The following is a 111525-nucleotide window of genomic DNA, read 5'->3' as shown; positions in this document are numbered from 1 at the left end:
ACCGGCTGAACCGGCTGAACCGGCTGAACCGGCTGAACCGGCTGAACCGGGAAGGGCCGGGCGGGGATCACCCCGCCCGGCCCTTCTCCATGTCCCGCCAGGGGGCGCGTCAGGGCTTGATCAGCACCTTGAGGGCGCTGCGGTCGTCCATCGCGCGGTAGCCGTCCGGCACCTCGTCCAGGGCGACCGCGCGGTCGAAGACGGGCGCCGGATCGATCGCGCCGGAGAGCACGTCCTCCAGCAGCTCCGGGATGTACGCGCGGACGGGGGCGACGCCGCCGCGCAGGGTGATGTTGCGGTCGAACATCACGCCGAGGTCGAGGCCGGTGCCGCTGCCGTGCGGGACGCCGACGTAGCCGATGGCCCCGCCGTCGCGGGTGATGTTCACGGCGGTGCGCATGGACTGCTCGGTGCCGACGGCCTCGATGACCGAGTGTGCGCCCTGGCCGCCGGTGAGCTCGCGGACGGCCGCCTCGGCCGCCTCGCCGCGCTCGGCGACGACGTCGGTGGCCCCGAAGAGCTTGGCGATGTCCGTACGGGCCTCGTGGCGGCCCAGTGCGATGATCCGGTCGGCGCCGAGGCGCTTGGCGGCGAGGACGCCGCACAGGCCGACCGCGCCGTCGCCGACGACGGCGACCGTGGAGCCCTTGCGCACCCCGGCGCCCAGCGCGGCGTGGTGGCCGGTGCCCATGACGTCGGAGAGCGCGAGCAGCCCGGTCAGCAGGTGGTCGTCGGAGACCGCGTCCGCGGGCAGCTTCACCAGGGTGCCGTCGGCGTGCGGGACCCGCACGGCCTCGCCCTGGCCGCCGTCGTGGCCGACCGAGCCCCAGAAGCCGCCGTGCACGCAGGAGGTGTACAGCCCCTCGGAGCAGTAGTCGCAGGTGCCGTCGGACCACATGAAGGGGGCGACGACCAGGTCGCCGGCCTTCAGGCCGGAGACGGCGGAGCCGGTCTCCTCGACGACACCGAGGAACTCGTGGCCGATGCGCTGGCCCGGCTGCCGCGCGGCCTCGCCTCGGTAGGCCCACAGGTCGCTGCCGCAGATGCAGGCGCGCAGGACGCGGACGACGGCGTCCTCGGGGCGCTGGATCGCAGCGTCGGGCACCTCCTCCACGCGGATGTCGTGTGGGGCGTGGATGACGGTGGCGCGCATGGTGGTGCAGTCCTCCGGCTCGGGGAAATGGTTGAGTCTTGTAAGACTCCCCCTACCGTACGCCTGCTTCCCGAGTGCTCTGGCCGGTGCTCTCGCCGTTGGTCGTGCGGGTGATCGCGCCGGTGGCCAGCAGGTACTGGGCCGCGACGTAAGTGGCCATGATCCAGAAGTCCGGCCGGGGCAGCTGCGGCCATTCGGCGACACCGGTGGCGATGAGGGTGTCGGAGAGCAGGAACAGCGCCCCGCCGATCCCGGCCCGCGGGCCCAGCGCGCTGGAGCGGTACGCCATGGCGGTGAGCAGCAGGCTGTAACCGGCGACCGGGATGCGCAGGTCCGCCGGGAGGTCGGCCCAGAGCATCGCGACGGTCCCGACGAGCGCGAGGGCGTACGCGCCCCCGAGCAGCGGGTTCGCGGCCCGCTTGCCGAAGAGCACGAGGTAGCAGACGTGCCCGACGGCGAAGGAACCCATGCCCACGAGGAAGGCCGGGTCGGCGTCGAAGAGCAGGGCGAGGTCCCCGCCCCAGCCGAACAGCAGGGCGGCGACCAGCAGCCGGGGCGCGCCGCGCGTGACGACGTACGCCACGAGCAGCGGCATCAGCAGCGGCTTGGCGATGACGTGGCCGAGGTGCCAGCCGGCGAGCAGCGAGCCGAGGTCGACGGCGGTGGCCACGGCGAAGCCGATGAGGGCGATGCGGCCGAGGCGGGCGTGGCGTACCGCCGGACGGTCCTGCCCGGCGGCCCAGGCCGGGACGGTGCGCGAGGGGGTCATGCCGCGGACTCCGACGCGGCGGGCCGCGGGGCGACCGCACCGGCACCGGCGGAGTCGGCCGGGACGGACGACGTCGCTCCGGCCGCGCCCGCTCCGGCCGCGCCCGCTCCGGCCACGGCCTGGGCCGGCTGCCAGCCGGGGCCGCGGAAGACCCGCCCGGCGCGCTCGCGCCAGCTGTCGGCGGCCCGTACGTCGCGGGCGATGGCGGCGTACTCGTGGGTGGCGACGCGCAGCGGGTTGTGGGTGTCGATGTTCTTGGTGAGCCCGTAGACGGGCCGCTCGGTCTCCCCGACCCAGGACCCGAACATCCGGTCCCAGACGATCAGGATGCCGCCGAAGTTGCGGTCCAGGTAGCCGCCCTGGGAGGCGTGGTGCACGCGGTGGTGGGAGGGGGTGTTGAAGACGTACTCGTAGGGGCGCGGCAGTTTCCCGATGCGCTCGGTGTGCACCCAGAACTGGTAGAGCAGGTTGATGCCGTAGCAGAACGGGATCGCGGCCGGGTGGACCCCGAGGGCGACCATCGGCAGGTAGAACCACCAGGTGGTCGCGCTGGTCCAGGGCTGGCGCAGAGCGGTGGTGAGGTTGAACCGCTTGCTGCTGTGGTGGACCACGTGGCAGGCCCACAGGATGCGGATGACGTGGTGGAGCCGGTGCTGCCAGTAGTAGAGGAAGTCCTGGACGAGGAGCATCAGCAGGGCGGTCCACCACAGGAACGGCACCCGCAGCGGGGTCAGTTCGTAGACGGCGGTGAAGACCGCGACGACCGGGATCTTCCAGAGCAGGTCGAAGCCGATGCTGCCGAGCCCCATGGTGACGCTCGTGACCGCGTCCTTGGCGTCGTAGCCGGCGGCGTCCTCGTCGGGATGGAGCCGGTAGCTGACCACCTCGATGACGGTGAGCAGCACGAAGGCGGGTATGGACCACAGCACGACATCGGGCAGGTTCGGCATGTGCGCACCATAGAGGCGGTCTCCGGGGTGCCGCTAGAGGTTGTTACCGATCGGTATCCATCGGGGTTACCGAGGGTTCGCGAGAAGATGTCCTGGCCGATGGGGAGGGTGGCGGATGACAGGTTTCGAAACGGTTCTCTTACGGGTGGCGGGCACGGCGGCGGGGGCGCTGGTGAGATCGCTTCTGTCCCGGGCACCGGGGGCGGGGCTGGCCAAGGATCCGGCGCGCCCGGCGCAGCCGTGGCGGCGTCCGACCGAACTGGGCCACGCCGAGGTTCGCCGCCTGGCTGACGCCCTGGCGGCCCGCCTGGGTCCAGCCTGCGCGGAGCTTCCGGAGCACGAACGTCTGGCAGCGCTGGACGCAGTGGCCGATGCCTTCGCCGCGCTCGGCCCGCTGGACGCGGAGGCTCTGTTCGCCGCGGACCTCGACCCGTTGGCCCTGGCGGCGGCCGTCCTCGCCCACACACCTTCGGCACGCTTGAACGATCAAGCGGAGGCAGTGTACCGGGAGCTGGTCCAGTTGTGCTGCGGGCACGCCGTGGAATACATGACGACCCTGCCTGGGTTCGACGCCCGGACCAACGTGGAACTCATCCGGCGCACAGGTGACTTGTCCCGGACACTGAGCGACGTGCGGGAGTGGACGAAACCGCAGCATGCCGCATCGATTGCCCGCTTCGAAGCACGCTACGTGGCATACGTGGCAGAGACCCATGGCCGGTTGGAGCTATTCGGCGTGACCTTCAGCCGTCCGCGGCAGGATTGGCCCCTCAACCTCGCATACATCAGTCTCGCCGTTACGGGTGAAGGTGAGGACTTCTTCCCCGTGGAACGTGGCCTCAATCGGAGGACCGTCAAGGTGGAGGAGGCTCTGAGCGGCACCGACCGGATACTTCTGCGAGGGCCGGCCGGATCAGGGAAGACGACCCTCGTCGACTGGCTGGCACTGAACGCCGCACAGCGCAGTTTCGGACCTCAACTGCGCGATCTGAACGCATGTATACCCTTTGTCCTACGGCTGCGATCGTTCGCTTCTGAAATCGGCCTCCCTGCCCCCGAGGACTGGCTTCGCACGTCCGGCGTCCCGTTCACCCCACCCGATGGTTGGATCGAGGACGTCTTGTCCGGCGGGCGGGCCCTCGTGCTCATTGACGGGGTCGACGAAGTCCCACAGCAGTTGCGGGAAAAGGCGGAGAATTGGCTTCGCTCGATGATCGCGGCATATCCCCAGGCACGGTACGTGGTGACGACCCGACCGTCCGCTGTACCCAATGACTGGCTCGCCCGCCAGAGATTTACCTCCCATCTACTGCTGCCGATGGAGGGAAGCGATGTTCAGTCCTTCGTTTCCCACTGGCACGAAGCAGTCCGGTCCGAATGCCCCTCAGCCGATGAACGTGACAGGCTCGATGCATATGAAGATTCCCTCATGCGTGCTGTCACCTCACGCCAGGACCTGGGTCGCCTCGCAACGAATCCGCTGATGTGCGCCCTGCTCTGCGCGTTGAACCGTGACAGGCGCATGCAGTTGCCGCGTGCCCGCAAGGAACTGTACGACGCTGCTCTCGACATGCTCCTTGTACGGAGGGACAGCGAACGCGAGATCAATCAGACCGAAGGCGTCCACCTCGGCCGGGAGGAACAGACATTGCTTCTCCAGCGACTGGCCTACTGGCTGATCCGGAACGGGAAGGTAGAGGTCTCCCGGGGTTCAGTCGTGGAGATGGTTGGGGAATGGATGGGGGGAATGCGCCATGTGGACGGAGCGCCCAGCCAAGTATTCCGCCACCTGCTGAACCGGAGTGGGCTACTGCGTGAACCGACGCCCGGGTCAGTGGATTTCGTACATCGGACCTTTCAGGACTACCTCGGCGCCAAGGCGGCAGTTGAAGATCGCGATCTTGGCGTGCTGGTCCGTAACGCGCACGACGACACCTGGCACGATGTAATCCGTATGGCGGTGGGGCACGCTCGTGTTGGCGAGCGTGCCGAACTACTTCATGCACTCATGGATAAGGCGCAGGCCGCGAGCGGCCGGGAGCGCAGCCAGCTGGTGGTGTTGGTTGCCGCCTGCTTGGAGCACGCGCCGGAACTCTCTCCCGACACCCGGTCGCAGGTGGAGGACTTCACATCACAACTGCTGCCTCCCAAGGACTTCGCCGCCGCATCCGAGCTGGCGACGGTCGGCGAGCCCGTGCTGGAGTTGCTGCCCGATCCGGCGGGCCTCGATGCTTACGAGGCAGCTTCAACTGTAGTTACAGCATGGGAAGTCGGAGGCCCTAGGGCACTGGGCATCATCGCCCGCTTTCGTGAGGACAACCGACCGTTGGTGGTGAATACCCTCATCGCCGGGTGGGATCGCTTCGATCTGGCCGAGTACACAGACGCGGTGCTCGCACATGCGGCTCTTTCGGATCAGTTCCTGATGATGGAAACATCCGAGCACCTCCATCAGTTCGATCGTCTCCCGCATGCGACAAAGGTGAACCTACGCGGCAACCACGGGCTGCCGAGCACAATCACCAATCGCCGCACATTGGAGGGCCTCGTACTGGATCGCAACCAATCCTTGACCGACCTGGCCCCTCTCGCGCGATTGGATCGGCTGACCGATCTCTCCCTGTCGAGGTGTCCCGGGGTGCGGGACCTCTCGCCCTTGTCGAACCTGCCACTCAAAGCTTTGAGTTTCTCTCGCATCCCCGACTATCTGTCGCTGGCCTGGATGTACGAGCTCGACACACTGAATAAACTGGCGCTCAACTACGTGGCGCCGATCCAACGGCTCGCAGACCTGCCGACCACAGGAAATCTCTCGTCGCTCACCTTGTGGTCTGAAGCCTGCCATATCTCGCTCGATGGGATCGACCGGTGGCCCGATCTCAAGCACCTGGCCATATCCGGGGAAACGCAGAGCCGACGACTGCATCACCTACCGACCGTACCGACCCTCACCAGTCTGCAGCTCATGCGGACGCAGGTGGAGCCGGAACTGCTGCTGCGTCACAACAGTCTCCGGCTCCTGCGACTCACGCAGTGCTCCTTTGCCGTGTCCCTGGAGCCTTTGCGTGACCTGTACAGCCTAAGAGTGCTCGAGGTCGGATTCAGCGAGACACCTGTCGATCTGTCCCCACTCGCCAACGTTGACCAGCTCACCATCGAGATCTATGGCGGCGGCCCGGTTACTGGCATCGAAGCCATCCCGCCGGAGCGGATTCGGTTCCTGTAGAACCGATGCCCGGTATCAGATCCCAGGGTGCCGTACGTCACCAGACCCGGACCGACCCCCCTCGGGCGAACGCCGGGCTGGTGGCCCCCGCCGGGACCTCCGTCAGCGGCTCGGCGATCTCCGAGACCAGCGGGCCGTGCTTCGCCGCGACCGCGTCCAGCAGGGACAGGTCGAAGCCGTACACCCGGGCCGCGTTGCCGCCGACCATCGCCGCGACCTCCTCCCGCGGGAGGCCCGCGTAGGCGATGCGGAGGCCTTCGCGGGAGAAGGGGGTGGTGCCCTCGTCGTGGGGGTAGTCGCTGCCCCACATGATCTTGTCGAGGCCGATCCGGTCCCGCAGCGGGACTTCGTGGGGGCGCATGAAGCTGGCGCCCACGAAGCAGTTGTCCCGCCAGACCTCGCTCGGGCCCTTGCCCATCGCGTCCGCCAGGCCCGCCCCGAACTTGGACTCGGCCGTGCCCGAGGCCGCGACCAGGCGGCCGTGGTAGTAGTCCAGCATCTCCATCACGCCCGGGATCCAGCCGGAGCCCTGTTCCGTGAGGACCAGCTTGAGGCCGGGGTGCCGGCGGAACGCGCCGCCGAAGATCAGGTGCCACAGGGCGCGGTGCGAGAACCAGGTGGTTTCGACCATGAAGACGGCGCGGGCGGCGGGTTCGTCGCCCAGCGGCGGGGACGCCGAGCCGCCGTGGTGGTTGACCGGGACGTCCAGCTCGTCGCAGACCGCCCAGATCGGGTCGTACACCTCCGAGTAGAGCTCGGGGACGGTGGAGCCGGGCGGGACCCCGGGCAGCAGGATGCCGCCCGTGAGGCCGGCTTCGCGGGTGCGGCGGATCTCCTTGACCGCCGCGTCCACGTCGTTGAGGAGGATCTGGACCACGCCCGCCCGCCGCCCCGGCGCGTCCGCGCAGAAGTCGGCCAGCCAGCGGTTGTGGGCCTGGAGCCCCGCCCAGCGCATCGTGTACTCCGCGGCCGTCGGGGGCTGGGCCATCAGGGAGGCCTTGGGGAAGAACGGCGGGATGGTGTTCGGGAAGAGGACTTCCGCGACGATGCCGTCCGCTTCGAGTTCGGCGAGGCGGCGCGCCGAGTTCCAGTTGCGGTCCGCCGTGTCCGCGAGGAGGTCCTCGTACGGATTGACGTAGGTGGCGGCCCAGGCGTCGAACTCGTCGTGGTACCGCTTCTCCAGGTACGGCTTGTAGTCCAGCAGGTCGGCGCCCGCGTGGCAGTCCGCCGAGATGACCGTGTAGCGGTCTTCGGACGTCACCGGTCCACCCCCAGTACCGGGAAGTCGTTCTCCGTCAGCCAGTGCCGGCCCACCTCGCGGGAGCGGGCCCAGGAGGCCTCCACCGACGCCTGGTCGGGCGACTGGCCCAGCTCGGCCGGGGTGGGGCCGATCCGGCGTGCGATCGGGGCCAGCTTCTCGGTGTCGAAGCCGAAGACCTCGGCCGCGGCGAGGCCGAGCATCCGGCGGGTCTCGTCGACCGGGATGTCGTGGAAGGTCTTCCTCAGCCAGTTGCGGGTGTCCGGCCAGGTGCCCTCGGGGTGCGGGAAGTCCGAGCCCCACAGGATGTTGTCCACGCCGATCTCGTAGCGCTGGGCGAGTTCGCGGCGCTTGGTGTTCGTCGCGCAGATGAAGACCTGGCGGTCGAGGTACTCGCTCGGCGGCCGCTTCAGCTCCTCGAACGGGGACAGCTTCTTGCCTCCGTGCGCGCCGAGGTAGAGGCGGTCCATGAACCACAGCTGGTTCGGGAGCCACCAGCAGCCCGCCTCCGCCACGCCGAACTTGAGGCCCGGGTGCCGCTCGAAGACCCCGGACCAGAGCAGGAACCAGAGCGGGCGCGAGGGCCACCAGGTGACCTCGGAGACGAAGATGCCGAGGTGGTCGCCGTACTCGTGGCGCGGCGAGGAGCCGGAGTGGGTGACGATCGGCATCGCCGTCTCGGCCGCCGCCGCCCACACGGGGTCGTAGCGGCGGTCGTGGTAGGGCGCCTTGTCCACCCACATCGCGGGGATCATCAGCGCGCCCAGCCCGGACTCCTTGGCCCGGTATATCTCGGCGACGACCTTGTCCGGCTCGCCGGTGATGGGGAGCAGGGCGACGCCGCAGTGTCGCTCGGGGTTCTGCGAAACGAACTCCGCGAGCCAGCGGTTGTGCGCCTGCGCGCCCGCCATGCCGAGGGCCGGGTCCTGGTCGCCGGAGAGGCCGAGGCCCACTCCGAAGGGGGCCGCGGTCTGGCTGTCGACGGCGTCGGCGTCGGGGAAGACGACCTCGGCGGCCACGCCGTCGCCGTCGAGTTCCTTCAGCCGCTGCGCCGTGTCCCAGCCGCCCTTGAGGCCTTCCTCGTGGTCGTGGAACCACTTCTCGGCGAAGGCCTCGTTGCGGACGCCCAGCCGGGTGGCCTCCGCGCGCCGGGCGTCGCGCTCGCCGAGGAACTCGTCGAACTGGGGGTGGAACGCGCTGTCCAGGTAGGGGCGGTACTGCTCGGTCGGCAGTCCCGCGTGGCAGTCGGAGGAGATGATCAGGTACGGGTCTTCGTACGGTGTGTCACTCACTGCGTGCCCCTCAGTCGAGGATGAAGCTTTCCAGGTAGGCGGGGTTGGACCGGTCGAGCATCGACTGCGACCGGGCGCGGATCTGCCGGTCGCTGTGCTCACTGGCCGGGAGCATCCAGAAGCGGTCGGCGCGGATGCCGTCGACGACGTGCTCCGCGACCTCCTCGACGGGGGTGAAGTTCACCTCGTGCCCGGCCTGCTTCATGGCTGCCTCGTACTGGTCGAGGCTGCGGTACGGGGACTTGCGCGGCCGCTGCTTCGCGTAGCGCTCGGGCCGGTTGCGGTGCGACTCCCACAGCCCGGTGCGCAGCATGTGCGGTCCGGGGAAGAGGACGGAGGCGCCGACGGCCGCGCCTTCCGCCTTGAGGTGGGCGTAGAGGGACTCGGTCATGGTCACCACGGCCGCCTTGGTGACCGCGTACACGGAGGCGGTGGGCAGCGGGGCGATGCCGCCGTCGCCGGAGGAGGTGTTGACGACGTGGCCGGGGGCGCCGCCCTCGATCATGCGGGGGACGAAGGCCTGGATGCCGTGGAAGACGCCCCACACGTTGACGGAGAAGGCCCATTTCCAGTCGTTGGGCTCGTGCTGCCACATGCGGCCCTCGGCGCCGGAGCCGACTCCCGCGTTGTTGCACAGCACGTGCACGGCGCCGAAGGCGTCGTAGACGGAGTCGGCGAGGGAGACGACGGAGTCTCGGTCGCTCACGTCCACGGTCCGCGCGAGGACTTCCGCCCCGCCTGCCGTGAGCTCCGCGGCGGCCTTGTTCAGGGCGCCCTCCTCCACGTCGGCGAGGACCACCTTCAGTCCCTCGGCGGCGAAGCGGCGGGCCATGGCGAGGCCGATGCCACTGGCGGCGCCGGTGACCACGGCCACCTGTCCTGGTTCGAGTCGCATGTCAGACGCTGCCTTCCGGGGGGCCGTCCAGGATCTGCATCGGGTCGTCGTAGCGCTGGTGGATGTACGGGAGCAGGGCCTGGGCGCTGACCCGCTCGACGACCTTGCCCTGCTGGTCGGTGGTCTTCTCGCCGATGGTGATCTCGACGACGCGGCGCACCGGGAGGTCGGCTACCGGGTCGAACATCGACTCGCGGAGGACCACGTCACCGGTGATGTGCTCCAGCTTGCGGACCTTCTCGTTGCGGGTGCAGTGCACGAGGACCGGGTCTGCGTCGAAGCCGGAACCGTCCACCGCGGGCAGGAACTTGAAGTAGAAGTCGACCTTCTGCGTGGGCTCGGGCAGCGGCAGCTCGCGGTCGACCGCCCCGCGCACCTCGACGAAGGCGATCCCGTGCCGGGCGAGGGAGGCCCGTACGACGAGGCCCTCGCGTTCGACGGTGATCTCGCCCAGCTTCTTCGGCTCGCCGAAGACCTCGCGGCCGCCGGTCAGGGCCCGCTCCATGCTCATGGGCATGACCAGCGGGTACCAGCCCTCGACCCCGCCGTGCCGGGCGGCGACGGCGACCGAGCCGGCGCCGAGGGGGTAGCCGGGCAGGTCGACCTTGCTGATGTTGGCCCGTACGAGGGGCCGTTCGGCGGGCTTGAGCGGGGGCGGCAGGACCGCCGCCACCACGTCCGGGTCGGTCTCCCAGACGGCCACGACGCCGGTGGACCAGATGTCGGGGAGCTTGGAGTTCTTCTCGCGCGACGCCGCGATCTCTGCCTCGGTTCGCGCTCCGTACCGTACGCGTGCCATGTTCACGCACCACCCTCGTCTTGAGCGGAGTCGGTTCTGTAACACAGTTACACCGGCACCGATGAAGGGTAAAGACCCCTGCACGCAGAAGAACTGACGCTGTGCCAGTTTTCAAAGACGCGACAGATTGGCGGACCCGATCCATGACCAGAAGCACGCTGACCCGTGACGAGGTACTGGACGCCGCCGCGTCCCTGGTCAAGCAGCACGGCCCGGCCGCCCTCACCATGCGCAAACTGGCCGCCGAGCTCGGCACCGCGGTGACCTCCATCTACTGGCACGTCGGCAACCGGGAGCAACTGCTGGACGCCCTCGTGGAGCGGACCGTGCAGGAGATGGGCGCGATCAGACCGGCCGGCAAGGGGCCGGCCGAGCGGATCCTGTCGGTGGCCCGGATCCTGCGCCGCGAGCTGCGCGCGCGACCGCACCTGATCGCGATGGTCCACGAACGCGGGCTCACCGAGCGGATGTTCCTGCCCGCGCAGCAGGCCCTGGTCCACGAGGTGCACGTCGCGGGGCTGCGCGGGGCGCGGGCGGCCGACATGGTGCGCGCGATCCAGTTCCAGATCGTCGGCTTCCTCCTCGTCGAGCGCAACCGCGAGCGCTCCCCCGCCCAGTCCCCCGCCGAGAGCGACCTGTGGGACCCGGCCACCGCCCCGCACGACCCGGCGCTCGCCCGCGCCCTGGCCCGCCCGGCCGATCCGGAGCGGTTGTTCCTGCTGTCCGTGCGCTCCCTGGTGGCGGCGCTCCCGGCGCCGCCACCGGCCGCCCCGGGGGCCGGTCGTTAAATCGGTTTGCGCGGGCGGGCACCCGTGGTTGTATCTGCTGCGCGGGGGCGGCTCCGCGACGTGCTTCCTTCTCTCACCTCTGACGACTGCGCAGCGCGTCCCCTCTCCGCCCCCGATTCACTCTCTCCCCGGCTCCGGAGGAATCCCCCTTTTGCCCGAGCTGTCGACCGTCCTGCTGCGCCGTCTCCAGACCGTGTACGTCGACCAGGCCGGGCCGCGCCCCGGCGACCCCTCGACCAGCGAGGGCCTGATGGCCCTGGAGGCCGAACTCCTCGACCGCGGCTACGCCCTGACGGCCCCGCTGCGCTCCGCGCTCGCCTGGCTCGGCCCCACGGGCCTCGCCGCCGCCGGCACCGCGCTCGTCCGGGACATCGACGTCCTGCTGGGTGCCGACCGCACGCACATGCCTCTGTTCCGGACCTTCCCGGCCTCCGTGCCCGACGACACCTACGGCCTGTGGCTCGACCGGGTCTTCGCGCTGCTCCTGCAGTGGCCCGCGCAACCCTGCGTGCTCTGCGCCACCGTCGGCAGCGTCCACGCCGTGTCTCCGTGCGCCCACCTCGTCTGCCGGGCCTGCTGGGACGGCGCCGTGTACACCGGCTGCCCCATCTGCCACCGCCGCATCGACCTCTGCGACCCGTTCCTGGACCCGGCCGCCGAGCGGCCGGGACGGCCCGCCCCCGCAGACTCCCCGGGTCCGCTGCGGCTGCTCGACCTGGGCACCGACCGCGCGGCCGACTCGGTCAGGGCCCTCCTGCGCCTTCTGGCCCGCCGCACCCCGCTGTCGGCCCAGGACACCGAGGAGGCGCGGGTGCTCCTCGCACACGCGCCGGCCGGCCTCGACTGGCTGCCGGACACGATCCCGGTCCGGGAGACCAAGGCCCTCGTCCTCGGCACCCTGCTGCTGGAGCGCCGTACCCGCGAGTCCGTACGCGCCCTGCTGCCCCGGTGGCTGACCACCGCCACCGACGTCCTGCGGCTGCTGGCCGTCTGGTCCGGCGGCGGGGCCGACCTTCTGGCACCACCCCGGATGCGCACCCTGCCGCGGCCGATGCGGCGCGAACTGCTGGGTCTGCTGGACGGACTGGACCCCGCGGCGCTCGTCGAGGACGTACTGCGCCACCCCGACGTCTGGAAGCGCGCCGCCGAGATCCTGCACCCCTTCGAGCAGCACGGCCGCCATCCGAGGGCCGCGCTGGCCTTCGCCGTACTGCGGGAGACCGACGTGCGGGGCACCGCGCTCGGCGGGGCCCTGCTGGCCACGGCCGCCGCCCACCCACGCGCCGTACGGGTCGACGGCTCCCGCATCAAGGCCGCCACCTGGACCGGGCGCGCCGAGGAGGCCCTGCGCGGCGAGGACCCGGACCGCGCCCTCGCCGTCCTGGCGGAACGACCCGGGGAACTCGTACGCCGCCTCGACCACCTGCTGCGCCGGTACGCGGCGGACGCCCTGCCCCCACAGGTCGCGGCGGTGCTGGAGGAGCGGCTGCCGAAAGCCGGACCGGGCCCGGTGCTGTCCGCGCTGGGGCGGCTGCGGATCCGGCATCTGCCCGGCACCCGGCGGGTGTTCTTCCCCCGGGGCCAGGTCGCGCACTCCTTCACCGTGGACGACACCCGGCCTCCGTTCGCCGAGTCGGTGACCCGCGCGGTGAGCGGGCTGCTGGAGAAGGAGGTGCTGCGCCGGCTGTCGACGGCCGAGCCGTACGACGTGGCGGTGCTGGACTCCCGCCTGGCCCACCTGCACGTGCCCTCCGCGGAGCGGACCGCGGCCAAGGCCCTGGTGACCGTTCCCAAGGGCAGCTTCCAGGCGCTGCCCGACGGCGAGGTGCTGCGGATGTTCCTGCACTGGATGGAGCCGCCGAGGAAGACCGTGGACCTGGACCTGTCGGTGGTGCTCTTCGACGCCGACTGGAACTACGCGGGCCTGTGCGACTACACGAACCTGGTGTACGGCGGGCGGGCCGTCGTCCACTCCGGCGACCTCACCTCCGCCCCCGCGCCCGCCGGGGCGAGCGAGTACGTGGACATCGACCTCGACGCCCTCGCCGACACCGGCGTGCGCTTCGCCATGCCCGTCGTGTTCGGTTACAACAACATCCCCTTCGAGGTGCTGCCCGACGCCTTCGCCGGCTTCATGGCGCTGCCCAGCCGCTCCGGGCGCACCTCCCACTACGACCCGCGGACCGTCCGGCAACGCTACGACCTGGTCGGCAACTCGCGGATCCACGTACCGCTCCTCGTCGACCTGGAGCGGCGCGGCTTCCTGTGGACCGACGTGCACCTGCCGGGCGACGAGGGCTACCACAGCGTGTACGCGCACCAGGAGGACCTGGCCCGGATCGGCCGCGACCTGTTCCAGTACTTCTCCACCGGCCGCACCACCCTGTGGGAGCTGGCCGGCTGGCACGCGGCGGCCCGCTGCGGCGAGGTCGTCGTCCTGCGCCGCACGCCCCGGCCGAGCGACCCCGACGAGCTGTGGACCTACCGCCGGCGCGCGGACGAGGACACCGCGGCGTTCGCCGCCCGGCTCGTCGGGCTGGGCTCTCCGGACACCGCGCTGGTCGCGCCGGACGTGGAGGCACTCGCCGGAGCCGCGGCCTCCGGGCGCTCGGCCCTTCTCGCGCTGGTGGACGGGGACGTGGCACCGGCCGGTGCGCGGGGGGCCGTATACCGGCTGCTGCCGGGGCCCGTTGACGGCTGCGGGCTCGAACAGCTGGCCGCCGGGGACCTGGTCTCGGCACTGGGCTGACCCAGGGTGGGGCCGCGGTGTCGGTCCGTGCCGATATCCTCTGTGACCATGCTCGCCGACCGTACGACCGCAGAGACGACGTGGCCGACCGCGTACCCGAAGGGGTACGCGGTCGTCGACGTGGAGACCACCGGGCTCGCTCGCGACGACCGGATAGTCTCCGCCGCCGTCTACCGGCTCGACGCACAGGGCAACGTGGAGGACCACTGGTACACCCTGGTCAACCCGCAGCGCGATCCCGGGCCGGTGTGGATCCACGGTCTGACGAGCGCGATGCTCGCCGACGCCCCGCTCTTCAAGGACATCTCCGCGGAGTTCGCGGAGCGGCTCGCGGACCGGGTGCTGGTCGCCCACAACGCCATCTTCGACTGGCAGATGATCGCCCGGGAGTACGCCCGCGCCGAGGTGACCGCGCCGGTGCGCCGGCGCCTGTGCACGATCGCCCTGTCGAAGGAACTGAACCTCCCCCTGCCCAACCACAAGCTGGAGTCGCTCGCCGCGCACTTCGGCGTCGTCCAGCAGCGCGCCCACCACGCGCTCGACGACGCCCGGGTGCTCGCCGAGGCCTTCCGTCCGTCCCTGCACGCCGCCGCGCGCAGCGGCGTACGGCTGCCCCTGCTGGAGTGCCGTCCGCTGACGGAGTGGTCGGATTCGGCCGCCGCTCCGCGGGTGGGCTACCAGTCCTCGTACGGGAACAGCGGCTGGCGGCCCTCGCGCAAGCGGCCGCCGTGCCCGCACCCGAACCCGGGGCGCTACGAGGACGGCAAGCCGCTGAAGCAGGGGATGCGGATCGCCTTCTCCGGTGACACGTCGGTGGAGCGGGAGCTGCTGGAGGACCGGGCGGTCGAGGCGGGCCTGCACATCGCCACGAGTGTGTCGCGGCTCACCAGCCTGCTGGTGACGAACGACCCCGACTCGGCGACCTCGAAGACGGTCAAGGCGAAGTCCTTCGGGACCCCCGTCGTCGACGAGGCGGCCTTCACCCAACTGCTGCGGGACGTGGCGGACGCGGATTCCTGAGGGAGTCCCGAGCGGAGTCCCGGGCCGAGTCCCGAGCGGGGCGCGTTGCGCCGGCCGGGTGCAGGCTCGGCGACTCACCCCACTGGATCTTGTTCCGGTCCTCCGCCGTGCGCAGCATTCGGCGCATGGCACGTTGTGAGGTCTGCGGAAACGATTACGGCATGTCCTTCGAAGTGCACGCGCAGGGCGCGGTGCACGTCTTCGACTGCTTCTCCTGCGCCATCCACCGCATGGCGCCCGTCTGCGAGCACTGCCGGGTCCAGATCATCGGACAGGGCGTCGAGGTCGAGGGCCAGTGGTTCTGCGGGGCGCACTGCGCCCGCGCGGAGGGGAAGGTGGGCATCGTCGACCGCGTCTGACTCCCCCGCACCCCGTCCCCCGTTCCCCTCCGGACCCCGGACGGCCACCCGGCCGCCGGGGTCTTGCGCGCTGGGGGTAACGTCGTCCGTGTGTACCGCTTTGTGCTGACCCGGCAGTGGGTGTGCCTCACCCTCGTCGCCCTCGTCCTCATCCCCGTGATGATCAAGCTGGGGTTCTGGCAGTACCACCGCCATGTGCACCGGGTAGCGCAGAACGAGCTGATCAACGCGAATCTGCGGGCGAAGCCGGTCCCCGTGGCGGAGGTCTCCTCCCCCGGCCGCGAAGTGCCCCGCGCGGATGTCTGGCGGGCCGTCACCGCGACCGGCACCTACGACACCGCGCACGAGGTGGTCGTACGGATGCGGACCTCCAACGACGACAAGGTCGGTTTCCACGTCGTGACCCCGCTCGTCCTCGGTGACGGCCGGGTCGTGCTGGTCGACCGCGGCTGGGTGCCCGGCGGCGACGACCCCCGCGCGTATCCTCCGGTGCCGGCAGCGCCCTCGGGCGAGGTCACCGTCACCGGCCGGCTGAAGGCCGACGAGACGAGCGGCGGCAGCGGCATCAAGGACCGCAAGGGCCTGCCGGACCGCCAGGTGATGCTGATCAACAGCGCGCAGCAGTCGGAGTACCTGGGCCGACCCGTCCTCGGCGGCTACATGGAGCTCACCTCGCCGGCCCCGACGGGCGCCGGCCCCGAGATCATCACCGAACCCGACCACGACTCGATCGGCGCGCACATGGCGTACGCCGTGCAGTGGTGGCTGTTCGCCTCCGCGGTGCCGATGGGCTGGCTGGTCCTCGTACGCCGCGAGAAGCGGGACCGCGAGGAGGAGGCGGCCAAGGCGGCGGCCGTGGAGGCCGAGCCCGCGACCGCGTAGCGTGTCGGCATGGATCTTGGACTGAAAGACCGTGTCTACGTAGTCACCGGAGCCACCCGCGGCCTCGGTTTCGCCTCCGCCCGTGAACTGACCGCCGACGGGGCGAAGGTCGTCCTGACGGGCCGCGACGCGAAGCGGGCGGCCGACGCCGCCGCCGAACTGGGCCCGAACGCGATCGGCGTGGCTGCCGACAACGCCGACCCGGCGGCGCCCGGCCGGCTCATCGCCGCCGCGCGCGAGCACTTCGGCCGCTTCGACGGGATCCTCGTCAGTGTCGGCGGCCCGGCCCCCGGCCTCGCCGCGGACAACACCGACGAGCAGTGGTCGGCCGCCTTCGACGCGGTCTTCCTGGGGGCGGTCCGCCTCGCCCGGGCGGCCGCCGCCGAGCTGGGCGAGGGCGGGGTCATCGGCTTCGTCCTGTCCGGTTCGGTGCACGAGCCGATCCCCGGCCTGACCATCTCCAACGGCCTGCGGCCGGGTCTGGCGGGCTTCGCCAAGTCCCTGTCCGCGGACTTGGGCCCGCGGGGGATCCGCGTGGTCGGCCTGCTCCCGGCGCGCATCGACACCGACCGGGTGCGCGAGCTCGACGCGCTGTCCGGCGACGCGCAGGCGGCCCGCGCGGGCAACGAGTCCCGGATCCCGCTGCGCCGTTACGGGACGGCGGAGGAGTTCGGCCGCACGGCCGCGTTCCTGCTCTCCCCCGCCGCCTCGTACCTGACGGGTGTGATGCTCCCGGTGGACGGCGGAGCCCGGCACGGTTTCTGACCCGTGGCCCTAGACCACCCGCTGCGCCCGGTGGGAGGTCACCTTGAGGCGGGCCTCCGCCGGGAGTTCCGGGAGGCCCGCCGAGGTACGGGCATGGGTCAGGACCGGGCCCGCCAGGGCTGCCAGCGCGTCCGCGGGTACGCCGTGGGGCTCCAGTTCCATCGCGACCCGCAGGGCGGGCGAACCGCGCCGGCCCCGCAGCGAGGCCTTGCAGCGGGCCACGCCGTCGAGGGCGCCGGCCTCCGCGGCGACGGCCTCCTCCAGGGCGCGCCCCCGCAGCACGGCGAAGGCCCCGTCCCCCGTGTCGACCTCGACGGCCGCCAGCCGGGCCCGCCGCAGCTGGGACACCAGCCACCACAGCGCCAGCAGCACGCACACCGCGAGCCCGGCGGCCACCGCCCACCACCACCAGCCTTCGGCGTGCCCGTACCGGGCCCGGTCCTGCGCGGTGAGCAGCGGAGCGTGCCGGCCGTGCAGCGGCCGGACGCCGGTGAGCAGGACGACCCCGGCGGCCAGCAGGACCGCTCCGACCACCGCCAGCAGGACCCGGTTCACTCTCCCGAGCATCTCCCGCTCACCTCCTGACCCGTACGCGTGGCCGCGGCGGGTGCGCGAGGCCCAGTTCTCCGATGGCGACGGCGACCACCTCGTCCAGATCGGCCCGTACGTCGTCCAGCTCGCGGAAGTGCGAGGTGGCCCGCACCGCGACGTGGGAGCGGCCCACCTTGACCCGCACCGACCGCACCCCCGACACCTCCATGGCCCGGTCCCGAAGCACCTGCGCCGCGTCCCTGCGGCCGAGCCCGGCCCGCACCCCGGCGGCCTGACCGGGGGCCTGCATCGGGAGGATCCGCCGCAGGCCGGGGGTGCAGGCGAGGAACAGCAGCAGCGCCCCGGCCACGGCGAGGGCCCCGCCGGTCAGCTGCACGGCGAGGTCCGCGGGGGTGAGCCGGCCGAGGCGGACGGCGAGCTCGTGGCGCCAGCGCATGCCGGGGCGGTCGGCCCGTACGGCGGCCAGGTCGTAGAGGAAGAGGGCCGCGACGCCGAGCAGGACGAGCGCGGTGAGGGCGGCGGGGATGCGCCGGGCGGACCGGAACCGGGCGGCCGGGGCGGTCACCGCAGCCGCCGGTCCCGCCCGGCGCCGAGCCGGGTCTGCGTGGAGTGCAGGTGCTCGATGTCGATGTCGACCTCGGGTACGGACATCTCGGCGCACTCCTCGACGCGCCGGGTGACCCGGCTCCGTACGGCCGCGCACTGGGCCGCGAGGTCGGCGGGGTAGTCGAGCTCCAGGCTGACCCGGACCCGTGCGATGTCGTGGTGCACGGTGACGGTGGCGTGCGGGGGCGCGCCCGAGGAGGGGGTGGGGAGCGCCTCCCGGGCGGCCTGGGCGGCGATCTTGGCGACGACCCCGTCGGCGATCCGGGTGGCTCCCCGGTCGGCGGGGGCCACCCTGGGCGGGGTGGCCCGGGTCGGACCGGCCTGCGGTCCGGCCGTCGGCTCGCTCACGGGCGCCTCACCCGTGCCGGTCGTCGCGGCGGCGGAACAGGTCCCCGGGCTCCAGGTCCCCGTCGAGGAAGCGCCCGGCGACGAAACCGATGGCGCCGAGGGCCGCCACCAGCAGGAAGGCTCCGAAACCGCCGAAGTATCCGGCGAATCCCAGGGCCATGCCGGCGAACAGGCCGGCGACCGCCATCCTCATTGCGGCTCCTCTCGGCTACTGGAGACGGATCTCCGGCTCCTCGTCGGGCTCGTCGGGCAGCTTGACGTCGCTGACGGCGATGTTGACCTCGACCACCTCCAGTCCGGTCATCCGCTCGACCGCCGAGATCACGTTCTCACGGACCTCCCGGGCCACCTGGCGGATCGCCACGCCGTAGTCGACGACGATCTCCAGGTCGAGGGCGGTCTGGACCTCGCCGACCTCAGCCTTGACCCCCCGGCTGACGGAGGGCTTGCCGCCGCCCGGGACGCGGTCGCGGACCGCGCCGAACGTACGGGACAGGCCGCTGCCGCTGCCCAGGGCGTGCACGCCGACCACCTCTCGGGCGGCCAGCCCGGCGATCTTCTCGACCACCCCGTCGGCGATGGTCGTACGGCCCCGCTCGCCGGGTTCCTTGCCGGAGCTGCCTGATGCGGATTCGGTCATCGCATCTCCTTGGGAATGAGGTGCCTCGAAGGAACGACTCCCGACCACCGTAAGCGCGCGGCCCGAATGGCGCGCCCAGGGCCGCGCACCCGGAGGAACCCGGGGCGGCGTCAGTCCGAGAGGCCCGCCAGGTCGCGCAGGCGGCGGGCCTGGGCGGCGCGCTCGGCGGTGCGCTGGTCGTCGTACGGGCGCGACTGGGCGTCCCGCAGCAGCGCCTTGGTCTCGATGACGGCGTCCCGCGGCGGCGCGAGCAGTGCCGTGGCGAGGTCCTGGACGGCCGCGTCGAGCTCGTCCGCCGGTACCACCAGGTTGGCGAGGCCGACCCGCTCCGCCTCTTCGGCGTGCACGAAGCGGCCCGTGGCGCAGATTTCGAGCGCACGGGCATAGCCGACCAGCGAGGTCAGCGGCTGGGTGCCGGCGAGGTCGGGGACCAGGCCCAGGCTGGTCTCGCGCATGGCGAACTGGACGTCGTCCGCGACCACGCGCAGGTCGCACGCGAGCGCGAGCTGGAAGCCGGCGCCGATCGCGTGCCCCTGCACGGCGGCGACGGAGACGATGTCATTGCGGCGCCACCAGGTGAACGCCTCCTGGTACTCGGCGATGGTGGAGTCGAGCAGCTCGTCCGAACCACGTGCCAGGTCGAGGAAGGACGGCTCGCCCTCGAATCCTTCGGGGGTGAACGCCTGACGGTCGAGTCCCGCGGAGAAGGACTTGCCCTCGCCGCGCAGCACGACGACCCGGACAGTGCCCGGCAACAACCGTCCGGCCTCCGCCAAAGCCCGCCAGAGCGCGGGGGATTGGGCATTTCGCTTGGCCGGATTGGTCAGTGTCACCGTGGCGAGCGTGTCGTCGACGGTGAGTCGTACGCCGTCCTTGTCGAGCAGAGCCATCCGAATGCCTCCGATGTGCGGTCGGCCGCGTTCTCGGCCTAAGTGACTGCACAGTAACCACCCAGTCGGTCAAAGGGCCGACCGGGGGTCACCGAAGGTACATCCGGACCGTTGGAACCATTGGAACTGCGGAACTGTTCGAACCGATGGGACCGGGGTCAGGTCAGGCCGTAGCCGCCTTCTTACCGCGCGTCGCGCCACCGCGGCCGCGCAGCGATACCCCGGACTCGCTGAGCATCCGGTGGACGAATCCGTAGGACCGGCCGGTCTCTTCGGCCAGCGCCCGGATACTCGCACCGGAGTCGTACTTCTTCTTCAGGTCTGCCGCGAGCTTGTCGCGCGCGGCGCCGGTCACCCGGCTGCCCTTCTTCAGAGTCTCGGCCACCCGTGCCTCCTCGTGGGAAGTGCGCTCTGGACTTCTCATGATCACCCCTCCCCGGCTTCCTGGCCACCCATTCCGCAAGGTCGGTACGGCGGCATTTCCCGAGGGGTGGACACCCGAGCAGAACGGAATCTCCTCTTCCGCCGCATGACTTCCGTCACACTTCTTCGCCCCCGCCGGGAATCTCCAGGTCAGGGGCGCGGCACCGGAAAACCGACGGCCCCGGTCACGCACCTGTTCGGGCGCGACCGGGGCCGTCTTACGTCGTAGAGCGGTACCAGACCGTCTCACTCAGATGATGGATCACCCCTGAGCCGAATGATCCATAAGGAACTGGATCAGACCGCGTGGACGGGGCGGAGGGGCCGGACGGGGCTCAGGCGAGGGCCACCAGGTCCCGGTAGTCCGGGCCCCACAGGTCCTCGACGCCGTCCGGGAGCAGGATGATCCGCTCCGGCTCCAGCGCCTCGACCGCGCCCTCGTCGTGCGTGACGAGGATGACCGCACCCTTGTACGTGCGCAGCGCGCCCAGGATCTCCTCGCGGCTGGCCGGGTCGAGGTTGTTGGTGGGCTCGTCGAGCAGCAGCACGTTCGCCGAGGAGACGACCAGCGTGGCCAGGGCCAGACGGGTCTTCTCGCCGCCGGAGAGCACGCCCGCCGGCTTGTCCACGTCGTCGCCGGAGAACAGGAAGGAGCCCAGCGTCTTGCGGACGTCGACCAGGTCCAGGTCGGGCGCGGCGGAACGCATGTTCTCCAGGACCGTGCGCTCGGGGTCGAGCGTCTCGTGCTCCTGGGCGTAGTAGCCGAGCTTGAGGCCGTGGCCCGGGGTGACCTCGCCGGTGTCGGGCTTCTCCGCGCCCGCGAGCAGCCGCAGCAGCGTGGTCTTGCCGGCGCCGTTGAGGCCGAGGATGACGACGCGGGAGCCCTTGTCGATGGCCAGGTCGACGTCGGTGAAGATCTCCAGGGAGCCGTACGACTTCGAAAGGCCCTCTGCCGTCAGCGGGGTCTTGCCGCAGGGCGCCGGCTCCGGGAAGCGCAGCTTGGCGACCTTGTCGGAGACGCGCACGGCTTCCAGGCCGGACAGCAGCCGCTCGGCGCGCTTGGCCATGTTCTGCGCGGCGACGGTCTTGGTCGCCTTGGCGCGCATCTTGTCGGCCTGCGAGTTCAGGGCCGCGGCCTTCTTCTCGGCGTTCTGGCGCTCGCGCTTGCGGCGCTTCTCGTCGGCCTCGCGCTGCTGCTGGTAGAGCTTCCAGCCCATGTTGTAGATGTCGATGACCGAGCGGTTGGCGTCGAGGTAGAAGACCTTGTTGACGACGGTCTCGACCAGGTCGACGTCGTGGGAGATCACGACGAAGCCACCGCGGTAGTTCTTGAGGTAGTCGCGCAGCCAGACGATGGAGTCGGCGTCGAGGTGGTTCGTGGGCTCGTCGAGGAGCAGGGTGTCGGCGTCCGAGAAGAGGATCCGGGCGAGCTCGACGCGGCGGCGCTGACCTCCGGAGAGGGTGTGCAGCGGCTGGCCGAGGACCCGGTCCGGCAGGCTGAGGGCGGCCGAGATGGTCGCGGCCTCGGACTCGGCGGCGTAACCGCCCTTGGTGAGGAACTCGGTCTCCTGGCGCTCGTACTGCTTGAGCGCCTTCTCGCGGGTGGCGCCGGAGCCGGTGGCGATGCGCTCCTCGTTCATGCGCATCTTCTTGATCAGTACGTCGAGACCGCGCGCGGACAGGATCCGGTCGCGGGCCAGGACGTCGAGGTCACCGGTGCGGGGGTCCTGCGGGAGGTAGCCGACCTCACCCGAGCGGGTGATGGAGCCGCCCGTGGGCTGCCCTTCGCCCGCGAGGCACTTGGTGAGGGTGGTCTTGCCCGCTCCGTTGCGGCCGACCAGGCCGATGCGGTCGCCCTTGGCGATGCGGAAGGAAGCGGACTCGATGAGGACGCGGGCGCCGGCGCGCAGCTCGATGCCGGTGGCGGTGATCACGGAAATACTCCAGGGCGGGTCGGGACGGCGGAAGGGGGGCAGGACGCGAAGCTTCGACGCCGCTAATCCGCGAGGAGATTTGCCATGGGATTCATTCTACCGGGGGTGCGCAACTACTTTCCGGGCCGTGGGCCCGGACGTCCCGTCCCCCGTTCGGCCCAGCGATCGCACCGGTGGGCCGGGGCACGTACGAGGATGAACGGGTTGGTACTCGCCACAGGGCGGCACGTGGATCGCGAGGGCGGTGCGGGATGCAGTTCGACGACAACGCCAATCTGGACACCTCCGAGGTCAAGGATGTGCGCGGCAGCCGCATCCCGGGCGGGCGGGCCACGGTCGGCGGCGGCATCGTCGGCTTGATCGCGCTGGTCCTGGGGCTGCTCTTCGGGGTGGGCCCGGACCAGCTGGGCCTGTCGTCCGGGGACGAGGAGCCGGCGCCGGCCTCCTCGTCCGTCGGCCAGGTGCAGCAGGCCTGCCGGACGGGGCAGGACGCGAACACGCGCGAGGACTGCCGGCTCGTCGCGGTGGTCAACAGCACCCAGGACTTCTGGAGGCAGGAGTTCACCAGGCGCGGCGGCCGGTACGCCCCGGCGTCGACGGTCTTCTTCACGGGCCGGGTGAACACCGCCTGCGGGGCGGCCACCTCCGCGGTCGGCCCCTTCTACTGCCCCGCCGACCGCCAGGTCTATCTGGACCTGGGCTTCTTCAACGAGCTGCGGACGAAGTTCGGCGCGAGCGGCGGCCCGTTCGCCCAGGCCTACGTCGTGGCCCACGAGTACGGGCACCACATCCAGAACCTGATGGGGACGCTCCAGCGGGCGCAGGACGGGCAGCAGGGCGCGAACAGCAACGCGGTCAAGGTGGAGCTCCAGGCCGACTGCTACGCCGGGGTGTGGGCGCACAACGCGACGAAGACCCCGGACGAGTCCACCGGGCGGCCGCTGATCACCAGCGTGACCGACCAGGACATCAGGGACGGGCTGGACGCGGCGGCGGCGGTCGGCGACGACCGGATCCAGGAGAAGTTCCAGGGCCGGGTGACCCCGGAATCCTGGACGCACGGCTCGGCCGAGCAGCGCCGGCAGTGGTTCTACCAGGGCTACCGCACCGGTGACATGGCCCAGTGCAACACCTTCCGCTGACTGTCGGCCCCTCCTGCCATGCTGGTGTGACGCGCGTCACCGGCACGAGAGGGAGTGATCGTCATGGCAGGCGTTCCGTCCATCTGTCCCACGCTGCTCTACCGCGACGCCAAGGCGGCCATCAAGCTGCTGACCGAGGCCTTCGGGTTCAGTCAGGTCGCGGTGTACGAGGGTGAGGACGGATCCGTGACGCACGCGGAGCTGGCGTACGGCAACGGCGTCGTGATGCTGGGCAGCAAGGGCAGGGGCGGGGCGTTCGACAAGGCCATGGAGGGCGCCGGCCCCACGGGGATCTACGTCCTGGTCGACGACGTGGACGGCCACCACCGGCGGGCGGCCGAGCACGGGGTGGAGATCCTGATGGAGCCCACCGACCAGGACTACGGCTCCCGCGACTACATGGCCGCGGACGCCGAGGGCAACATCTGGAGCTTCGGGACGTACGCGCCGCAGGTCTGAGCCGGCTGCGCGTCGGGGCGCCCCCGCGCCCCCGAAACCGTCCCGCCGGGGTGTCCCCGCGGCCCCGTACCCCCGCACCGGCGGGATCGGCTGCGCGGCGGGGCGCCCCCGCAGGGCGCGGTGCGTCGGCGCCACCGGGCTGCCCCGCACCGTCCACGCTCCCGCGCCGGCGGGGCCGGGCGTGCGGCGGGGCGCCCCCGCAGGGCGTCGAACACAACCACGCCGTACATGTCCGCTGCCTCGTCACGTTCGACGCCCGAGGAGGTGCCCCGCCGCGCGCCCGGCCACGACGGCCCGTAGGCGCGGCCCCGGGGTGGGTGCCGCTGCGCGGAGCCGTCCCCTACCCGCCCTTCCACCGTTCCCCGGGCTCCGCCCGGACCCTCCCCCAGCTACCGCTGGGAGGTACCCCCGCCCTCAAACGCCGGCGAGGCTGGAGGTGGACCCGGTCCTCAAACGCCGGCGAGGCTGGAGGTGGACCCGGTCCTCAGCGGTGCGGCTGGAGGGACGCCGGGCGGGGTGGATGGTGTGGCCGGGCCGGAGGCCGTCACGCGCCGCCCGTGTGGACCTGGAAGGCGGCTCGGCGCACCGCCTTGGCGAGGGACGGGTCGGGGTGGGCCGCGGCCAGCGCGACCAGGACCTGCACGGTGCGCGGGTGGCCGACCGCGCGGACCTCGTCCAGCAGCCGGGGCACGGTGGTGCGCACGGCCGAGTCCAGGTGGCGGGCCAGCAGCTCGGCTTCGCCGTGGTCGGCGATGGCGGCGGCGGTGTCCACCCAGAGCCAGGTCGACTCCTCGGCGGTGAGGACGTCCTGCGCCTCGTCGGGGTCGACCCCGTCGTGCTCGGCGAGCCAGAGCAAGGCGTAGGGGCGCAGGGCCGGTTCGCGTACGGCCGCGCGGACCTCGGGCTCGGCGGGAGCGCCGACGACGCGCAGCGCCTCGAAGGCGAGCCCGCGCAGCAGGGCGTCCTCGCCGCGGGCGGCGTGCAGCAGCTCGCTCACGGCGTGGCCGACGGGCCGGGCGGCGAGCCAGGCCTGGTACTCGGCGCGGGCGGGTCCGGGGGTGAGCCGGGCGCAGCCGTGCAGCATGGCGGCGGCGGACTGCTCGATGTTGCCGGCCGGGCTCTGCGCGGCGACGCAGATCTGCTCCAGCTTGACCCAGACCGCCCAGCTGCCGAGGGGGGTGAGCGCGGCCCGCGCGGGGCCCAGGGTGACGGCGTCCACGGCGGCGAGCCCCCCGAGCGCCCAGCGCAGCAGCCGGGCGAGCGGGACGGCGGCGCCGGTACGGGCGGCCTCGGACGGGTCCTCGTACGGGACTTCGCAGCGCTCGCCCTGCAGTTCGGCGACGCGCTGCCCGAGCAGGTCGAGCAGGTCGGGGACGGTCACGGGGCCGTCCGACAGCTGGAGCAGGGAGAGGAGTTGGGGCATGGCCTCGACGACCTCGGCGACGGCCTCGGGGGCGATGTCGGCGGGGGCGGGGTGGACCAGTGACCAGGCGTCGAAGAGGGCGACCCAGCCGCGCAGGACGGCGGAGTCGTCGCGGTCCCAGGCGCGCAGCCGCCAGCCGGGCCGGGCGTGGCCACCGTGCACCTCGACGAGGCCGGCGAGCCGGGCGCGGTCCCAGCCGACACGGATCTGGCCGTGCGTCAGGTTCAGTTCCCCGGCGGCGCGTTCGACGTCGACGGCGGGCAGGGCGCCCGTGGGCGCGGGCCTGCCGCCATCGCCCGCACCGAGGTTGAGTTCCGCCCAGCGGGTCAGGCGCACGGCGTCGGCGAGCGAGGCGCGGGCCCGGTTCGCGAGGTCGGCCGTGGCGGGCGTGCCGGCCGGGGGCCGCTGGGCGGGCCGGGTGCGTCGGTCGGTCACCGCCTTGCGGGCCGCGGCGACCGAGCGCGGGGAGACGAGTCGGAGTCTGGAGTCGCGAGCCAACTGCTCATCAGGCTTTCGGGACGTCACGGAAGCAGTCTCGCCCGTCACCGGCCGAAAGCCCAAACGGAATCGGCCGTTGTCACTGCTCGCGGGGGTGACAGACCCGGACAACATCCCCTCGGGAGCTCCTGCGCCTCACGGTCTTCACATCAAAGGGGTGAGGAAGCGGCGCAGGGCTTCCTCGTAACCCGCCGGGTCCGCGTTCCACATCGCGCCGTGCTCGGCCCCGCCGACGGTGCGCAGCTGGACGAGATCGGGGCGCGCCGCGGCGAGCCGGCGGGAGGGCTCCCAGGGGGCGAGCGTGTCGTCGGGTCCGTGGAAGATCAGGACGGGGACGCGCAGCGCGCCCGGGTCGCCGCCGGGCGGGCGGCGGTCGGCGCGCAGCCCCGCGCGGCCCTCGGCGGCCCAGACGGCGAGCGGCACCACCGGGGCCGGGGTGTGGCGGGCCACGGCGAGCCTGCGCAGGGTGGCGTGCCAGTCGAGTACGGGCGAGTCGAGGACCAGCCCGGAGATCCGGTCGGCCAGCGCGGAGCGCTCGGCGGCGTACAGGGCCATGGTGGCGCCGGTGGACCAGCCGTGCAGGATCACCCGCCGGGCTCCGTAGCGCAGGGCGTAGCGGATGGCGGCGTCCACGTCGCGCCACTCCGATTCACCGAGGTGGCCGAGGCCGTCCGGGGAGGCGGGGGCGCCGAGGTCGCCGCGGTAGGCGAGGTCGAGGACGGGGAAGCGGCTGCGGTGCAGGAACGGCATGACCACCATCGGGTGCTCCCGGCTGCCGCCGAGGCCGTGCACGGTGATCACCCAGGTGTCGCGGTCCTCCGGCAGGAACCAGGCGGGCAGCGCGCCGAGCTCCCCGGGGACGTCGACGTCGGCGTGGTCGAGCCCGAGGGCGGTGCGCGGGTTGCCTATGTGGACCTGGGGGGTGAGCTGGACCCGGGTGCCGGGGTCGAGGGTGCCGTGGGTGACGGCGACGAGCCGTCGCACGACGGCGTCGGGGTCGTGCTCGGCCCCGGTGATCACGGGCCCGACGACGGCGTGCACCCCGGGCGCGGTCAGGCCGTAGGTGCCGGGGCGCAGGGAGGCGAGGGTGCGGGTCAGCGTGATCCGGCCGGCGGCGGTGGAGTGGACGCTGAGCCGGGCGCCGCCGGGCAGCGGGCGGCCGGGCTCGGGCCGCAGGGCCGCGTCGGCGGCGTACCGGCCGGCCGCGACGGCGGCCGCGCCGGCTCCCAGGAGGGTCGTGGTGACGGCCGCTGCCGTCGCTGTGGCGGTACGCACCGCTCCAGTGTCGGTGCGTGAGCTCCGGCGGGCCACCGGAGGAGATCGTTCCGAGGACCGCGTCGGGCCGTGCGCGGGGCGGCGTGATCTAGGTCTCTTTCGACGCCGGGACGGGCGCTCGTATACGCCACGGAGCCGGTGCGGAGGGGTTCGTTCACCCCGCTTTGACGTGCATTTATCGAGTTATCTACGGGAGAATCAGGACGAATGGTCCGATCGAGCCACTGGCCGGTACACCGCTCCGCCCATGTCAGTTCATCTTCCGTTCACCCAGGTTGCCTACGGTCGGCGAGCCACTGACGTCAAACAGAAGCCTGGGTAAATGGAGCACATAACGCTTCTCCTCGGGATCGTGATCATCACCGCTCTCGTGTTCGACTTCACGAACGGTTTCCACGACACAGCCAACGCGATGGCGACCACCATCTCGACCGGCGCCCTCAAGCCCAAGACGGCGGTGGCAATGTCCGCCGTGCTCAACCTGGTCGGCGCGTTCATGTCCGTCGAGGTCGCCAAGACGATCTCCAAGGGCCTCGTCAACGAAGAGGGCATCCAGCCAGAGGTGATCTTCGCCGCGCTGGTCGGAGCGATCCTCTGGAACCTCGTCACCTGGCTGATCGGCCTGCCGTCCAGCTCCTCCCACGCCCTCATGGGCGGCCTGATCGGCGCCGCGGTCGCGTCCGCCGGTCTGGGAGCGGTCAACGGCGACGTCGTCGTCACCAAGGTGCTGATCCCCGCCGTCGCGGCGCCGATCGTGGCCGGTGTGGCCTCGATGCTGGCCGCCCGGGTCACCTACAAGATCGGCGGCCAGGTCGGCGAGAAGACCTCCGCCAAGGGTTACCGCGCCGGTCAGATCGCCTCGGCCGGTCTGGTCTCCCTCGCGCACGGCACCAACGACGCGCAGAAGACGATGGGCATCATCACGCTGGCGCTCGTCGCCGGCGGCGCCATCGCCCCCGGCTCCAACCCGCCGGTCTGGGTCATCGTCTCCGCCGGTCTGGCCATCGCGATGGGCACCTACCTCGGCGGCTGGCGCATCATCCGCACCATGGGCTCCGGCCTGACCGACCTGCAGCCGCAGCAGGGCTTCGCCGCCCAGACCTCGGCCGCCAGCGTCATCCTGGCCTCCTCCTCCCTCGGCTTCTCCCTCTCCACCACCCACGCGTGCTCCGGCGCCGTCATGGGTGCGGGCCTGGGACGCAAGGGCGGCGTGGTCCGCTGGTCCACCGCGACCCGCATGTTCATCGCCTGGGGCCTGACCCTGCCGGCCGCCGCCGTGGTCTCCGCCGGCGCCGAGCTGATCATGCGTACCGGTGACGTGGGCGTCGCCGCCGTGGCGGTCTTCCTGGTCGCCTCCTGCGCCGCCATCTGGTTCATCTCGCGCCGCCAGGTCGTCGACCACAACAACGTCAACGAGGTGGCTCCGGCCGCCGCCGAGGCGCCGGGCGTGGTCACCACGGCCATGGCCGCCGTCACCGTCCCGCCGACCGTCGCAGCCGCCGGTACCGGCGCCGCGGCGACGACCTCCGAGGTCACGGACGAGGACCTCAAGGCCACCATCCCGGCCGCGACGACGACCCCCGCGGCCCCGGCCGCAGCGGTCTGACCCCGAGAACGACAGAGGAATCAGCGGTATGAAGATCGACTGGGCAGCCCTCGGCTCCGTCTTCGGAGTCAGCCTCTCCGCCACCGTCGCCCTCGTGGCCCTGTTCACCCTGGGCCTGGTCGGCCTGTCCAAGCACGAGGCCGCCACCGAGCAGGGCGGCAGCGCCACCCTCGCCCGCAGCGGCGCGTACGCCTGCTTCGCGCTCGTCGCGGTGGCCGTGGGCTACGGGATCTACCTGATCGTCTCGTAGGACACGGGGCACCTCGGACACGAGGCACCACATGTGAACGCTCCCTCCGGGCTCTCCCGGGGGGAGTTTTCGCGTACCCCGCCGCAGGTCAACGGCGAGTTGACGGGCGTTCTCGGTGCGTGGTGGACTGCCCGAGCCAATACGGCGGCATGGAGAGGAAGTCCGGTGCGAATCCGGCGCGGTCCCGCCACTGTCACCGGGGCACTCCGCCGAGTGCGCCCCGGGAGCCAGGAACTCTCGCCGCCGGACACGTCGAACCAGGGCGCGGACCCTGAGTGAGGACATACCTGCCACCATGCGTGCCGATCGCGTCTTCGCGTACGGCGCCGCGGCGGGCCTGATCGGCGACCGGATCCTCGGTGATCCGCGCCGCGGGCACCCCGTGGCCGCCTTCGGACGAACCGCCGCCGCCGTCGAGCGCGCCCTGTGGCGCGACGACCGCGCCCGGGGCCTCCTGCACACCCTGGTGTGCGCCGGGGGCGCTGCCGCCGTCGGCGCGCTCGGAGCCCGCGCCGTGCGCTCCCGGCCCGCGGCCGCCCGTATCGCCCTGACCGCCGCCGCCACCTGGGCCGTCGTCGGCGGCACCTCGCTGGGCCGGGAGGCCCGCGCCATCGGCGGCGCGCTCGCCGCAGGGGACGCCGAGGTGGCACGGGAACGACTGCCGCACCTGTGCGGGCGCGACCCGCAGGCCCTGGACGAACAGCAGATGGCCCGCGCCGTGGTGGAGTCGGTCGCGGAGAACACCTCCGACGCGGTGGTCGGCGCCCTGGTGTGGGGAGCCGTGGCCGGGGTTCCCGGGCTGCTGTTCTTCCGCGCCGTGAACACCCTGGACGCGATGGTCGGCCACAAGTCCCCCCGCTACCTGCGCTACGGCTGGGCCTCCGCCCGCCTCGACGACCTGGCGGGCTGGCCGGGAGCCCGGCTCACGGCCCTCGCCGCGGTGGCGGCCGGCCCGGACCGTCGGGGGGCGGTCCGGGCCTGGCGCGCGGACGCGGCCGCGCACCCGAGCCCGAACGCCGGACCGGTGGAGGCCTCCTTCGCGGGGGCGCTCGGCGTACGGCTCGGCGGGACCCTGGCCTACGGCGGGCGGGTCGAGCACCGGGCCGTGCTCAACGGCGGGACGGGGCGGCCCGTCGAGGTCGCCGACATCGAACGGGCGGTACGGCTGTCACGGCGGGTGACCTGGTTGGCGCTGGGCGCCTGTGTCGCGGCACGGACGTTGGTGGCACGTACATCACGAGCACGGAGGGGACGCGCATGAGCGGCGCGAAGCGCGGCGGCGGACTGCTGGTCGCGGGCACCACGTCCGACGCGGGCAAGAGCGTGGTCACGGCGGGCATCTGCCGCTGGCTGGTCCGCCAGGGCGTGAAGGTGGCGCCCTTCAAGGCGCAGAACATGTCGCTGAACTCCTTCGTGACCCTGGAGGGTGCCGAGATCGGGCGCGCCCAGGCCATGCAGGCCCAGGCGGCCCGCGTGGAGCCGACCGCGCTGATGAACCCGGTCCTGCTCAAGCCCGGCAGCGACCGCAGCAGCCAGGTGGTGCTGCTGGGCAAGCCGGTCGGCGAGATGAGCGCCCGCGGCTACCACGGCGGCCGGCAGGAACAGCTCCTCGGCATCGTCACGGACTGCCTGGAGCAGCTGCGGGGCACGTATGACGCCGTGATCTGCGAGGGGGCGGGGAGTCCGGCCGAGATCAACCTGCGCCGGACCGACATCGTGAACATGGGGATCGCGCGGGCCGCGCGGTTCCCGGTGGTCGTGGTCGGGGACATCGACCGGGGCGGGGTCTTCGCGTCCTTCTTCGGTACGACGGCGCTGCTGTCGCCCGAGGACCAGCCGCTGATCGCCGGCTACATGGTGAACAAGTTCCGGGGCGACGTCTCGCTGCTGGAGCCGGGCATGGAGATGCTGCGCGGGCTGACGGGCCGGTCGACGTACGGGGTGCTCCCCTTCAAGCACGGGCTCGGCATCGACGAGGAGGACGGCCTGCGGGTCTCCCTGCGGGGTGCCGTGCGCGAGTCCGTGGTCGCCCCGCCGGTCGGCGAGGACGTGCTGCGGGTCGCGGTGTGCGCGGTGCCGTTGATGTCGAACTTCACGGACGTCGACGCGCTCGCGGCGGAGCCGGGGGTCGTGGTCCGGTTCGTGGACCGGGCCGAGGAGCTGGCGGACGCGGACCTGGTCGTCGTACCGGGTACCCGCGGCACGGTGAAGGCCCTGGAGTGGCTGCGCGAACGCGGACTCGCGGACGCGCTCGCGAGGCGGGCCGCCGAGGGGCGGCCGGTGCTGGGCATCTGCGGCGGGTTCCAGGTGCTGGGCGAGCGGATCTCGGACGAGGTCGAGTCGAAGGCCGGTGAGGTGGAAGGCCTCGGGCTGCTGCCGGTCCGCGTGCGCTTCGCCGTGGAGAAGACCCTGGCCCGGCCCTCGGGTTCCGCGCTGGGCGAGCCTGTGGACGGGTACGAGATCCACCACGGCGTGGCCGAAGTCCTGGGCGGGGAGCCGTTCCTGGACGGGTGCCGGGTCGGATCGGTGTGGGGTACCCACTGGCACGGCTCGCTGGAGTCGGACGGCTTCCGCCGGGCGTTCCTCCGGGAGGTGGCCTCGGCTGCGGGGCGCCGCTTCGTGCCGGCGCCGGACACGTCATTCTCCGCGCTGCGGGAGGAACAGCTGGACCTGCTGGGCGATCTGATCGAGGAGCACGCCGATACGCATGCGCTGCTTCGGCTGATCGAGAGCGGCGCCCCGGCGGGCCTGCCGTTCCTCCCGCCGGGCGCGCCGTGACGGGCGGGACCCTGCGGGGCAGTTCCCCTACCCGCCCTTCGCCCTTTCCCAGGGGCTCCGCCCCTGACCCCGCGCCTCAATCGCCGGCGCGGCTGAAAGACCCGGGCGCTCCGCGCCCGGTGCGCTCAAACGCCGCGCGGGCTGGATTGCCCGCAGGGCAATTCCAGCCTCGCCGGCGTTTGAGGCGCGGGGTCCGGGGCGGAGCCCCGGGAAACGGTGAAAGGGCGGGGCGGGGAGCAGCTCCGCGCAGCGGCACCCGCGCCCCCGGCCACCCCGCACCGACCGGAAGTACCCGCACCCGCACTCGTACAGAAGGAGTGAGCAACGCATGAGCACGCCCTACCCGTTCACCGCAGTGGTCGGCCAGACCGACCTGCGGCTGGCGCTCCTGCTCAACGCCGTGAGCCCGGCCGTCGGTGGGGTGCTCGTGCGCGGTGAGAAGGGGACCGCCAAGTCCACCGCCGTGCGCGCCCTGTCGGCCCTGCTGCCGCAGGTGGACGTCGTCCCCGGGTGCCGGTTCAGCTGCGCTCCGGCGGCGCCGGATCCCGCGTGCCCCGACGGCCCGCACGAGCCCGGGGCCGGCGACGCCCGCCCCGCCCGGATGGTGGAGCTGCCCGTCGGCGCCTCCGAGGACCGCCTCGTCGGCGCCCTCGACATCGAGCGGGCCCTCTCCGAAGGTGTGAAGGCCTTCGAGCCCGGGCTGCTCGCCGACGCCCACCGCGGCATCCTCTACGTGGACGAGGTGAACCTCCTCCACGACCACCTGATCGACCTCCTCCTCGACGCCGCCGCGATGGGCGCCTCGTACGTGGAGCGCGAGGGCGTCTCGGTCCGCCACGCCGCCCGTTTCCTCCTCGTCGGCACGATGAACCCCGAGGAGGGCGAGCTGCGCCCGCAGCTCCTCGACCGGTTCGGGCTGACCGTCGAGGTCGCGGCCTCCCGCGAGCCCGCCCAGCGGGTGGAGGTGGTGCGCCGCCGGCTCGCGTACGAGGACGATCCGGCGGGCTTCGCGACCCGCTGGGCGGGCGACGAACACGAGGTCCGCGCCCGGGTGGTGGCCGCTCGGGCGTTGCTCCCGAAGGTGGCGCTCGGCGACAACGCGCTGCTCCAGATCGCCGCGACCTGCGCCGGCTTCGAGGTCGACGGCATGCGGGCCGACATCGTGATGGCCCGGACCGCGACGGCGCTGGCGGCCTGGGCCGGGCGGACCGAGGTGCGCAAGGAGGACGTGCGGCAGGCGGCCCTGCTGGCGCTCCCCCACCGGCGGCGCCGCAACCCCTTCGACGCGCCGGGCCTGGACGAGGACAAGCTGGACGAGATCCTCGACCGGTTCCCCGACGAGGAGCCGGAGCCGGAGCCCGATCCGGAGCCGGAGGGGCCGGACGACAACGGCGGCGGCCCCGAAGGAGGCGGTGGCGTACCCCCGCAGGGCGGCGGCCCCGAGGGCGGCGGCCCGGCGGAGGCCCCCGAGGCGCCCGCCGAGGCCCCTTCCGAGACCCCCGAGCAGCGGCCCGACACCCCGCAGCCCTCCGCCCAAGGAGGCGGCGGCGCGGCTGCTCCCGAGCAGGCCGCCGTACGGGCTTCCGACCCGTTCCGCGCCAAGGTGCTGAGCGTGCCGGGGCTCGGCGAGGGCGCGGCGGGGCGGCGTTCGCGGGCCCGTACCGCCCACGGCCGGACCACCGGCTCGCAGCGGCCCCGGGGCCAGCTGACGAAGCTGCACCTGGCGGCCACCGTGCACGCGGCCGCCCCGCACCAGAAGGCGCGCGGCCGGGCCGGGCGCGGCCTGGTCATCCGCAAGGACGACCTGCGGCAGGCGACGCGGGAGGGCCGCGAGGGCAACCTCGTGCTGTTCTGCGTCGACGCCTCGGGCTCGATGGCGGCCCGGCAGCGCATGAGCGCCGTCAAGGGGGCCGTGCTCTCGCTGCTGCTGGACGCCTACCAGCGCCGGGACAAGGTCGGCCTGATCACGTTCCGCGGCTCCGGCGCCGAGCTGGCGCTGCCGCCCACCTCCTCGGTGGACGCGGCCGCGGTCCGGCTGGAGCAGCTGCCGACCGGCGGCCGCACCCCGCTCGCCGCGGGGCTGCTGAAGGCGCACGAGGTGCTGCGGATCGAGCGGCTGCGCGATCCGAGCCGCCGCCCGCTGCTCGTGGTCGTCACCGACGGCCGGGCCACGTCGGCCGGGGCCGTCGGCGGGGACCCGCGCGAGCTGTCGGGGCGCAGTGCCCGGCTGCTGGCCGCGGAGGGCGTCGCGTCGGTGGTCGTGGACTGCGAGTCCGGGCCGGTCCGGCTGGGGCTGGCCGGGGTGCTGGCCGCCGACCTCGGGGCGCCCGCCGTCACGCTCGACGGGCTGCGGGCCGACTCGCTCGCCGGGCTCGTGAAGAACGTACGTACCGCAGTGACCCACACTGCGTCACCCAACAGCGTCTCCAGGAGGGCCGCGTAATGCCGCAGGGACAGCCGACCGTCGTTCCGGACGACGGACTCACGACGCGCCAGCGCCGCAACCGTCCGCTCGTCTTCGTCCACACCGGCCCCGGCAAGGGCAAGTCCACGGCGGCCTTCGGGCTGGCGCTGCGCGCGTGGAACCAGGGCTGGCCGATCGGGGTGTTCCAGTTCGTCAAGTCGGCGAAGTGGAAGGTCGGCGAGGAGAACGCGCTGAAGGTGCTCGGCGCCTCCGGCGAGGGCGGCTCGGTCGTCTGGCACAAGATGGGCGAGGGCTGGTCCTGGGTCCAGCGGGACGCGCAGCTCGACAACGAGCAGGCCGCCAAGGAGGGCTGGGAGCAGGTCAAGCGCGATCTGGCCGCCGAGACGCACAGGCTGTACGTGCTCGACGAGTTCGCGTACCCGATGCACTGGGGCTGGATCGACGTCGACGAGGTCATCGAGGTGCTGCGGAATCGTCCCGGCACCCAGCACGTGGTGATCACCGGCCGCAACGCGCCGGAGAAGCTGGTGGAGTTCGCGGATCTCGTCACCGAGATGACCAAGGTGAAGCACCCGATGGACGCCGGTCAGAAGGGCCAGAAGGGCATCGAGTGGTGACCTCGTTCGACATGCCGCGGCTGGTCATCGCCGCACCGTCCTCCGGCAGCGGCAAGACCACCGTCGCCACGGGCCTGATGGCGGCCTTCTCGGAACGCGGCCTCGCCGTGTCCCCGCACAAGGCCGGTCCTGACTACATCGACCCCGGCTACCACGCGCTCGCCACCGGCCGCCCGGGGCGCAACCTGGACGCCTTCATGTGCGGGCCGGAGCTGGTCGCCCCGCTGTTCGCGCACGGGGCCTCCGGGTGCGACCTCGCCGTGGTCGAGGGCGTGATGGGGCTGTACGACGGGGCGGCGGGCCGGGGCGAGCTGGCGTCGACGGCGCAGGTGGCGAAGCTGCTGCGGGCGCCGGTGGTGCTGGTGGTCGACGCCTCTTCGCAGTCGCGTTCGGTGGCGGCGCTGGTGCACGGCTTCGCGTCCTTCGACCCGCAGGTGCGGCTGGGGGGAGTGATCCTGAACAAGGTCGGCTCCGACCGGCACGAGGCGATGCTGCGGGAGGCCCTGGAGGAGGCGGGGATGCCGGTGCTCGGCGTCCTGCGGCGTGCTCCTCAGGTGGCCGCGCCGTCCCGGCACCTGGGTCTGGTGCCGGTCGCCGAGCGGCGGGCCGACGCGGTGGCCGCCGTCGCGGCGCTGGCCGAGCAGGTCCGGGCGGGGTGCGACCTGGAGGCCCTGCTGGCGCTGGCCCGTACGGCCCCGGAGTTGGACTGCGTCGCCTGGTCGCCGGAAGGTGCCCTGGCGGGCACTCGGGGCTCCGCCCCGAACCCCGCGCCTCAAACTCCCCCGGCTACCGCTGGGAGGTACCCCCTGGCGGGGCTGGAAGTGCCCTCCGGGCACTCCGGCCCGTCGGGCGCCACCCCCCCGGCCTCGTCCGACGGACGGCATCGGCCATATCCAGCCCCGCCGGCGTTTGAGGCGCGGGGTCTGGGGCGGAGCCCCAGCCGACGACCGGTCGTCGCCGTCGCGGGCGGGGCCGCGTTCACGTTCTCGTACGCCGAGCACGCCGAGCTGCTGCAAGCCGCCGGCGCGGAGGTCGTCACGTTCGACCCGCTCAGGGACGAGGCTCTCCCCGAGGGGACGGCCGGCCTCGTGATCGGTGGCGGGTTCCCCGAGGTGTACGCGCCCGAGCTGTCCGCCAACGAGCCGCTCCGCGCGGCCGTGGCGGCCTTCGCCGCGCGGGGCGGCCCCGTCGCGGCCGAATGCGCCGGGCTGCTGTACCTCGCTCGGTCCCTCGACGGGAAGCCCATGTGCGGGGTGCTCGACGCCGACGCGCGGATGTCGGAACGCCTCACCCTGGGCTACCGCGAGGCCGTGGCGGTGTCCGACAGCCCGCTCGCGGCCGCCGGGACCCGGCTGCGCGGGCACGAGTTCCACCGCACGGTGATCGAGCCGGGTGCCGGTGCGGCCCCCGCGTGGGGGTTCACGCACCCGGAGCGCCGCGTCGAGGGCTTCGTACAGCACGGTGTGCACGCCAGCTACCTGCACACGCACTGGGCGGCGGAGCCTTCCGTCGCGCACCGGTTCGTGGAAGCGGCGGCGAGCCGGCCGTGAGATCAGTCCGCGATGCCCACCACGAGCCAGATCCCGGCCACCCCGCCCACGGTGCACAGCAGCGTGGACAGGGCGGGGTGCTTGTGGTGGGCCTCGGGCAGGATCTCGGCGGCGGCCAGGTACAGCAGGACCCCTCCGAAGAAGCCGAGGTACGCGCCGAGGGGTTCCTCCGGAAGGGTGAACAGCAGAGTGGACGCCGCGCCCACTACGGGGGCGACGGCGTCCGCGAAGAGCATCAGCCGGGCCTTTCGGCGGTCGTTGCCGTAGAGGCTCGTCAGCGTGTACGTGTTGAACCCGTCGGCGAAGTCGTGGGTGATGACGGCCAGCGCCACGGCCACCCCCATCCCTCCGCCGACCTGGAAGGCGGCGCCCAGGGCCACGCCGTCGGCGAGGCTGTGGCCGACCATGGCCGCCGCCGCGGTGAGGCCGACCTGGGGGACGCGGTGGCCATGGCCGTTCTCGGCGCCGTGCGAGGCATGGCGTACGGCCAGGAGCCGTTCTGCGACGTGCGCGACGAGGAACCCGGCCACGAAGAGCAGCAGGGCGAGCGGGACGCCGAGGAACTCCTCGCCCGCCGCGTGCAGGGCCTCGGGGAGCAGGTCGAGCCCGACCACGCCGAGCATCAGCCCGCCGGCGAGGCCCAGCACGAGGTGGCGGCGGTCGGTGACGCGCTGCGCCGCCCATCCGCCCGCCAGCGTCATCAGGAACGCACCCAACGCCACGATCACGGCCATGTGGCCCTGAATACCGACTCCCCGCGCCGCGCGCACGTCCGCGCGCGGGTGGCGAGCGGCGGATTGTTGACGATACGGAGGGAGGATCCCCGGTGGGCGAGTACGTGACGCGGCTGGTGGTCGGGGTCGGCGGACGGGCGGGGGTCTCCGTCGCGGAGGTCTGCGCCCTGGTGGAGGAGACGCTGCGCGGGGCCGGGCTGACCTCGGAGGCGGTGACGGCGCTGGCCACGGTGGAGTCGAAGGCGGCCGAGGCGGGGATAGCGGGTGCGGCGGAACGTTTCGGCGTACCGCTGGTCGGCTATCCCGCCGAGCAGTTGGCCGCGATCACGGTGCCGCACCCCTCGGACGCGGCGCGCACGGCGGCCGGCACCCCCTCGGTGGCGGAGGCCGCGGCGCTGGCGGCGGGCGGCGAACTCCTCGTACCGAAGCGGCGGTCGGTGGCGGCGACCTGCGCGGTCGCGACGGCGCAGGCGCACGACCTGCGGCACCACGGGGACGCGGAGGTGATCGACGCGGGCTCGGGGCTGGTGGACCTGGCGGTGAACGTGCGGTCGGACACACCCCCGGAGTGGCTCAAGCAGCGGATCGCCGCCTCGCTGGGGGATCTCGCCGCGTACCCGGACGGCCGGTCCGCGCGTGCGGCGGTGGCGGCGCGGCACGGGCTGCCGGTCGAGCGGGTGCTGCTGACGGCCGGGGCGGCGGAGGCGTTCGTACTGATCGCGCGGGCGCTGGGGGCCGTGCGGCCGGTGGTGGTGCATCCGCAGTTCACCGAGCCGGAGGCGGCCTTGCGGGATGCGGGGCACCGGGTGGAGCGGGTGCTGCTGAAGGCGGAGGACGGATTCCGGCTGGACCCTGCGGCGGTGCCGGAGGAGGCCGACCTGGTGGTGGTGGGCAACCCCACCAACCCGACGTCGATCCTGCACCCGGCGGCGACGCTGGCCGCGCTGGCCCGGCCGGGGCGGACGCTGGTGGTCGACGAGGCGTTCATGGACGCCGTCCCCGGCGAACGGGAGGCTTTGGCGGGGCGGACCGATGTGCCGGGGCTGGTGGTGCTGCGGAGCCTGACGAAGACCTGGGGGCTGGCGGGCCTGCGGATCGGCTACGTACTGGCCGAGCCGGAGGTCATCGCGAAGCTGGCCGCGGCGCAGCCGCTGTGGCCGGTGTCGACCCCGGCGCTGGTGGCGGCGGAGGCCTGCGTGACCCCGTCGGCGCTGGCGGAGGCGGAGGCCGCGGCCCGGCGGATCGCGGTGGACCGGGAACACCTGCTGGCCGGCCTGGCGGAGTTCGACGAGGTGTCGGTGGTGGGTGTGGCGGAGGGCCCGTTCGTCCTGATCCGGATGGCGGGCGCGGCGGAGGTCCGGAGGCGGCTGCGCGCGCTGGGCTTCGCGGTCCGCCGCGGGGACACCTTCCCCGGCCTGGACGACTCCTGGCTCCGCCTGGCGGTCCGGGACCGGGCGACGACGGGGCGTCTGCTCCAGGCCTTCGACCACGCGTTGGCGCTGACCGCAGGCTGAGCGCCTGGCGACCCGCGATGCCGGGGACATCCGGAGGCCGGCGCTCCGTTGGCGGGGGGAGCCGAGGTAGGCGATGATCTTGGCATCAGCGGGTAAAACGCCGGGGGGCGGAAATGAACACGAAGGTGAAAGCCGGCCTGGCCGCGGTCGCCGTGGCGGCCGTGGCCGGCGGGGTCCTGGCCGGGCCGAGCCTGTTCGACCACGGCAAGGACGCCGGCGAGCAGCGGCTCGGGGCCGAGCAGGGCGGGGCGGGCACGGGCAAGGCGAGTGCGAAGACGCCCGCCGGTGCCAAGCCGTTCACGCTCGTGGCGACCGGCGACATCATCCCCTACCCGTCGATCGTCCAGCGGGCCGCGGACGACGCGCAGGGCAGCGGCCAGAGCCACGACTTCCGCAAGATATTCGCGGGGGTCAAGCCCCTGGTGGCCGCGGCCGACCTGGCGATATGCCACCACGAGATACCGTACGGCCGGCCCGGCGGCCCCTACACCGGATACCCCGCGTTCAAGGCCCCGCACCAGTTGGCCGACGCCCTGAAGGACGCCGGCTACGACAGCTGCTCGACCGGCTCGAACCACACCCTGGACGACGGCTACGACGGCCTCGTCCGCACCCTGGAGCATCTGGACAGGGTCGGCATCAAGCACGTCGGCTCGGCCCGCAGCGCCGAGGAGGCCAATGCCCCGGCCGTGCTCTCGGCCGGCGGCGCGAAGGTCGCCCAGCTGGACTACACGTACGGGACGAACGGCATCCCGGTCCCGGCCGGCAAGCCCTGGTCCGTCAACCTGCTCGACCAGAACCGGATCATCGCCGACGCCCGCGCCGCCCGGGCGGCCGGCGCGAACGTCGTCGTCCTCAGCGTCCACTGGGGCACCGAGTGGCAGACGGCCCCGGACAAACAGCAGCTCGAACTGGCGCAGGCACTCACGGCCTCGCGCGGCCCGGACGGGCTCCCCGACCTCGACCTGATCCTCGGCACGCACAACCACGTGCCGCAGCCGTACGAGAAGGTCAACGGGACCTGGGTCGTCTACGGCATGGGCGACCAGGTCGCCAGCTTCTACGAGGCCGACAAGGCGCGCGGCAACATGTCCTCGATCCCGCGCTTCACCTTCGCCCCGGCGGCCGCCCACCCCGGCCGCTGGGAGGTGACCAAGGCCGAGTACCTCACGCAGTACTCGGACATGAACCCGCCCTTCCGTGTCGTCTGCGCCTCCTGCGCTCCTGCCGACCCGGAGTTGGGCGCGGCCAAGCAGTCCACGTACGCGGCCGTCGACAAGCAGGTCAGCGCCGCCGTGCTGTCGCGCGGAGCCGACAAGCAGGGGTTGGTGCACGCCGCCCGGTGACCCGTGGGCCCGTCACGAGGTGCGGCCGCGCCGGGTCACGACGAGCGCGGTCGCCCCGATGCCGAGCAGGACCAGCGCGCCGCCCGCGACGTACGGGGTCGGCGAACCGCCGCCCGTCTCGGCGAGGTTGGCGTTGGTGGCGGTGGCGGCGGTGGTCTGCGGCTTGACGTCGGGCTTCGGCGCCGGCGCGGCCGGGGACTCGCAGTGCGCCTCCGCCAGCACGATCTCCCCCTCCACCTCGGCCACGTTGAGTTCCAGCGGGTTCACGGACACCTTCAGTCGGAGCGCGGTCGCCGCGGCCGTCGTGGAGGTGGTCCGCGTGCCGGACAGCTCCAGGGTGACCAGGCCCACCCCGGGGACCTCGACCTTGGTCGCGGGGCCACCGGCGGTCACGGTGGTCTTCTTGCCGAGCGCGGTCACCGTCCCGAGGACGTTCGAGGTGGCCACCGGCTGCTTCCCGGCCTCGCAGACGGCCTTGGAGGTGACCTTCTCCACCTCGATGAGGGAGAGCGCGGGCAGGCCCGGCACGTGCACCCTGGCCTTCGCGAGGTTGGCCTCGGCTTCGGCCCGGTTCTTGTCGGCGGTCGCCTTGGAGGTGGCCACATCGGCGCGCAGCACGCTGACCGGCGCTCCGCCCTCGACCCCGTCGAGGGTGACGGTCAGCGCCGTCTTCTGCGCCGTCGCGGGGGCGTTCACCTCGTTGAGCGTCGCTTTCAGCGGGACGTGCACGGTCTTGTTGAGCAGGCCGACGTCCAGTCCGGCGCTCAGGACGACGGCGCCCGCCTTGCCCTCGCCGCCTCCCGTGGCGAAGGCGGGCGGCGCGGTGAGCAGGGCGACCACTCCCGTGGCGAGGAGGACGGCCGCGGGCATGCGGAAGGTATTGCGGTTCAAGGTGGTGGAACCCCCGAGGAGATGGGTGCCGTCACGCCGCCAATGGGGGACATCGCGGGCGCCGACGGCCTCTACCCTCGGAATCTTTACGCACTGTGGGTGAACGGGTGGGCACCTGGCGTCACTTCACCCCAAAGGGTGGTTTCCGGGCGCATTTTCGATTCTTCACGTCTCGTGAGGAACGGGGGTTCACTTCCGTCCCAGACGGGGGCATGTTCAACGACCGGGTTGCGCGGATGTCACGTCTGCCGTCAACCGGGCGCTCAGGAGCGGACCTTGCCGTTCACCACCACCCGCAGCGGCTCGGCGAGCACCCGCACGTCGGTCCTCGGATCGCTGCCGTAGACCACGAGGTCGGCCGGCGCGCCCTCGGCGAGGCCCGGCCTGCCGAGCCATTCGCGTGCGGCCCAGGCCGTGGCCGAGAGGGCGTCCAGGGCGGGGATCCCGGCCTTGACCAGCTCCGCGACCTCGGCCGCGACCAGGCCGTGCGGCAGGGAGCCGCCCGCGTCGGTGCCCACGTACACCTCGATGCCGGCGTCGTAGGCCGCGCGGACGGTGTCGTAGCGCCGTTCGTGGAGCCGCCGCATGTGCGCCGACCAGCGCGGGAACTTCGCCTCGCCGCCGGCGGCCAGCTTCGGGAAGGTCGCGATGTTCACGAGCGTCGGAACGATCGCCACCCCGCGCTCGGCGAACAGCGGGATGGTGTCCTCGGTGAGGCCGGTGGCGTGTTCGATGCAGTCGATGCCCGCCTCGACCAGGTCGCGCAGCGAGTCCTCGGCGAAGCAGTGGGCCGTGACCCGGGCTCCCAGCCGGTGTGCCTCGGCGATGGCGGCCTCGACCTCGGCGCGCGGCCAGCAGGCCGTGAGGTCCCCGGCGTCCCGGTCGATCCAGTCCCCGACCAGCTTGACCCAGCCGTCGCCGCGCCGGGCCTCGCGGCCCACGTACTCGACGAGGTCGGCCGGCTCGATCTCGTGCGCGTAGTTGCGGATGTAGCGGCGGGTGCGCGCGATGTGCCGGCCCGCCCGGATGATCTTCGGGAGGTCCTCGCGGTCGTCGACCCAGCGGGTGTCGGACGGCGATCCGGCGTCGCGGATGAGGAGGGTGCCGGCGTCGCGGTCGGCGAGGGCCTGGCGTTCCGCGGTCTCGGCGTCGACCGCGCCGTGGGCGTCGAGCCCCACGTGGCAGTGCGCGTCGACCAGACCGGGCAGGGCCCAGCCCGTCACCGTGGTGACCTCGCGGGCGGTGCGCGGGCGCTCGTACGAGACCTTCCCGCCGATCACCCAGAGCTCGTCGCGGACCTCGTCGGGACCGACGAGGACCCGCCCCTTCACGTGCAGCACATCGCTCATGTCGGCACTGTAACCGCGTGCTCGGTAGGCTCTGGAGGTATCGCCGGACGTATCCGGACACCCCGGACGAAGAGAGAAGCCCCCACGTGTCCCACCCCCTCCTGGACCTCCCGCCGCTGACCGCGGAGCGTTTCGCGTCGATCGAACGGGGGGTCGCGGAGCTGCTCTCCACTCGGCACGACGTGGTGATCACCCAGGGCGAGGCGCTGCTGCCTCTGGAGGGGTGCATCCGCTCGGGCGCCCGGCCCGGTTCGACCGCGCTGAACGTGGTCACCGGGCCGTACGGGACCACGTTCGGCAACTGGCTGCGCGACTGCGGGGCGGGCGTGGTGGACCTGGAGGTCCCCTTCGACACCGCCGTGACGGCCGAGGAGGTCGCGCGTGCGCTGGCCGGGCACCCGGAGATCGACTTCGTCTCGCTGGTCCACGCGGAGGCGGCGACGGGGAACACGAACCCGGTCGCGGAGATCGGCGAGGCCGTACGGGAGCACGGCGCGCTGTTCATGGTGGACGCGGTGGCCTCGGTCGGCGCGGAGCCGCTGCTGGTCGACGCGTGGGGCGTGGACCTGTGCGTGATCGGCGCGCAGAAGGCGATGGGCGGCCCGGCCGGGGTGTCGGCGGTGTCGGTCTCGGACCGTGCGTGGGCCCGGTTCGCCGGGAACCCGGCGGCTCCGCGCCGCTCCTACCTCTCGCTCCTCGACTGGAAGGAACGCTGGATCGACACCGGGCGGGGGGCGCTGCCGCACGCCCCCGCGCAGCTGGAGATGCTGGCGCTGGAGGCCTGCCTGGACCGGATCGCGGACGAGGGCCTGTCCGCGGTGACGGCCCGGCACGCTGCCGCCGCCGCGGCGACCCGCGCGGGGGCCGCCCTGCTGGGGCTCGCCCCGTACGTGGGCCGGGCGGCGGAGGCCGCGCCGGTGGCCACCACCCTGCGGGCGGAGGATGCCTCGCTGGTGGTGGCAAAGGCCCTGGTGGCGGACCCGGCGGCGCCGCTCGCCGCGGGCGGCGGGGCACTGGCGCGGGAGATGATCCGGGTCAACCACTACGGTCCGGCGGCCTCGCTTCCGGTGGTCCGCGCCTCCCTGACGGCGCTCGCGGCTGCCGTGGGGGCCGAGCCGGAGCCGGCACTGGCCGCGGCGGAGTCGGCCTGGGCGGCCGTACGGGCGCGGTAGCAGTAGCAGTAGCAGTAGCAGTAGCAGTAGCGGTAGCGGTCAGGACAGGGCGTCGAGGAGCCGGTCCACGTCCGCCTCTGTGTTGTAGAAGTGGAACGAGGCCCGCAGGGCGCCCGCTCGGGCGGAGGTGGCGATGCCTGCGGCCAGCAGGGCCGGCCCGCGGTCGGCGAGACCCGGCACCGAGACGATGGCGGCCTCCCCGGGCACGGGCTCGTGGCCGAGGCGGGCGAGGCCGGCCCGGTAGCGGGCGGCCAGGGCGGTGTCGTGGGCGTGGACGGCCTCGATGCCGATCCGCTCCAGCAGGGCCAGCGAGGGTTCGGCCGCGTGGTAGGCGAGGAAGGCCGGGGATTCGTCGAACCGGCGGGCGTCCGCGGCCAGTTGCGGCATGGGGCCGTAGGTGGCGTCCCACATCGACTCGGCCGCCACCCATCCGGCGTGCAGCGGGACCAGGCACTGCTGGGCCTCCTGCGACACGGTGAGGTAGGAGGCGCCTCGGCCGCCGAGCAACCACTTGTAGCCGGCGGTGACGGTGTAGTCGTACGGCGACGCGTCGAAGGGGAGCCAGCCCGCCGCCTGGGTCGCGTCCACGAGCATCCGGGCCCCGTGCGCCGCCGTCGCCGCGCGAACGGCGGCCAGGTCGGCGATCCTGCCGTCCGCCGACTGCACGGCGCTGACCGGGACCAGGGCGGTGTCCGGGCCGACGGCCTCGGCGAGGGCTTCGAGCGGCGCGAAGCGCAGTTTGAGGTCTCCACGGAGCAGGAAGGGGTTGATGACGGAGGCGAAGTCGCCCTCCGCGCACAGGACCTCGGCGCCCGGCGGCAGCGATGCCGCGACCAGGCCGACGTGGGTGGCGACGGACGAGCCGATGGCGACGCGCCCGGCGTCCACGCCGACGAGCCTGGCGAAGGCGGCCCGGACCCGGTTCACTCGGTCGAAGTCGCCGAATCCGGCGGGGAGTCCGGCCGCTGCCGCCTCGGCCAGCCCTCGTACGGCGGCGACGGCGGAACGCGGGAGCACCGCGCAGGTGGCGGTGTTGAGGTAGACGGTGGAGTGGGCGAACTCGGCACGGGTCGCTTCGGCGATCGAAAGATCCATGCCGTCAACTCTGCGCCGGCCGCGACCCAAAGTCCATTGCCGAGTTTTCTGCGCCCACTCCAAGTGATCCTTATACCTGGGGGACCTCGCACGCCCCGTCGGGCTCGCACGCCTCGGCGGCGGTCGGCTCCTCGACCTCGCGCCCGGCCCACGCCTGCTCCAGGGCCCGGGTGAACACCTCGGCCGGCTGCCCGCCGGAGATCCCGTAGCGGCGGTCGAGGACGAAGAACGGCACGGCGTTCGCGCCCAGTTCGGCGGCCTCGCGCTCATCGGCCCGCACCTCGTCCGCGTAGGCGGAGTCGTCGGCGAGGACGGCACGGGCCTCGGCCTCGTCCAGCCCGGCCTCGACGGCGAGGGCGACCAGCACCTCGGGGTCGAAGACGGAGCGGACCTCGGCGAAGTTGGCCCGGAAGGCGAGGTCGAGCAGCTCCTCCTGGCGGCCGCGGGCGGCGGCCAGGTGCAGCAGGCGGTGGATGTCGAAGGTGTTGCCGTGGTCGCGGCCGTCGGTGCGGTAGTCGAGCCCCTCGGCCCGGGCGGTGGACGCGACGTGTTCCTCCATGGCGCGCGCCTCGTCCAGGGTGCGGCCGTACTTCTTGGCGAGCATCTCCAGGACGGGTGCGGTCACGCCCTTGGCGCCGCCGGGGTCCAGCTCGAACGACCGGAAGACGACCTCGACCTGGTCACGGTGGGCGAACTCGGACAGCCCCTGGTGGAAGCGGGCCTTGCCGATGTAGCACCACGGGCAGGCGATGTCGCTCCAGATCTCGACGCGCATGTTCCTTCTTCTCTCCGGTTGTGAACGGTTTCCGCTTCAACCACTCGCCGGGGCGTCTCATTCCCCGGACGGCGACACCGTGAGCCAGAGGGTGCGGTGGGAGCCGGTACGGCCGGCCGCCGGGGCGGGGAGCCAGCCGTGGCGGGCGTAGAAGGCCTGGGCACGCAGGTTGTGTTCGTAGACCTCCAGGCGGACCCGGCTGATTCCGGCGCGGCGCCAGGCGTCGAGGCAGGCCCCGTGCAGGGCGGCACCCGTACCTCGGCGCCAGTGGACCGGATCGACGTGGAGCTGGGTCAGGGTGGTCTCGCCGTCCGCGGTGAGGAAGGCGGCGACCCCGGTGACCTCGCCGTCCTCCTCGGCGCAGAGCACCCGGCCCTGGGCGGCGGGCCGGGCGACGGCCCGGGACCAGGCCTCCCGTGTGCGGGTGAGCTCGGCATCGCCGGCGTAGGCCTGCTCCGGGATGTGGCCCTGGTAGTAGGTGGCCCGGGCCCTGGCGTGGAGGGCTGCGATGGCGTCGAGGTCGGCGGGTTGCGCGCTCCTGATCATGGGAAGGGGAACGCGCCGGGACCCGTGTCGGTTCCCGGCGCGTCGGACCTGCCCACTTCTTCGGCCACGGCTACTTCTTGAGCCAGGCCGCCATCATCTTCTGGGCGATGGGGGCCGCCAGCTTGCCGCCGCCGATCTCGGAGCGGTCGGTGTCCGAGTTCTCGATCACGATGGCCACGGCGATCTGCTTGCCGCCCGCCTTTCCGTACGAGGTGAACCAGGCCAGCGGGGAGAGGCTGTTGTTGACACCTCGCTGGGCGGTACCCGTCTTGCCGCCCACCTCGGCGCCCGACACCTGGGCTGGCTTGCCGCCGCCCTCGGTGGCGACCGTCCTCATGGCGTCCCGGATCATCGAGGCGGTCTTCTCGCTCATGACCTGCTGGGACTTCGGGTCCTTGAAGCTCTGCAGCACGGTGCCGCTCGCGTCGGTGACCTCGGAGACCATGTGCGGGGCGACGAGCTTGCCGCCGTTCTCGATCGCCGCCGTCACCATCGCCATCTGGAGCGGGGTGGCCTGTACGTCGAACTGGCCGATACCCGTCTGCGCGACCTGGTCGACGGACATCTTCTTCGAGGGGTACTTGCTCGGCGGATTGGTGCGGACCGGGGTGTCGATCTGCGTGTTGAAGCCGAGCTTCTCGGCCATGGCCCGCATCTTGTCCTGGCCGAGCTTGTGCGCGAGCTCCGCGAAGACGTTGTTGCAGGACAGCCGCAGCGCGGTGCGCGCCGACGCGTTGTTGCAGGCCGCGGAGCCCGCCTCGCTGGGCAGCAGGGTGCGGGTGCCGGGGATCGTGTACGGGTCGGGGGTGCCGGTCGGCTGGTCCAGGTTCGTGACGAGGCCGTTCTCGATCGCCGCCGCGAGGGTGACCAGCTTGAAGGTGGAGCCGGGCGCCTGGGGCTTGCGCAGCGCCACGTTCTCCATGGCCTTGCCGTTGTCGGCGGAGAGCTCCGCCCAGGCCTCCTCGTCGTTGGATCCGGCGATGCGGCCGGGGTCGAAGGAGGGGTTGTTCACCACGGCGAGGATCTCGCCCGTCGCGGGGTCGATGGCCACGGCGGCGCCCTGCTTGCCCTGGAGGGCGTCGTAGGCGGCCTTCTGCACGTCCTTGTCGATGGTGGTCAGGACGTTGCCCGGGGCGGCCCGCTTGTTGGTGAGCGTGTCCAGCATGGTCTTCAGCCGGCTGTCGGAGCCGTTGAGGATGTTCTTGTAGATGCCCTCCAGCATGCTCGTGCCGTAGACCTGGGAGCTGTAGCCGGTGATCGGTGCGTAGAGGGGGCCGTCGGTGTAGGTCCGCTTGTACCCGAAGTCCTTGCCGCCCGTCTTCACCGAGCCGGTGATCGCCTCCCCGCCCACGATGATGTTGCCCAGCGGGTTCTCGTACATCCCGATGAGGTTCCGCCGGTTGTGCTCGTCGTCTGCGAGGGCCTGGCCTTGGTATGCCTGCACCCAGGTGACGCGGACCAGCAGGGCCAGCACCAGGAGCAGACAGAAGACCGACGCACGCCTGATCGTCTTGTTCATCCCCCAGAAGGACGTCCCAGCCGCTCCGGGCGTTCCGCTCTGCCCCGATTGTGGCCGGGTTCTCAGCTTTTCTTCATGACGAAGCCCCCCTCGTAGGCCGCGATGACCGCCTGCGTGCGGTCGCGGGAGCCCGTCTTGGTGAGGACCCCCGCGACATGGGTCTTCACCGTCTGCGGTCCGACCCCGAGGCGTTCGCTCATCTCGTGGTTGGACAGTCCCGTGGCCATCAGGCGCAGTACGTCGGCCTCCCTCTCGGTGAGCCGGGACACCCAGGGCGCGGTGCCGGACGGGGTACCGGACGCCTGGCTCGCGGCGAGGGAGCGGACGGCGGCGGGGAAGAGCAGGGAGTCGCCTCGGGCCACGAGCCGGACCGCCCCGATCAGCTCGTCGGGGTCGGCGCGCTTGAGGAGGAAGCCGGAGGCACCGGCCCGCAGCGCGTCATAGACGTAGGCGTCGTTCTCGAAGGTGGTGACGACCACGATCCGGGGCGGCTCGGGCATCGTGGCGAGGATCTGCTCGGTGGCCCGGATCCCGTCTATCTCGGGCATGCGGACGTCCATCAGCACGACGTCGGGGGCCAGCGAGCGGACCAGCGGGACCGCCTCGGCGCCGGTGGCAGCCTCGCCGACCACTTCCAGGTCGGGTTCGGCTTCGAGGATGACCCGCAGGGCCGTGCGGACCATCCGCTCGTCGTCGCAGAGCACGATCCGCAGCGGGGGCCGGCCCGGCGCGGTCATCGGGCCCCCTCCCCCAGCGGGAGGACGGCCTTCAGCCGCCAGCCGCCTTCGTGCGGGCCCGCCTCGATGGCACCGCCGAGCAGCGCGGCCCGTTCGGCCGCGCCGCGCAGGCCCCGGCCCCCGGTCGTACGGAGCTCCCGGCCGTCGGGCGCGGCGGGCTGATTGGTCATGGTGATCTCCAGTTCACGGTGCGTTCCCTCTCGTCGGGGGTTCTCCCCCTCGTGTACGCGGATCCGCAGCTCCACCGGGCCGGAGCCGTGGCGCAGTGCGTTGCTGAGGCCCTCCTGGACGATCCGGTAGGCCTCGCGGGAGGCGATCGCCGGCAGCTGCGCCCACTCCAGGACGGGCCCGGGGTCCTGGTCGGCGGTCACGGTGGTGCCGGACGCCCGGGTGCGGGCCAGCAGCCCGTCGAGGTCGGCGGCCAGGGTGGGGGCCGGCGCGGCGTCCGGCCGCGTCGGGTCCCCGTCTCGCAGCAGGCCCAGTACGGCGTCCAGCTCACCCACGGTCCGCCGGGTGGTGTCCTCGATGGCGGCCAGCGCCTCCCGCACGAACTCGGGGTCGCGGTCCAGCACCCGCCGGGCGGCGACCGCCTGCAGGGTGACGGCGCTCAGCGCGTGCCCGACCGCGTCGTGCAGCTCCCGGGCCAGCCGGTTGCGCACGGCCAGGTCCGCGGCCCGTTCCTCGGCTGCCGCCAGCCGGTCCGCCGCGGTCGGCCCGAGCAGTACGGGTGCCATCCGCGCCAGCAGCGCCCCGGCCCCGACTGCGAGCAGGACCAGCGCCGCCAGCAGGCCGATCCCGGCCGGCGGTGCCAGGTACGGCTGGGCGTCGGTGGCGAACCACCCGAACCCGAGGTCCGCTTCCCTCAGCCCGCTCACGAACGGCAGCACGATCAGCACGACGCCCATGGGCGGCACCGCGAGCGTCAGCCCGCTGACCACCGCGCCGACCCCCAGGTGCAGGGTCCACCAGGCGGAGGTCCTCCCCCGGGCGGCCCAGGATCTGGCCGGCCCCTCCGCCAGCCGGTCCCCCGGCACCCCGCACATGGCCCGGACTGCCGTCACCGACAGCGGCCGCACCAGCCCGAAGACGGCGGTGGCCGCGACCAGCGGCAGGGCGGCGGCGTAGGAGGCGAGGGCCAGCGGGAAGGAGTTGAGGGCGTTGACCCCGCCGGCCGCCATGCCGACCACCACCTCCGCGACGAAGAAGTACGGCATCAGCAGGGCCCCGCCGAGGATCAGGTGCACCCACCGCAGCCGCGCCCGACCGGCCGGCAGCCCGCCCGGGCCGCGCATCACCCTTCTCGACGGGATATGAGGAACCGGGTGAGGACTGCGGCGGCGAGGGATCCGGTGATCATCTGGCCAGCGTAGGTCAACAAGGCTGCTGCCGGGGGGCCTTCACCTCCGTCCAGCTGCGGCCCCAGCGAGGCGGTCAGCATCCAGGCCCCCCAGGCCAGGGTGGCCCCCGCGCCGACCCAGGCGAGGGCGAGCGGCCACCGCGCCCGCAGCATCCCCCCGCGGGCCAGGAGCAGGGCCCCCGCGCCGGCGGCGAGTGCGCACGCCCCGTGGACCACGGTCACCACGGCCGTCTCCGCCGAATGGGCCGCGGCCCGCTCCGCCCCCAGCCCCGCCGTACCCCCGAAGGCCCAGTAGGCGTGCACCGCCCCGACCACCAGGCCGGCCGCTGCCGAGGCCGCCGCCACCACCCCCGTGGACGACGGCAGCCTCTGCCCCAGCACGCCCTGCCAGCGCCGGCCCCAGCGCTCCCGCGCATAGGGCACGAACAGCCCGGCCAGGGCGAGTCCTTGGATCGCGAATCCGGTGTACACGACGTTGAACACCCAGGGGTCCAGGAAGGGCTCGCGCACCGCCTTGGCGGCGGCACCCTCCCCGAAGCCCAGCAGGCGTACGAGGAGTTGACCCGGGAACCCGGTGATGATCGGGGTCAGCAGTCCGGTCGCCACGAACACGGGGACGGCCAGCAGCCAGGCCGGCACACGCATGCCCCAGGGCCGGGTGAACACCAGCACGAGCAGGATCACGCAGGCGTCCATGGCCACCGTGACGGCATTCGCCGCCATCAGGAACGGCTCGGGATCCAGCAGCACGCTGCCGTCCGGTATGCCGATCCGGCTCCCCGACAGCCAGGCGGTCTTGAGCGCCAGGTAGGGCACGGTGGCGGCCAGGGCGGCCGCCCGCAGGATCTGCCGCCGGGCCCCAAGGACACGGGTCGACCGATGGGGCTGCCGGGACGGGGGCTGGGACTGCGGCTCCGGCTCCGGCTCCGGCTCCGGCTCCGGCTCCGGCCGCGGCTCTGGCTGCGGCTCTGGCTGCGGCTGCGGCTGCGGCTCCGGCCGCGCCGCGCGCCTCGGGTGAACTGCTCGTGTGGTCATGACTCAACGGTCCCGCGCACGCCGCCCCACCACCTCCCCCTCCAAGGGGAACCGCCTCCCCCGGGCGGGGGAGGAACCTCCCCCTCCACCGCCTCACATGCGCCGCGTCACCACCGACAGCCGGTCCCTCGCCTCGAACAGCGCCGACTTGATGACCTGTTCGTGCCCCTGCGTCAGCCGGGCCACCGGCACCGAGCAGCTCACCGCGTCCCGCGCCGGAGTCCGGTACGGGATCGCCACCCCGAAGCAGCGCAGCCCGAGCGTGTTCTCCTCCCGGTCCACCGCGTACCCCTGCTCCCGGACCAGCGCCAGCTCCTCGATGAGCCGCTCCCGGTCGGTGACGGTGTGCTCGGTGACCGCCTCCAGCCGCCGCGGCAGCAGCGCCCGTACCTCTTCGTCCGTGTGCGTGGCCAGCAGCGCCTTGCCGAGCGCCGTCGAGTGCACGGGCAGCCGCCGTCCCACCCGGGTGAAGGGCCGCAGGTAGTGCTGCGACTGGCGGGTGGCCAGGTACACCACGCTCGTCCCGTCCATCCGGGCCAGGTGGATGGTCTCGGTCGTGTCGTCGGAGAGCCGGTCCAGGGTGGGCCGGGCCGCGGCGACGACCTCGTCTCCGTCGATGTACGAACTGCCCACGAGCAGGGCCCGCACGCCGATGCCGTACCGCGTGCCGGTGGCGTCCGTCTCGACCCACCCCAGGTTCACCAGCGTGCGCAGCAGCATGTACAGGCTGGACTTGGGCAGCGAGAGGTCGTTCTGGATGTCCGCCAGGCTGTGCAGCCCGGGCCGCGCCGCGAAGTGCTCCAGCAGCAGGACGGTCCGGACCGCCGACTTGACCGCCGCCCCCTGACCGGGGACTCCCTGACCGGGCGCTCCCTGCGCCGCCGTCCCCTGCGCCGCCGTCCCCTGCGCCGCCGTCCCCTGCGCCGCCGTCCCCTGGGCCGGTGGCCCCGTCTCGGTCGTCGTCATGGGCGCGCTTCCCCTCTGGTCGCCTCCGGCCGCATCCGATCGCCCCTTGTCACGCGGAGGACGCGGAAATAGAGTCCGCAGCAGATGTGATCATTCATCCACCGGAACGGCGTTCAGAATACTGAACGATCCAGGAGGCAGCGGGCCATGACAACGACACCAGTCTGGAGTGTGGACCCCCGCACCGGGAAGCAGCGCGAGCAGGTTGCGGTGGAAGCCACGTCCCAGGAGGTGGACGGAGCCGTACGGGCCGCCCACGCGGCCCGTGGGGCCCTCGCCGACGCCGGCGCCCGCGCCGCCTTCCTGCGCGCCGCCGCAGCACTGCTCGACGCGTCCGCCGCCCACGTCATCGAGGCCGCCGACGCGGAGACCGCGCTCGGCCCCGGCCGGCTCACCGGCGAACTCGCCCGCACCACCGGCCAGCTGCGCGCCTTCGCCGACGCCGTGGACGAGGGGGCGTACCTCGACATCCGCATCGACCGCGCCGACCCCTCGCTCAGCCCGCCGCGCCCGGAGCTGCGCCGCTACAGGGTGCCGCTCGGCGTGGTCGCGGTGTACGCGGCCTCCAACTTCCCGCTGGCCTTCTCCGTCCCGGGCGGGGACACCGCGAGCGCCCTGGCCGCCGGCTGCCCGGTGGTCGTCAAGGCGCACCCAGACCACCCCGCCACCTCGGAACTGTGCGCCTCGCTGCTGCGCCGGGCGGCGGTCGAGTCCGGACTCCCGGCCGACGTGGTGACCGTGGTCCACGGGTTCGACGCCGGGCTGGCGCTCATCCGCCACCCGCTGGTGGCGGCGGCCGGGTTCACCGGTTCCGTCCGGGGCGGGCGGGCCCTGTTCGACGCGGCCGCCGCACGACCCGTGCCGATCCCCTTCCACGGCGAACTCGGCTCCCTCAACCCCGTCGTGGTCACCCCGGCGGCCGCGGCCGAGCGCGCGGAGGAGATCGGCGGCGGACTCGCGGGCTCGGTCACCCTCGGGGTCGGCCAGTTCTGCGTGAAGCCCGGCCTGGTGCTGGTGCCCGAGGGCGCGGACGGCGACCGGCTGACCGGCGCGCTGACCAAGGCGCTCGGGGAGACCGAGCCGGGGGTGCTGCTCGACCACCGGATGCGCGAGAACTTCATCGCGGGGGTGCGCGAGCGGGCCGCTCTGTCCGGGGTCGACACGCCCGTCACCCCGGGCTCGGGCGGGGAGCACACCGTCGGCGCGGGGTACCTGACCGTGCCCGCGCGGCGCTTGCTGGAGGGCGCCGAGGGAGGGGCGTACGAGGTCCTGCTGGAGGAGTGCTTCGGCCCGGTAACCGTCGTCGTCCGCTACGCCGACCAGCGCGAGGCGGGCGCGGTGCTCGGGCTGCTCCCCGGGAACCTGAGCGCCACCCTCCAGTTGTCGGCCGCCGAGACCGCGGGCGCGCCCGGTCCGGCCGCCGAGCTGATCGGGCAGGTCACGGAACTGGCGGGTCGGATCGTGGTCAACGGCTGGCCGACCGGCGTCGCGGTGGCCCCGGCCCAGCACCACGGCGGCCCGTACCCGGCGGCGACCTCCCACTCGACGTCGGTCGGTGCGACCGCGATCGAGCGCTGGCTCCGGCCGGTGGCGTACCAGTCGGTCCCCGACGCCCTCCTCCCGGCGGAGCTGCGCGAGGCCAACCCGCTGGGCCTCCCGCGCCGCGTGACGGGCGGCTGAGCCGAACGTGCGCCCCGGCCCCGGCACCCGCGCCGGGGCCGGGGCCGTGGCAGGCGCCGGGGCCGTGGCAGGCCGCCGCCGCCGCTAAACCCGTTGCCCGCCCCGCCCCCCGCGGGGCACGCTCCGGGGTATGCCCAAGCCGCACGGTTTTTCGTACGAACGCCACAGGGACGACTCCGTCGTCATCACCCACCGGGGCCGCGAGGCGGCCACCCTGCGCGGGAGCCGGGCCGACAAGTTCCTGACCGAAGTGGAAGCCGGGGACCCACAGCTCGTGATGGCCCGCTGGACCGGCTCGTACAAGTTCGGCAACGAGCGCGTCGCGCGCAACCACCCCCGTAACCGGAGCTGAAATCTCGCGCCGGGTAAGGGAACGGCAAAGCCCTTCCGGTCGTTCTCCCGACATGACCGCAATGACCCCTGGTTCGAACCTGCCGCTCAATGCCGTCCGCGTGACGGTGGACGTGGCCGCGCCGGTGCGCCTCGACGTGTCGGCCCTGCTCCTCGCGGCAGACGGCAAGGTGCGTTCCGACGCCGACTTCATCTTCTTCAACCAGCCTTCCGGGCCCGGTGTCGGATACCGGTCCGGCGGGGGTGCGGCGCCGGACTCGATCACCATCGACACCGGCGCGCTGCCCCCGGGCATCGAGCGGATCGTGGTCACGGCCAGCCCCGATGCCGCCGGGCAGACCTTCCAGGGCATCGAGCCCACCGCCACCGTGCGCAACGCCGACGCCGGCTCGGTGATCGCCACCTTCACCCCGCCGCAGCTGGGCACGGAGACGGCGCTCGTCGTCGTCGAGGTCTACCAGCGCGGCGGCGCGTGGAAGGTGCGCGCGGTCGGCCAGGGGTACGCGAACGGCCTCGCCGGCATCGCCACCGACTTCGGGGTCTCCGTGGAGGAGGAACCGGCCCCGGCCGCGGCGCCCGTAGCCCCGCCCGCGCCCCCGGCGCCCGCCGCGCCCCCGGCCCCGCCCGTCTCCTACCCGGCCTCCCCCTGGCTCGGCGGCGCCACGACGCCCGCCCCGGCCGCGCCTCCCGCACCGCCCGCCCCGGTCCCCGCGGCCGCCCCGGCGGGCGCCGGAGGGAAGATCAACCTGGACAAGGGCCGGGTCAGCCTCCAGAAGAACCAGACCGTCTCCCTGGTCAAGGGCGGCCGTCCGCTGCTCTCGCAGGTCAAGATGGGCCTGGGCTGGGAGCCGGCCTTCGGCGGCCGCGCCATCGACCTCGACGCGTCCGTGATCGCCTACGGCCCGCAGCGCAACCACATCGACCACTGCTGGTTCGGCAAGCTGTCCATCCTGGGCGGCGCCGTCAAGCACTCGGGTGACAACCTCACCGGCGAGGGCGCGGGCGACGACGAGGTGATCGTCGTGGACCTGGGCCGGCTCCCCGCGGACACGACGGGCCTGGTCTTCACGGTCAACTCCTTCTCCGGTCAGAAGTTCACCGATGTCGCCAAGGCCTACTGCCGGCTGATCGACGGGGCGAGCGGGGAAGAGCTGGTGCGCTTCGACCTCACCGGCGCCGAGCCGCAGACCGGGGTCATGATGGCGAAGCTGATCAAGCAGTTCTCCGGCGAGTGGGAGATGACGGCCATGGGCCAGTTTGTGAAGTCGCGCACAGTGCGCGGCATGGTCAAGGCCGCCGCAGAGGCACTCTGAGCAGGTGGGCGGGCACATGGAGCCACCGAGGGGCGTCCCGGGTGATGGATGCCACGCGTAATCCGGAGGTGGCTGTCAGTGCCCGCCCGTAGCCTTGAACGCATGAAGGAGTCACTCACCCCCGCGGGGCCCGCCCGCCCGTCCGCCGCCGAGGCGAACGAGGCGATACGGCACCTTGTCGAGACCCGGGTGGACGGCGAGTGGCCCTCGGAGGCGTACGAGTTCCTGCTCGCCGAGTGGGCCGAGGCCTCCCGCGCGGAACTCGCCGCCTCCCAGTAGCCGCCGGGCCGACGCCGAAAGGCGTCAGCGCGTGCGCCGCCACGGCCCGGTGATGGCCAGCATGATGCCCGGGTCCTGGATGTTGGCGTACAGGGTGCGCCCGTCCGGGGAGAAGCAGACACCGGTGAACTCGGAGTACTCCGGGACCTCGGCCGTCCCCATGTTCATCTCGTTGCGGGCGAGGGGGTAGGTGCGGCCCGATTCGGTCGCGCCGAACAGGTGCTGGAGCCCCGAGCCGTCCTCCGCGATGACGAGGCCGCCGTAGGGGGACACGGTGATGTTGTCGGGGCCGTCGTAACCGCCGTCCACCGACGGGTCGGCGTTCACCCCGAGGAGCACGGTCAGCCGGATGGTGCGTCGCTTCGGGTCGTAGAACCACACCTGGCCGTCGTGGGCCGCGCCCGGGCTCTCCTCACGGGCGTACGAGGAGACGAAGTACGCGCCGCCGTCCGCCCACCACATGCCCTCCAGCTTGCGGGCGCGCGTCACCGTGCCGTCCGCGAACTGCTTGCGCACCGGCACCGTCCGCGCGTCGCGGTCCGGCACGTCCACCCAGTCGACCCCGTAGACGGTGCCGATCTTCGTGGCGCGCGAGAGGTCGTCCACGAACAGGCCGGAGCTGTCGGTGCACTTGGGGGCCTGGAGCACTCCCGCGTCGGCGGCGAGCGTACGGAGCTTGCCGCGCCCGTGCCGGAAGCCGGCCGGCGGGGTCCAGCGGTAGAGCAGCCCGTTGGGGCCCGAGGCGTCCTCGGTCAGGTAGGCGTGGCCCTGGCGCGGGTCGATGACGACGGCCTCGTGGGCGTACCGGCCGAAGGCCTTGATCGGCTGCGGGTCGCGGTTGGCGCGGTTGTCGTGCGGGTCGACCTCGAAGACGTAGCCGTGGTCCTTGGTCATGCCGTTCTTGCCGGCGAGGTCCTCGGTCTCCTCGCAGGTCAGCCAGGTGTCCCACGGGGTGGCGCCGCCCGCGCAGTTGGTCGACGTACCGGCGATGCCCACCCATTCGGCGACCTCGCCGCCGCGGCGCACCTCGACGACCGTGCAGCCGCCGGCCGCGGCCGGGTCGTAGACGAGGCCCTCGGTGAGCGGGACGGGGTGGGCCCAGTTCGACCGCTTGCCCTTGAGCTCGTGGTTGTTGACGAGGAGGGTGACCCCTCGGTGGCCCGCGAAGGCGGCGGTGCCGTCGTGGTTGGACGGGGTGATCTCGCCGGACTCCAGCTTGGTGACCCCGCTGTGGGTGATCACCCGGTACGAGAATCCGGCCGGGAGGGCGAGGATGCCGGCCGGGTCGGGGACGAGGGGGCCGTAGCCGGGCTCGCAGGGCCGCCCGCGCTCGTCGCGCTGCTCGCCCTCCTCGGCCGCCAGCGCTCCCGGGGCGGTGGCGAGTGCGCCGACCGTCCCGGTGAGGGCGACTCCCGCACCGGCGATGACGGTGCGGGCGGTGAAGTCTCTACGGCTGAGCGGCATCGGGTCTCCAGGGGTGGGGAGGTGGTGCGCCTGTCGTGCGGGTGTCGGCGCACACGCTCCCGCCCGCACGTGAACGGCGGCTGAACTACCCGCGAAGCGGAGCCGACCCCTTTCCGGTGGGCGGAATGGCCAACTCCGCACCAGGAACGGCGCATTGTCGACAGCTTGCCCGAAGACTCACCCATGCCGCCGACACCACGGACACCGAGCCGGTCGAATCCACGGCAACGGAAACGGCCGGCCCGGCACCACGGGGTGCCGAACCGGCCGAGGCCGTGCTTCAAGTCGTGCTTCAGTCCGTGCCGAACTCCATCGCGGCGCGGTCCAGCATCTCCTCTTCGCCGGAGACCTCGCCGCGGGAGGCGATGGCCTCGGCGCCGCCTTCCGGCAGGGTTCCGATCAGCCCGGTCGCGGCGGCCTGGGCGGCGCCGATGGCGGGGCTGCCGGTGCCGATCAGGCCGAGACCGGCGTACTGCTCCAGCTTGGCCCGCGAGTCGGCGATGTCGAGGTTGCGCATGGTGAGCTGGCCGATCCGGTCCACCGGACCGAACGCGGAGTCCTCGGTGCGCTCCATGGACAGCTTGTCCGGGTGGTAGCTGAACGCCGGGCCCTTGGTGTCGAGGATCGAGTAGTCCTCACCGCGCCGCAGCCGGAGGGTGACCTCGCCGGTGACGGCCGAGCCGACCCAGCGCTGGAGCGACTCGCGCACCATCAGCGCCTGCGGGTCGAGCCAGCGGCCCTCGTACATGAGGCGGCCGAGGCGCCGGCCCTCGTTGTGGTACTGCGCGAGGGTGTCCTCGTTGTGGATCGCGTTGACGAGACGCTCGTACGCGGCGTGCAGCAGGGCCATGCCCGGGGCCTCGTAGATGCCGCGGCTCTTGGCCTCGATGATCCGGTTCTCGATCTGGTCCGACATGCCCATGCCGTGGCGGCCGCCGATGGCGTTGGCCTCCATCACCAGGTCGACGGCGGAGGCGAACTTCTTGCCGTTGATCGTCACGGGGCGGCCCTGGTCGAAGCCGATCGTCACGTCCTCGGTGGCGATCTGGACCGTGGGGTCCCAGAACCGCACGCCCATGATCGGCTCGACGGTCTCGACGCCCGTGTCGAGGTGCTCCAGGGTCTTGGCCTCGTGGGTGGCGCCCCAGATGTTGGCGTCGGTGGAGTACGCCTTCTCGGTGCTGTCACGGTAGGGGAGGTCGTGGGCGAGCAGCCACTCCGACATCTCCTTGCGGCCGCCGAGCTCGGTCACGAAGTCCGCGTCGAGCCAGGGCTTGTAGATCCGCAGGTGCGGGTTGGCGAGCAGGCCGTAGCGGTAGAACCGCTCGATGTCGTTGCCCTTGAAGGTCGAGCCGTCGCCCCAGATCTGCACGTCGTCCTCGAGCATCGCCCGGACGAGCAGGGTGCCGGTGACGGCGCGGCCGAGCGGCGTCGTGTTGAAGTACGCGCGCCCGCCGGAGCGGATGTGGAACGCGCCGCAGGTGAGCGCGGCCAGGCCCTCTTCGACCAGCGATGCGCGGCAGTCGACGAGGCGCGCGATCTCGGCACCGTAGGTCTTGGCGCGGCCGGGCACCGAGGCGATGTCGGGCTCGTCGTACTGGCCGATATCGGCGGTGTAGGTGCACGGGACGGCACCCTTGTCGCGCATCCAGGCGACTGCGACGGAGGTGTCGAGGCCGCCGGAGAAGGCGATGCCGACGCGTTCGCCGGCGGGCAGGGATGTGAGGACCTTGGACATGGAAAGAGTATGCACCAAAGCGCATATTCATGCAAAGGGGGTGCCCGGGAACCTCGGGGCCGCTCGGAACTCCCACCCCGGGGCCGTCGGCTCCGCCCCGGGACGACCACCCCGGGGCCGTCGACTCCACCCCGGGACGACCACCCCGGGGCCGGCCCGGGTCAGGACTGCCGGGAGCGCGCCTTGAACGCCGCCTTCCGGGCCTCCTTCGCCGTCTTCTTGTCCGGGTGCAGCCGTCCCATCGCCTCCAGGACGTCCGCGGTCGCGGGGTGGTCCACCCGCCACGCCTGGTCGAAGAAGCCGGTGTGGTGGGCGGTCAGGGTCTCCATCAGCAGGGGCAGCTCCTCCGTCTCCCCGTCCGCGGCGAGCTGGGCCGCGATCGTGTCGACCGTCAGCCAGAACACCATGGCCCCGTCCGGCGCCGGTACGTCGACCACCCCGTGTTCGGCCAGCCAGACCCGGGCGAGCCCGCCGAGCTCCGGGTCGTCGAGCACCGCACGGACCACGGGCTCCGCCTCCGGCCCGGCCGGCGCGAGGGCCTGCTGGCAGCGCAGCCGGCGCAGCGGGGCGCCCTCGTCGTCACCGCGCGCCGCGGCCAGCAGTTCGGCGACGGCGCCGGGCAGTTCACGGCCGGCCAGCCACTGTTCGATCTCGGCCTGCGCGGCGCCCTCCGGGTAGCGGGCGACCCCGTCCAGCAGCGCGTCGGCGCCCTTGCCGGAGAGGTCGCCGACGGCGGGGGCCTCGACCCCGGCCTCCAGCATCCGTGCGCGGATGCCGTACCGGCCGAGCGGGGTCAGCCGGACCATCCCGTAGCGGGAGACGTCCTCCTCGTCCCCGCCGTCCGCGTTCCCCGGCTGCTCTTCGGCCTCCGTCATCAGGGCCTCGTCGACGGGCTGGTACTCCACCAACCCGATCGGCTCCAGCTGCCGGAACTGGTCGTCGAGCCTCATCATCGCGTCCGAGACCTGCTCCAGTACGGCGTCGGTCGGCTCACCCATGCCGTCGGGCACGACCATCGACGCGGCGAGCACGGGCAGCGGAACCGGCCCGTCCGCGGTCCCTCCCTCGGCGACGGTGAGCAGGTAGAGGTTGGCGAGGACCCCGTCGAGGAAGTCGGCCTCGCGGCCCGGGTTCCAGTTCAGCCGGTCGAAGTCGATCTCGCCGCCCGCGTCGAGCGCGTCGACGAGGTCGTCCAGGTCGGGTACTGCGGCGTCGGCGAGCACCGTGTCGAGGGCGGCCAGCCACAGGTCGAGCACGTCGGCGGGCGCACCGCCCGTCACCAGCGCGAGGTCCTCGCCGGGCGCGGCGGTGCCGGGCCGGGCTTCCGCTTCCTCCGATGCCTCCTCCGGCTCGGTCACGTCGACCAGTCCGGTGTCGACGGCCACCCGCCAGGCCTGGCTCGCGTGGACGACGGAGTCCTCCTCGGACGTGTCGAGGCCCAGCGCCCGGGCGGCCAGGGGCAGTTGGTCGCCGGCGAGTTCGCCGCCGAACTCGACGCGGGTGTCCGGTCCGGCCCAGCGGGCCAGCCGTACGGCCCGGGCGAACAGCGGGGCACCGAGGGCGTCGCGGGCCAGTTCCGCATCGGCGGGCAGCCGTACCGGCGGCAGCGTGGGGTGCGGCTCTGCGGACATGGGGCGGTTCTCCTCGCGAAGCGAACGCTGTGGGGCGGCCGGGGTGGCCGGGGGCGGGCCGGGGCGGGCCGCGCCGGGGCGCCCGCCGACCGGGCGGCCGGCCGGACGGAAGCCCCAGCGTAGACGCATTTCGGGCGCACCTGGCGCCCCATCACCTTTGGTTCATCCCACAGTCAACCGGCGTATTCCCTGGAGGGCTTGACAACTTTGCCGGCCACACAGGAAATTGACGCGCGTAGACATGTCGGGATCCCAGGGGGCGACCCCTCGCGGAGCCCCATGCCCACCCCCCCTTCTGCATTTCCCTCATCCCACACCGGAGTTCCCGACCATGCGCTCCTCGCATCCCCGTTCCGCCGCCGTCGCGGCCCTCGTCGCCACCGCACTGGCCACCGGCCTGCTCGCGGGCTCCGCCGACGCGGCCGAAGGCGCCGTGTCCGCCGATCCGATACGCATCCACGACATCCAGGGCACCACCCGGATATCCCCGCTGGCCGGCAAGCAGGTCGCCGGCGTCGAGGGCATCGTGACGGGCGTCCGCACCTACGGTTCGCGCGGTTTCTGGATCCAGGACCCGGATGCCGACGACAACGACGCCACCAGCGAAGGCGTGTTCGTCTTCACCAACTCGGTCCCCACCGTCGCCGTGGGCGACGCGGTCAAGGTCTCCGGCACGGTCGGCGAGTACGTCCCCGGCGGCCTGAACTCCGGCAACCAGTCGGTGACCCAGATCTCGAAGCCGACCGTCACCGTGGTCTCCTCGGGCAACGCCCTGCCCGAGGCCGTTCAGATCAACGAGTACTCGGTGCCCGCCGAATACGCCCCCGCGGGCGACCCTGCCGCCGCCGGCAGCATCAACGGCCTGACCCTGGAGCCCTCCCGCTACGCCCTGGACTACTACGAGTCCCTCGAGGGCATGAACGTGGCGATCGGCACCTCGCGCGTGGTCGGCGCCACCGACCCGTACGCGGAGCTGTGGGTCACCGTCAAGGGCTGGGAGAACCCGGCCAAGCGCGGTGGCACGGTCTACGGCTCGTACGAGTCCCAGAACACCGGCCGCCTCCAGATCCAGCAGCTCGCGCCGCTCGCGCAGCAGCCCTTCCCCGTGGCCAACGTCGGCGACCGGCTGACCGGCACCACCGAAGGCCCGCTGGACTTCAACCAGTTCGGCGGCTACACGCTGGTGGCCCGCACCCTCGGCACCGTCAAGGCCGGCACCCTCGCCCCCGAGAAGACCAAGGCGCAGAGCCCGGGCGAGCTCGCGGTGGCGACGTACAACGTCGAGAACCTCGACCCGACCGACCCGCAGGAGAAGTTCGACAACCTGGCCAAGGCGGTCGTCGAGAACCTCGCCTCCCCCGACATCCTCGCCCTGGAGGAGATCCAGGACGACAACGGCGCCAAGAACGACGGCACCGTCTCCGCGGAGCAGACGCTGACCAAGTTCACCGCGGCCATCGCCGCCGCGGGCGGCCCGGCGTACCAGTGGCGCACCATCAACCCGGAGGACAAGAAGGACGGTGGCGAGCCCGGCGGCAACATCCGCCAGGTGTTCCTCTTCAACCCCGCCCGGGTCTCCTTCACCGACCGCGCCGCGGGCGACGCGACCACCGCGAACGGTGTGGTGCGGGAGAACGGCCACGCGGCCCTCACCCACTCCCCCGGCCGGATCGACCCGGCGAACCCGGCGTGGGCCGACAGCCGCAAGCCGCTGGCCGGCGAGTTCGTCTTCCGCGGCCGGACCGTCTTCGTGATCGCCAACCACTTCGGCTCCAAGGGCGGCGACGAGGGCCTGACCTCGCACCACCAGCCGCCGGTGCGCTCTTCGGAGGCCAAGCGGCTGCTCCAGGCGCAGGCCGTGAACGGCTTCGTCAAGGAGCTGCTGGCGGCCGAGAAGAACGCGAACGTCCTCGTCCTCGGTGACATCAACGACTTCGAGTTCTCGGCGACCACGCAGGCGCTCACCGACGGCGGCGCCCTGTACCCGGCGATCAAGTCGCTGCCGAAGGCGGAGCGTTACTCGTACGTCTACCAGGGCAACGCGCAGGTGCTGGACCAGATCCTGACCAGCCCTTCGATCAAGAACTTCACCTACGACAGCGTGCACATCAACGCCGAGTTCTCGGCCCAGAACAGCGACCACGACCCGCAGGTGCTGCGCTTCCGCCCGTAGCCGCAGGCCGCAGGGGGTCCGGGCGCCGTCCCGGCCGGACCCCCTGCCACAATCCCGGCATGATCTTCCGTGAGGCCACCCGCCAGGACCTGCCCGCCGTACTCGCCCTGCTCGCCGACGAGGACGAGGTCGTCGACCCGGCCTCGATCGTGGTCGACGGGGCGAGCGAGCGGGCCTTCGCCTCCATCGCGGTGGACACCCGCAACGAGATGCTGGTCCTGACGGACGGGTCGGACGGCCCGGACGGGGTCGTCCTCGGCTGCCTCCAGCTGACGTACATCCCGGGCCTGGGCCAGAACGGGCGGGAGCGGGCGCTGGTGGAGGCGGTACGGGTCCGCCCGGACCGCCGCGGCGAGGGGCTCGGCGCGGCGCTGATGCGGCTGGCCGTGGCGCGGGCCCGCGAGCGCGGCTGCGGCCTCGTCCAGCTGACCAGCAACAAGAGGCGCGCGGCCGCCCACCGCTTCTACGAACGTCTGGGCTTCGCCCGCAGCCACGAGGGCTTCAAGCTGTCGCTGACGGACTGAGCGGACCCAAAGTAGGGCCTTTCGGCCCTGGCGTGACGCTCACCACATCTCCGCCTAATCGGCCGCTTGGGGGTGTTGAGTATCCCCACGCCCGATCGCCCGATCTTGCATCCACGTTTTTGGAGGACCGCGTGTTCCCCTCCATCTCCCTCGCCCAGGAAATCGGCCTCGCCGTCCTGCTGGTCGCGGCCCTGGTCTGGCTCGTCGGCCTCGGCCACATGCTGTGGGACAGCCGCTTCCACCACCCCGAGCCGGGTGCCTTCGAAGGCCTGGCGGTGATCCCGGCCCAGCGCGGCGCCGCCGCGCACCCGATGGAAGCGGTGGAGCTGACCGAGGCGGAGAAGGAGGCCTTCGCCGGCCTGGTCCGCAGGATCCCGCTGAGCTGACGCCCACGTACACCGGCAGCGCCCTCCCACCCGAACGGGTGGGAGGGCGCTGCCGGTTCCGGCGCCGCCGGCGGCCCGCAGGGCCCGGGGCGCGGAGCGGTACGGCGAGCACGCTCCTCATCAGCACCTGCCCCGGCCCGCCGGTCCGCTTCCGCCTGGGCCGGTACCCGGGTGAGATCGAGCGAGCGTACGCGGAGGTGTCCCGCCGAACGCCGGAGCGCCCTCCGGCCGCGGTGCGGCGGGAGGGCGCTCGGTGAGACGACCCGTGGTCGTCAGTTGTGGCTGTGCAGGACCTCGTTCAGGCCGCCCCAGTTCGCCTTGTACGGGCGGGCCTCGACGGCGCCGGTGACCGAGTTGCGGCGGAAGAGGATGTTGTCGGCGCCGGACAGCTCCAGGGCCTTGACGATCTGGCCGTCCGGCAGGGTGACCCGGGTGCCCGCGGTGACGTACAGGCCGGCCTCGACGACGCACTCGTTGCCCAGCGCGATGCCGATGCCCGCCTCGGCACCGATCAGGGTGCGCTCGCCGATCGAGATGATCTGCTTGCCGCCGCCCGAGAGGGTGCCCATGGTGGAGGCGCCGCCGCCGATGTCGGAGCCGTCGCCGACCACGACGCCCGCGGAGATGCGGCCCTCGACCATGGAGGTGCCGAGCGTGCCCGCGTTGAAGTTGACGAAGCCCTCGTGCATGACGGTGGTGCCCTCGGCGAGGTGCGCGCCCAGGCGGACCCGGTCGGCGTCGGCGATGCGCACGCCCTTGGGGGCGACGTAGTCCGTCATCCGCGGGAACTTGTCGATCGAGGTGACCTGGAGGTGCAGGCCCTCGGCGCGGGCGTTGAGGCGGACGGTCTCGACCTGGTCGACGGCGACCGGGCCCAGCGAGGTCCAGGCGACGTTGGTCAGCAGGCCGAACACGCCGTCGAGGTTCTGGCCGTGCGGCTTGACCAGGCGGTGGCTGAGCAGGTGCAGGCGCAGGTACGCGTCGTGCGCGTCCAGCGGCTTGTCCTCCAGGGAGGCGATCACGGTGCGGACGGCTACGACCTCGACGCCGCGGACCGCGTCCGTGCGGATCGCCTTGGCCGCGGCGGCGCCGAGGAGCTCCACGGCCTGCTCGGCGGTGAGGCGCTCGGTGCCGGCCGGACCGGGCTCGGCGACCAGCTCAGGAGCGGGGAACCAGGTGTCGAGGACGGTGCCGTCGGCGGTGATGGTGGCAAGTCCGGCGGCGACGGCGCCGGTGGTACGCGTAGCAGTCATGCCCGAAACCTAACCGGCGACGGCCACCCTGGGCGAACCGGTCTCATGTGCCGGTCTCGCGCGTCGCCGCGCCTCCCGCACGCCCATGGCCAGCACGGTTGCCCCGGCGGCCGTGCCGAGGGCCGCGCACAGGGGCCACAGCAGGCCGGGCGCCTTGGAGTACAGGGCCCCGCCGAGGGGTCCGGCGAGAACGAAACCGCTGATGGACACGCCCGCGTACAGGCTCTGGAACCGTCCGATGGCGTACTCGGGTGACTCGTCGGCGACGTACGCGGTGGCGGTGGTCTTGTAGAGGATCTCGCCGAAGGTGAGCAGCACCATCATGGCGGCGGCGGTCGCCATGCTCACGCCGAGCAGCAGCATCGCGTAGCCGCCGCCCACCAGCACCAGGCCGCAGCCGATGACGGGCAGCGGGGAGCGCCGGCGCAGGGCGAGGGTGGCCGGGAGCTCCAGGAGCACGATGACTCCGCCGTTGATCGCGATGAGCAGCCCGTACGCGCGGGTGTCCATGCCGTGGTCGGCGAGGAACACCGGGAACGTCGTGAGGTGCTGCCGGTAGACGAGGTCGATGACGGCGATGGCGCCGAGCAGCACGAGGACGGCCGGCCTCGCGCGCAGCTCCCGCCAGAGCCCTCCGCGGCCCAGACCCCCGTCCGGGGCCGCGGAGGGGCTCCTGGGTGCCCGGGCCGGGACGACCCGGGCGGTCCAGAGGGCGAAGAGGAGGGTGCCGAGGCCGTCCGCGACGAAGAGCCAGTCGTACGAGAGCCCGGTCGCGATCAGGGCCCCGACCGGTCCGCCCGCCGCGAAGCCGGCGTTGGACATGGAGCGGGTTACGGCGAAGGCCTGGCGCCGGGAGCCCTCCGGCACGGTCACGGCGACCAGCGCGGAATTGGCGGCGCGGATCACCCCCGAGGCGTACTGGGCGAGCAGCAGCGAGACGGCCAGCAGCCCGGTGGGGACCACCGGCAGGACGACGAGGGCGCTGCCACCGAGTGCGGAGGCGGTGAGCAGCACGCGGCGGTGGCCGAAGCGGTCGCCGTACCAGCCGCCGGTGAAGTTCCCGGCGACCAGGCCGACGCCTCCGATGCCGACGAGCAGACCCGCCTGGGCGGCGCCGAGGCCGCGCGGGCCGGTCAGGTAGAGGAAGACGAAGACGATCGTGAAAGCGGCGACGGCATTGACGAAGATCCCCGCAGCCAGCAGCCACACGACCTTCGGTACGTCCTTGAACCCCTGCAGCACACCCGTGTCCCCCAAGTCGGATCGAAGTTAGTTCCTTTTGGGAACGGACTATGTCAGCATGACAGCCTTGGGTCAACGGAAAAGGAGTCCCATGGCCCAGCGCACGCACCTCGGCGACGCCGACTGCTCCATCGCCCAGGCCCTCGAAGTCGTGGGCGACTGGTGGACGTTGCTGATCGTGCGCGACACCGCGCGCGGCCTGCACCGCTTCGACGAGCTCCAGCGCGAGCTGGGGATGTCCCGCAAGGTCCTCGCCGAGCGGCTGAAGCTGCTCGTCGAGGCCGGGGTGCTGACGCGCGAGCCGTACCAGGAGCGCCCGGTGCGGCACGAATACCGGCTGACCCCGCGCGGGCGGGGACTGATCCCGGTCCTGGTGGCACTCCAGGACTGGGGGGACGCCTGGATCCTGGGAGAGGGAGAGATGACGGCGACGACGGAGGAGGCCTCGCGGGAAGCGGCGCGGGTACACGCGCTGCGCGGCACCCGGGTGCCGGAGCTGCTGCTGCCGGACCGTTTCGGCGAGCCGCGCGACCCGGTGGCGGACACCCCGTTCACGGTCCTGTACTGCTTCCCGAGCGCCTACGCGCGCACCGAGTCCTACCCACCCGGCTGGGGCGGGATCCCGGGCGCGAAGGGCTGTACGTTCGAGTCGTGCACGTACCGCGACCAGCTCGCGGAGTTCACGGCCGCCGGCGCCACGGTGCACGGGGTCTCCACGCAGCGGCCGGACGAGCAGCGCGAGTTCGCGGAGCGGGAGGGGCTGCGCTTCCCGCTCCTGTCGGATGCGGAACTCGGCCTGACGGCGGCGCTGCGGCTGCCGACGTTCCGGGCGGCGGGAGTGAACCGGCTCAAGCGGTTGACGCTGGTGGTGGATCGGGAGCGGGTGGTGCGGGAAGTGCTGTATCCGATCCGGGACATCGAGGCCTCGGTGACCGCCGCCCTGACCACGATCCGCACCTTGGCCTGACCGGGACCCCGCCCCAGACCCCTCGCCTCAAACGCCGGCGCGGCTGGATGGCCCGCAGGGCAATGCCGGCCCCGTCGGCGGCGAAGCAGCGCGCCGCGCGCAACCAGCCTCGCCGGCGTTTGAGGCGCCGCCGCAGGCGAGTCCAGCCCGTCCGGCCTTTGAGGACCGGGGCCGAACGCGGTCTACGCGGGCCGCAGGACCCGGGTCAGGATGTCGTGCGCGTAGCGCTCGTCGTACTCCGTGTCCGTCAGGAGCACCTGGAGGCTGATGCCGTCCATCACCGCGACCAGCGCACGGGCCGTCACCGGGTCGGTCCGCGGGGCCAGCGCCGCCACGACCGACTCGCACCACTCCGCCGCCACCGGCCGCAGCGCCGGACGCCGCAGGGCCGCCAGGTACAGCTCGTACTCCAGCTCGGCCCGGCCCCGGTCCGCCGCCAGGAACTCCCCCAGCAGCCGCGCCAGCGCACCCGCGAGGTCGTCGCCCTCCGGTACCGCCAGGGACGGGACGAGGCCCTCGTTCGCCTGGCGCAGCGCCGCGACCATCAGGTCGTCCAGGGTCTTGAAGTGGTACGTCGTCGACCCGAGCGGGACGTCGGCCTCCGCGGCCACGCTGCGGTGGCTCAGCCCCGCGATGCCCTTGGCGCCCACCACCCGGATCGCCGCGTCGATGATCCGCTGCCGCCGATCGGGGTCGTAGCGCCGTACGCCCGGCGGCATCAGTGCGCCCCGCCGAGGTTCAGCAGGACCACCCCGGCGATCACCAGCACCAGCCCGGCGATCTTCGCGGCGGTGGCCGCCTCCCCCATGAACACCATGCCTATGGCGGCGATGGCGGCCGTGCCGACACCCGCCCAGATCGCGTACGCCGTACCCACCGACATCGACTTCAGCGTCTGCGCGAGCAGGGTGAAGGCGATCACGTACCCGAGCAGCGTGCCCAGCGATGGCCACAACCTCGTGAAGCCCTCGCTGTACTTCATCGCGGTGGTCCCGGCGACCTCGGCGGCTATGGCGGCGGCAAGCAGTACATAGGGCATACGTGCGAGTGTACGGGTGTACGCATCGTTGCGTACACCCGTACACATCACGAGTCAGTTGACCGTGAACCAGGCCGCGCGGGACTTCTTGAACTCGGGGTGCGTGAGGTCCTTGGCCTCGATGCCGTCCCCGTAGAGGTCCGCGGAACCGTTGTCCGTGATCAGCTGCACCCGTGCGCCCGCCACCGACAGGTCGGGCACGTCCACGATGGCCTCCCAGCCGCCCGGGTCGGTCGTCGGCAGGTCGATCCGCTTGACGGGGGCGTGGCCGGGGACGCCGTCCCACTGGTAGAGCGCGTACGGGTCCGAGTTGTCGTCGGCGGCCCAGGAGCCGGCCAGGATCAGGTACTGGTTCTGCGCGTTCTTGCGGATGTCACGGACGGACAGCCCGCCCAGGTCCAGCTCGATCGGCGATCCGATGGCCGCCTTGGCACCCGTCGCCAGGACCTGGTCGAAGTTGGTGACCGGCACGATCAGGGCCTTGCCACCGAGCACGGCCGGGGCCAGCGGGGCGCGGAAGCCCACGTAGGCCGTGGTGGTCGAGCCGGGGGCGAACTCCAGCCCCTCCACGTTGAAGCCGTCGATCTGCTTCGGCGCCTCCCCGGCAGCCGTGCCGGCCGCGAAACCGTACCGGTTCCCGTTCGCCACGTCCCAGGCCACCAGGTCGTCGCGGAGCTTCTTGTACGAGCGCCCGTACGCGAGCTGCGTGCCGGAGCCCGAGCCGCTCACCGTCGTGGTGAACACGGTGTTGCGGGGGGCCTTGTACTCGCCGTCCTTGTTGTTGCCGAGCGAGCCCGTCCAGTAGATGGTGTTGCCGATCCGGGTCGCCCCCTCGATGTCCACCTCCTTGGTGACACCGAGCTGGGAGCTGAAGTCCCAGGTGCGCACGGGTGCGGCGGAGCCGGCACGGTCGTACAGGCGCAGCACGTTGCTCTCGTCGTCGGCGACGACGGTGTAACCGCCGCCGACGTCGACGGCGGCCGAGGAGTCCGAGGCGCCGCTGAAGTACCGGGCGTCGGCCGGGTTCTGGACGGCGGCGGAGGCCGCGTAGGAGAGGGTCTTGGTGGCGGTCTTGCCGCCGAGCCCGGTGACCTTGATCGTCAGGTTGGTGTAGCCCCGGCTGTGCGCGGTGACGGCCAACCGGCGCACCGCCCCGGTGCCGGTGACCGTGACGTCGCCGGTGCCGGCGACGGAGGACTTGCTGGAGGCGGACGCGCTGACCGTGAGGGCGGAGACGTCGGCGCCGCTCTGCCCGACGGTGACGTTGACGGTCTGGTCTCCCACCCCGCCCACCGATCCCGACAGGTAGCCGGCGGACAGCGAGATGGTCGGGGTCCCGTAGGTGACCGCGTGCGCGGGCATGACGGTGGCGGCGACGATCAGTGCCGCGATCCCCGCGGTACTCGCGATTCCGAGCTGCTTCTTCAAGGTGGCGTCCTCTCCCTCACGGCGTCACTCCGTGACGACCATCGAGAAGATTCGGCCGGCGTGGCCAACTCCCGGTGCACGTCACTTGTCGGCCCGGAGAACAGCGAGGGCCCCCGGCACGACCGTGCCGGGGGCCCTCGAAGGCGCATGATCAGACGTTGAAGCCGAGCGCGCGGAGCTGCTCACGACCGTCGTCCGTGATCTTGTCCGGGCCCCACGGCGGCATCCAGACCCAGTTGATCCGGAGTTCGCTGACGATGCCGTCAGTCGCCGACTTCGCCTGGTCCTCGATGACGTCCGTCAGCGGGCAGGCCGCCGAGGTCAGGGTCATGTCGAGGGTGGCGATGTTCGCGTCGTCGATGTGGATGCCGTAGATCAGGCCCAGGTTGACGACGTCGATGCCCAGCTCGGGGTCGACCACGTCGTAGAGGGCCTCGCGGACCTCTTCCTCGGTGGCCGGCTTGGTCGACGCCTCGGGCGTCGCGTTCTCGGTCATGCCGTCTTCCTCTCCGCGTCGCCCAGAGCCTGGGCCGTCGCGTCCTTCCACGCCATCCAACTCAGCAGAGCACACTTCACGCGAGCCGGGTACTTGGAGACGCCGACGAACGCGACCGCGTCCTCCAGCACCTCCTCCATGGCCTCGTCGGGCTCGATCTTGCCCTTGGACTGCATCATCTCCAGGAACACGGCCTGGATCTTCTGCGCCTCGGCCAGCTCCTTGCCGACCAGCAGCTCGTTGAGCACGGACGCGCTGGCCTGGCTGATGGAGCAGCCGTTGCCCTCGTACGAGACATCCGTCAGCGTCTCGCCGTCGTACTTCACGCGGAGCGTGATCTCATCGCCGCACGTCGGGTTGACGTGGTGCACCTCGGCGTCACCGTCGCGCAGGCCACGCCCGTGCGGGTGCTTGTAGTGGTCCAGGATCAGTTCCTGGTACATCGAATCCAGCTTCACAGCGTCCTCGTCCTGTCAGCCGAAGAAGTTCCGTACGTGCTCCAGCCCGTCGATGAGCGCGTCGACATCGGCGGGAGAGGAGTACAGGTAGAAAGACGCTCGCGTGGTCGCCGGAATTCCGTACCGCAGGCAGACCGGGCGGGCGCAGTGGTGTCCCACGCGGACCGCGATGCCCTGCTCGTCGAGCACCTGGCCGACGTCGTGCGGGTGGATGTCGCCCAGCACGAAGGAGATCGCGGCGCCGCGGTCCTCGGCCGTGGTGGGGCCGATGATCCGCAGGTCGGGCACCTCGGCGAGCCGCTTGATCGCGTACTCGGTGATCGCGTGCTCGTGAGCTGCGATCTTGTCCATGCCGATCGCGGTCAGGTAGTCCACGGCCGCGCCGAGGCCGACGGCCTGGGCGATCGGGGGCGTACCCGCCTCGAACTTGTGGGGTGCCGGCGCGTACGTCGAGGCGTGCATCGACACGGTCTCGATCATCTCGCCGCCGCCGAGGAACGGAGGCAGGTCCTCCAGGAGCTCCTGGCGGCCCCACAGGACGCCGATGCCGGTCGGGCCGCACATCTTGTGGCCGGTGAAGGCCACGAAGTCGGCGCCGAGCGCCTGCACGTCCAGCGGCATGTGCGGAGCGGCCTGCGAGGCGTCGATCAGCACCAGCGCGCCGACGTCCTGCGCGCGCCGGACGATCGCCTCGACCGGGTTGACCGTGCCCATGATGTTGGAGACCAGCGTGAAGGAGACGATCTTCGTCTTCTCCGTGATGACCTCTTCGATGTTGGACAGGTCGAGCCGGCCGTCGTCGGTGAGGCCGAACCACTTCAGCTTCGCGCCGGTGCGCTGCGCCAGCAGCTGCCACGGAACGATGTTGGAGTGGTGCTCCATCTCGGTGATGGCGATCTCGGTGTCGCGGTCGACCCGGTAGGGCTCGTCGGCCCAGCCGAGCATGTTCGCGACCAGGTTGAGCGACTCCGAGGCGTTCTTCGTGAAGATCACCTCGTCGCGGCTCGGCGCGTTGATGAAGGCGGCGACCTTGTCGCGGGCGCCCTCGTACAGTGCCGTGGCCTCCTCGGCGAGCACGTGCACGCCGCGGTGGACGTTGGCGTTGTGCCGTTCGTAGTAGGCGTTCAGCGCGTCGAGTACCTGGCGCGGCTTCTGCGAGGTCGCAGCGTTGTCCAGGTAAACGATCTTCTTCCCGTCGTGGACCACACGATCCAGCAGGGGGAAGTCCTTGCGGATCGCCTCGATGTCGAGGAGGCCGGGCAGCTGTGTCACGCGGTCGCGCCACCCTTCACGTACTTGTCGTAGCCCTCGGCCTCCAGCTGGTCCGCCAGCTCGGCGCCACCGGACTCGGCGATGCGGCCGTTCGCGAACACGTGCACGAAGTCGGGCTTGATGTAGCGCAGGATGCGCGTGTAGTGGGTGATCAGCAGGGTGCCGACCTCACCGCTCTCGCGGACGCGGTTGACGCCCTCGGAGACGATGCGCAGGGCGTCGACGTCGAGGCCGGAGTCGGTCTCGTCGAGGATCGCGATCTTCGGCTTGAGGAGCTCCAGCTGGAGGATCTCGTGGCGCTTCTTCTCACCGCCGGAGAAGCCCTCGTTGACGTTGCGCTCGGCGAAGGCCGGGTCCATCTGGAGCTGCTCCATCGCGGACTTGACCTCCTTCACCCAGGTGCGCAGCTTCGGGGCCTCGCCGCGGATGGCGGTGGCGGAGGTGCGCAGGAAGTTGGAGACCGAGACGCCGGGGACCTCGACCGGGTACTGCATGGCGAGGAAGACGCCGGCGCGGGCGCGCTCGTCGACGGACATCTCCAGGACGTCTTCGCCGTCGAGGGTCACCGTGCCGCCGGTGATCGTGTACTTCGGGTGACCGGCCAGCGAGTACGCCAGCGTGGACTTCCCGGAGCCGTTCGGACCCATGATGGCGTGCGTCTCACCCTGCTTGACGGTGAGGTCGACGCCCTTGAGGATCTCGCGGGCGCCGTTCTCGGCCTCGACGGAGACGTGCAGGTCGTGGATTTCAAGCGTTGCCATGGATACCTCAGGACTCCTGGGTGAGGGAGACGAGCACGTCGTCCCCTTCGATCTTTACGGGGTAAACGGGTACGGGGCGCGTCGCGGGCAGACCGGAGGGCTTGCCGGTGCGCAGGTCGAAGGCCGACCCGTGCAGCCAGCACTCGATCATGCAGTCCTCGACCTCGCCCTCCGAGAGGGAGACGTTCGCGTGCGAGCAGATGTCGTTGATCGCGAACACCTCCCCGTCGGTGGAGACGATGGACATGGGCGTGCCGTCGAGTTCCACCCGCTTGGGGGTGTTCTCCTCGAGCTCGCTCAGCGCGCAGACCTTTACGAAGCTCATCAGACGGCCGCCGCCAGCTCGGCCTCGATCTTCGCGATCAGGCGCTCCTCGATGTCCGGGACACCGATCTGCTGGACGAGCTCGGCGAAGAAGCCGCGCACGACCAGACGGCGGGCCTCGTCGGCCGGGATGCCTCGGGCCTGGAGGTAGAAGAGCTGCTCGTCGTCGAAGCGACCGGTGGCGGAGGCGTGGCCGGCGCCGACGATCTCGCCGGTCTCGATCTCCAGGTTCGGCACCGAGTCGACCCGCGCGCCGTCCGTGAGGACGAGGTTGCGGTTCATCTCGTAGGTGTCGGTGCCCTCGGCGGTCTTCTCGATGAGCACGTCACCGATCCAGACGGCGTGGGCGTCCTGGCCCTGGAGCGCGCCCTTGTAGACCACGTTGGACTTGCAGTGCGGGGCGTCGTGCGTGACCAGGAGGCGGTGCTCCTGGTGCTGGCCGGCGTCCGTGAAGTACAGGCCGAGCATCTCGGCCTCGCCGCCGGGGCCCGCGTAGCTGACGCGCGGGTGCAGGCGCACCAGGTCGCCGCCGAAGGTGACGACCACGGACTTGAAGCTCGCGTCGCGGCCGATCAGGGCGTTGTGCTGCGAGGTGTGGACGGCGGTGTCGTCCCAGTCCTGGACGGACACGAAGGTCACCTTGGCGCCGTCGCCGACGAGGATGTCGACGTTGGCGGCGCGCACGCCGTCACCGGTGTGGTCGATCACGATGATCGCCTCGGCGAACGGCTTGATGTCGAAGACGGTGTGACCGAAGGTCGTGCCGCCCTCGCCGTGCAGCGCGACCCGGATGGGCTCGACGAGCACGGTCTCCTTGGGCACGGTGACGACCGTGGCCTTGGCGAACGAGGAGAAGGCCTGGGCGGAGACGCGGTCGACGGGGGTGCCGGCCTTGCCGATCCGCTCGTCGCCGCGCTCGACGGACTCGACGGTCACGCCGTCGGGCGCCTCGATCTGGGCCTTCATGGTGCCGTTGGCGACCGCGGTGCCGTCGTGCAGACCCTTGAGGCGGGCCAGCGGGGTGAACCGCCACTCCTCCTCGCGGCCGTGCGGGACCGGGAAGTCGGCCACGTCGAAGGACGGGGGCGCGCTCATCCGGGTGGCGACGGTGGACTCTGCGGCCACCGCGATCGCGCCGGCGGTGGTGGAGCCCGCCGGAATGTTCTGAGCCTCAGCCATGGCTGTCGTCTTGCTCTCTTCCTTCGTCAAAGAATGTGCTGCGGGGCGGGGCGGTCGGGACTAGCCGACCGAACCCTCCATCTGCAGCTCGATCAGCCGGTTCAGCTCCAGCGCGTACTCCATGGGCAGCTCCTTCGCGATCGGCTCGACGAAGCCGCGCACGATCATGGCCATGGCCTCGAACTCGGTGAGCCCGCGCTGCATCAGGTAGAAGAGCTGGTCGTCGGAGACCTTGGAGACGGTGGCCTCGTGGCCCATCGTGACGTCGTCCTCGCGGACGTCCACGTAGGGGTAGGTGTCCGAGCGGGAGATCGTGTCGACCAGGAGCGCGTCGCACAGCACGTTGGACTTGGACCCGGCGGCACCCTCGCCGATCTCGACGAGACCGCGGTAGGAGGTGCGGCCGCCGCCCCGGGCCACCGACTTGGAGACGATGTTCGAGGAGGTGTTCGGCGCCATGTGGACCATCTTGGAGCCGGCGTCCTGGTGCTGGCCCTCGCCGGCGAAGGCGATGGAGAGGGTCTCGCCCTTGGCGTGCTCGCCCATCAGGTAGACGGCCGGGTACTTCATGGTGACCTTGGAACCGATGTTGCCGTCGATCCACTCCATGGTCGCGCCCTCGTACGCCACGGCGCGCTTGGTGACCAGGTTGTAGACGTTGTTCGACCAGTTCTGGATGGTCGTGTAGCGGCAGCGGCCGCCCTTCTTCACGATGATCTCGACCACGGCGCTGTGCAGCGAGTCCGAGGAGTAGATCGGGGCGGTGCAGCCCTCGACGTAGTGGACGTAGGCGTCCTCGTCGACGATGATCAGCGTCCGCTCGAACTGACCCATGTTCTCCGTGTTGATGCGGAAGTAGGCCTGGAGCGGGATGTCCACGTGGACACCCTTGGGGACGTAGATGAACGAGCCGCCCGACCACACCGCGGTGTTCAGCGAGGCGAACTTGTTGTCACCGACGGGGATGACCGTGCCGAAGTACTCCTGGAAGAGCTCCGGGTGCTCCTTGAGCGCGGTGTCCGTGTCGAGGAAGATGACGCCCTGCTCCTCCAGGTCCTCGCGGATCTGGTGGTAGACGACCTCGGACTCGTACTGGGCCGCGACACCGGCGACGAGGCGCTGCTTCTCCGCCTCCGGGATGCCGAGCTTGTCGTACGTGTTCTTGATGTCCTCGGGCAGTTCCTCCCAGGAAGCGGCCTGCTTCTCGGTGGAACGCACGAAGTACTTGATGTTGTCGAAGTCGATGCCGGAAAGGTCGGAACCCCACATCGGCATGGGCTTCTTGTCGAACAGCTTGAGGCCCTTGAGGCGGAGGTTCAGCATCCACTCCGGCTCGGACTTCTTCGCCGAGATGTCGCGGACGACGTCCTCGGACAGACCCCGCTTGGCAGCGGCACCAGCCGCGTCGGAGTCGGCCCAGCCGTATTCATAGGTGCCCAGGCCATCGAGCTCAGGGTGAGCAGTCTCCGTGGTCATGCGGGGTTCCTCCCGGCCGTACTTGCAGATACTGATGTGTCGGTCTGTGCGGCGCTCGCGCTACGCGGAATGAACGTCGTGCACACTCCGTCGCCGTGGGCGATCGTGGCGAGACGCTGCACATGTGTCCCGAGCAGGCGGGAGAAGACCTCGGTCTCCGCCTCGCAGAGCTGCGGGAACTGCTCGGCGACGTGTGCGACCGGGCAGTGGTGCTGGCAGAGCTGTTCACCGCTGTGCGGACCGGGAGCGCTCTTCGCCGTAGCAGCGTACCCGTCCGCGGTCAACGCCTTGGCCAGGGCCTCCGTGCGGCCCGCCGGAGCGGCCGCGTCGACGGCTTCCCGGTAGCTCCGCGCCTGCGCCTCCATCCGGGACCGGGCGAAGGCCGCGACGGCCGCCTCGCCCTGCTCGCCTCCGCCGACGGACTGCGCGATCCAGCGCAGGGCGTCCGCGGCGAGCGTGTCGTAGGACTGGTCGAAGGCGTCCCGGCCGCAGTCGGTGAGCGCGAACACCTTGGCGGGCCGACCCCGGGTGCGCGTGCCGTACACACGCTGCTCACGGGGTTCGACCACGTCGTCGGCGACGAGCGTGTCGAGGTGGCGGCGGACGGCGGCCTGGGTGAGGCCGAGGCGCTGGGCGAGGTCGGCGACGGTGGACGGACCGTGGTCCAGGATCGAGCGCGCCACTCGGTTGCGGGTTGACCGCTCCCCGGTGGCGAGCTCCCCCTGGGGGGTCTCGATCTGCCGTTCGCCGTATTTCACAACGCCATTGTTGCGTAATTAACCGAGCCCCGACAAGCCGTGACGGAGGCCACTCCTGGTGTCATCCATCACTAAGGGTTACCTAATTTATGGACGCAGAGTTATTCGGAGGCAAACATTCCGTCTTCTCTGCGAGCCCCTCCCGTGAACCAGTAAACGGCCCCGACCAGCAGTCCTCCGCCCACGATGTTTCCCGGCACCGTGAACATCAGATTGCGGAGGAGATCACTCAAAGACGCCGATCCGTCAAGGATCGCGAGACTGAAGAGGGCCATGTTCGCAACACAGTGTTCGAATCCGACGGCGACGAACACCGCCACCGGCAGCCACAGCACGAAGATCTTCGCCGCGTCCCCCCGAGCCCGGGTGAACATCCAGACGCCCAGGCAGACGAGCATGTTGCACAGGACGGCCCGCCAGAAGAGCTGCCCTCCGCTCAGCGCGGTCTTCCCGTGGACCATCTCGGTGAGCATGGCCCGCGCGGAGGAGGTGGAGGTCACCCCGGAGGCGTGCACCATCGCGCCGAAGGCGAAGGCGCCGAGCAGGTTGCCGCCCAGGCACAGGGCCCACGAGGAGAACAGGTCCTTGATCCCCGTCCGGCCGGACAGGGCACCGACCAGCATCACCATCACGTTGCTCGTGAAGAGCTGCGCGCCCGCGAACATCACGATCGTCAGGGCGATCGGGAAGACCGCGCCCTCCAGCAGCTTCACCGCCGCCGAGCCCTGGGCCACGAACGGCGAGACCGCCACCAGCAGCAGCACCTCGCCGATGGCGATGTACGCCCCCGCGAGCACCGCCGATACGAAGAATCGCGGCGGATGCCCCAGGTCATGGGCCTTGTGCGCGGCCTGCCCCGAGGTTGCTTCGACGTTCTCAGCGATGCTGTCCACCCTTCGACGCTAGGCCCCCGGCCGCTCCCCTCCGGCGCGAAAAGGTCACCGATGAGCGGGCCCGTGACCCTCGCGCCCCCGGGACCAAGGGCCCCTTCCCTGGCTCCGTAGACTCATTGCCCATGAGCAACGACCCCGCCGTGGAGATCCGCGGACTGGTGAAGCGGTACGGCCCCAAGACAGCGGTGGACGGACTGGACCTCACCGTCCCCAGGGCCTCCGTCACCGCGGTCCTCGGTCCCAACGGCGCGGGCAAGACGACCACGGTGGAAACCTGCGAGGGCTACCGCCGTCCCGACGCCGGAACCGTCCGCGTCCTCGGTCTCGACCCGGTCGCCCAGGCCGGGGCGCTGCGCTCCCGGATCGGCGTGATGCTGCAGTCCGGAGGCGTCTACTCCGGGGCCCGCGCGGTCGAGATGCTGCGGCACATGGCCAAGCTGTACGCCGACCCGCTCGAAGTGGACCCGCTGGTGGAGCGCCTCGGCCTCGGTGGCTGCGGCCGCACCCCCTACCGCCGGCTCTCCGGCGGCCAGCAGCAGCGCCTGGCCCTGGCCATGGCCGTGGTAGGCCGCCCCGAGCTGGTCTTCCTGGACGAGCCCACGGCCGGCCTCGACCCGCAGGCCCGCCGCGCGACCTGGGACCTCGTACGGGAACTGCGCGCCGACGGGGTCACCGTCGTGCTCACCACCCACCACATGGACGAGGCCGAGCAGCTCTCGGACGAGGTCGCCATCGTCGACGCGGGCAGGGTCATCGCCCACGGCAGCCCCGAGCAGCTGTGCCGGGGCGGCGCAGAGAACACCCTGCGCTTCACCGGCCGCCCCTCCCTCGACCTCGCCTCGCTGCTGAAGGCACTGCCCGACGGCACCCAGGCCGCCGAGCTCCTCCCCGGCTCCTACCGGGTCACCGGCGACGTCGACCCGCAGCTGCTGGCCACCGTCGCCTCCTGGTGCGCGCAGCACGGCGTGATGCCGAGCAGCCTCACGGTGGAGCGGCACACCCTCGAAGACGTGTTTTTGGAGCTGACCGGCAAGGAGCTGCGTTCATGACGGCGTACGGAACCGGCACCTGCCGGGGGTCCGGGGCTTGTCCCCCGGGAAGGCACAGCCTGGAGCTGACCGGTAAGGAGCTGCGCGCATGAGCGCCGGTACGTTCACCCCCAATCCGGGGGCGGCCCCGGTCGCCCGCATGGTCCTCGCGCAAACGGCGCTGGAGACCCGGATGCTGCTGCGCAACGGGGAGCAGCTGCTGCTGACCGTGATCATCCCGGCGCTGCTGCTGACCCTCTTCTCGGCCGTCGACATCGTCGACACGGGAGCCGGGAAGTCGGTGGACTTCCTGGCCCCCGGCATCCTGGCCCTCGCCGTGATGTCCACCGCCTTCACCGGCCAGGCCATCGCCACCGGCTTCGACCGCCGTTACGGGGTCCTCAAGCGGCTCGGGGCCTCCCCGCTGCCGCGCTGGGCGCTGATGGCGGCCAAGACCCTGTCGGTGCTGGTCACCGAGGTGCTCCAGATCGCGCTGCTGACGGTGATCGCCTTCGCGCTGGGCTGGTCCCCGCACGGCGACCCGCTGTCGGTCGCCGCGCTGGTCCTGCTCGGCACCGCCGCCTTCTCGGGCCTCGGGCTGCTGATGGCCGGCACCCTCAAGGCGGAGATCACCCTGGCCGCGGCGAACCTGGTGTTCCTGCTGCTGCTGATCGGCGGCGGCGTGATCGTGCCGCTGGAGAAGTTCCCCGGCGCCGTCCAGGCCGTACTGGGGCTGCTGCCCATCTCGGCCCTGTCCGACGGTCTGCGCGAGGTGCTCCAGCACGGGGCGGCGCTGCCGTGGGGCGACGCGGCCGTGCTCGCCGCCTGGGCCGTACTCGGCCTGGGCGCCGCCGCGCGGCTCTTCCGCTGGGAATGAAACCCCTCCCCCCGCGACGGAAAAGCCGAGAGGATGGGCGCCTCCACACATGAAGCCGGGGGGCGGACATGGTGCAGCGGGAGGCCGTACTTCGGCTGGACGAACAGTGGGCACGGGTGCGCTCGGGGGCGGCGCACGCGGAGCCCGGCGAGCGCGAGCGACTGCTCGACGAGCTGATCGGGGCCCTGCGCCCGCTCACCGACGATCCGCAGTGCACCGCTCTGCTGGGGCTGCGGCTGGCCGACCGGGCCGCCCTGCGCTTCGCCGACGGGGACCGCGCGGGCGCCCTCGCCACGATCGAGGAGGGGCTGCGGAGCTCCGAGCGCGCCGCGCCGTACTCCCCCGACTTCGCCCGCTGGTACGCGCGCGGGCTGATCAACCACGGGGTGTGGCTCGCCTGGCCGCTGAGCGACGGGGCCCGGCTGCCCAGGCACCCGCTGGGGCCGACGTCCTCCGAGGGCCCGAGCGCGATGGAACGGGCCGCCGGCGAGCGCGCCCGTGACCTGACCCGCGCCGCCGTCGAGGTGTGGTCGGGCCTGGACCAGCGCGATCCGGTCAACCGGCGGGGTCTGGCCCAGGCGAAGGTGTTCCTCGGGGACCGCCTCGCGGAGCTGGGTCGCGCCGAGGAGGCGGTGGCCTGGGCGGTGAACGCGGAGGGGGACTTCCGCCGGCTGCTGCTCTCGGACACCGGCCCGGAGGAGTCCGAGGAGGCCGAGGCGGCCCTCGACCACATCGGCCGCCAGCTGGAGCTGCGCCTGCGCTTCCTGACCTTCCCCTCGCTGGTCCGGCTGCGCACGGAGGGGCTGCTGCCCGAGCGGCTGCTCCCGCAGGCCGTGGTGGCCGCCCGGATCCAGGGGGTGGCGGAGGACGAGATCGCGGCCCGGCTGGGGCTGGGCGCCGAGCAGGTGGCCACGATGCTGGAGGTCACGCCCTGGCTCGCGGTGTGGCGCGTGGAGGTCCGCGGCGCCGACGGGCTGTGGAACGCACTGGATCACCCCTGGCGCGGCTCCACGGAGGTCAGGAACAGGACGGCGCAGGACGTGGCGTCGGAGGTGCTGCACGCCTTCACGGCCTCGGCGGACTGCCCGGGGGACGGCGGCCACTGGCGCATCCTCCTGTGGTGGCACGAGGAGGGAGACCCGGCGGGGGGCCGGTTCCGACTGCTCTCCGGCCCCGACACCACCCCCTCGTGAAACTTTGCACAAGTCGGCCCATACGATAGGGGCCGTGTTGAACCCATTCGCATACATCGCCGACCGCTGGACACCGTCACCTCGGACCGTCCGGCGCGCCGCGGCCGCCGCGCTCGTCATGAGCGTGCTCATCGTCGTCACCGGCGGCGCGGTACGGCTGACCGGATCCGGTCTCGGCTGCGACACCTGGCCCAAGTGCACGGACGACAGCCTGATCGTGACGCAGGCGCAGGGCTTCCACGGTGCCATCGAGTTCGGCAACCGGATGCTGACGTACGTGCTCTGCGCGGCGGTCGGCGGGATCATCCTCGCGGCCCGCTCGGCGAAGCCCTGGCGGCACTCGCTGACGAAGCTCGGCTGGTTGCAGTTCGCCCTCGTGATGGGCAACGCGGTCCTCGGCGGCATCACCGTCCTGACGGGGCTCAACCCGTACAGCGTGGCGGGCCACTTCCTCCTCGCCACCTCGCTGATCACCGTGACCACGATCACCTGGCAGCGCACCCGTGAGGGCGACTCCGCCCCCCGGCCGCGCGTGCCGGGTCCGGTGCGCAAGCTGTCGTGGGCGATGCTCGCGGTCTCCTTCGTGCTGATCGCGGCGGGCACGGTGGTGACCGGTTCCGGACCGCACGCCGGCGACCGCAGCGAGATCAAGCGGATGCCGTTCGACTGGGCGACCACCGCCCACGTGCACGCCATCGCCGCCTGGGCGGTCTGCGGCCTGGCCCTGGCGATGTGGCTGGCGCTGCGGGTGGTCGACGCCCCCGCCGACACCCGGGCCCGCGCCCGTGACCTGCTGGTCGTGCTGCTGGCGCAGGGCGCGATCGGTTACGTGCAGTACTTCACCCAGCTGCCCGAGGTCCTGGTCGCCGCCCACATGCTCGGCTCCTGCCTGGTGTGGATCGCGGTGCTCCGGGTCGCGCTGAGCCTGCGCGAGCGGCCCGCCGAGCAGGCGGAGGTCCCCGCCCAGGGCGACCCGCAGCTCTCGGCGGTCTGAGCTCCCGGGGGGAGCCCCTACCCCCGTTCGTCCAGCCGGTACACGCGGCGGGCATTGCCCGCCGCGACCATGGCTGCCACCCGTTCGGCGTCCCGCCAGGACCAGGACCCGTCGGCGACCCAGCCGCCCAGCACCCGGCGCAGCGCCTCACGGAAGACCAGCGCGCCGACCGCGTGCAGTTCGGGGAGGCGGCCGGCGCCGCTGGAGAACATCAGCTTCCCGAACGGCGCGAGCTCCAGCAGCTCCGCCAGTACCGTCGCGGCCCCGGCGCCGGTCCGCCCGAGGGCCGGGCCGGTGTCCGCGTAGACGTGCGGGAAGGCCGCGGCCAGCCGCGCCGCGTGCCGGTGGTGCGGGTACTCCCCCAGCAGTACGAGGCGCGTGCCCAGGCCCTCGGTGGCCCGTACGAAGCCGGTCAGCGCGGCCTGCTCCCCCGCGCCCGTGCGCAGCTGGAGCGGCAGCCCGGAGGACACCGCGCTCCACAGCAGGTGCCGCAGCAGCACGGGGTCCCGTACGGGTCCGCCCTTGGTCCGCCGCTCCAGCCACCGCCCGGCCGCCCCGCGCACCTCGCCGGGCCCGGGCGGCTCGGCTGCGAGGCCCTGGCCGGCGGCGCAGGTGAAGGCGGCGGCCCCGGCGGCCGCGTGGTGGACGGCCCCGGCGAGGTTCGCGAGGAAGGCGGCCACCGTCCCGGAGGTATCGGCGGCCTGCTCGGCCAGTAACTCCAGCCGGACCGCCTCGAAGGCTTCCGCGTCCCCGGCGAGCGCCAGTTCCTTGGGCCCGGTGAGGTCCCCGGGCTCTCCGGTGTCGACCAGGTAGGCGGTGACCCCGGAGCCGCTCAGCAGCAGCCGCGCCGACTCGGCCGCGCCGAGCTCTCGGCGCCGGGCCAGGTAACGGGCGGGGGCGGCGTGCGGTTCCAGCCCGAGCAGCGGCGGGCACCAGCGGCGCACGGCGAAGCCGGTCTGGGTGTCGAAGAAGGTGGTGCCCGCGGCGGGCGTGCCCGCCGCGGGGAGCAGCTGGGCCTCGAAGGTGCCCAGGCCCAGCTCCGTCCGGAGTACTCCGTGGCAGTACTGGTCCACCAAGGGCGGCGTTTCGATCATCCGGGCATCCCGTTGCGGACGTGAGGAAGGTGCTTCCACACGTCCTAACGGGTGAGCGGGGTGTGAGGTGTTCCTCGCGCTGTTGACCGAGACGGCACCGGATCGGCGGGGGCCTGTTCAGGCGGCCGGGTTGGCGGCTCCGCCGACCTGGATGCCCGCCATGCGCGTCCACTCGTACGGGCCCGTCTTCACCCGCGCGGCGAACTCGCCGTCGAACTCCTCGTGGAGGGTCAGGCCGGCCTTCTCGGCGGCGAGCTGCGCCACGGCGAAGGACGGGGCGACGAGGTCGCCCCAGCCGCCGTCGGTGCCCACGAGCACGATGCGGGTGCCGGCCTGGCCGATGTGGGCGAGCTGGCCCTCGGCGCCGCCGTGCTCCTTGGCGAAGGCGGCGATCTGCTTGGCCAGCCTGGCCGCCTTGCGGTCCTGCTTCTTGTCCGCGGCGCCTGCGGCGTCCGCGATGTCTGCGGTGTCTCCCATGAGGGGCATGCTACCGGCGAGTAATCAGCGGAGGAAGGGATCCACGGCCACCGCCACGAACAGCAGCGACACATAGGTGATGGACCAGTGGAACAGGCGCATCTCCTTGAGCTTCGCGCCCGTCACGCCCGCCTTGGCCCGCGCGTGCAGCGCGTGCGCCTCCCACAGCCACCAGCCGCCCGCGAGCAGCGCGACCGAGGTGTAGAACCAGCCCGTGTAGCCCAGAGGGGTCAGCAGCAGCGAGACGGCGACCATCACCCAGCTGTAGAGCACGATCTGCCGCGCCACGACCTTGTTGCCCGCGACGACCGGCAGCATCGGCACGCCGACACGCGCGTAGTCGTCCTTCACCTTCATCGACAGCGGCCAGTAGTGCGGCGGCGTCCAGAAGAAGATGACGAGGAAGAGGATGACCGCGGCCCAGGAGACCTCGTTCTTGACCGCGGACCAGCCGATCAGCACCGGCATGCAGCCCGCGATGCCGCCCCAGACGATGTTCTGGGCGGTGCGCCGCTTCAGCAGCATCGTGTAGATGACCACGTAGAAGAGGAGCGCGCCGAGGGCGAGCGCCGCCGACAGCCAGTTGATCAGCAGGCCGAAGAAGAGGGTGGAGACCACGCCGAGGGTGATGCCGAAGGCCAGGCACTCACGGGGGCTGACCATGCCGGTCACCAGGGGGCGCTGCGAGGTCCGGTCCATCAGCGCGTCGATGTCGCGGTCGATGTACATGTTCAGCGCGTTGGCGCCGCCGGCGGACAGGTAGCCGCCGAAGCAGGTCGCGAGGACCAGCCACAGCGAGGGCACACCCTGCTCCGCCAGGAACATCACCGGGACTGTGGTGATCAGCAGAAGTTCGATGATCCGCGGCTTGGTCAAAGCCACGAAAGCCATGGCCCGGGCCCCGAACGGCCGGTGACCGGGGCTCGTCCCGAGCACCCCCGCTGGACGGGATTCGACGGCCGTCACACGCACCCCTGAGAGAGAAACCAGCAAGCTCCGTAAGGGCTTGCACGTACCACGCCACTGTAGACGTTGGTCTTACGTCGCCCTGCGCGGGGGTCGCGTCGTGTTGGCCCGAACGGAGGTGAACGACAGGTGACGGAGTGTGGGCACTCGAATAGCTGCACGCCGTTGCGGGGGTAGGCTCGGAATCGCGCCGGTGCACCGTTCGTCACCGGGATTCAGACATGTGGAGAGGAGCCCTGACTCACGGTGAGCACCAAGCCGACGACCACAGAGCTCGAATGGACCGAACTGGACCAGCGGGCCGTCGACACCGCCCGCGTTCTGGCCGCTGACGCGGTCCAGAAGGTCGGAAACGGGCACCCCGGTACGGCCATGAGCCTGGCCCCCGCCGCGTACACCCTTTTCCAGAAGGTCATGCGGCACGACCCGGCCGACCCCGAGTGGGTGGGCCGCGACCGTTTCGTGCTCTCCGCGGGGCACTCGTCCCTCACCCTCTACACCCAGCTGTACCTCGGCGGGTTCGGGCTGGAACTGGACGACCTCAAGGCGTTCCGCACCTGGGGCTCCAAGACCCCCGGTCACCCGGAGTACGGCCACACGGCCGGCGTCGAGACCACCACCGGCCCCCTCGGCCAGGGCATCGCCAACGCGGTGGGCATGGCCATGGCCGCCCGCTACGAGCGCGGTCTGTTCGACCCGCAGGCCGCCCCGGGCACCTCCCCGTTCGACCACATGGTCTACGCGATCGCGGGTGACGGCTGCCTCCAGGAGGGCATCTCCCACGAGGCGTCCGCCCTCGCCGGCCACCAGAAGCTCGGCAACCTGGTGCTCCTGTGGGACGACAACCACATCTCCATCGAGGGTGACACGGAGACGGCCGTCTCCGAGGACACCATGAAGCGCTACGAGGCGTACGGCTGGCACGTCCAGCGCGTCGAGCAGCAGGAGAACGGCGACCTCGACCCGAAGGCCCTGTTCGCCGCCCTCCAGGCCGCCAAGGCCGAGACCGGCCGCCCGTCCTTCATCGCGGCCCGCTCGATCATCGCCTGGCCCGCCCCGCACGCCCAGGGCACCGAGGCCTCGCACGGCTCGGCCCTCGGCGACGACGAGGTCGCCGCCACCAAGCGCGTCCTCGGCTTCGACCCGGAGCAGACCTTCGAGGTCTCCGACGAGGTCATCTCGCACACCCGCGCCCTCGGGGACCGCGGCCGCGAGGCCCGCGCCGAGTGGGAGAAGGAGTTCTCCGCCTGGCGCACCGCCCACCCGGAGCGCGCCGCCGAGTTCGACCGCGTCAACGCCAACGAGCTGCCCGCGGGCTGGGAGGACAAGCTCCCCGCCTTCGAGGCGGGCAAGGGCCTCGCGACCCGCGCCGCCTCCGGCAAGGTGCTCGAGGCGCTCGGCGCGGTCATCCCGGAGCTGTGGGGCGGCTCGGCCGACCTGGCCGGCTCCAACAACACCACCATCGACAAGAACTCCTCGTTCCTGCCGGTGGGCAACCCGCTGCCGGAGGCCGACCCGTACGGCCGCACCATCCACTTCGGCATCCGCGAGCACGCCATGGCCGCGGCCATGAACGGCATCGCCCTGCACGGCCACACCCGCATCTACGGCGGCACCTTCCTGGTGTTCTCCGACTACATGCGCAACGCCGTCCGCCTCTCCGCGCTGATGCACCTGCCGGTGACCTACGTGTGGACGCACGACTCCATCGGTCTCGGCGAGGACGGCCCGACCCACCAGCCGGTCGAGCACCTGGCCTCGCTGCGCGCCATCCCGGGCCTGAACATCGTCCGCCCGGCCGACGCGAACGAGACCGCCGTAGCCTGGCGCGAGATCCTCACCCGCCACACCAAGGTGTTCGGCAAGGGCGCCCCGCACGGTCTGGCGCTGACCCGCCAGGGCGTGCCGACCTACGAGCGCAACGAGGACGCGGCCAAGGGCGGCTACGTGCTCTTCGAGGCGGACGGCGGCGACGCCCAGGTCGTCCTCATCGGCACCGGCTCCGAGGTGCACCTGGCCGTCGAGGCCCGCGAGCAGCTCCAGGCCGAGGGCATCCCGACCCGCGTCGTCTCCATGCCGTCGGTCGAGTGGTTCGAGGAGCAGGACCAGGAGTACAAGGACAGCGTCCTGCCCTCCTCGGTGAAGGCCCGTGTCGCGGTCGAGGCGGGCATCGGCCTGACCTGGCACCGGTACGTCGGCGACGCCGGCCGCATCGTGTCGCTGGAGCACTTCGGTGCCTCCGCCGACGCGAAGGTGCTGTTCCGCGAGTTCGGCTTCACCGCCGAGGCCGTGACCGCAGCCGCCAAGGCCTCGCTCGCCGCCGCCGCGCGCTGACGCCCGTACAAGACCAGTAGGAGATGCAATTCCCATGACAGACGCACTCAAGCGCCTCTCCGACGAGGGCGTGGCGATCTGGCTGGACGACCTGTCCCGCAAGCGCATCACGTCCGGCAACCTGGCGGAGCTCATCGACCAGTCGCACGTGGTCGGTGTCACCACCAACCCGGCGATCTTCCAGAAGGCGATCAGCGGCGGCGAGGGCTACGAGCAGCAGCTCACCGACCTCGCCACCCGCAAGGTCACCGTCGACGAGGCCCTGCGCATGATCACCACGGCGGACGTCCGCGACGCCGCCGACATCCTGCGCCCGGTCTACGACCGCACCGACGGCCAGGACGGCCGCGTGTCGATCGAGGTCGACCCCCGTCTGGCCCACCAGACGGCGGCGACCATCGCCGAGGCCAAGCAGCTCGCCTGGCTGGTGGACCGCCCCAACACGCTGATCAAGATCCCGGCGACCAAGGCCGGCCTGCCGGCGATCACCGAGGTCATCGGCAAGGGCATCAGCGTCAACGTCACGCTGATCTTCTCGCTTGAGCGCTACCGCGAGGTCATGGACGCGTACCTGGCGGGTCTGGAGAAGGCCAAGGCCGCCGGCCTGGACCTCTCCCTGATCCACTCGGTCGCCTCCTTCTTCGTGTCCCGCGTGGACACCGAGATCGACAAGCGTCTGGACGCCGTCGGCACCGACGAGGCAAAGGCCCTCAAGGGCAAGGCGGCCCTCGCCAACGCCCGTCTGGCCTACGAGGCCTACGAGGAGGTCTTCTCCTCGGACCGCTGGACCGCCCTGGAGAAGCACGGCGCCAACAAGCAGCGCGCGCTGTGGGCCTCGACCGGCGTCAAGGACCCGGCGTACAAGGACACCCTGTACGTGGACGACCTGGTCGCCCCGAACACGGTGAACACCATGCCGGAGGCCACTCTGGAGGCCACCGCCGACCACGGGCAGATCACGGGTGACACCGTGCGCGGCACCTACGAGCAGGCCCGCGCCGAGCTCGACGCGGTCGCGAAGCTGGGCATCTCGTACGACGATGTCGTTCAGCTGCTGGAAGACGAGGGCGTCGAGAAGTTCGAGGCGTCCTGGAACGACCTGCTGAAGTCGACCGAGGCGGAGCTTGAGCGCCTCGCCCCCACGGAGGCCTGAACACCTTGTCTGTAAACGGAGCGAACCCGCTTCGTGACGCACAGGACCGGCGGCTCCCGCGCATCGCGGGGCCGTCCGGCCTGGTCATTTTCGGCGTTACGGGTGACCTGTCGCGCAAGAAGCTGATGCCTGCCGTCTACGACCTCGCCAACCGCGGCCTGCTCCCGCCGGGCTTCTCGCTGATCGGCTTCGCCCGCCGCGAGTGGGAGCACGAGGACTTCGCACAGGAGGTGTACGAGGCCGTCAAGCAGCACTCGCGCACCCCCTTCCGGGAGGAGGTCTGGCAGCAGCTGGTGCAGGGCTGCCGGTTCGTGCAGGGCGACTTCGACGACGACGCGGCCTTCGAGACGCTGAAGTCGACGATCGACGACCTCGACAAGGCGCAGGGTACGGGTGGCAACTTCGCCTTCTACCTGTCCGTGCCGCCGAAGTTCTTCCCCAAGGTGGTCCAGCAGCTCAAGAACCACGGGCTGGCGCAGAAGGAGGGCTCCTGGCGGCGTGCCGTCATCGAGAAGCCCTTCGGCCACGACCTGAAGAGCGCCGAGGAACTCAACAAGGTCGTCCACGAGGTCTTCCCGCGTGACGAGGTCTTCCGGATCGACCACTACCTCGGCAAGGAGACCGTCCAGAACATCCTGGCGCTCCGCTTCGCCAACACCATGTTCGAGCCGATCTGGAACCGGTCGTACGTCGACCACGTCCAGATCACGATGGCCGAGGACATCGGCATCGGCGGCCGGGCCGGGTACTACGACGGCATCGGCGCCGCCCGTGACGTCATCCAGAACCACCTGCTCCAGCTGCTCGCGCTGACCGCGATGGAGGAGCCCGGCTCCTTCCACCCCAAGGCGCTGGTGGCGGAGAAGCTCAAGGTGCTGACGGCGGTGCAACTGCCGGAGGACCTGGGCAAGCACACCGTGCGCGGCCAGTACGCGGCCGCGTGGCAGGGCGGCGAGAAGGTCGTCGGGTACCTCGAAGAGGACGGCATCGACCCCAAGTCGAAGACCGACACCTATGCGGCCATCCGCCTGGAGATCAACAACCGCCGCTGGGCGGGCGTCCCCTTCTACCTGCGGACGGGCAAGCGCCTGGGCCGCCGGGTGACGGAGATCGCGGTGGTCTTCAAGCGGGCCCCGTACCTCCCGTTCGAGTCGGGCGCTACCGAGGAGCTGGGGCAGAACGCCCTGGTCATCCGGGTCCAGCCGGACGAGGGCGTCACGGTCCGCTTCGGCTCCAAGGTCCCGGGCACCTCCATGGAGGTCCGCGACGTGACGATGGACTTCGCCTACGGCGAGTCCTTCACGGAGTCGAGCCCCGAGGCGTACGAGCGGCTCATCCTCGATGTGCTGCTGGGCGACGCGAACCTCTTCCCGCGTCACCAGGAGGTCGAACTGTCCTGGAACATCCTCGACCCGATCGAGGAGTACTGGGACAAGCACGGCAAGCCCGCGCAGTACCCGGCGGGCACCTGGGGGCCGGTCGAGGCGGACGAGATGCTCGCACGAGACGGACGGAGCTGGCGCCGGCCATGAAGATCGACCTCACGGAGACCAACTCCAGCAAGATCAATGCCGCGATGGTGCAGGCACGCCGGGACATCGGCACGCCGGCCATCGGCATGGTCCTCACGCTGGTGATCGTGACCGACGAAGAGAACGCGTACGACGCTCTCAAGTCGGCGAACGACGCGTCCCACGAACACCCCTCGCGGATCGTCGTCGTCATCAAGCGGGTCAGCCGCTCGCCGCGCAGCCGCCAGGGTGCCCGTCTCGACGCGGAGATCCGCGTCGGGGCCGACTCCGGCTCCGGCGAGACGGTCGTGCTCCGCCTTCACGGCGAACTGGTCGACCACGCCCAGTCGGTGGTTCTCCCGTTGCTCCTCCCGGACGCCCCCGTGGTCGTCTGGTGGCCGGAGGGCGCCCCGGCGGACCTGGCGGGCGACCCGCTGGGTGCGCTCGGACAGCGCCGGATCACGGACACGTACTCCTCCGAGAACCCGATCGGGGCACTCGGCGCCCGCGCCGAGGCGTACGCCCCCGGGGACACGGACCTGTCGTGGACGCGGATCACCCCGTGGCGCTCGATGCTGGCCGCCGCGCTGGACCAGCAGGCCCTGAAGGTCGCCTCGGCGACCGTCGAGGGCGAGGGCGAGAACCCGAGCTGCGAACTGCTGGCCATGTGGCTGGCGGACCGGCTCCAGGTCCCCGTCAAGCGGACCCCGTCCCCGGGCCCGGGCCTGACGGCGGTACGCCTGGAGACCAAGGACGGCGCGATCGTCCTGGACCGGGCGGACGGGGCGCTGGCCACGCTGTGCATGCCGGGGCAGCCGGACCGTGCGGTGGCGCTGAAGCGCCGTGACACGGCCGAGCTCCTGGCGGAGGAACTCCGCCGCCTGGACCCGGACAACACGTACGAGGCCTCGCTGAAGTTCGGCGTCGACCGCCTGAACCCGGCGCCGGCGCCGGCGGCGGCCCCGGCCGAAGCCCCGGCCAAGGCCGAGCCCGCGAAGCCGGCGCCGAAGCCGGCGAAGAAGGCCGCGGCCAAGTAGTACGGGCGGCCGCTGCGCGGAGCGGTCCCCTACCCGCCCTTCCTCCGTTCCCTGGGGCTCCGCCCCAGACCCCGGTCCTCAAACGCCGGACGGGCTGGAAAATCCAGCCTCGCCGGCGTTTGAGGCGCGGGGGTCCGGGGCGGAGCCCCCGGTTTCGGGAAGGGGCGGGGTGGGGAACGGCTTCGCGCAGCGGCACCCGCAGGCACCCGCACCCCCTGAACCACACAGAAGGCGGCAGCACATGGGTATGACGACTCCCCAGGTCGTCGTCCACCGGGACAAGGAGCTGATGGCCCAGGCCGCGGCCGCCCGGCTCATCACGAAGATCGTCGACGCGCAGGCCGCCCGCGGCACCGCGTCCGTCGTCCTCACCGGCGGCCGCAACGGCAACGGCCTCCTCGCCGCCCTGGCGGCGGCCCCCGCGCGGGACGCCGTCGACTGGTCCCGTCTCGACCTGTGGTGGGGCGACGAGCGGTACGTCCCCGCCGACGACCCCGAGCGCAACCACACCCAGGCCCGCGAGGCCCTCCTGGACTCCGTCCCCGTCGACCCGGCCCGCGTGCACGTCATGCCGGCCTCCGACGGCCCGTTCGGACCCGACGTGGACGCGGCGGCCGCCGCGTACGCCGCCGAGCTCGCGCAGGCGGCCGGTCCCGAGGACCACGGCCCGGTCCCCCGCTTCGACGTGCTGATGCTCGGCGTCGGCCCGGACACGCACGTGGCCTCCCTGTTCCCGGAGCACCCGGCGGCCCACGAGACCGAGCGCACGGTGGTCGGGGTGCACGGCGCCCCGAAGCCCCCGCCCACCCGGATCTCCCTGACGCTCCCGGCGATCCGGGCGGCCCGTGAGGTCTGGCTGCTCGCGGCCGGCGAGGACAAGGCCGGCGCGGTGTCCATCGCGCTGGGCGGCGCGGGTGAGTTCCAGGCCCCGGCCGCGGCCGCCTACGGCCTCTTCCGCACCCTGTGGCTCCTCGACCGCGCCGCGGCGGCCAAGCTCCCGACCGGGATGTACCCCCCGGCCTCGTCCTGAACGAAGCCGCACGGCACGCGAAGGGCCCGCCCCCAGGAGGGAGCGGGCCCTTCGGCGTCACCGCCACGCGTCACCGGTCGGCCGACCGATCGGGTCAGCTCCTGCCACGGAGCCCGCGGTACGCGGCCACCAGGGCCGTCGTCGAGGCGTCCAGCCCCGGCACGTCCGCGCCCTGGCTCAGCGCGGGCTCGATCCGCTTGGCGAGGACCTTGCCGAGCTCCACGCCCCACTGGTCGAAGGAGTCGATGTTCCACACCGCGCCCTGGACGAACACCTTGTGCTCGTACAGCGCGATCAGCTGGCCGAGGACCGACGGGGTGAGCTCGCCCGCCAGGATGGTGGTCGTCGGGTGGTTGCCCTGGAAGGTCTTGTGCGGGACCAGCGCGTCCGGGACGCCCTCCGCCCGTACCTCCTCCGGCGTCTTGCCGAAGGCCAGCGCCTGCGTCTGCGCGAAGAAGTTCGCCATCAGCAGGTCGTGCTGGGCCGCCGGCCCGGCCTCCAGGTCGTCCACGGGCCGGGCGAAGCCGATGAAGTCCGCGGGGATCAGCCGGGTGCCCTGGTGGATCAACTGGTAGTAGGCGTGCTGTCCGTTGGTGCCGGGCGTGCCCCAGACCACCGGTCCGGTCTGCCAGTCCACCTGATTGCCGTCCCGGTCCACGGACTTGCCGTTGGACTCCATGTCCAGCTGCTGCAAGTACGCGGTGAACCGGGAGAGGTAGTGGCTGTACGGGAGCACCGCGTGCGACTGCGCCTCGAAGAAGGCCCCGTACCAGATCCCCAACAGGCCCAGCAGCAACGGGGCGTTCTCCTCGGGCGGCGCCGTGCGGAAGTGCTCGTCCATGGCGTGGAAGCCGTCGAGCAGTTCCCGGAAGGCGTCCGGACCGATCGCGATCATCAGCGAGAGGCCGATGGCCGAGTCGAAGGAGTAGCGTCCGCCGACCCAGTCCCAGAACTCGAACATGTTGGCCGGATCGATTCCGAACTCCTCGACCTTCTCGGCGTTGGTCGACAGCGCCACGAAGTGCCGTGCCACGGCCGCCTGGTCGCCGCCCAGTCCGGCCAGCAGCCACGCGCGGGCCGAGGTCGCGTTGGTGATGGTCTCGACGGTGGTGAAGGTCTTGGAGGCGATGACGAACAGCGTCTCGGCCGGGTCCAGGTCGCGCACGGCCTCGTGCAGGTCGGCGCCGTCCACGTTGGACACGAAACGCACCGTCAGGCCGCGGTCGGTGAAGGCCCGCAGGGCCTCGTACGCCATCGCGGGGCCGAGGTCGGAGCCTCCGATGCCGACGTTGACGACGTTCCGGATGCGCTTGCCGGTGAAGCCGGTCCAGCGCCCGGAGCGGATCTCCTCGGAGAAGGCCGCCATCTTGTCCAGGACCGCGTGAACCGCGGGGACGACGTTCTCGCCGTCCACCTCGACGACGGCGTCCCGCGGGGCGCGCAGGGCGGTGTGCAGGACCGCCCGGTCCTCCGTCGTGTTGATCTTCTCGCCCCGGAACATGGCCTCGCGCAGTTCGGCGACGCCCGTCACCCCCGCGAGTTCGCGCAGCAGCCCGAGCGTCTCGTCGGTCACGAGGTGCTTCGAGTAGTCGATGTACAGGTCTCCGACCTGCAGCGTGTAGGCGGTGCCCCGGCCCGGATTCTCCTCGAACAGCTCCCGCAGATGCGTCTGTCCGAACTCCAGCCGGTGTTTGCCGAGTGCCATCCACTCGTGCGTCCGGTTCAGCTTCGTACGCTCCGCATTCATCTCGGACATCAACCCGTTTCTTCCGTCCTGTCGTGCCCCGCCCAACTACAACTTAAGGGATCCCAAGCGGCTCAACCGACACAAAGAGGCCCGGTCGCGCAGGTGGAAGATTCCTGCGCGACCGGGCCTCAAGTCATGCCGTCCGCTTGCTCTCAGATCTCGCCGCGGAGTTTGGCGAGCGCCTCCGCGAGGATCGCCTCGCCGTCGGCGTCCGTACGGCGCTCCCGTACGTAGGCGAGGTGGGTCTTGTACGGTTCGGTGCGCGGCGGCGCCGGCGGGTTGTCGCGGTCCTGACCGGCCGGGAACCCGCAGCGCGGGCAGTCCCAGGTGTCCGGCACCTGCGCGTCACTGGCGAAGCTCGGCTGCGTCTCGTGCCCGTTCGAGCACCAGAAGGAGATGCGCAGGCGGGGCGCGGACTCGCCGCGCTCGGCCTCACCCATCGGCCCCGCGCCGACCCGGCTACCACGGATCGCGTTGCCACTTGCCACGGTCGTAACTCCCTGCGTGATGGTGCCGCGGAGTGAGGGGTTTTCCGCCGCGGGCGCCCAAGTCTACGTAAGGCCCAACGCACGTCCAGTGAGCGGAGTTACTGATTCCACGTCCCTGGACTCCGGAGGCTCAATGATAGGCCGGGCGGCGCCGACCGTACTGCCGGTTGGCCGGAACGGGTCAGCTGCTCGACTTCATCAGCAGGCCGAGGGCGATGATGCACGCGAACCACAGCAGTCCGATGACGACGGTGATGCGGTCCAGGTTGCGCTCGGCGACGGAGGATCCGCCGACCGACGACTGCATGCCGCCGCCGAACATGTCGGAAAGGCCGCCGCCCTTGCCCTTGTGCATCAGCACGAGCAGCATCAGCAGGGCGCTGAAGACGATCAGGGCGATCGAGAACCCCATAATCACGGCTGATTCCTACTTTCTGGCTTACCGGCCTACTTGCTGTGCGGGCTTTCCGGCTTTGCGGGATGTGCGCGGGGCCAGCGGCTGATGGTTCAGCCCCTGGCCCCGCAAGGGTACGCCGGATCGGCCCTACCGCATACTCACTGGTCGCGGAAGCGGACGATCTTGACGAACTCGTCCACGTCCAGCGCCGCGCCGCCCACCAGGGCGCCGTCGACGTCGGGCTGCGCCATGATCGCCGCGATGTTGCCGGCCTTCACCGAGCCGCCGTACTGGATGCGGACCTTGTCGGCCAGCTCCTGCGAGTACAGCTCCGCGAGACGGCCGCGGATCGCCCCGCAGACCTCCTGCGCGTCCTCGGGGGTGGCGACCTCGCCGGTGCCGATGGCCCACACGGGCTCGTAGGCGATCACGATGGACTCGACCTGCTCGGCCGGGAGGTCCTTGAGGCCGCCGTCGATCTGGTTCAGCGTGTACTGGACCTGCTGGCCGGCCTTGCGGATGTCGAGGCCCTCGCCGACGCACAGGATCGGGGTGATCCCGTTCTGGAAGGCGGCCCTGACCTTGGCGTTGCAGAGCTCGTCGTTCTCTCCGTGGTACTGGCGGCGCTCGCTGTGGCCGACGGCCACGTACGTGCACTTCAGCTTGGCGAGCATCGAGCCGGAGATCTCGCCGGTGTAGGCGCCGGAATCGTGCGCGGAGATGTCCTGGGCGCCGTACTTGATCTTCAGCTTGTCACCGTCGACCAGGGTCTGGACCGAGCGCAGGTCGACGAAGGGCGGCAGGACCGCGACCTCGACGGCGTCGTAGTCCTTGTCGGCGAGCGCGAAGGCGAGCTTCTGGACGTGGGCGATGGCCTCGAGGTGGTTGAGGTTCATCTTCCAGTTGCCCGCCATCAGCGGGGTGCGAGTGGTCATACGGGTTCAGCCCTCCAGGGCGGCGAGGCCGGGGAGCGTCTTGCCTTCGAGGTATTCGAGGCTGGCGCCACCACCGGTGGAAATGTGACCGAAGGCGTTCTCGTCGAAGCCCAGGGTGCGGACGGCGGCGGCGCTGTCACCGCCACCGACGACGGTGAAGCCGTCGCTGTCGAGGAGGGCCTGCGCGATGGCGCTGGTCCCGCCCGCGTAGTCGGGGTGCTCGAAGACGCCGACCGGGCCGTTCCAGAAGACGGTCTCCGCGTCGGCGATCTTCGACGCGTACAGCTCGCGCGTCTTGGGGCCGATGTCCAGGCCCTCCTTGTCCGCGGGGATGCCGTCCGCGTCGACCGTCTCGAAGACGGCCGGGGTCTTGCCCTTCAGGTCCGGGAAGTCGGCGGAGACCAGGACGTCGACCGGGAGGACCAGCTCGACGCCGGTCTTCTCGGCGCGCTCCATGTACTCCGTGACCTTGGGCAGCTGGTCTTCCTGGAGCAGGGAGATGCCGACCTCGTAGCCCTTGGCCTTGAGGAAGGTGTAGGCCATGCCGCCGCCGATCAGGATGCGGTCGGCCTTGCCGAGCAGCTCGTCGATGACGGCGAGCTTGTCGGAGACCTTGGCGCCGCCGAGGACGACGACGTAGGGGCGCTTGACCTCGGCGGTCAGCTTCTGCAGGACGCCGACCTCGGTGGCGATGAGGTAGCCGGCCGCGTGCGGGAGGCGCGCGGGCAGGTCGAAGACCGAGGCGTGCTTGCGGTGGACGGCGCCGAAGCCGTCGCCCACGTAGACGTCGGCCAGCTCGGCGAGCCGGTCGGCGAAGGCGCCGCGCTCGGCGTCGTCCTTCGAGGTCTCGCCGGCGTTGAAGCGCAGGTTCTCGATGACGGCGACCTGGCCGTCGGCGAGGGCCGCGACGGTGGCCTTGGCGGAGTCGCCGACCGTGTCGCCGGCGAACGCGACCTCGGTGCCGAGCAGTTCACCGAGCCGCTTGGCGGCGGGGGCGAGCGAGAAGGCCGGGTCCGGGGCTCCCTTGGGGCGGCCCAGGTGCGAGGCGACGACCACGCGTGCGCCGGCTTCGGCGAGCTTCGCGATGGTCGGCTGGACGGCGCGGATGCGGCCGTCGTCGGTGATCTCGCCGTTCGCCAGCGGCACGTTGAGGTCCGCGCGGACGAAGACCCGCTTTCCGGCGACGCCGTCGGCGAGAAGTTCGTCGATCGTCTTCATGTGTTTCTACTCCTTGTTCCCTGCGGGGCGTAGGGCCCACCGGGCGAGAGGGTACGGGGCAAGCAACAGGGCCCGTGCGGCGCACCATCGCGCTGTCACGGACCCTGTGCTCACATCGTGCTGCCTTGCCCTACGTTCTTAGAGCTGACCGCCGACGAAGACGGTCAGGTCGACGAGACGGTTGGAGTAGCCCCACTCGTTGTCGTACCAGCCGACGACCTTGACGCTCTTGCCCTGGACCATGGTCAGGGAGGAGTCGAAGGTGCAGGAGGCGGGCCAGTTCACGATGTCGGAGGAGACGATCGCGTCCTCCGTGTAGTCCAGGATGCCCTTCAGCTGGCCCTCGGCGGCCTTCTGGAAGGCGTTGTTGACCTCGTCCTTGGTCACCTCGCGCTCCAGCTCGATGACCAGGTCGGTCACGGAACCGGTGGGGACCGGGACGCGCATCGCGATGCCGTCGAGCTTGCCCGCCAGCTCCGGGATGACCAGGGCGGTGGCCTTGGCGGCACCGGTGGTGGTCGGGATGATGTTCTCGGCGGCCGCGCGCGCCCTGCGCAGGTCCGAGTGCGGGAAGTCGAGGATGCGCTGGTCGTTCGTGTAGGCGTGGACCGTGGTCATCATGCCCTTGACGATGCCGAAGTTCTCCAGGAGGACCTTGGCCATCGGCGCCACGCAGTTGGTGGTGCAGGAGGCGTTGGAGATGACGTGGTGCCCAGCCGCGTCGTACTTGTCCTGGTTGACGCCCATCACGATGGTGATGTCCTCGTCCTTGGCCGGAGCCGAGATGAGGACCTTCTTCGCGCCTGCGGCGAGGTGCTTCGCGGCGTCCGCCCGCTTCGTGAAGATGCCCGTGGATTCGATGACGATGTCCGCGCCCAGTTCGCCCCAGGGAAGGTTCGCGGGGTCGCGCTCGGCGAAGGTCTTGAAGGTGTTCCCACCGACGGTGATGGTGTCGTCGGTGTGGGAGACCTCGGCCTTGAGGCGGCCCAGGATGGTGTCGTACTTGAGAAGGTGCACCAGAGTGGCGTTGTCGGTCAGGTCATTGACACCGACGATCTCGATGTCCGCTCCCTGCTCCAGAAGCGCCCGGAAGTAGTTGCGGCCAATTCGGCCAAAACCATTGATGCCTACGCGGATCGTCACGAACCGATCTCCTCGTGGTACGCCGGCCTGTCCCGCCGGCGAGCTGTATGGGATGTCCCCGACCGCTTACGACCCTACCTCTCCGTGAGCTTTTGAGTGACATCGTTCGAGAGCTGACACGCCTCGGGGGCCCGTACCAGAAGCGAGGGAACGGGACCCCGAGGACCTTGGCCCCCGTCACTCAGGGTGACTGCGGTGGGGAGGGGGGTGCTGGTCAGCGGTTGAGCGCGCGGAGCGCCTTACCGACGAGTAGCGTGCGATCGGCGGCGGCCGGCAGGTGCTCCAGACCGAAACCGAACAGAACGGTGTCACGCGTAGTGACGGCCGCGTAGGACTTGAACAGCTCTCCGGAACGGGACCAATCGCCCGGAACTTCAGGGCTTCCGGCGGGCGCGCCCTGTGCGCTCCAGGCTCCGAGAGAGGTCTCGAAACCTTCAGTGGTCTGGTCCACTCCGCCGACGGACACCCGCGCCTCGTCCGCGAAGACCCCCCGGCCGCCCGATCCGGGGTCGGTGATGTAGGAGAGCGACACCTCGACGGTCTTGCCGGCGTAGGGGCTCAGGTCGAAGGCGACCTGCTTCCAGCCGCCGGAGGAACCGGTGAAGGTGTTCCAGGTGCCGCTGGTGCCCTGCGGGGTGCAGCCGCCGCCCTCGAGGGTGAGGTAGTGGCGCAGGAAGGGATGGCCGTTGACGAAGAACCCGGCCCCGCACTCTTCCGGAACGGCCGACCCGGTCAGGCCGCCGAGGTCCGGCAGGGTGGTCCAGTCCTCGCCCCCCGCCGTACGGGCTTCCAGCGCGGCGTGGTCGTAGCCCTCCTCGACGTTCCAGTTCAGGGCGAGCTTCAGCCGGGGCTGGTCGGCCGCGGTGACACGGGTCAGGTCGATGGTGCGCACGAGGCGCTTCCAGTCGTCGTCGGTGTGCAGGGCCGAGGCCATCTGCGTGCCGGCGTAGGGGGCGTACGGGTTCACGACCCCGGCGAACTGACCCGCCTGTGCGCTCTTGAACTGCGGGAACTGCGCGGGCGGCAGGGTCTCGGAGGTGACGGTGTAGGAGCCGGGGGCGTTCAGCGGGTTGCCGGTGGCGTCGCCGAGGGCGCCCTGCGCGCCGCCGAGGGTGCCGGTGCCGGTGAAGCCCGTCGCGCCGCTGACGCTCGTACGCCCGTAGGCACCGAGCCAGTACTGGCTGAAGTCGTTGGTGACGGTGCCGCCGATCTGGACGTTCCCGCCCGCCAGTTCACCGGCCTCGATCAGCTTGCCGCCCTCGTTCAGGAAGCCGCGCACGGCAAGTTGGGTGTCCCCGCCGGGGGTCTTGGCCCCGGTGTAGTGGACGGCCGTACGGAAGTGGGAGAGCACTCCGAGGTGGTGCGGGGCGCCCTGGACGGCGACGTCCCAGACCGCCGCGGACCGGCCGTTGGCGCGCAGCGCGTCGACGTACTCCTGGGCGTGCTGGGCCTTGGCGCCCTCCTCGGCGATCACCAGTACGTCCGCGCGCGGCCGCTCGGCCACCGTGTAGGTGAAGTGCTCGCTGGAGACCTGCTTGCCGGAGGCGCGGTCGCGGCCGGTGAACCAGACCTCGACCTTGTCGCCGGGCTTCGCGCCCTCCACTTCGGCCCGGTACTCGTCGTACCAGTTGTTGTCGTCGCCGCCGTAGACCTCGCCGCCCTTCCAGGCCTCCAGGTCCTCGTCGTGCGTACGGCCGCCGTTGACGCGGTAGTTGAGCTCCTTGTCCTTCAGCGCCTTGCGGGCCGTGACGGAGACCTTCTGGTCCTCGCCTCGGGCCGCGTAGGAGGTGGTGAAGGGGTCGAGGGTGAAGTCCGGCGCGCTCAGGCCCACGGCGGACGCCGGGCGGTCGGGGTGTGCGGCGCTCTCGCCGACGGTGAGGGCGAAGGGGATGTTCTTCGCGAACTCGGCCTGGATGAGCTTCTCGTCGTCCGGGAAGTTGAAGCCGGAGGCGCAGTCCTCGGGCTTCCACCGGTCGTTCGGGTCGCTCTCGGAGGCCGTCTGGCAGGTGGTCATCTCCGGCGTGAACATCATGATGCCGTTGGCGTTGGCGGCTTGGCCGTCGGCCTCGCCGTTGGTGGTGTAGAGCTCGGCCGAGAGCTCGGGGTGGTACCCGGGGATCGCGGGGTTCTCCGGGGTCCCGGCGAGCGTCTTGTACGCGACGTCGTCGGGGGTGGGGGTGGCCACCTGCCAGCCCACCCCGTAGAGCAGCAGCTCGGCCGCGGAGTGGTAGTTGACGGCGTACTCGAAGCCGATGCGCTTCTCGAAGGCGTCGAGGGCGACGGTCTCGGGTTCGGAGGAGGCGCTCGGGCCGCGGTAGGTCTCGCTGGCCTGGTTCGGCGAGGAACCCTCGTTGTCGTAGCCCCACTTGTAGGCGAAGTTGCGGTTGAGGTCGACCCCGTCGCCAGAGGTGATCTTCCCGTCGCCGTTGTTGTCGCGCATGTTCTTGCGCCACAGCCGCTCGCCGTCGGGCGCGTGCGTGAAGTCGTACCCGTCCGGGTTGGCGGAGAGCAGGAACCACAGCTCGGTGGAGTCCACCAGGCTCGTGATCCGCGGGTCCTTGCCGTAGTTGTCGATGGTGTGGTGCATCAGCCGCCGGGTCATCTCGGGGGTGATCCACTCACGGGCGTGCTGGTTGGACATGTAGAGCACGGACGGCTTGGCGCCGTCCTTGGTCTTCCCGGCGTTCTTGGTGACCTTGAGGGCGAGGATGTCCTTGCCCTGGAGGGTCTTGCCGATGGAGACGACCTTGGTGAGCCCCGGATTCTCCTGGGCCGTGCGCAGGATCTCCTCCTGGAGGCCGCCCTTGCCGCTGTACGGGCGGAACACTCCGTCCCCGGCGGCCTTGGCCCGGGCCAGGCCCGCGGCGCCGATCTTGCGCTCGGCCAGCTTGACGCCCCGGGCGCCCAGTTCCCGGGCCTGGGCTCCGGTGAGGAAGAGCTCGACGCGGGCGGTCCCGGTCGCCGGGGCCCGCTCGGCGAGCTCGTGTGCGTCCTGGCCGGCGGCGAGGACGAGCGGGACCTGTTCCCGGGTGATGTCGGCGTCGTAGACCCGTACCTCGTCGGCGGCCGGCGCGGTGCCGGTCCGACCCTGGGCCGCCGCGCCGGGCAGCGCGGCGAGTGTGGTGCCGAAGACGAGTGCGCTTGCCGCGAGGATCGATCTCGCGCGGTGCCTCATATGCCCCCCTGGGCGTCGTCAGCCACGAAAGCGTTGGGAGCCAGGCTCACGATCGGCCGACGCCTGTGTCAATGGGGCGTACCGCCCCGCCGGGCCGGATTCAGCCGCATGGCCACCCCCGGCCCCACGGGCCACACCTCGGCTCCATGGGCCTTCGAGGCGCGGGGCTCTTTCAACGTCGCCGGCGTTTTGAGGCGCGGGGCTCTTTCAACGTCGCCGGCGTTTTGAGGCGCGGGGCTCTTTCAGCCTCGCCGGCGTTTGAGGCGCGGGGGTCCGGGGGCGGAGCCCCCGGAAGCGGGGTCCGGGGCGCAGCTCCGGGGAACGGAGGAAGGGCGGGTAGGGGATCGGCACCGCGCAGCGGCACACCACCCGCACCCGCCCTGAGGGCCCGGCTCAGCCCGCCATGTTGTCGGCCAGCTCCTCGCTGAGGTCCAGGTTCGACTCGGTCCCCGGGATGCCGAGGTCCTGCGCCCGCTTGTCGGCCATCGCCAGCAGACGGCGGATCCGGCCCGCGACCGCGTCCTTGGTCAGCGGCGGGTCGGCCAGCGCGCCCAGCTCCTCCAGGGAGGCCTGCTTGTGCTCCATCCGCAGCCGGCCCGCCGCGGCGAGGTGCTCGGGGACCTCCTCGCCGAGGATCTCCAGCGCCCGCTGCACACGGGCTCCCGCGGCCACCGCGGCCCGCGCCGAGCGGCGCAGGTTGGCGTCGTCGAAGTTGGCGAGGCGGTTGGCGGTGGCGCGCACCTCGCGCCGCATCCGCCGCTCCTCCCAGGCCAGCACCGACTCGTGCGCGCCGAGCCTGGTCAGCAGGGCGCCGATCGCGTCGCCGTCGCGGACCACGACCCGGTCCACGCCTCGGACCTCGCGCGCCTTGGCGGCGATGGAGAGCCTGCGGGCGGCGCCCACCAGGGCCAGCGCGGCCTCCGGGCCGGGGCAGGTGACCTCCAGCGAGGAGGACCGGCCGGGCTCGGTGAGCGAGCCGTGGGCCAGGAACGCTCCGCGCCAGGCCGCCTCGGCGTCGCAGGTGGCCCCGGAGACCACCTGCGGGGGCAGACCCCGGATCGGGCGGCCGCGGCCGTCCACGAGGCCCGTCTGGCGTGCCAGCTGGTCGCCGCCGGCCACCACGCGGACCACGTAGCGGCTGCCGCGGCGCAGCCCGCCGGGAGCCATGACCACGAGGTCTGAGGAGTGCCCGAAGATCTCCAGGATGTCCTTGCGCAGGCGCCTGGCCGCGATCCCGGTGTCCAGCTCCGCCTCGATGACGATGCGGCCGCTCACCAGGTGGAGACCGCCGGCGAACCGAAGGATCGCCGAGACCTCCGCCTTCCTGCAGCAGGTGCGGGTGACGGGCAGGCGAGAGATCTCATCCTTCACCGCGGGCGTCATCGCCATGGGCCGATCCTTCCATGCATCCGAAAAATACGGTCGTACGCGGCGGCCAGCAGCTCCGGGTCGTGCTTCGGAGAGCCGTCCTGCCTGGCCACCGGTGCCAGCTCGACCGCGGCGCCGAACCGTTTTGCGGCATCGGCGAGGGACTCGCGGTCGGGCACGGCAGCCTCGTCGGCCAGCACCACGTCCAGGGCGAGTTTAGGGGCGTGTCGGGCCAAAACCTCCAAATGACGCTGCGGAGAGAAGCCCTCTGTTTCGCCGGGCTGCGGCGCGAGGTTCAGCGAGAGGACCCGTCGGGCCTTCGTCTCGATCAGCGCGTCGAGCAGTTCCGGCACCAGCAGGTGCGGGATCACGGAGGAGAACCAGGATCCCGGACCGAGCACCACCCAGTCCGCGTCCAGCACCGCCGCGACGGCCTCTGGCACGGCCGGCGGGTCGCTGGGCACGACCTGTACGGAGAGCACCTCGCCCGGGGTGAGGGCCACCGTGGCCTGCCCGCGGACGGTGTCCACGTCCTCGGGGCGAGCCGGATCGTGGCCCCTGACCAGGGCCTGGAGCTCCAGCGGCACCGCCGACATGGGCAGCACCCGGCCCTGCGCGCCGAGCAGCCTGCCGACGAGGTCGAGGGCCTGGACGGGGTCGCCGAGCTGTTCCCACAGGGCGACGATCAGCAGGTTGCCGACGGCGTGCCCGTGCAGGTCGCCCTCGGACTGGAAGCGGTGCTGGATGACGCGGGCCCAGGTCTGGCCCCAGTCGTCGTCCCCGCACAGCGCTGCGAGCGCCTTGCGCAGGTCGCCGGGCGGCAGCACGCCGAGCTCCTCCCGGAGCCGGCCGCTGGATCCGCCGTCGTCGGCGACGGTGACCACGGCGGTGAGGTCACCGGTGATGCGGCGCAGGGCGGCGAGGGAGGCCGACAGGCCCTGTCCGCCTCCGAGGGCCACCACCTTGGGGGTGGCGCCGCGCCGGCGGCCGGAGCGGCGTGCGCCGCCTTCGTCCCGGGTGGGGGCGAGGCGGCGCAGGCGGCTCAGCCGCGGGGTCCGTGCAATCACTCGCGCCCCATGTCCCGGTGTACGACGACGGTCTCGACTCCCTCGGAGGCGAGGCGGGCGGCGAGCTTCTCGGACATGGCGACACTGCGGTGCTTACCGCCCGTGCAGCCGACCGCGATCGTCACGTACCTCTTGCCCTCGCGGCGGTAGCCGGTGGCGATGAGCTGGAGCAGCTCGGTGTACCGGTCGAGGAACTCCTTGGCGCCGGGCTGGCTGAAGACGTACCCCGACACCTCCTCGTTGAGCCCGGTGAAGGGGCGCAGCTCGGGAACCCAGTGCGGGTTGGGGATGAACCGGCAGTCGACGACGAGGTCGGCGTCGACGGGCAGGCCGTACTTGAAGCCGAAGGACATGACGGTGGCCCGCAGCTCGGGCTCCTCGTCCCCGGCGAACTGGGCGTCCATCTTGGCGCGCAGCTCGTGCACGTTCAGGCTGGAGGTGTCGATCACCAGGTCGGCGTCGCCGCGCAGCTCGCGCAGCAGGTCGCGCTCGGCGGCGATGCCGTCGGTGATGCGTCCGTCACCCTGGAGGGGGTGCGGGCGACGGACCGACTCGAAGCGGCGGACCAGCGCGTCGTCGGAGGACTCCAGGAAGACGACGCGGCGGGTGACCCCGCGGCTGTCGAGGTCGGCGAGGGACTCGCGCAGGGCGTCGAAGAACTGGCGGCCGCGCACGTCGACGACGACGGCGATGCGCGCCACGTTGCCCTGGGAGCGGGCGCCCAGCTCCACCATGGTGGGGATCAGCGCCGGCGGGAGGTTGTCGACGACGAACCAGCCGAGGTCCTCCAGACACTTCGCCGCCGTACTGCGGCCGGCCCCGGACATGCCGGAGATGATCACCAGCTCGGGGATGGCCGCCTCGGCGGTCTCGCCGGGCTCCACTGTCGTGCCCGTACTCACCTGTGCTCCGTCTCGGTCGTGCATGGTTTCGTGCGTGGTCTCGGGTTCGGTCTGGTGCGTGGTCGCGTGCGTGGTCTCGTGCTCGGTCATTGCTCGGTCCCCCGTTCGGACGACGTTCCCGCTGGCGCGGGGGTCTCGTCCTCAATGATCTCTCCTGTGGCCGTGTTGACGGCAGGACCGGCGGGGACCGCACCGGCGAGGGCCGCGGCCACGGTCTCGGCCGTCTTGCGGCCTATGCCCGGGACCTCGCAGATCTGGTCGATTGTCGCCTGTCTCAGCTTCTTCACCGAACCGAAGTGCTTGACCAGTGCCTGCTTGCGGCTCTCCCCGAGCCCGGGCACCTCGTCCAGCGGTCCGGATTTCAGGCGCTTCCCGCGCTTGTTGCGCTGGTACTGGATGGCGAAGCGGTGTGCTTCGTCACGGACCCGCTGGAGCAGGTACAGGCCCTCGCTGGTGCGGGGCAGGACCACCGGGTCGTCCTCGCCGGGCAGCCAGACCTCCTCCAGCCGCTTGGCCAGCCCGCACACGGCGACGTCGTCGACCCCGAGCTCCTCCAGGGCCCGCTTGGCGGCGGCGACCTGCGGCTGCCCGCCGTCGACCACTACGAGCTGGGGCGGGTAGGCGAACCGCTTGGGCCGCCCGTCGTCCTCGGCGACCTCGGCGGACACCTCTCCGCCCTCCGCCTCGGCGTCCCACTCCCCCGTCTTCAGCTTCTCCTGGAGGTAGCGGCGGAACCGCCGGGAGACCACCTCGTGCATGGAGCGGACGTCGTCCTGCCCCTCGAAGGTCTTGATCTGGAAGCGTCGGTACTCGCTCTTGCGCGCCAGGCCGTCCTCGAAGACCACCATCGACGCGACGACGTCGTCGCCCTGGAGGTGCGAGATGTCGAAGCACTCGATGCGCAGGGGCGCGCTGTCCAGGTCCAGGGCCTCGGCGATCTCCTCCAGTGCCCGGGAGCGGGTGGTGAGGTCGCTGGCGCGCTTGGTCTTGTGCAGGGCGAGGGACTGCTGGGCGTTGCGGTGGACGGTCTCCATCAGCGACTTCTTGTCGCCGCGCTGCGGGATCCGCAGGCTGACCTGGGAGCCGCGCCGCTCGGCGAGCCACTCGCTCAGGGCGGGCGTGTCCTCGGGCAGGGCCGGCACCAGCACCTCCTTGGGCACGCTCTCGCCGCTCTCCTCCCCGTAGAGCTGCTGGAGGGCGTGTTCGACGAGCCCGGCGGTGTCGACTGCCTCGACCTTGTCGGTGACCCAGCCGCGCTGGCCGCGGACCCGACCGCCGCGGACGTGGAAGATCTGCACGGCGGCTTCGAGCTCGTCCTCGGCGACGGCGATCAGGTCGGCGTCGGTGGCGTCGGCGAGCACCACGGCGTTCTTCTCCATCGCCCGGCGCAGCGCCCCTATGTCGTCGCGCAGCCGGGCCGCCTTCTCGTACTCCATCTCCTCGGCGGCCTCGTGCATCTCCTTCTCCAGCCGGGAGATGTAGGTGCCCGTCCGGCCCGCCATGAAGTCGCAGAAGTCCTCGGCCAGTTCGCGGTGCTCCTCGGGGCTGACCCGGCCCACGCACGGCGCGGAGCACTTGCCGATGTAGCCGAGCAGGCAGGGCCGGCCGATCTGGGCGGAGCGCTTGAACACGCCCGCGGAGCAGGTCCGTACCGGGAAGACCCGGAGCATCAGGTCGACGGTCTCGCGGATCGCCCAGGCGTGTCCGTAGGGGCCGAAGTAGCGCACGCCCTTCTTCTTGGGACCGCGCATGACCTGCACGCGCGGGTACTCCTCGTTCATCGTCACGGCGAGGGAGGGGTAGCTCTTGTCGTCCCGGTACTTGACGTTGAACCGGGGGTCGTACTCCTTGATCCAGGAGTACTCCAGCTGCAGCGCCTCGACCTCGGTGGACACCACGGTCCACTCGACGGAGGCGGCGGTGGTCACCATGGTGGCGGTACGCGGATGCAGCCCGGCCACGTCCTGGAAGTAGTTGGCCAGGCGCTGGCGCAGGCTCTTGGCCTTCCCGACGTAGATCACCCGGCGGTGCTCGTCGCGGAATCTGTACACCCCCGGGGAGTCGGGGACCTGTCCCGGCTTGGGGCGGTAACTGGAAGGGTCGGCCATGCCAACACCCTACTGTCGCCCACCGACAACCCGCGGTACGCGTCCCGGTCCCACCGCGGGCCCGCCGAAGCGGCCCCGCCCCGGGCCCCGGGCCCGAAGCCGGGGCTCTCCCCGCACGCCCGGCGCAGCGGAGCCCCTCCCGGCGCGGATGCGCCCCGATCGGACCGTACGGCCCGCCGCGCCCGCCGCGCCCGCCGCGCCCGCCGCGCCCGCCGCGCCCGCCGCGCCCGCCGCGCCCGCCGCGCCCGCCGCGCCCGCCGCTGCGCGGGGCTCGTCCCCCACCCGCCCCTTCCCGAAACCGGGGCTCCGCCCCGGCCCCGCGCCTCAGACGCCGGCGGGGCTGGATTTCGGCTGGTGCCGCCCCCGGGCAACCTCAGCCCGTCCGGTGTCTGAGGACCGGGGTCTGGGGCGGAGCCCCGGTTCGGGAAGGGGCGGGGTGGGGAAAGGGCCCGCAGGGACCGACACCCGACGGAAGCCGCGCCCGCCCCTGCCCGGGAGCCCGACCCAGGACGGGAGCCCGGGGCGGGGCCCGGCCCCGGGTCGGGGGCCCGGCCCCGGGTCGGGGGCCCGGCCCCAGGTCGGGGATCCGCCCGGTGAGGGCCGGGGCCGCGGGGAGTGGCTACGCCTCGGCCGGGGTGCGGCGGCGGGCCAGGGTCAGTGCCGCGGCCCCGGCGAGGGCCAAGCCGGCGGCCGCGGCGCCCGCGGCGACCGGTACGCCCCGGTCCGCTGCCGGCTCCCCGAAGCCCCCCGCCGCACCCCTCTCGGCGTACGCGGAGCCGGGCAGCTTGTCCGCGTAGGCCCGCGTCACCCGCGCACGGTACGCGGCGAGGCTGGTCCCGCCGCCGCCCACGGCGGCCACCGCGTCCTCGTCCAGCGGCAGCACCCTGCCGCCCCCGGCCACGTACCACGCGTCGATCTGCGGCTCGCGGAACACCGTCCCGCCGGGCAGTTTCTCCTCGCCCAGCCGCGCGTAGCGGAACTCGTCGTCGCCGGTGGCGATGTTCACGACCTGCCACCCCGCCTCCGTCCGGGCCGTCCACAGCACGGCCTGCTGCCCGTCGGCGGAGACCGCCTTGCCGGCGAGGAACTCCAGGCGGGCCACGCTTGCCCCCGCCCTGCCCGCGACGAAGTCCGGGGAGAGGTGGTTCACCGGTATCGGCTCGCCCTCGATGCGGGGCTGCGCGGCGGCCGGCGAGATCCTGTTCTCCCTCGCGAAGAAACGGGACAGCGTGGCCAGCGTGTCCGGGGCCGAGGCCGCCCGCGCGGCGGCGGCCCTGGTCTCGGCGGTGACGGTCTGCGGCTGCGGGACGGGGGTCGCGGAGGCCTGCGTGGCCGTGCCGATCCCGAGGAGGGCGGTGGCCGCGAGCACCGCGGCGGAGGCGGCGGCGCGCAGGGTCGTGGAGGCGGCGGCACGCGGGGTCGTGGAGGTCATGACGGTCACGCCCCGATCCGGTAGAGGGAGTGGGTCCAGGAGAAGGTGCTGTTGTCCACGTACCAGGCGTGCGAGGCCCAGTTGTAGCGGTCGCTGGAAGGCCACGGGTCGCCCCAGTAGACCCAGCTGCTCGCGGTGTCGTAGCCGTAGACGACGTGCATGTGGCCGCCGCCGCCGGCCCACTGGATACGGGTCTCGATCGGGCGGCCGGCGTTGATCTCGGTCTGGACCGTGGAGTAGAGGAGCCAACCGTTCACGTACGAGCCGGGGTTGATGCCGGCCCACCGCAGTCCGGTCTGGACGTTGCCGAGGGTGGCCTGGTCGTTGGGGCAGTCGTAGCCCTGCTGCCGGTTGAAGGCGGCGTTGCAGAACTGGTTCTGGGTGAGGTTGCGGCCGAACCAGCCGGCGATGGTGTTGCCGCTCGCGGCCCAGCACCAGTTGGTCTTCTGCTGCGCCTGCATGGTGATGCCGAGGCGCTTGTACGCCAGGGCGGACCCGGCGGACCCGGCGGACCGGGCGTCCGCATCGGCGGCGGTGGCGGTACCGGCGCCGAGGGACAGGGTGAGGAGCAGGGCCGTGAGGAGGGTGGTGAGGAGGGCGGCCGGGGAATGCCGCCGGTTTCCGTTGCGCATCGCGTTCCTCCCGAGGTGGGGAGAGTGGGGGTGGAGGAGCGCGTCCGGACGCTGTGGAGGAGCATCGGGGTGTTGTCGCGATCAGGTCAACACGCTTCAATACGCCGTGACATCGCAGTGTGAACGGTGGGACTGCGGTGTGAACGGTGGCTGCCGTGCCACCTGCTCCCCCGGTACCACCGGCCCGGCCCCCACGCCGGCGCGTGTGAACGTTCACAGAGGAGCCGCCATGCGACCGCCCGCAGGCACGGCCGACACGGAAGAACTCGCCCGATTACTGCGCGGCGGCCCCTTCCACCTCGCCCTGCGCGCCGCCCTCGCCGCGCGCGGACTGCCCCTCCACCGGGTGCAGCACCGGCTCGCGGCCCGGGGCATCAAGGTCGGTGTCACCAGCCTCAGTTACTGGCAGCAGGGCGCCCGGCGCCCCCGCCACCCTGAGTCCCTGAGGGCTGTCACCGCCCTGGAGCAGATCCTGGAGGTGCCGGAGGGCTCCCTCGTCCGCCTGCTGACCACCCCGGAGCCGGCCCCCGGCCCCGCCCGCCCGGCCGCCCGCTCCTACCGGGCCCTGCTGGGCACGGGCGGCGCGGTGGAGCGGATGCTGGACGCGATGGAGCTCCCCTCCGACGGCGGACTGCACTCGCTCGGCCACCACGAGCGGGTCCGCATAGGGCCCGCGGGCGAGTTGCGGGCCCGCGATTCGCAGCAGATCGTCCGGGCGCACCGCGACGGCGTCGACCGCTACCTGGCCATCCACCACGGCGACCCGGGCTGCGACGTGTCCCGGATGCGCGTGACGGCGTACGAGAACTGCCGCACGGGCCGGATCCGCCGCCACTCCGAAGCCGGGCTGCTGGTCGCGGAGCTGCTCTTCGACGCGCGGCTGCGGCGCGGGGACACGTACGTCTTCGGCTACGGGGTCGAGGACGGCACGGGCGGGCGCAGCGACGAGTACGTGCGCGGCTTCAGCTACGCGGGCGGCCAGTACATGCTCCAGGTCCGCTTCGACGAGGCCGCCCTGCCGGTGCGCTGCCGTCGCTTCGCCCGCTCGGGCCCCGCTTCCCCGCGCACCGCCCTCACGGACCTGACCCCGAGCGGCCGCCACCGGGCGGTCCACCTGGTCGAACAGTCGGTACGACGCGGTCTCCTGGGGATCGCCTGGGACTGGGACTGAGCGGTGTCGGCGCCCTGGCGTAGCCTCCGCGCATGATCTCCCGAGCGACGGGCCTGGCCGAAGGTCCCTACGACGAGGCGTTCCTGCCGCGGCTGCAGATGTCCTTGCGGGCGCCGGACGGGCCGGTGACCGAGCCGGTGTCCAAGTTCGGCGGACAGCCGGTGTGGCTGGAGGAACCGGCGTGGCCCGTGCATCCGACGACCGGTGAGCCGCTGGTGTTCATCGCGCAGTTCCGGGTACCGGGGGACGAGGTGCGGCTGGCGTACCTGTTCCTGGAGGAGGACGACCAGGTCATGGGCTCGCGCCCCGAGAGCGGCGAGGCCGTCGTCCTGGTGCAGCCTGGGGGGCGGCTGCCGCGGTTCGCGGCGCTCGGAGGCCCGGAAACACGCGGCCGTACGTTGTGGCGCTGGAGCAGCGACGAGACGGAGATACCCGTCGAGTGGCTGATCGACCTGGCGCCCATGCCCCCCGACCTCGACCGGGCCGCTGACGAGCACGCCGCGTTCCACCGCTTCATGCGGGGCGAGGGCCCCGATGCCGACCCGTCGGAGGACGAGCGTCCCACGGACTTCCAGGGCGGGACGGCCCTCTACCCCAATTCCCGCACGTTCGGGGTCGAGGATCCGTGGCAGTTCCTCTGCCAGTTCGAGGACCGCGGCGAGGCGGAGGACGACCCGTTCTTCCTCAACTTCGGCTACGGAACCGGCTTCGTCTTCCTCAGCCCCGACCGCCTCGAAGGCCGCTTCTTCAGCGACTGCGGCTAGCCCGCGATCAGCTTGCCGTTCTCCGCCTTGACCGGGACGGCCGGCAGCGGGTCGGTGGCCGGGCCCTGCACGACCTTGCCGGTGTTCACGTCGAAGCGGCTGCCGTGGCAGGGGCAGTTGCCCTCGCCCTTCTCGATCTTGTCGAGGACGCAGCCCGCGTGCGTGCACTGGGCGCTGAAGGCCTTGTACTGGCCCTCCGCCTGGCAGCTGACGATCAGCTTCTTCTCCCGGTACAGCTTCGCGCCGCCCACCGGGACCTCGGTCGCGGCGCCCAGTTCCACCGGCTGGGACGGGACCGCGGGGGTGCCGCTGCCGCTGTTGGACTCCGTGGAGCAGGCCGCGAGCGTCGCGCCGGCGCCGACGGCCCCGGCGAGCGCGGCGGCGCCCTTGAGGACGGTACGGCGAGCTGCGGACTGCGACGCGGACATGCGCTTCTCCTGGGGTGTGGGACCGGCCGGGCACCGGCCCACCGACGATACCCCCGCACGATGGGGTAGCTTCCCCCGGGTGATCGTCGTCGGCGGAGAAGCCCTCATCGACCTGGTGCCCACCGAGCGGCCGCCGGGAGCGCTGCTGCCGCGACCGGGCGGGGGCCCGTACAACACGGCGCTCGCCCTGGGCCGGCTCGGCGCGGAGGTGGCGTTCTGCTCTCGGGTCTCCACGGACGGTTTCGGCGAGCTCCTGCTGGCCGGGCTGCGGACGGCCGGGGTCGACCTGTCGCTGGTGCAGCGCGGGCCCGAGCCGACCACGCTCGCCGTGCCCTCGCTGGCCCCGGACGGCTCCGCCTCGTACGGCTTCTACGTCGAGGGCACCGCGGACCGGCTGTTCGCCCTGCCGCCCGCCCTCCCCGAGGCCGCCCGGGCCCTCGCGCTCGGCACCTGCTCGCTGGTGCTGGAGCCGGGCGCGAGCGCGTACGAGGCCCTGCTGCGCCGGGAGTCGCGGCGCGGGCTGCTGACCCTGCTGGACCCCAACATCCGGCCCGCGCTGATCCCCGACCCGGCGGCCTACCGGGACCGTTTCCTCACCCGGCTGCTGCCGCACACGGGCGTCCTCAAGCTGTCGGAGGAGGACGCGGCCTGGCTCGGCGGCCGGGTCGGCGACTGGCTGGCGGCGGGGCCCGGAGCGGTGGTGCTGACCCGGGGCCAGGCGGGCCTGACGGTGTGGACGCGGGAGGGCGCCGAGCACTCGGTCCCGGCCCGCCGGATGGCGGTGGTGGACACCATCGGGGCGGGCGACACCGTCAACGCCGCTCTGCTGCACCGGCTTTCGGCCGCGTCACCGGGCGGGCCCGCGGACTGGCCCGGCGTCCTCGCGTACGCCGCGCACGCGGCCGCGCTGACCTGCACCCGGGCCGGGGCGGAGCCCCCGTACGCCGCCGAGCTCACCGGATAGCGGCCCAGAGGGTCGACGCCACGGCGGGGGCGAACTCCTCGACGGGCCGGACCACTTCGGGTCCGGAGAAGTGCAGGAAGAAGGCTCGCTGGAAGCAGGCCCCGAGCAGCAGCGCGGCCGCCGCCTCCGGATCGGCGTCGGGGCGCAGCCGGCCCGCGTCGAGCTCCCTGCGCAGCCGCCCGGCCAGCGCGGCGAGGACCACGTGCGGCCCGGAGCCGATCTTCTGGATGCCCTCGCGGTGGCGGCTGAGCAGCACGGGCTCGGCGAACAGCGAGCCGGCCATCGGCATGGCGTCGGCGTAGAAGAGCGAGGCGTGCCGGGCGATGTCGGCGAGCCCCTCCTCGACGCCCTGCCCGCTCGGATCGGCCTGGAGGGCGGCCATGAGCGGGCCCGCGTTGGGGGTCCGCTCCATCAGCACGCGCACGAAGAGCTCTTCCTTGTTCGCGAAGTGCTTGTAGAGCGCGGCCTCCGAGCATCCGGCCTCACGGGCGATGGCCTTGGTGGTGGCACTCGCGAGGCCGCTGGTGCGCATCAGCTTCTCGGCGGCGTCGAGCAGCCGCTCCGGGGTGGGACGGCTTGACTTTGAGGTGAGCATTCACTCACCCTAGTCGAAGAGAGGGTGAGTGAGTACTCACCCACCACCTGTTCCACCTTCTTCGAACATGGGGGCATCCATGAAGATCACGGTTTTCGGTGCCACGGGCGGCGTCGGCCGCGAGGTCGTCCGGCAGGCCCTCGACGCGGGGCACGAGGTGACCGCGGTGGTCCGCGACCCGGCCCGCCTGCCCGTTCCCGCCCACGAGCGGCTCCGTGTGGCCACGGTGCCCGACGTGACGGACGAGGAGGCGCTGCTGTCGGTGGTGAGCGGCCAGGACGCGGTGGTCTCCGCGCTGGGGGCGGCGAGCAACAAGCAGGCCAAGGAGACGCCCATCGCGGGCCCGGCCCTGGAGGCGATCACCTCGGCGATGGACCGGGCGGGCGTGCGGCGGCTGTCGGCCGTCAGCGCCGCGCCGGTGGGCCGGCTGCCGGACGGCGAGGGGGTGTTCACCCGGGCCGTGGTCTACCCGCTGCTGCGCAGGCTGCTGCGGGACCTGTACGCGGACCTCGCGGACATGGAGGCGGCGATGGGGGCGAGCGGTACGCGGTGGACGGTCGTGCGCCCGCCCATGCTCCGGAACAAGCCGCACACCGGGACCTACCGGCGGGCGATCGACGGCAACGTCCGCGGCGGGCGGGTCATCCCCCGCGCGGACGTCGCGGACGCGCTCCTGGTGAGCCTGACGGACCCGGCCACCGCGTGCCACGCGGTGGGAGTGGCGTCCTAAGCCCGCGGCGCCGTCTCCTGGGGCTCCGCCCCAGACCCCGCGCCTCAAACGCCGGCGGGGCTGGATGTGCCCTCCGGGCAAACCAGCCCCGCCCGGCGCACTTCAGCCCCACCGGCGCGTGAGGA

101 protein-coding genes, 2 pseudogenes and 1 riboswitch are annotated in these 111525 nt (G+C 72.0%); of the genes and pseudogenes, 40 read left to right on the top strand and 63 right to left on the bottom strand.

Features of this window, described 5'->3' with window-relative positions; all coding sequences use genetic code 11:
- Positions 1–109: 109 nt before the first annotated feature.
- From ACIQ5Y_RS26040 to ACIQ5Y_RS26030, 3 genes are read right to left on the bottom strand one after another with little or no spacing between them, the layout of a single operon-like run.
- The gene (locus ACIQ5Y_RS26040; protein WP_403885066.1) at positions 110–1153 is read right to left on the bottom strand and encodes a zinc-dependent alcohol dehydrogenase family protein; all 1044 of its coding nucleotides are present in this window, start codon (positions 1151–1153) and stop codon (positions 110–112) included.
- A gap of 52 nt (positions 1154–1205) precedes the next feature.
- Positions 1206–1922 (bottom strand): lysoplasmalogenase, encoded by a 717-nt coding sequence (locus tag ACIQ5Y_RS26035; protein ID WP_403885063.1) that lies wholly within the window; start codon positions 1920–1922, stop codon positions 1206–1208.
- A complete protein-coding gene (locus ACIQ5Y_RS26030; RefSeq protein WP_403885059.1) occupies positions 1919–2872 on the bottom strand; it encodes a sterol desaturase family protein in 954 nt (317 codons plus the stop codon). Before ACIQ5Y_RS26030 ends, ACIQ5Y_RS26035 begins: the two co-directional genes overlap by 4 nt.
- A 115-nt stretch (positions 2873–2987) precedes the next feature.
- On the opposite strand from ACIQ5Y_RS26030, the gene ACIQ5Y_RS26025 reads away from it, so the two are divergent.
- On the top strand, positions 2988–6098 hold the full coding sequence (locus ACIQ5Y_RS26025) for an NACHT domain-containing protein (protein WP_403885056.1): 3111 nt from the start codon (positions 2988–2990) through the stop codon (positions 6096–6098).
- Positions 6099–6135: 37 nt separating this feature from the next.
- Here the strand turns inward: ACIQ5Y_RS26025 and ACIQ5Y_RS26020 are convergent, their stop codons facing one another.
- The 4 genes from ACIQ5Y_RS26020 to ACIQ5Y_RS26005 are packed head-to-tail and all read right to left on the bottom strand — an operon-like array spanning position 6136 to position 10342.
- Positions 6136–7359, bottom strand: coding sequence for an amidohydrolase family protein (locus tag ACIQ5Y_RS26020; RefSeq protein ID WP_403885053.1), 1224 nt, complete (start codon positions 7357–7359; stop codon positions 6136–6138).
- The gene (locus tag ACIQ5Y_RS26015) at positions 7356–8648 is read right to left on the bottom strand and encodes an amidohydrolase family protein (protein ID WP_403885050.1); all 1293 of its coding nucleotides are present in this window, start codon (positions 8646–8648) and stop codon (positions 7356–7358) included. Before ACIQ5Y_RS26015 ends, ACIQ5Y_RS26020 begins: the two co-directional genes overlap by 4 nt.
- Before the next feature lie 10 nt (positions 8649–8658).
- Positions 8659–9543 (bottom strand): SDR family NAD(P)-dependent oxidoreductase, encoded by an 885-nt coding sequence (locus tag ACIQ5Y_RS26010; RefSeq protein WP_403885047.1) that lies wholly within the window; start codon positions 9541–9543, stop codon positions 8659–8661.
- Position 9544: 1 nt separating this feature from the next.
- Positions 9545–10342: an acetoacetate decarboxylase family protein gene (locus ACIQ5Y_RS26005; RefSeq protein WP_403885044.1), complete on the bottom strand. Its 798-nt coding sequence runs from the start codon at positions 10340–10342 to the stop codon at positions 9545–9547.
- Positions 10343–10485: 143 nt separating this feature from the next.
- On the opposite strand from ACIQ5Y_RS26005, the gene ACIQ5Y_RS26000 reads away from it, so the two are divergent.
- The 6 genes from ACIQ5Y_RS26000 to ACIQ5Y_RS25975 all read left to right on the top strand — a co-directional run bounded on the left by ACIQ5Y_RS26000 (position 10486) and on the right by ACIQ5Y_RS25975 (position 16905).
- A complete protein-coding gene (locus ACIQ5Y_RS26000) occupies positions 10486–11130 on the top strand; it encodes a TetR/AcrR family transcriptional regulator (protein ID WP_403885041.1) in 645 nt (214 codons plus the stop codon).
- Positions 11131–11281: 151 nt separating this feature from the next.
- Positions 11282–13879: an MXAN_6230/SCO0854 family RING domain-containing protein gene (locus ACIQ5Y_RS25995; protein WP_403885038.1), complete on the top strand. Its 2598-nt coding sequence runs from the start codon at positions 11282–11284 to the stop codon at positions 13877–13879.
- A 42-nt stretch (positions 13880–13921) separates the two neighbouring features.
- Entirely contained in the window at positions 13922–14899 is a 978-nt protein-coding gene (locus tag ACIQ5Y_RS25990; protein ID WP_403885115.1) for a DEDDh family exonuclease, read from the top strand.
- A 125-nt stretch (positions 14900–15024) separates the two neighbouring features.
- Positions 15025–15258 (top strand): hypothetical protein, encoded by a 234-nt coding sequence (locus ACIQ5Y_RS25985; protein WP_215139859.1) that lies wholly within the window; start codon positions 15025–15027, stop codon positions 15256–15258.
- Positions 15259–15348: 90 nt separating this feature from the next.
- Positions 15349–16140, top strand: a complete 792-nt coding sequence (locus tag ACIQ5Y_RS25980) for an SURF1 family protein (protein ID WP_403885034.1) — start codon at positions 15349–15351, stop codon at positions 16138–16140.
- Positions 16141–16149: 9 nt separating this feature from the next.
- Positions 16150–16905 carry an SDR family oxidoreductase gene (locus ACIQ5Y_RS25975; protein ID WP_403885031.1) on the top strand — a complete coding sequence of 252 codons (756 nt, stop codon included), beginning with the start codon at positions 16150–16152 and terminating at the stop codon, positions 16903–16905.
- A gap of 9 nt (positions 16906–16914) precedes the next feature.
- On the opposite strand, the gene amaP is transcribed toward ACIQ5Y_RS25975, so the two are convergent.
- From amaP to ACIQ5Y_RS25935, 8 genes are all read right to left on the bottom strand, one after another.
- Positions 16915–17472: an alkaline shock response membrane anchor protein AmaP gene (amaP, locus tag ACIQ5Y_RS25970; protein WP_403885028.1), complete on the bottom strand. Its 558-nt coding sequence runs from the start codon at positions 17470–17472 to the stop codon at positions 16915–16917.
- Positions 17473–17479: 7 nt separating this feature from the next.
- Entirely contained in the window at positions 17480–18118 is a 639-nt protein-coding gene (locus tag ACIQ5Y_RS25965) for a DUF6286 domain-containing protein (protein ID WP_403885026.1), read from the bottom strand.
- Positions 18019–18411, bottom strand: coding sequence for a hypothetical protein (locus ACIQ5Y_RS25960; protein ID WP_403885024.1), 393 nt, complete (start codon positions 18409–18411; stop codon positions 18019–18021). The genes ACIQ5Y_RS25965 and ACIQ5Y_RS25960 overlap by 100 nt, the downstream gene beginning before the upstream one ends.
- A 7-nt stretch (positions 18412–18418) precedes the next feature.
- Positions 18419–18604, bottom strand: a complete 186-nt coding sequence (locus ACIQ5Y_RS25955; protein WP_403885021.1) for a hypothetical protein — start codon at positions 18602–18604, stop codon at positions 18419–18421.
- 15 nt (positions 18605–18619) lie between these two features.
- Positions 18620–19051, bottom strand: a complete 432-nt coding sequence (locus ACIQ5Y_RS25950) for an Asp23/Gls24 family envelope stress response protein (RefSeq protein WP_384728500.1) — start codon at positions 19049–19051, stop codon at positions 18620–18622.
- 110 nt (positions 19052–19161) lie between these two features.
- Complete coding sequence (locus ACIQ5Y_RS25945; protein ID WP_403885017.1) at positions 19162–19941, bottom strand: enoyl-CoA hydratase/isomerase family protein; 780 nt, start codon at positions 19939–19941, stop codon at positions 19162–19164.
- 163 nt (positions 19942–20104) lie between these two features.
- Positions 20105–20326, bottom strand: a complete 222-nt coding sequence (locus ACIQ5Y_RS25940; RefSeq protein ID WP_030010789.1) for a helix-turn-helix domain-containing protein — start codon at positions 20324–20326, stop codon at positions 20105–20107.
- 373 nt (positions 20327–20699) lie between these two features.
- Positions 20700–22298, bottom strand: a complete 1599-nt coding sequence (locus tag ACIQ5Y_RS25935) for an ABC-F family ATP-binding cassette domain-containing protein (protein WP_403885014.1) — start codon at positions 22296–22298, stop codon at positions 20700–20702.
- Positions 22299–22549: 251 nt separating this feature from the next.
- Between ACIQ5Y_RS25935 and ACIQ5Y_RS25930 the strand changes: the two genes are divergently transcribed.
- Both ACIQ5Y_RS25930 and ACIQ5Y_RS25925 read left to right on the top strand, forming a co-directional pair.
- Entirely contained in the window at positions 22550–23440 is an 891-nt protein-coding gene (locus ACIQ5Y_RS25930; protein ID WP_403885011.1) for a neutral zinc metallopeptidase, read from the top strand.
- Between the two features lie 63 nt (positions 23441–23503).
- Positions 23504–23899 carry a VOC family protein gene (locus ACIQ5Y_RS25925; protein ID WP_403885008.1) on the top strand — a complete coding sequence of 132 codons (396 nt, stop codon included), beginning with the start codon at positions 23504–23506 and terminating at the stop codon, positions 23897–23899.
- Positions 23900–24443: 544 nt separating this feature from the next.
- Here ACIQ5Y_RS25925 and ACIQ5Y_RS25920 read toward each other — a convergent pair.
- A complete protein-coding gene (locus ACIQ5Y_RS25920; RefSeq protein ID WP_403885006.1) occupies positions 24444–25847 on the bottom strand; it encodes a hypothetical protein in 1404 nt (467 codons plus the stop codon).
- A 117-nt stretch (positions 25848–25964) separates the two neighbouring features.
- Entirely contained in the window at positions 25965–27095 is a 1131-nt protein-coding gene (locus ACIQ5Y_RS25915; protein ID WP_403885003.1) for an alpha/beta hydrolase family protein, read from the bottom strand.
- A 322-nt stretch (positions 27096–27417) separates the two neighbouring features.
- Here ACIQ5Y_RS25915 and ACIQ5Y_RS25910 point away from each other — a divergent pair, with 322 nt between their 5' ends.
- The 7 genes and pseudogenes from ACIQ5Y_RS25910 to ACIQ5Y_RS25880 all read left to right on the top strand — a co-directional run bounded on the left by ACIQ5Y_RS25910 (position 27418) and on the right by ACIQ5Y_RS25880 (position 36321).
- Positions 27418–28701, top strand: coding sequence for an anion permease (locus ACIQ5Y_RS25910; protein WP_403885000.1), 1284 nt, complete (start codon positions 27418–27420; stop codon positions 28699–28701).
- A 28-nt stretch (positions 28702–28729) separates the two neighbouring features.
- A complete protein-coding gene (locus ACIQ5Y_RS25905; protein ID WP_384584431.1) occupies positions 28730–28951 on the top strand; it encodes a hypothetical protein in 222 nt (73 codons plus the stop codon).
- A 153-nt stretch (positions 28952–29104) separates the two neighbouring features.
- Positions 29105–29188: riboswitch (cobalamin riboswitch) on the top strand.
- Between the two features lie 58 nt (positions 29189–29246).
- Positions 29247–30212 (top strand): cobalamin biosynthesis protein, encoded by a 966-nt coding sequence (locus ACIQ5Y_RS25900; protein ID WP_403884997.1) that lies wholly within the window; start codon positions 29247–29249, stop codon positions 30210–30212.
- Positions 30209–32061: pseudogene (locus tag ACIQ5Y_RS25895) on the top strand (cobyric acid synthase). The gene ACIQ5Y_RS25900 and the pseudogene ACIQ5Y_RS25895 overlap by 4 nt, the downstream one beginning before the upstream one ends.
- Complete coding sequence (locus ACIQ5Y_RS25890; protein ID WP_403884994.1) at positions 32058–34172, top strand: putative cobaltochelatase; 2115 nt, start codon at positions 32058–32060, stop codon at positions 34170–34172. The pseudogene ACIQ5Y_RS25895 and the gene ACIQ5Y_RS25890 overlap by 4 nt, the downstream one beginning before the upstream one ends.
- Positions 34172–34771: a cob(I)yrinic acid a,c-diamide adenosyltransferase gene (cobO, locus tag ACIQ5Y_RS25885; protein ID WP_352212342.1), complete on the top strand. Its 600-nt coding sequence runs from the start codon at positions 34172–34174 to the stop codon at positions 34769–34771. The genes ACIQ5Y_RS25890 and cobO overlap by 1 nt, the downstream gene beginning before the upstream one ends.
- 11 nt (positions 34772–34782) lie before the next feature.
- Positions 34783–36321, top strand: a complete 1539-nt coding sequence (locus ACIQ5Y_RS25880; protein WP_403885112.1) for a cobyrinate a,c-diamide synthase — start codon at positions 34783–34785, stop codon at positions 36319–36321.
- Positions 36322–36323: 2 nt separating this feature from the next.
- Here the strand turns inward: ACIQ5Y_RS25880 and ACIQ5Y_RS25875 are convergent, their stop codons facing one another.
- Positions 36324–37055: a ZIP family metal transporter gene (locus tag ACIQ5Y_RS25875; protein WP_403884990.1), complete on the bottom strand. Its 732-nt coding sequence runs from the start codon at positions 37053–37055 to the stop codon at positions 36324–36326.
- A gap of 92 nt (positions 37056–37147) precedes the next feature.
- Here ACIQ5Y_RS25875 and cobC point away from each other — a divergent pair, with 92 nt between their 5' ends.
- On the top strand, positions 37148–38569 hold the full coding sequence (gene cobC / locus ACIQ5Y_RS25870) for an Rv2231c family pyridoxal phosphate-dependent protein CobC (protein ID WP_403884987.1): 1422 nt from the start codon (positions 37148–37150) through the stop codon (positions 38567–38569).
- Positions 38570–38682: 113 nt separating this feature from the next.
- Positions 38683–39915, top strand: coding sequence for a CapA family protein (locus tag ACIQ5Y_RS25865; protein WP_403884984.1), 1233 nt, complete (start codon positions 38683–38685; stop codon positions 39913–39915).
- A 12-nt stretch (positions 39916–39927) separates the two neighbouring features.
- Here ACIQ5Y_RS25865 and ACIQ5Y_RS25860 read toward each other — a convergent pair whose 3' ends face one another.
- Complete coding sequence (locus tag ACIQ5Y_RS25860; protein WP_403884981.1) at positions 39928–40806, bottom strand: SCO1860 family LAETG-anchored protein; 879 nt, start codon at positions 40804–40806, stop codon at positions 39928–39930.
- A 263-nt stretch (positions 40807–41069) separates the two neighbouring features.
- Positions 41070–42155 (bottom strand): amidohydrolase family protein, encoded by a 1086-nt coding sequence (locus ACIQ5Y_RS25855; RefSeq protein WP_403884978.1) that lies wholly within the window; start codon positions 42153–42155, stop codon positions 41070–41072.
- A gap of 86 nt (positions 42156–42241) precedes the next feature.
- Between ACIQ5Y_RS25855 and ACIQ5Y_RS25850 the strand changes: the two genes are divergently transcribed.
- The gene (locus tag ACIQ5Y_RS25850) at positions 42242–43327 is read left to right on the top strand and encodes a pyridoxal-phosphate-dependent aminotransferase family protein (RefSeq protein WP_403884975.1); all 1086 of its coding nucleotides are present in this window, start codon (positions 42242–42244) and stop codon (positions 43325–43327) included.
- A gap of 39 nt (positions 43328–43366) precedes the next feature.
- On the opposite strand, the gene ACIQ5Y_RS25845 is transcribed toward ACIQ5Y_RS25850, so the two are convergent.
- From ACIQ5Y_RS25845 to ACIQ5Y_RS25810, 8 genes and pseudogenes are all read right to left on the bottom strand, one after another.
- Complete coding sequence (locus tag ACIQ5Y_RS25845; protein WP_403884972.1) at positions 43367–44422, bottom strand: aminotransferase class V-fold PLP-dependent enzyme; 1056 nt, start codon at positions 44420–44422, stop codon at positions 43367–43369.
- 70 nt (positions 44423–44492) lie between these two features.
- A complete protein-coding gene (locus ACIQ5Y_RS25840; protein ID WP_403884969.1) occupies positions 44493–45197 on the bottom strand; it encodes a DsbA family oxidoreductase in 705 nt (234 codons plus the stop codon).
- Positions 45198–45254: 57 nt separating this feature from the next.
- Positions 45255–45779: pseudogene (locus ACIQ5Y_RS25835) on the bottom strand (GNAT family N-acetyltransferase); the annotation flags it as partial.
- Between the two features lie 34 nt (positions 45780–45813).
- Positions 45814–47262, bottom strand: a complete 1449-nt coding sequence (locus ACIQ5Y_RS25830) for a peptidoglycan D,D-transpeptidase FtsI family protein (RefSeq protein WP_403884965.1) — start codon at positions 47260–47262, stop codon at positions 45814–45816.
- Positions 47263–47324: 62 nt separating this feature from the next.
- Positions 47325–47999 carry a response regulator gene (locus ACIQ5Y_RS25825; RefSeq protein ID WP_403884961.1) on the bottom strand — a complete coding sequence of 225 codons (675 nt, stop codon included), beginning with the start codon at positions 47997–47999 and terminating at the stop codon, positions 47325–47327.
- A complete protein-coding gene (locus ACIQ5Y_RS25820) occupies positions 47996–49291 on the bottom strand; it encodes a sensor histidine kinase (RefSeq protein ID WP_403884958.1) in 1296 nt (431 codons plus the stop codon). Before ACIQ5Y_RS25820 ends, ACIQ5Y_RS25825 begins: the two co-directional genes overlap by 4 nt.
- Positions 49291–50391 carry a hypothetical protein gene (locus ACIQ5Y_RS25815; RefSeq protein WP_403884955.1) on the bottom strand — a complete coding sequence of 367 codons (1101 nt, stop codon included), beginning with the start codon at positions 50389–50391 and terminating at the stop codon, positions 49291–49293. Before ACIQ5Y_RS25815 ends, ACIQ5Y_RS25820 begins: the two co-directional genes overlap by 1 nt.
- A 93-nt stretch (positions 50392–50484) precedes the next feature.
- A complete protein-coding gene (locus ACIQ5Y_RS25810; protein ID WP_403884952.1) occupies positions 50485–51357 on the bottom strand; it encodes an IclR family transcriptional regulator in 873 nt (290 codons plus the stop codon).
- Between the two features lie 147 nt (positions 51358–51504).
- Between ACIQ5Y_RS25810 and ACIQ5Y_RS25805 the strand changes: the two genes are divergently transcribed.
- The 4 genes from ACIQ5Y_RS25805 to ACIQ5Y_RS25790 all read left to right on the top strand — a co-directional run bounded on the left by ACIQ5Y_RS25805 (position 51505) and on the right by ACIQ5Y_RS25790 (position 54980).
- Positions 51505–53037: an aldehyde dehydrogenase (NADP(+)) gene (locus tag ACIQ5Y_RS25805; protein ID WP_403884949.1), complete on the top strand. Its 1533-nt coding sequence runs from the start codon at positions 51505–51507 to the stop codon at positions 53035–53037.
- 130 nt (positions 53038–53167) lie between these two features.
- Complete coding sequence (locus tag ACIQ5Y_RS25800) at positions 53168–53389, top strand: hypothetical protein (RefSeq protein ID WP_403884946.1); 222 nt, start codon at positions 53168–53170, stop codon at positions 53387–53389.
- Positions 53390–53441: 52 nt separating this feature from the next.
- Positions 53442–54701 (top strand): TerD family protein, encoded by a 1260-nt coding sequence (locus tag ACIQ5Y_RS25795; protein ID WP_403884943.1) that lies wholly within the window; start codon positions 53442–53444, stop codon positions 54699–54701.
- A gap of 102 nt (positions 54702–54803) precedes the next feature.
- Positions 54804–54980 (top strand): hypothetical protein, encoded by a 177-nt coding sequence (locus ACIQ5Y_RS25790; RefSeq protein ID WP_403884940.1) that lies wholly within the window; start codon positions 54804–54806, stop codon positions 54978–54980.
- 24 nt (positions 54981–55004) lie between these two features.
- Here ACIQ5Y_RS25790 and ACIQ5Y_RS25785 read toward each other — a convergent pair whose 3' ends face one another.
- The 3 genes from ACIQ5Y_RS25785 to ACIQ5Y_RS25775 form a co-directional block, all read right to left on the bottom strand.
- Positions 55005–56444, bottom strand: a complete 1440-nt coding sequence (locus ACIQ5Y_RS25785; RefSeq protein WP_403884937.1) for an alkaline phosphatase PhoX — start codon at positions 56442–56444, stop codon at positions 55005–55007.
- Positions 56445–56736: 292 nt separating this feature from the next.
- On the bottom strand, positions 56737–58182 hold the full coding sequence (gene argG / locus ACIQ5Y_RS25780; protein WP_403884934.1) for an argininosuccinate synthase: 1446 nt from the start codon (positions 58180–58182) through the stop codon (positions 56737–56739).
- A gap of 161 nt (positions 58183–58343) precedes the next feature.
- A complete protein-coding gene (locus ACIQ5Y_RS25775) occupies positions 58344–59813 on the bottom strand; it encodes a hypothetical protein (protein ID WP_403884931.1) in 1470 nt (489 codons plus the stop codon).
- A gap of 331 nt (positions 59814–60144) precedes the next feature.
- Here ACIQ5Y_RS25775 and ACIQ5Y_RS25770 point away from each other — a divergent pair, with 331 nt between their 5' ends.
- From ACIQ5Y_RS25770 to ACIQ5Y_RS25760, 3 genes are all read left to right on the top strand, one after another.
- The gene (locus ACIQ5Y_RS25770) at positions 60145–61986 is read left to right on the top strand and encodes an endonuclease/exonuclease/phosphatase family protein (RefSeq protein ID WP_403884928.1); all 1842 of its coding nucleotides are present in this window, start codon (positions 60145–60147) and stop codon (positions 61984–61986) included.
- A 59-nt stretch (positions 61987–62045) separates the two neighbouring features.
- Entirely contained in the window at positions 62046–62510 is a 465-nt protein-coding gene (locus ACIQ5Y_RS25765; RefSeq protein WP_403884926.1) for a GNAT family N-acetyltransferase, read from the top strand.
- Positions 62511–62641: 131 nt separating this feature from the next.
- Positions 62642–62896 carry a hypothetical protein gene (locus ACIQ5Y_RS25760; RefSeq protein WP_403884923.1) on the top strand — a complete coding sequence of 85 codons (255 nt, stop codon included), beginning with the start codon at positions 62642–62644 and terminating at the stop codon, positions 62894–62896.
- 272 nt (positions 62897–63168) lie between these two features.
- On the opposite strand, the gene dapD is transcribed toward ACIQ5Y_RS25760, so the two are convergent.
- Both dapD and ACIQ5Y_RS25750 read right to left on the bottom strand, forming a co-directional pair.
- On the bottom strand, positions 63169–64149 hold the full coding sequence (gene dapD, locus ACIQ5Y_RS25755) for a 2,3,4,5-tetrahydropyridine-2,6-dicarboxylate N-succinyltransferase (protein ID WP_403884920.1): 981 nt from the start codon (positions 64147–64149) through the stop codon (positions 63169–63171).
- A gap of 9 nt (positions 64150–64158) precedes the next feature.
- Complete coding sequence (locus tag ACIQ5Y_RS25750; RefSeq protein ID WP_403885109.1) at positions 64159–65388, bottom strand: MFS transporter; 1230 nt, start codon at positions 65386–65388, stop codon at positions 64159–64161.
- 94 nt (positions 65389–65482) lie between these two features.
- Between ACIQ5Y_RS25750 and ACIQ5Y_RS25745 the strand changes: the two genes are divergently transcribed.
- Positions 65483–66358, top strand: a complete 876-nt coding sequence (locus ACIQ5Y_RS25745) for a winged helix-turn-helix transcriptional regulator (protein WP_403884916.1) — start codon at positions 65483–65485, stop codon at positions 66356–66358.
- Between the two features lie 182 nt (positions 66359–66540).
- Here the strand turns inward: ACIQ5Y_RS25745 and ACIQ5Y_RS25740 are convergent, their stop codons facing one another.
- From ACIQ5Y_RS25740 to ACIQ5Y_RS25685, 12 genes are all read right to left on the bottom strand, one after another.
- Positions 66541–67077, bottom strand: a complete 537-nt coding sequence (locus ACIQ5Y_RS25740) for a TetR/AcrR family transcriptional regulator (protein WP_403884913.1) — start codon at positions 67075–67077, stop codon at positions 66541–66543.
- Complete coding sequence (locus ACIQ5Y_RS25735) at positions 67077–67397, bottom strand: DMT family transporter (protein ID WP_403884910.1); 321 nt, start codon at positions 67395–67397, stop codon at positions 67077–67079. Before ACIQ5Y_RS25735 ends, ACIQ5Y_RS25740 begins: the two co-directional genes overlap by 1 nt.
- Positions 67398–67451: 54 nt before the next feature.
- The gene (locus tag ACIQ5Y_RS25730) at positions 67452–68759 is read right to left on the bottom strand and encodes a DUF3616 domain-containing protein (protein WP_403885106.1); all 1308 of its coding nucleotides are present in this window, start codon (positions 68757–68759) and stop codon (positions 67452–67454) included.
- A 217-nt stretch (positions 68760–68976) separates the two neighbouring features.
- Positions 68977–69321 carry a metal-sulfur cluster assembly factor gene (locus ACIQ5Y_RS25725; RefSeq protein ID WP_356513768.1) on the bottom strand — a complete coding sequence of 115 codons (345 nt, stop codon included), beginning with the start codon at positions 69319–69321 and terminating at the stop codon, positions 68977–68979.
- Entirely contained in the window at positions 69318–69779 is a 462-nt protein-coding gene (gene sufU, locus ACIQ5Y_RS25720; protein WP_384592050.1) for a Fe-S cluster assembly sulfur transfer protein SufU, read from the bottom strand. The genes ACIQ5Y_RS25725 and sufU overlap by 4 nt, the downstream gene beginning before the upstream one ends.
- A gap of 15 nt (positions 69780–69794) precedes the next feature.
- Positions 69795–71051, bottom strand: coding sequence for a cysteine desulfurase (locus ACIQ5Y_RS25715; protein WP_384753262.1), 1257 nt, complete (start codon positions 71049–71051; stop codon positions 69795–69797).
- Positions 71048–71812 (bottom strand): Fe-S cluster assembly ATPase SufC, encoded by a 765-nt coding sequence (gene sufC / locus ACIQ5Y_RS25710; RefSeq protein ID WP_327282841.1) that lies wholly within the window; start codon positions 71810–71812, stop codon positions 71048–71050. Before sufC ends, ACIQ5Y_RS25715 begins: the two co-directional genes overlap by 4 nt.
- Before the next feature lie 7 nt (positions 71813–71819).
- Positions 71820–72137 carry a bifunctional 3-phenylpropionate/cinnamic acid dioxygenase ferredoxin subunit gene (locus ACIQ5Y_RS25705; RefSeq protein ID WP_403884906.1) on the bottom strand — a complete coding sequence of 106 codons (318 nt, stop codon included), beginning with the start codon at positions 72135–72137 and terminating at the stop codon, positions 71820–71822.
- Positions 72137–73315, bottom strand: a complete 1179-nt coding sequence (gene sufD / locus ACIQ5Y_RS25700; RefSeq protein WP_403884903.1) for a Fe-S cluster assembly protein SufD — start codon at positions 73313–73315, stop codon at positions 72137–72139. Before sufD ends, ACIQ5Y_RS25705 begins: the two co-directional genes overlap by 1 nt.
- A gap of 60 nt (positions 73316–73375) precedes the next feature.
- Positions 73376–74791 (bottom strand): Fe-S cluster assembly protein SufB, encoded by a 1416-nt coding sequence (gene sufB / locus ACIQ5Y_RS25695; protein ID WP_007263439.1) that lies wholly within the window; start codon positions 74789–74791, stop codon positions 73376–73378.
- Positions 74788–75549 carry a helix-turn-helix transcriptional regulator gene (locus ACIQ5Y_RS25690; RefSeq protein WP_403884900.1) on the bottom strand — a complete coding sequence of 254 codons (762 nt, stop codon included), beginning with the start codon at positions 75547–75549 and terminating at the stop codon, positions 74788–74790. The genes sufB and ACIQ5Y_RS25690 overlap by 4 nt, the downstream gene beginning before the upstream one ends.
- Positions 75550–75650: 101 nt before the next feature.
- A complete protein-coding gene (locus ACIQ5Y_RS25685) occupies positions 75651–76442 on the bottom strand; it encodes a formate/nitrite transporter family protein (protein WP_403884897.1) in 792 nt (263 codons plus the stop codon).
- 122 nt (positions 76443–76564) lie between these two features.
- On the opposite strand from ACIQ5Y_RS25685, the gene ACIQ5Y_RS25680 reads away from it, so the two are divergent.
- From ACIQ5Y_RS25680 to ACIQ5Y_RS25665, 4 genes are all read left to right on the top strand, one after another.
- A complete protein-coding gene (locus ACIQ5Y_RS25680) occupies positions 76565–77491 on the top strand; it encodes an ABC transporter ATP-binding protein (RefSeq protein WP_403884894.1) in 927 nt (308 codons plus the stop codon).
- Between the two features lie 88 nt (positions 77492–77579).
- Positions 77580–78347 (top strand): ABC transporter permease, encoded by a 768-nt coding sequence (locus ACIQ5Y_RS25675; RefSeq protein ID WP_403884891.1) that lies wholly within the window; start codon positions 77580–77582, stop codon positions 78345–78347.
- 68 nt (positions 78348–78415) lie between these two features.
- Entirely contained in the window at positions 78416–79540 is a 1125-nt protein-coding gene (locus tag ACIQ5Y_RS25670) for a hypothetical protein (protein ID WP_403884888.1), read from the top strand.
- A gap of 4 nt (positions 79541–79544) precedes the next feature.
- Positions 79545–80534, top strand: a complete 990-nt coding sequence (locus ACIQ5Y_RS25665; RefSeq protein WP_403884885.1) for a heme A synthase — start codon at positions 79545–79547, stop codon at positions 80532–80534.
- Between the two features lie 17 nt (positions 80535–80551).
- On the opposite strand, the gene ACIQ5Y_RS25660 is transcribed toward ACIQ5Y_RS25665, so the two are convergent.
- The 3 genes from ACIQ5Y_RS25660 to ACIQ5Y_RS25650 form a co-directional block, all read right to left on the bottom strand.
- Positions 80552–81628, bottom strand: a complete 1077-nt coding sequence (locus ACIQ5Y_RS25660; protein ID WP_403884882.1) for an amidohydrolase — start codon at positions 81626–81628, stop codon at positions 80552–80554.
- A 117-nt stretch (positions 81629–81745) separates the two neighbouring features.
- Positions 81746–82114 carry a hypothetical protein gene (locus ACIQ5Y_RS25655; protein ID WP_403884879.1) on the bottom strand — a complete coding sequence of 123 codons (369 nt, stop codon included), beginning with the start codon at positions 82112–82114 and terminating at the stop codon, positions 81746–81748.
- 15 nt (positions 82115–82129) lie between these two features.
- On the bottom strand, positions 82130–83071 hold the full coding sequence (locus ACIQ5Y_RS25650; protein WP_384753289.1) for a heme o synthase: 942 nt from the start codon (positions 83069–83071) through the stop codon (positions 82130–82132).
- Between the two features lie 246 nt (positions 83072–83317).
- Between ACIQ5Y_RS25650 and tkt the strand changes: the two genes are divergently transcribed.
- From tkt to pgl, 5 genes are all read left to right on the top strand, one after another.
- Positions 83318–85405, top strand: coding sequence for a transketolase (tkt, locus tag ACIQ5Y_RS25645; protein WP_403884876.1), 2088 nt, complete (start codon positions 83318–83320; stop codon positions 85403–85405).
- A gap of 34 nt (positions 85406–85439) precedes the next feature.
- A complete protein-coding gene (gene tal, locus ACIQ5Y_RS25640; protein WP_403884873.1) occupies positions 85440–86558 on the top strand; it encodes a transaldolase in 1119 nt (372 codons plus the stop codon).
- Positions 86559–86563: 5 nt separating this feature from the next.
- Positions 86564–88090 carry a glucose-6-phosphate dehydrogenase gene (zwf, locus tag ACIQ5Y_RS25635; protein WP_403884870.1) on the top strand — a complete coding sequence of 509 codons (1527 nt, stop codon included), beginning with the start codon at positions 86564–86566 and terminating at the stop codon, positions 88088–88090.
- Complete coding sequence (gene opcA / locus ACIQ5Y_RS25630) at positions 88087–89106, top strand: glucose-6-phosphate dehydrogenase assembly protein OpcA (protein ID WP_403884867.1); 1020 nt, start codon at positions 88087–88089, stop codon at positions 89104–89106. The genes zwf and opcA overlap by 4 nt, the downstream gene beginning before the upstream one ends.
- 247 nt (positions 89107–89353) lie before the next feature.
- Positions 89354–90136, top strand: coding sequence for a 6-phosphogluconolactonase (gene pgl / locus ACIQ5Y_RS25625; RefSeq protein ID WP_403884864.1), 783 nt, complete (start codon positions 89354–89356; stop codon positions 90134–90136).
- Between the two features lie 94 nt (positions 90137–90230).
- Here the strand turns inward: pgl and pgi are convergent, their stop codons facing one another.
- From pgi to ACIQ5Y_RS25560, 13 genes are all read right to left on the bottom strand, one after another.
- Positions 90231–91883 carry a glucose-6-phosphate isomerase gene (pgi, locus tag ACIQ5Y_RS25620; RefSeq protein ID WP_403885103.1) on the bottom strand — a complete coding sequence of 551 codons (1653 nt, stop codon included), beginning with the start codon at positions 91881–91883 and terminating at the stop codon, positions 90231–90233.
- Positions 91884–92035: 152 nt separating this feature from the next.
- The gene (locus ACIQ5Y_RS25615) at positions 92036–92371 is read right to left on the bottom strand and encodes an RNA polymerase-binding protein RbpA (protein WP_007263454.1); all 336 of its coding nucleotides are present in this window, start codon (positions 92369–92371) and stop codon (positions 92036–92038) included.
- A 181-nt stretch (positions 92372–92552) separates the two neighbouring features.
- Positions 92553–92783 carry a preprotein translocase subunit SecG gene (gene secG / locus ACIQ5Y_RS25610; RefSeq protein WP_403885100.1) on the bottom strand — a complete coding sequence of 77 codons (231 nt, stop codon included), beginning with the start codon at positions 92781–92783 and terminating at the stop codon, positions 92553–92555.
- A 143-nt stretch (positions 92784–92926) separates the two neighbouring features.
- Complete coding sequence (tpiA, locus tag ACIQ5Y_RS25605) at positions 92927–93703, bottom strand: triose-phosphate isomerase (protein WP_403884861.1); 777 nt, start codon at positions 93701–93703, stop codon at positions 92927–92929.
- A 6-nt stretch (positions 93704–93709) separates the two neighbouring features.
- Complete coding sequence (locus ACIQ5Y_RS25600; RefSeq protein WP_403884858.1) at positions 93710–94921, bottom strand: phosphoglycerate kinase; 1212 nt, start codon at positions 94919–94921, stop codon at positions 93710–93712.
- Positions 94922–95059: 138 nt separating this feature from the next.
- Entirely contained in the window at positions 95060–96064 is a 1005-nt protein-coding gene (gene gap, locus ACIQ5Y_RS25595) for a type I glyceraldehyde-3-phosphate dehydrogenase (protein WP_403884855.1), read from the bottom strand.
- Positions 96065–96278: 214 nt separating this feature from the next.
- Positions 96279–99239, bottom strand: a complete 2961-nt coding sequence (locus tag ACIQ5Y_RS25590; RefSeq protein WP_403884852.1) for a M14 family zinc carboxypeptidase — start codon at positions 99237–99239, stop codon at positions 96279–96281.
- A 393-nt stretch (positions 99240–99632) separates the two neighbouring features.
- Positions 99633–100628: a DNA-binding protein WhiA gene (gene whiA / locus ACIQ5Y_RS25585; protein WP_037792880.1), complete on the bottom strand. Its 996-nt coding sequence runs from the start codon at positions 100626–100628 to the stop codon at positions 99633–99635.
- Positions 100619–101674: a uridine diphosphate-N-acetylglucosamine-binding protein YvcK gene (gene yvcK, locus ACIQ5Y_RS25580; protein ID WP_403884848.1), complete on the bottom strand. Its 1056-nt coding sequence runs from the start codon at positions 101672–101674 to the stop codon at positions 100619–100621. Before yvcK ends, whiA begins: the two co-directional genes overlap by 10 nt.
- On the bottom strand, positions 101671–102666 hold the full coding sequence (gene rapZ / locus ACIQ5Y_RS25575) for an RNase adapter RapZ (protein WP_403884845.1): 996 nt from the start codon (positions 102664–102666) through the stop codon (positions 101671–101673). The genes yvcK and rapZ overlap by 4 nt, the downstream gene beginning before the upstream one ends.
- Positions 102663–104684: an excinuclease ABC subunit UvrC gene (uvrC, locus tag ACIQ5Y_RS25570; protein WP_403884842.1), complete on the bottom strand. Its 2022-nt coding sequence runs from the start codon at positions 104682–104684 to the stop codon at positions 102663–102665. Before uvrC ends, rapZ begins: the two co-directional genes overlap by 4 nt.
- A 619-nt stretch (positions 104685–105303) precedes the next feature.
- Positions 105304–106116: a hypothetical protein gene (locus ACIQ5Y_RS25565; protein WP_403885097.1), complete on the bottom strand. Its 813-nt coding sequence runs from the start codon at positions 106114–106116 to the stop codon at positions 105304–105306.
- A gap of 5 nt (positions 106117–106121) precedes the next feature.
- A complete protein-coding gene (locus ACIQ5Y_RS25560) occupies positions 106122–106748 on the bottom strand; it encodes a papain-like cysteine protease family protein (RefSeq protein WP_403884839.1) in 627 nt (208 codons plus the stop codon).
- A gap of 229 nt (positions 106749–106977) precedes the next feature.
- On the opposite strand from ACIQ5Y_RS25560, the gene ACIQ5Y_RS25555 reads away from it, so the two are divergent.
- Together ACIQ5Y_RS25555 and ACIQ5Y_RS25550 are read left to right on the top strand one after the other, a co-directional pair.
- Entirely contained in the window at positions 106978–107919 is a 942-nt protein-coding gene (locus ACIQ5Y_RS25555; protein ID WP_403884836.1) for a hypothetical protein, read from the top strand.
- Between the two features lie 32 nt (positions 107920–107951).
- Positions 107952–108683, top strand: a complete 732-nt coding sequence (locus ACIQ5Y_RS25550) for a hypothetical protein (RefSeq protein WP_403884833.1) — start codon at positions 107952–107954, stop codon at positions 108681–108683.
- Here ACIQ5Y_RS25550 and ACIQ5Y_RS25545 read toward each other — a convergent pair.
- Positions 108680–109111, bottom strand: coding sequence for a Rieske (2Fe-2S) protein (locus ACIQ5Y_RS25545; RefSeq protein WP_403884830.1), 432 nt, complete (start codon positions 109109–109111; stop codon positions 108680–108682). The two genes, ACIQ5Y_RS25550 and ACIQ5Y_RS25545, sit on opposite strands and share 4 nt — an antisense overlap.
- Before the next feature lie 79 nt (positions 109112–109190).
- Here ACIQ5Y_RS25545 and ACIQ5Y_RS25540 point away from each other — a divergent pair, with 79 nt between their 5' ends.
- Positions 109191–110075: a carbohydrate kinase gene (locus ACIQ5Y_RS25540; protein ID WP_403884827.1), complete on the top strand. Its 885-nt coding sequence runs from the start codon at positions 109191–109193 to the stop codon at positions 110073–110075.
- Here the strand turns inward: ACIQ5Y_RS25540 and ACIQ5Y_RS25535 are convergent.
- Positions 110065–110670, bottom strand: coding sequence for a TetR/AcrR family transcriptional regulator (locus ACIQ5Y_RS25535; protein WP_403884825.1), 606 nt, complete (start codon positions 110668–110670; stop codon positions 110065–110067). The two genes, ACIQ5Y_RS25540 and ACIQ5Y_RS25535, sit on opposite strands and share 11 nt — an antisense overlap.
- A gap of 79 nt (positions 110671–110749) precedes the next feature.
- On the opposite strand from ACIQ5Y_RS25535, the gene ACIQ5Y_RS25530 reads away from it, so the two are divergent.
- Positions 110750–111400: an NAD(P)-dependent oxidoreductase gene (locus tag ACIQ5Y_RS25530; RefSeq protein WP_403884822.1), complete on the top strand. Its 651-nt coding sequence runs from the start codon at positions 110750–110752 to the stop codon at positions 111398–111400.
- The last annotated feature ends 125 nt before the right edge of the window (positions 111401–111525 follow it).

It is taken from the genome of Streptomyces sp. NPDC096339, from assembly GCF_044762985.1.
GTDB lineage: Bacteria > Actinomycetota > Actinomycetes > Streptomycetales > Streptomycetaceae > Streptomyces.
This window is presented reverse-complemented; position numbering and strand designations above follow the sequence as displayed.

What these genes read in the sequence shown, in the direction of transcription:
- ACIQ5Y_RS26040 (WP_403885066.1), bottom strand. Translation starts at nt 1,153, where the DNA reads ATGCGCGCCACCGTCATCCACGCCCCACACGACATCCGCGTGGAGGAG.
- ACIQ5Y_RS26035 (WP_403885063.1), bottom strand. Translation starts at nt 1,922, where the DNA reads ATGACCCCCTCGCGCACCGTCCCGGCCTGGGCCGCCGGGCAGGACCGT.
- ACIQ5Y_RS26030 (WP_403885059.1), bottom strand. Translation starts at nt 2,872, where the DNA reads ATGCCGAACCTGCCCGATGTCGTGCTGTGGTCCATACCCGCCTTCGTG.
- ACIQ5Y_RS26025 (WP_403885056.1), top strand. Translation starts at nt 2,988, where the DNA reads ATGACAGGTTTCGAAACGGTTCTCTTACGGGTGGCGGGCACGGCGGCG.
- ACIQ5Y_RS26010 (WP_403885047.1), bottom strand. Translation starts at nt 9,543, where the DNA reads ATGCGACTCGAACCAGGACAGGTGGCCGTGGTCACCGGCGCCGCCAGT.
- ACIQ5Y_RS26005 (WP_403885044.1), bottom strand. Translation starts at nt 10,342, where the DNA reads ATGGCACGCGTACGGTACGGAGCGCGAACCGAGGCAGAGATCGCGGCG.
- ACIQ5Y_RS26000 (WP_403885041.1), top strand. Translation starts at nt 10,486, where the DNA reads ATGACCAGAAGCACGCTGACCCGTGACGAGGTACTGGACGCCGCCGCG.
- ACIQ5Y_RS25985 (WP_215139859.1), top strand. Translation starts at nt 15,025, where the DNA reads ATGGCACGTTGTGAGGTCTGCGGAAACGATTACGGCATGTCCTTCGAA.
- ACIQ5Y_RS25975 (WP_403885031.1), top strand. Translation starts at nt 16,150, where the DNA reads ATGGATCTTGGACTGAAAGACCGTGTCTACGTAGTCACCGGAGCCACC.
- amaP (WP_403885028.1), bottom strand. Translation starts at nt 17,472, where the DNA reads ATGCTCGGGAGAGTGAACCGGGTCCTGCTGGCGGTGGTCGGAGCGGTC.
- ACIQ5Y_RS25955 (WP_403885021.1), bottom strand. Translation starts at nt 18,604, where the DNA reads ATGAGGATGGCGGTCGCCGGCCTGTTCGCCGGCATGGCCCTGGGATTC.
- ACIQ5Y_RS25950 (WP_384728500.1), bottom strand. Translation starts at nt 19,051, where the DNA reads ATGACCGAATCCGCATCAGGCAGCTCCGGCAAGGAACCCGGCGAGCGG.
- ACIQ5Y_RS25945 (WP_403885017.1), bottom strand. Translation starts at nt 19,941, where the DNA reads ATGGCTCTGCTCGACAAGGACGGCGTACGACTCACCGTCGACGACACG.
- ACIQ5Y_RS25930 (WP_403885011.1), top strand. Translation starts at nt 22,550, where the DNA reads ATGCAGTTCGACGACAACGCCAATCTGGACACCTCCGAGGTCAAGGAT.
- ACIQ5Y_RS25925 (WP_403885008.1), top strand. Translation starts at nt 23,504, where the DNA reads ATGGCAGGCGTTCCGTCCATCTGTCCCACGCTGCTCTACCGCGACGCC.
- ACIQ5Y_RS25910 (WP_403885000.1), top strand. Translation starts at nt 27,418, where the DNA reads ATGGAGCACATAACGCTTCTCCTCGGGATCGTGATCATCACCGCTCTC.
- ACIQ5Y_RS25905 (WP_384584431.1), top strand. Translation starts at nt 28,730, where the DNA reads ATGAAGATCGACTGGGCAGCCCTCGGCTCCGTCTTCGGAGTCAGCCTC.
- ACIQ5Y_RS25900 (WP_403884997.1), top strand. Translation starts at nt 29,247, where the DNA reads ATGCGTGCCGATCGCGTCTTCGCGTACGGCGCCGCGGCGGGCCTGATC.
- ACIQ5Y_RS25890 (WP_403884994.1), top strand. Translation starts at nt 32,058, where the DNA reads ATGAGCACGCCCTACCCGTTCACCGCAGTGGTCGGCCAGACCGACCTG.
- cobO (WP_352212342.1), top strand. Translation starts at nt 34,172, where the DNA reads ATGCCGCAGGGACAGCCGACCGTCGTTCCGGACGACGGACTCACGACG.
- ACIQ5Y_RS25880 (WP_403885112.1), top strand. Translation starts at nt 34,783, where the DNA reads ATGCCGCGGCTGGTCATCGCCGCACCGTCCTCCGGCAGCGGCAAGACC.
- ACIQ5Y_RS25875 (WP_403884990.1), bottom strand. Translation starts at nt 37,055, where the DNA reads ATGGCCGTGATCGTGGCGTTGGGTGCGTTCCTGATGACGCTGGCGGGC.
- ACIQ5Y_RS25865 (WP_403884984.1), top strand. Translation starts at nt 38,683, where the DNA reads ATGAACACGAAGGTGAAAGCCGGCCTGGCCGCGGTCGCCGTGGCGGCC.
- ACIQ5Y_RS25855 (WP_403884978.1), bottom strand. Translation starts at nt 42,155, where the DNA reads ATGAGCGATGTGCTGCACGTGAAGGGGCGGGTCCTCGTCGGTCCCGAC.
- ACIQ5Y_RS25845 (WP_403884972.1), bottom strand. Translation starts at nt 44,422, where the DNA reads ATGGATCTTTCGATCGCCGAAGCGACCCGTGCCGAGTTCGCCCACTCC.
- ACIQ5Y_RS25840 (WP_403884969.1), bottom strand. Translation starts at nt 45,197, where the DNA reads ATGCGCGTCGAGATCTGGAGCGACATCGCCTGCCCGTGGTGCTACATC.
- ACIQ5Y_RS25830 (WP_403884965.1), bottom strand. Translation starts at nt 47,262, where the DNA reads ATGAACAAGACGATCAGGCGTGCGTCGGTCTTCTGTCTGCTCCTGGTG.
- ACIQ5Y_RS25825 (WP_403884961.1), bottom strand. Translation starts at nt 47,999, where the DNA reads ATGACCGCGCCGGGCCGGCCCCCGCTGCGGATCGTGCTCTGCGACGAC.
- ACIQ5Y_RS25820 (WP_403884958.1), bottom strand. Translation starts at nt 49,291, where the DNA reads ATGCGCGGCCCGGGCGGGCTGCCGGCCGGTCGGGCGCGGCTGCGGTGG.
- ACIQ5Y_RS25815 (WP_403884955.1), bottom strand. Translation starts at nt 50,391, where the DNA reads ATGACCACACGAGCAGTTCACCCGAGGCGCGCGGCGCGGCCGGAGCCG.
- ACIQ5Y_RS25810 (WP_403884952.1), bottom strand. Translation starts at nt 51,357, where the DNA reads ATGACGACGACCGAGACGGGGCCACCGGCCCAGGGGACGGCGGCGCAG.
- ACIQ5Y_RS25805 (WP_403884949.1), top strand. Translation starts at nt 51,505, where the DNA reads ATGACAACGACACCAGTCTGGAGTGTGGACCCCCGCACCGGGAAGCAG.
- ACIQ5Y_RS25800 (WP_403884946.1), top strand. Translation starts at nt 53,168, where the DNA reads ATGCCCAAGCCGCACGGTTTTTCGTACGAACGCCACAGGGACGACTCC.
- ACIQ5Y_RS25795 (WP_403884943.1), top strand. Translation starts at nt 53,442, where the DNA reads ATGACCGCAATGACCCCTGGTTCGAACCTGCCGCTCAATGCCGTCCGC.
- ACIQ5Y_RS25790 (WP_403884940.1), top strand. Translation starts at nt 54,804, where the DNA reads ATGAAGGAGTCACTCACCCCCGCGGGGCCCGCCCGCCCGTCCGCCGCC.
- ACIQ5Y_RS25785 (WP_403884937.1), bottom strand. Translation starts at nt 56,444, where the DNA reads ATGCCGCTCAGCCGTAGAGACTTCACCGCCCGCACCGTCATCGCCGGT.
- argG (WP_403884934.1), bottom strand. Translation starts at nt 58,182, where the DNA reads ATGTCCAAGGTCCTCACATCCCTGCCCGCCGGCGAACGCGTCGGCATC.
- ACIQ5Y_RS25775 (WP_403884931.1), bottom strand. Translation starts at nt 59,813, where the DNA reads ATGTCCGCAGAGCCGCACCCCACGCTGCCGCCGGTACGGCTGCCCGCC.
- ACIQ5Y_RS25770 (WP_403884928.1), top strand. Translation starts at nt 60,145, where the DNA reads ATGCGCTCCTCGCATCCCCGTTCCGCCGCCGTCGCGGCCCTCGTCGCC.
- ACIQ5Y_RS25765 (WP_403884926.1), top strand. Translation starts at nt 62,046, where the DNA reads ATGATCTTCCGTGAGGCCACCCGCCAGGACCTGCCCGCCGTACTCGCC.
- dapD (WP_403884920.1), bottom strand. Translation starts at nt 64,149, where the DNA reads ATGACTGCTACGCGTACCACCGGCGCCGTCGCCGCCGGACTTGCCACC.
- ACIQ5Y_RS25745 (WP_403884916.1), top strand. Translation starts at nt 65,483, where the DNA reads ATGGCCCAGCGCACGCACCTCGGCGACGCCGACTGCTCCATCGCCCAG.
- ACIQ5Y_RS25740 (WP_403884913.1), bottom strand. Translation starts at nt 67,077, where the DNA reads ATGCCGCCGGGCGTACGGCGCTACGACCCCGATCGGCGGCAGCGGATC.
- ACIQ5Y_RS25735 (WP_403884910.1), bottom strand. Translation starts at nt 67,397, where the DNA reads ATGCCCTATGTACTGCTTGCCGCCGCCATAGCCGCCGAGGTCGCCGGG.
- ACIQ5Y_RS25730 (WP_403885106.1), bottom strand. Translation starts at nt 68,759, where the DNA reads ATGCCCGCGCACGCGGTCACCTACGGGACCCCGACCATCTCGCTGTCC.
- ACIQ5Y_RS25725 (WP_356513768.1), bottom strand. Translation starts at nt 69,321, where the DNA reads ATGACCGAGAACGCGACGCCCGAGGCGTCGACCAAGCCGGCCACCGAG.
- sufC (WP_327282841.1), bottom strand. Translation starts at nt 71,812, where the DNA reads ATGGCAACGCTTGAAATCCACGACCTGCACGTCTCCGTCGAGGCCGAG.
- ACIQ5Y_RS25705 (WP_403884906.1), bottom strand. Translation starts at nt 72,137, where the DNA reads ATGAGCTTCGTAAAGGTCTGCGCGCTGAGCGAGCTCGAGGAGAACACC.
- sufD (WP_403884903.1), bottom strand. Translation starts at nt 73,315, where the DNA reads ATGGCTGAGGCTCAGAACATTCCGGCGGGCTCCACCACCGCCGGCGCG.
- sufB (WP_007263439.1), bottom strand. Translation starts at nt 74,791, where the DNA reads ATGACCACGGAGACTGCTCACCCTGAGCTCGATGGCCTGGGCACCTAT.
- ACIQ5Y_RS25680 (WP_403884894.1), top strand. Translation starts at nt 76,565, where the DNA reads ATGAGCAACGACCCCGCCGTGGAGATCCGCGGACTGGTGAAGCGGTAC.
- ACIQ5Y_RS25675 (WP_403884891.1), top strand. Translation starts at nt 77,580, where the DNA reads ATGAGCGCCGGTACGTTCACCCCCAATCCGGGGGCGGCCCCGGTCGCC.
- ACIQ5Y_RS25670 (WP_403884888.1), top strand. Translation starts at nt 78,416, where the DNA reads ATGGTGCAGCGGGAGGCCGTACTTCGGCTGGACGAACAGTGGGCACGG.
- ACIQ5Y_RS25660 (WP_403884882.1), bottom strand. Translation starts at nt 81,628, where the DNA reads ATGATCGAAACGCCGCCCTTGGTGGACCAGTACTGCCACGGAGTACTC.
- ACIQ5Y_RS25655 (WP_403884879.1), bottom strand. Translation starts at nt 82,114, where the DNA reads ATGCCCCTCATGGGAGACACCGCAGACATCGCGGACGCCGCAGGCGCC.
- tal (WP_403884873.1), top strand. Translation starts at nt 85,440, where the DNA reads ATGACAGACGCACTCAAGCGCCTCTCCGACGAGGGCGTGGCGATCTGG.
- opcA (WP_403884867.1), top strand. Translation starts at nt 88,087, where the DNA reads ATGAAGATCGACCTCACGGAGACCAACTCCAGCAAGATCAATGCCGCG.
- pgl (WP_403884864.1), top strand. Translation starts at nt 89,354, where the DNA reads ATGACGACTCCCCAGGTCGTCGTCCACCGGGACAAGGAGCTGATGGCC.
- pgi (WP_403885103.1), bottom strand. Translation starts at nt 91,883, where the DNA reads ATGAATGCGGAGCGTACGAAGCTGAACCGGACGCACGAGTGGATGGCA.
- secG (WP_403885100.1), bottom strand. Translation starts at nt 92,783, where the DNA reads ATGGGGTTCTCGATCGCCCTGATCGTCTTCAGCGCCCTGCTGATGCTG.
- tpiA (WP_403884861.1), bottom strand. Translation starts at nt 93,703, where the DNA reads ATGACCACTCGCACCCCGCTGATGGCGGGCAACTGGAAGATGAACCTC.
- ACIQ5Y_RS25600 (WP_403884858.1), bottom strand. Translation starts at nt 94,921, where the DNA reads ATGAAGACGATCGACGAACTTCTCGCCGACGGCGTCGCCGGAAAGCGG.
- ACIQ5Y_RS25590 (WP_403884852.1), bottom strand. Translation starts at nt 99,239, where the DNA reads ATGAGGCACCGCGCGAGATCGATCCTCGCGGCAAGCGCACTCGTCTTC.
- whiA (WP_037792880.1), bottom strand. Translation starts at nt 100,628, where the DNA reads ATGGCGATGACGCCCGCGGTGAAGGATGAGATCTCTCGCCTGCCCGTC.
- rapZ (WP_403884845.1), bottom strand. Translation starts at nt 102,666, where the DNA reads ATGACCGAGCACGAGACCACGCACGCGACCACGCACCAGACCGAACCC.
- uvrC (WP_403884842.1), bottom strand. Translation starts at nt 104,684, where the DNA reads ATGGCCGACCCTTCCAGTTACCGCCCCAAGCCGGGACAGGTCCCCGAC.
- ACIQ5Y_RS25565 (WP_403885097.1), bottom strand. Translation starts at nt 106,116, where the DNA reads ATGACCTCCACGACCCCGCGTGCCGCCGCCTCCACGACCCTGCGCGCC.
- ACIQ5Y_RS25560 (WP_403884839.1), bottom strand. Translation starts at nt 106,748, where the DNA reads ATGCGCAACGGAAACCGGCGGCATTCCCCGGCCGCCCTCCTCACCACC.
- ACIQ5Y_RS25555 (WP_403884836.1), top strand. Translation starts at nt 106,978, where the DNA reads ATGCGACCGCCCGCAGGCACGGCCGACACGGAAGAACTCGCCCGATTA.
- ACIQ5Y_RS25550 (WP_403884833.1), top strand. Translation starts at nt 107,952, where the DNA reads ATGATCTCCCGAGCGACGGGCCTGGCCGAAGGTCCCTACGACGAGGCG.
- ACIQ5Y_RS25545 (WP_403884830.1), bottom strand. Translation starts at nt 109,111, where the DNA reads ATGTCCGCGTCGCAGTCCGCAGCTCGCCGTACCGTCCTCAAGGGCGCC.
- ACIQ5Y_RS25535 (WP_403884825.1), bottom strand. Translation starts at nt 110,670, where the DNA reads ATGCTCACCTCAAAGTCAAGCCGTCCCACCCCGGAGCGGCTGCTCGAC.
- ACIQ5Y_RS25530 (WP_403884822.1), top strand. Translation starts at nt 110,750, where the DNA reads ATGAAGATCACGGTTTTCGGTGCCACGGGCGGCGTCGGCCGCGAGGTC.